Source organism: Pseudomonas sp. NFACC37-1 (assembly GCF_900101575.1).
Classification (GTDB): Bacteria; Pseudomonadota; Gammaproteobacteria; order Pseudomonadales; family Pseudomonadaceae; genus Aquipseudomonas; species Aquipseudomonas fluorescens_AA.
Map to the genome: position 1 here is coordinate 1 of NZ_FMUZ01000028.1, position 80950 is coordinate 80950.

70 protein-coding genes, 2 tRNA genes and 3 pseudogenes are annotated in these 80950 nt (G+C 61.1%); 39 read left to right on the forward strand and 36 right to left on the reverse strand.

What is annotated here, in order from left to right; all coding sequences use genetic code 11:
* From BLP82_RS23015 to vapB, 8 genes are all read right to left on the reverse strand, one after another.
* Nucleotides 1-76 (reverse strand) — tRNA-Thr (locus tag BLP82_RS23015).
* Between the two features lie 75 nt (nucleotides 77-151).
* Nucleotides 152-976, reverse strand: coding sequence for an FkbM family methyltransferase (locus tag BLP82_RS23020; RefSeq protein ID WP_092173340.1), 825 nt, complete (start codon nucleotides 974-976; stop codon nucleotides 152-154).
* A gap of 331 nt (nucleotides 977-1307) precedes the next feature.
* Nucleotides 1308-2540, reverse strand: a complete 1233-nt coding sequence (locus tag BLP82_RS23025; RefSeq protein WP_092173343.1) for a methyltransferase — start codon at nucleotides 2538-2540, stop codon at nucleotides 1308-1310.
* Nucleotides 2521-3210 carry an ABC transporter permease gene (locus tag BLP82_RS23030; protein ID WP_060739629.1) on the reverse strand — a complete coding sequence of 230 codons (690 nt, stop codon included), beginning with the start codon at nucleotides 3208-3210 and terminating at the stop codon, nucleotides 2521-2523. Before BLP82_RS23030 ends, BLP82_RS23025 begins: the two co-directional genes overlap by 20 nt.
* Nucleotides 3207-3902, reverse strand: coding sequence for an ABC transporter permease (locus BLP82_RS23035; protein ID WP_092173347.1), 696 nt, complete (start codon nucleotides 3900-3902; stop codon nucleotides 3207-3209). Before BLP82_RS23035 ends, BLP82_RS23030 begins: the two co-directional genes overlap by 4 nt.
* Before the next feature lie 78 nt (nucleotides 3903-3980).
* Nucleotides 3981-4736, reverse strand: coding sequence for an ABC transporter substrate-binding protein (locus tag BLP82_RS23040; protein WP_060739627.1), 756 nt, complete (start codon nucleotides 4734-4736; stop codon nucleotides 3981-3983).
* Nucleotides 4737-4749: 13 nt separating this feature from the next.
* Nucleotides 4750-5523: an ABC transporter ATP-binding protein gene (locus BLP82_RS23045; RefSeq protein WP_014336086.1), complete on the reverse strand. Its 774-nt coding sequence runs from the start codon at nucleotides 5521-5523 to the stop codon at nucleotides 4750-4752.
* A 285-nt stretch (nucleotides 5524-5808) separates the two neighbouring features.
* Entirely contained in the window at nucleotides 5809-6030 is a 222-nt protein-coding gene (vapB, locus tag BLP82_RS23050; protein ID WP_092173460.1) for a type II toxin-antitoxin system VapB family antitoxin, read from the reverse strand.
* A 174-nt stretch (nucleotides 6031-6204) separates the two neighbouring features.
* On the opposite strand from vapB, the gene BLP82_RS23055 reads away from it, so the two are divergent.
* Nucleotides 6205-6654: a hypothetical protein gene (locus BLP82_RS23055; protein ID WP_092173350.1), complete on the forward strand. Its 450-nt coding sequence runs from the start codon at nucleotides 6205-6207 to the stop codon at nucleotides 6652-6654.
* A gap of 9 nt (nucleotides 6655-6663) precedes the next feature.
* Here the strand turns inward: BLP82_RS23055 and BLP82_RS23060 are convergent, their stop codons facing one another.
* The 9 genes and pseudogenes from BLP82_RS23060 to BLP82_RS23100 all read right to left on the reverse strand — a co-directional run bounded on the left by BLP82_RS23060 (nucleotide 6664) and on the right by BLP82_RS23100 (nucleotide 14938).
* Entirely contained in the window at nucleotides 6664-7110 is a 447-nt protein-coding gene (locus tag BLP82_RS23060) for a hypothetical protein (protein WP_092173353.1), read from the reverse strand.
* Nucleotides 7111-7150: 40 nt separating this feature from the next.
* Complete coding sequence (locus tag BLP82_RS23065) at nucleotides 7151-9385, reverse strand: ATP-binding protein (RefSeq protein WP_092173356.1); 2235 nt, start codon at nucleotides 9383-9385, stop codon at nucleotides 7151-7153.
* Nucleotides 9382-9987, reverse strand: a complete 606-nt coding sequence (locus BLP82_RS23070; protein ID WP_092173359.1) for a biliverdin-producing heme oxygenase — start codon at nucleotides 9985-9987, stop codon at nucleotides 9382-9384. Before BLP82_RS23070 ends, BLP82_RS23065 begins: the two co-directional genes overlap by 4 nt.
* Before the next feature lie 99 nt (nucleotides 9988-10086).
* Nucleotides 10087-10359: pseudogene (locus BLP82_RS23075) on the reverse strand (PDDEXK nuclease domain-containing protein); the annotation flags it as partial.
* 257 nt (nucleotides 10360-10616) lie between these two features.
* Nucleotides 10617-11024 (reverse strand): hypothetical protein, encoded by a 408-nt coding sequence (locus tag BLP82_RS23080; protein WP_092173362.1) that lies wholly within the window; start codon nucleotides 11022-11024, stop codon nucleotides 10617-10619.
* A 177-nt stretch (nucleotides 11025-11201) separates the two neighbouring features.
* A tRNA-Phe gene (locus BLP82_RS23085) sits at nucleotides 11202-11277 on the reverse strand.
* A 102-nt stretch (nucleotides 11278-11379) separates the two neighbouring features.
* Entirely contained in the window at nucleotides 11380-11652 is a 273-nt protein-coding gene (locus BLP82_RS23090) for an oxidative damage protection protein (RefSeq protein ID WP_060739617.1), read from the reverse strand.
* The gene (gene mutY, locus BLP82_RS23095) at nucleotides 11649-12716 is read right to left on the reverse strand and encodes an A/G-specific adenine glycosylase (protein ID WP_072409095.1); all 1068 of its coding nucleotides are present in this window, start codon (nucleotides 12714-12716) and stop codon (nucleotides 11649-11651) included. The genes BLP82_RS23090 and mutY overlap by 4 nt, the downstream gene beginning before the upstream one ends.
* Nucleotides 12713-14938: an AsmA family protein gene (locus BLP82_RS23100; RefSeq protein ID WP_092173365.1), complete on the reverse strand. Its 2226-nt coding sequence runs from the start codon at nucleotides 14936-14938 to the stop codon at nucleotides 12713-12715. Before BLP82_RS23100 ends, mutY begins: the two co-directional genes overlap by 4 nt.
* Nucleotides 14939-15444: 506 nt before the next feature.
* Here BLP82_RS23100 and BLP82_RS23110 point away from each other — a divergent pair.
* The 7 genes from BLP82_RS23110 to BLP82_RS23145 all read left to right on the forward strand — a co-directional run bounded on the left by BLP82_RS23110 (nucleotide 15445) and on the right by BLP82_RS23145 (nucleotide 21306).
* Complete coding sequence (locus tag BLP82_RS23110) at nucleotides 15445-17106, forward strand: OFA family MFS transporter (protein ID WP_060739614.1); 1662 nt, start codon at nucleotides 15445-15447, stop codon at nucleotides 17104-17106.
* A gap of 293 nt (nucleotides 17107-17399) precedes the next feature.
* Entirely contained in the window at nucleotides 17400-17993 is a 594-nt protein-coding gene (gene hisB / locus BLP82_RS23120) for an imidazoleglycerol-phosphate dehydratase HisB (RefSeq protein WP_003186751.1), read from the forward strand.
* A complete protein-coding gene (gene hisH / locus BLP82_RS23125) occupies nucleotides 17993-18631 on the forward strand; it encodes an imidazole glycerol phosphate synthase subunit HisH (protein ID WP_092173371.1) in 639 nt (212 codons plus the stop codon). Before hisB ends, hisH begins: the two co-directional genes overlap by 1 nt.
* Entirely contained in the window at nucleotides 18631-18888 is a 258-nt protein-coding gene (locus BLP82_RS23130) for a DUF2164 domain-containing protein (protein ID WP_038436384.1), read from the forward strand. Before hisH ends, BLP82_RS23130 begins: the two co-directional genes overlap by 1 nt.
* A 90-nt stretch (nucleotides 18889-18978) precedes the next feature.
* A complete protein-coding gene (hisA, locus tag BLP82_RS23135; RefSeq protein ID WP_060739613.1) occupies nucleotides 18979-19716 on the forward strand; it encodes a 1-(5-phosphoribosyl)-5-[(5-phosphoribosylamino)methylideneamino]imidazole-4-carboxamide isomerase in 738 nt (245 codons plus the stop codon).
* Between the two features lie 9 nt (nucleotides 19717-19725).
* Nucleotides 19726-20496 (forward strand): imidazole glycerol phosphate synthase subunit HisF, encoded by a 771-nt coding sequence (hisF, locus tag BLP82_RS23140; RefSeq protein WP_003196830.1) that lies wholly within the window; start codon nucleotides 19726-19728, stop codon nucleotides 20494-20496.
* Between the two features lie 63 nt (nucleotides 20497-20559).
* Nucleotides 20560-21306, forward strand: a complete 747-nt coding sequence (locus BLP82_RS23145; RefSeq protein ID WP_092173374.1) for a substrate-binding periplasmic protein — start codon at nucleotides 20560-20562, stop codon at nucleotides 21304-21306.
* Nucleotides 21307-21364: 58 nt separating this feature from the next.
* Here the strand turns inward: BLP82_RS23145 and BLP82_RS23150 are convergent, their stop codons facing one another.
* The 4 genes from BLP82_RS23150 to gpmI form a co-directional block, all read right to left on the reverse strand.
* Nucleotides 21365-22144, reverse strand: coding sequence for a divergent polysaccharide deacetylase family protein (locus tag BLP82_RS23150; protein ID WP_092173377.1), 780 nt, complete (start codon nucleotides 22142-22144; stop codon nucleotides 21365-21367).
* Between the two features lies 1 nt (nucleotide 22145).
* On the reverse strand, nucleotides 22146-23462 hold the full coding sequence (locus tag BLP82_RS23155) for a S41 family peptidase (protein WP_060739610.1): 1317 nt from the start codon (nucleotides 23460-23462) through the stop codon (nucleotides 22146-22148).
* Nucleotides 23463-23494: 32 nt separating this feature from the next.
* A complete protein-coding gene (locus BLP82_RS23160) occupies nucleotides 23495-24787 on the reverse strand; it encodes a murein hydrolase activator EnvC family protein (RefSeq protein WP_092173380.1) in 1293 nt (430 codons plus the stop codon).
* A gap of 214 nt (nucleotides 24788-25001) precedes the next feature.
* A complete protein-coding gene (gene gpmI, locus BLP82_RS23165) occupies nucleotides 25002-26531 on the reverse strand; it encodes a 2,3-bisphosphoglycerate-independent phosphoglycerate mutase (protein WP_072407455.1) in 1530 nt (509 codons plus the stop codon).
* Nucleotides 26532-26683: 152 nt separating this feature from the next.
* Between gpmI and BLP82_RS23170 the strand changes: the two genes are divergently transcribed.
* The 3 genes from BLP82_RS23170 to secB are packed head-to-tail and all read left to right on the forward strand — an operon-like array spanning nucleotide 26684 to nucleotide 27874.
* Nucleotides 26684-27097, forward strand: a complete 414-nt coding sequence (locus BLP82_RS23170; RefSeq protein ID WP_060739607.1) for a rhodanese-like domain-containing protein — start codon at nucleotides 26684-26686, stop codon at nucleotides 27095-27097.
* Nucleotide 27098: 1 nt separating this feature from the next.
* Nucleotides 27099-27353: a glutaredoxin 3 gene (gene grxC, locus BLP82_RS23175; RefSeq protein WP_092173383.1), complete on the forward strand. Its 255-nt coding sequence runs from the start codon at nucleotides 27099-27101 to the stop codon at nucleotides 27351-27353.
* A 38-nt stretch (nucleotides 27354-27391) separates the two neighbouring features.
* Nucleotides 27392-27874 carry a protein-export chaperone SecB gene (gene secB, locus BLP82_RS23180; protein ID WP_060739605.1) on the forward strand — a complete coding sequence of 161 codons (483 nt, stop codon included), beginning with the start codon at nucleotides 27392-27394 and terminating at the stop codon, nucleotides 27872-27874.
* 131 nt (nucleotides 27875-28005) lie between these two features.
* Here the strand turns inward: secB and trmL are convergent, their stop codons facing one another.
* Nucleotides 28006-28461: a tRNA (uridine(34)/cytosine(34)/5-carboxymethylaminomethyluridine(34)-2'-O)-methyltransferase TrmL gene (trmL, locus tag BLP82_RS23185; protein WP_092173386.1), complete on the reverse strand. Its 456-nt coding sequence runs from the start codon at nucleotides 28459-28461 to the stop codon at nucleotides 28006-28008.
* Here trmL and BLP82_RS23190 point away from each other — a divergent pair.
* Nucleotides 28460-28900, forward strand: a complete 441-nt coding sequence (locus BLP82_RS23190; RefSeq protein ID WP_092173389.1) for a hypothetical protein — start codon at nucleotides 28460-28462, stop codon at nucleotides 28898-28900. The two genes, trmL and BLP82_RS23190, sit on opposite strands and share 2 nt — an antisense overlap.
* 569 nt (nucleotides 28901-29469) lie before the next feature.
* On the opposite strand, the gene ntrC is transcribed toward BLP82_RS23190, so the two are convergent.
* The 6 genes from ntrC to glnA form a co-directional block, all read right to left on the reverse strand.
* Entirely contained in the window at nucleotides 29470-30906 is a 1437-nt protein-coding gene (ntrC, locus tag BLP82_RS23195) for a nitrogen regulation protein NR(I) (RefSeq protein WP_060739603.1), read from the reverse strand.
* Nucleotides 30903-31988, reverse strand: a complete 1086-nt coding sequence (gene glnL, locus BLP82_RS23200; RefSeq protein ID WP_014336111.1) for a nitrogen regulation protein NR(II) — start codon at nucleotides 31986-31988, stop codon at nucleotides 30903-30905. The genes ntrC and glnL overlap by 4 nt, the downstream gene beginning before the upstream one ends.
* A gap of 253 nt (nucleotides 31989-32241) precedes the next feature.
* Nucleotides 32242-32871 (reverse strand): DUF4124 domain-containing protein, encoded by a 630-nt coding sequence (locus tag BLP82_RS23205; protein WP_092173392.1) that lies wholly within the window; start codon nucleotides 32869-32871, stop codon nucleotides 32242-32244.
* Entirely contained in the window at nucleotides 32868-33386 is a 519-nt protein-coding gene (locus BLP82_RS23210; protein WP_092173394.1) for a DUF4124 domain-containing protein, read from the reverse strand. Before BLP82_RS23210 ends, BLP82_RS23205 begins: the two co-directional genes overlap by 4 nt.
* 188 nt (nucleotides 33387-33574) lie before the next feature.
* Nucleotides 33575-34138, reverse strand: coding sequence for a chorismate mutase (locus tag BLP82_RS23215; RefSeq protein WP_092173396.1), 564 nt, complete (start codon nucleotides 34136-34138; stop codon nucleotides 33575-33577).
* A gap of 120 nt (nucleotides 34139-34258) precedes the next feature.
* On the reverse strand, nucleotides 34259-35665 hold the full coding sequence (gene glnA, locus BLP82_RS23220) for a type I glutamate--ammonia ligase (protein ID WP_003196860.1): 1407 nt from the start codon (nucleotides 35663-35665) through the stop codon (nucleotides 34259-34261).
* Between the two features lie 328 nt (nucleotides 35666-35993).
* Here glnA and thiI point away from each other — a divergent pair, with 328 nt between their 5' ends.
* Together thiI and typA are read left to right on the forward strand one after the other, a co-directional pair.
* The gene (thiI, locus tag BLP82_RS23230; RefSeq protein WP_092173398.1) at nucleotides 35994-37448 is read left to right on the forward strand and encodes a tRNA uracil 4-sulfurtransferase ThiI; all 1455 of its coding nucleotides are present in this window, start codon (nucleotides 35994-35996) and stop codon (nucleotides 37446-37448) included.
* A gap of 138 nt (nucleotides 37449-37586) precedes the next feature.
* Nucleotides 37587-39407, forward strand: a complete 1821-nt coding sequence (gene typA / locus BLP82_RS23235; RefSeq protein ID WP_003186725.1) for a translational GTPase TypA — start codon at nucleotides 37587-37589, stop codon at nucleotides 39405-39407.
* A 226-nt stretch (nucleotides 39408-39633) separates the two neighbouring features.
* Here the strand turns inward: typA and BLP82_RS23240 are convergent, their stop codons facing one another.
* The gene (locus BLP82_RS23240; protein ID WP_025211360.1) at nucleotides 39634-40071 is read right to left on the reverse strand and encodes a YkgJ family cysteine cluster protein; all 438 of its coding nucleotides are present in this window, start codon (nucleotides 40069-40071) and stop codon (nucleotides 39634-39636) included.
* Between the two features lie 252 nt (nucleotides 40072-40323).
* Between BLP82_RS23240 and BLP82_RS23245 the strand changes: the two genes are divergently transcribed.
* From BLP82_RS23245 to BLP82_RS23265, 5 genes are all read left to right on the forward strand, one after another.
* The gene (locus BLP82_RS23245; protein WP_092173401.1) at nucleotides 40324-42774 is read left to right on the forward strand and encodes a glycogen/starch/alpha-glucan phosphorylase; all 2451 of its coding nucleotides are present in this window, start codon (nucleotides 40324-40326) and stop codon (nucleotides 42772-42774) included.
* A gap of 292 nt (nucleotides 42775-43066) precedes the next feature.
* Nucleotides 43067-46690 (forward strand): DUF2339 domain-containing protein, encoded by a 3624-nt coding sequence (locus tag BLP82_RS23250; RefSeq protein ID WP_092173404.1) that lies wholly within the window; start codon nucleotides 43067-43069, stop codon nucleotides 46688-46690.
* Nucleotides 46687-48069 carry a DUF3999 domain-containing protein gene (locus BLP82_RS23255; RefSeq protein ID WP_092173407.1) on the forward strand — a complete coding sequence of 461 codons (1383 nt, stop codon included), beginning with the start codon at nucleotides 46687-46689 and terminating at the stop codon, nucleotides 48067-48069. Before BLP82_RS23250 ends, BLP82_RS23255 begins: the two co-directional genes overlap by 4 nt.
* Nucleotides 48070-48304: 235 nt before the next feature.
* Nucleotides 48305-49315: a class 1 fructose-bisphosphatase gene (locus tag BLP82_RS23260; RefSeq protein WP_092173410.1), complete on the forward strand. Its 1011-nt coding sequence runs from the start codon at nucleotides 48305-48307 to the stop codon at nucleotides 49313-49315.
* A gap of 3 nt (nucleotides 49316-49318) precedes the next feature.
* Nucleotides 49319-49915 (forward strand): DUF924 family protein, encoded by a 597-nt coding sequence (locus BLP82_RS23265; protein ID WP_092173413.1) that lies wholly within the window; start codon nucleotides 49319-49321, stop codon nucleotides 49913-49915.
* Nucleotides 49916-49922: 7 nt separating this feature from the next.
* Here BLP82_RS23265 and BLP82_RS23270 read toward each other — a convergent pair whose 3' ends face one another.
* The 4 genes and pseudogenes from BLP82_RS23270 to BLP82_RS32150 form a co-directional block, all read right to left on the reverse strand.
* Nucleotides 49923-50255, reverse strand: coding sequence for a type II toxin-antitoxin system RelE/ParE family toxin (locus BLP82_RS23270; protein ID WP_092173416.1), 333 nt, complete (start codon nucleotides 50253-50255; stop codon nucleotides 49923-49925).
* A complete protein-coding gene (locus tag BLP82_RS23275; protein WP_072459099.1) occupies nucleotides 50252-50524 on the reverse strand; it encodes a type II toxin-antitoxin system Phd/YefM family antitoxin in 273 nt (90 codons plus the stop codon). The genes BLP82_RS23270 and BLP82_RS23275 overlap by 4 nt, the downstream gene beginning before the upstream one ends.
* Before the next feature lie 138 nt (nucleotides 50525-50662).
* Nucleotides 50663-51427 carry a methyl-accepting chemotaxis protein gene (locus tag BLP82_RS32145; RefSeq protein ID WP_371914144.1) on the reverse strand — a complete coding sequence of 255 codons (765 nt, stop codon included), beginning with the start codon at nucleotides 51425-51427 and terminating at the stop codon, nucleotides 50663-50665.
* Nucleotides 51428-51520: 93 nt separating this feature from the next.
* Nucleotides 51521-52555: pseudogene (locus BLP82_RS32150) on the reverse strand (cache domain-containing protein); the annotation flags it as partial.
* Nucleotides 52556-52839: 284 nt separating this feature from the next.
* Between BLP82_RS32150 and BLP82_RS23285 the strand changes: the two are divergent.
* Nucleotides 52840-53094 carry a hypothetical protein gene (locus BLP82_RS23285; RefSeq protein WP_003186715.1) on the forward strand — a complete coding sequence of 85 codons (255 nt, stop codon included), beginning with the start codon at nucleotides 52840-52842 and terminating at the stop codon, nucleotides 53092-53094.
* Nucleotides 53095-53125: 31 nt separating this feature from the next.
* Entirely contained in the window at nucleotides 53126-53695 is a 570-nt protein-coding gene (locus BLP82_RS23290) for a lipocalin family protein (RefSeq protein WP_060739593.1), read from the forward strand.
* Nucleotides 53696-53817: 122 nt separating this feature from the next.
* Here BLP82_RS23290 and BLP82_RS23295 read toward each other — a convergent pair whose 3' ends face one another.
* On the reverse strand, nucleotides 53818-55182 hold the full coding sequence (locus tag BLP82_RS23295) for a formimidoylglutamate deiminase (RefSeq protein ID WP_092173422.1): 1365 nt from the start codon (nucleotides 55180-55182) through the stop codon (nucleotides 53818-53820).
* A gap of 143 nt (nucleotides 55183-55325) precedes the next feature.
* Between BLP82_RS23295 and hutC the strand changes: the two genes are divergently transcribed.
* The 17 genes from hutC to mdoH all read left to right on the forward strand — a co-directional run bounded on the left by hutC (nucleotide 55326) and on the right by mdoH (nucleotide 77225).
* Nucleotides 55326-56036 carry a histidine utilization repressor gene (gene hutC, locus BLP82_RS23300; RefSeq protein ID WP_170842365.1) on the forward strand — a complete coding sequence of 237 codons (711 nt, stop codon included), beginning with the start codon at nucleotides 55326-55328 and terminating at the stop codon, nucleotides 56034-56036.
* Nucleotides 56033-56602: a HutD/Ves family protein gene (locus BLP82_RS23305; RefSeq protein WP_092173425.1), complete on the forward strand. Its 570-nt coding sequence runs from the start codon at nucleotides 56033-56035 to the stop codon at nucleotides 56600-56602. Before hutC ends, BLP82_RS23305 begins: the two co-directional genes overlap by 4 nt.
* A 475-nt stretch (nucleotides 56603-57077) precedes the next feature.
* Entirely contained in the window at nucleotides 57078-58766 is a 1689-nt protein-coding gene (gene hutU / locus BLP82_RS23310; RefSeq protein ID WP_039592729.1) for a urocanate hydratase, read from the forward strand.
* 150 nt (nucleotides 58767-58916) lie between these two features.
* Nucleotides 58917-60383 (forward strand): purine-cytosine permease family protein, encoded by a 1467-nt coding sequence (locus BLP82_RS23315; protein ID WP_092173427.1) that lies wholly within the window; start codon nucleotides 58917-58919, stop codon nucleotides 60381-60383.
* A gap of 70 nt (nucleotides 60384-60453) precedes the next feature.
* Complete coding sequence (locus BLP82_RS23320) at nucleotides 60454-61422, forward strand: ABC transporter substrate-binding protein (RefSeq protein ID WP_014336129.1); 969 nt, start codon at nucleotides 60454-60456, stop codon at nucleotides 61420-61422.
* Between the two features lie 71 nt (nucleotides 61423-61493).
* On the forward strand, nucleotides 61494-62345 hold the full coding sequence (locus BLP82_RS23325; RefSeq protein ID WP_003196893.1) for an ABC transporter permease: 852 nt from the start codon (nucleotides 61494-61496) through the stop codon (nucleotides 62343-62345).
* Nucleotides 62342-63172 carry a quaternary amine ABC transporter ATP-binding protein gene (locus BLP82_RS23330; RefSeq protein WP_072345081.1) on the forward strand — a complete coding sequence of 277 codons (831 nt, stop codon included), beginning with the start codon at nucleotides 62342-62344 and terminating at the stop codon, nucleotides 63170-63172. The genes BLP82_RS23325 and BLP82_RS23330 overlap by 4 nt, the downstream gene beginning before the upstream one ends.
* A 200-nt stretch (nucleotides 63173-63372) precedes the next feature.
* A complete protein-coding gene (hutH, locus tag BLP82_RS23335; RefSeq protein ID WP_092173430.1) occupies nucleotides 63373-64896 on the forward strand; it encodes a histidine ammonia-lyase in 1524 nt (507 codons plus the stop codon).
* Nucleotides 64897-65024: 128 nt separating this feature from the next.
* The gene (gene hutH / locus BLP82_RS23340) at nucleotides 65025-66557 is read left to right on the forward strand and encodes a histidine ammonia-lyase (protein WP_092173433.1); all 1533 of its coding nucleotides are present in this window, start codon (nucleotides 65025-65027) and stop codon (nucleotides 66555-66557) included.
* Nucleotides 66558-66701: 144 nt separating this feature from the next.
* On the forward strand, nucleotides 66702-67904 hold the full coding sequence (gene hutI / locus BLP82_RS23345) for an imidazolonepropionase (RefSeq protein WP_092173436.1): 1203 nt from the start codon (nucleotides 66702-66704) through the stop codon (nucleotides 67902-67904).
* A gap of 11 nt (nucleotides 67905-67915) precedes the next feature.
* Nucleotides 67916-68719, forward strand: coding sequence for an N-formylglutamate deformylase (gene hutG, locus BLP82_RS23350; RefSeq protein ID WP_092173463.1), 804 nt, complete (start codon nucleotides 67916-67918; stop codon nucleotides 68717-68719).
* Nucleotides 68720-69028: 309 nt separating this feature from the next.
* On the forward strand, nucleotides 69029-69976 hold the full coding sequence (locus BLP82_RS23355; protein ID WP_092173439.1) for a choline ABC transporter substrate-binding protein: 948 nt from the start codon (nucleotides 69029-69031) through the stop codon (nucleotides 69974-69976).
* A gap of 167 nt (nucleotides 69977-70143) precedes the next feature.
* Nucleotides 70144-71058: an alpha/beta hydrolase gene (locus tag BLP82_RS23360; RefSeq protein ID WP_092173441.1), complete on the forward strand. Its 915-nt coding sequence runs from the start codon at nucleotides 70144-70146 to the stop codon at nucleotides 71056-71058.
* A gap of 105 nt (nucleotides 71059-71163) precedes the next feature.
* A complete protein-coding gene (gene pip, locus BLP82_RS23365) occupies nucleotides 71164-72135 on the forward strand; it encodes a prolyl aminopeptidase (protein WP_003196909.1) in 972 nt (323 codons plus the stop codon).
* Nucleotides 72132-72569, forward strand: a complete 438-nt coding sequence (gene dtd, locus BLP82_RS23370) for a D-aminoacyl-tRNA deacylase (protein ID WP_092173445.1) — start codon at nucleotides 72132-72134, stop codon at nucleotides 72567-72569. Before pip ends, dtd begins: the two co-directional genes overlap by 4 nt.
* A gap of 320 nt (nucleotides 72570-72889) precedes the next feature.
* The gene (locus BLP82_RS23375; protein ID WP_092173466.1) at nucleotides 72890-74662 is read left to right on the forward strand and encodes a glucan biosynthesis protein G; all 1773 of its coding nucleotides are present in this window, start codon (nucleotides 72890-72892) and stop codon (nucleotides 74660-74662) included.
* Complete coding sequence (gene mdoH, locus BLP82_RS23380; RefSeq protein WP_092173448.1) at nucleotides 74655-77225, forward strand: glucans biosynthesis glucosyltransferase MdoH; 2571 nt, start codon at nucleotides 74655-74657, stop codon at nucleotides 77223-77225. Before BLP82_RS23375 ends, mdoH begins: the two co-directional genes overlap by 8 nt.
* A 91-nt stretch (nucleotides 77226-77316) precedes the next feature.
* Here mdoH and BLP82_RS23385 read toward each other — a convergent pair whose 3' ends face one another.
* The gene (locus BLP82_RS23385) at nucleotides 77317-78243 is read right to left on the reverse strand and encodes a CgnE/CgnB domain-containing protein (RefSeq protein WP_092173452.1); all 927 of its coding nucleotides are present in this window, start codon (nucleotides 78241-78243) and stop codon (nucleotides 77317-77319) included.
* A 431-nt stretch (nucleotides 78244-78674) separates the two neighbouring features.
* On the opposite strand from BLP82_RS23385, the gene BLP82_RS23390 reads away from it, so the two are divergent.
* A complete protein-coding gene (locus BLP82_RS23390) occupies nucleotides 78675-79823 on the forward strand; it encodes a PheS-related mystery ligase SrmL (RefSeq protein ID WP_092173457.1) in 1149 nt (382 codons plus the stop codon).
* Between the two features lie 126 nt (nucleotides 79824-79949).
* Here the strand turns inward: BLP82_RS23390 and BLP82_RS23395 are convergent.
* Nucleotides 79950-80285 (reverse strand): annotated as a pseudogene (locus tag BLP82_RS23395) (DUF6124 family protein).
* Between the last annotated feature and the right edge of the window lie 665 nt (nucleotides 80286-80950).

Sequence of the window (80950 nt, forward strand, 5' to 3'; positions counted from 1 at the left end):
TGGTGCCGGCACCAGGAGTCGAACCCGGGACCTACTGATTACAAGTCAGTTGCTCTACCAACTGAGCTATACCGGCGTGTGGGCGACGATTATAGCGATTGGGTGCGTTCTGTAAACCCCTGAATTCTGACTATTTTTGCGCAGGTCCGGCTTAGGCGCGGTGAAGCAGGTTGCGCAGTTTGTTCAGGGCTCGCCAGGTGCGGCTGTTTTGGATGGCGTGGAGTTGGGCTTCGGCCTGTTCGGCGCGGCGCAGGGCGGCGTTGAGTTGTTGGTCGGTGTCATCGATGGGGTGGCTGAATTTGTGGCCTTTGCAGAGCTGGAAGCCGTCGAGGTTGCACGGTGGGATGTCGAAGGCGGGTTTGAGGGCCAGGTGTTCTTCGGCGAGGTAGTAGGTGTTGATGCCGTCGAACAGGATGGATTGGTAGCCGGCGTTGGTGACCAAGTGTTCCCAGGTCTGGTCGCGGGCCCATGGGGTTTCGATGAGGATGATCCAGGGGCGCCAGCGGCTGAAGTCCATGCCGCGCAGCACGGTTTCTTCGTGGCCTTCGACGTCGATTTTCAGGAAGTGGATGGGGCGGTCCTGGGCGTATTGTTCGCAGATGGAGGCCAGGGTGCGGGATTGGACGGTCTGGTTGCGCACGTCCATGCCAGCGTCGCGATGTTGTTGGGCGACGCTGGCTTCTACCGTGGACAGGCCCGTGTCGGCGATGGTGTAGAAGGTCAGGCTTTCGGCGTTTTCACCGGCCACGCATTGCAGGTTGGTGTCGTGGGGGCGTTGTTGACAGAGGGCGTCGTAGTAGGCCGGCACCGGTTCGATGTTGATGCCACGCCAGCCGCGGTCGTAAAACGCTCGGGTGACTGAATCATCTGTCGGATGGTTGGCGCCGACGTCGACGTAAAAGCCGTTTTCCACCGATTGAAGGGCGCGCCACAGACGTATGTCTTCGAAGTTTTGTGCGTAGGAAATGAACGTCACGGCCAGTCCTTGAGTGTGTCGGCATTGTGTCAATCACGATACGTGGGGCTGTTGTATAGCACGGGCGCGGAGGACGCAATTATTGGCGCGGGGCGGTACTGAATTCGGCGGTTATGTCGTTTTGCTTGGACGCTTATGCACAACGGGCGCGATGAGGCGCAAGGCATCTTGCAATTTTGTGACGGCTTTCGCGTTTCGTCGCAAATGCCTGTTTTCATGGTTTTTTATCCATATGAACAAAAAATGACCAATGTTGATTGGGTCAGGAAATCACGGATTTCTTGGATCCGGGTTTATTTCATCAACAGAGTTATCCACAGGCTGTTTCGCCTCAGTAACGCTCTGCCAGCAACAGCAGATTGCGCGGCGTCAATGGGGTTTCGCAGAAGGTGCCGAGGCGAACGTCGTAGCCTTTTTGCGTGAGGAAAAGCGCCCGGTCCAGCACCAGCCAAAGCTCCAGCGGTCGTCGGAAAAGACCTCGCAACAACTCCAGGTTGCGCACTTCGGCCAAGCGCTGATGGCCTGCTGCTTCCAGGGCGACCCAATCAGGCGTGCCGACTATGGATAAGTCTTTCAGGGCTGCCAGATCGGTGCAGTACTGAGCGAAGGATTTTTCCAGCCATGCGCTGGGCAGTGACGGCGTGGGCAAGTAGTCGTTGCACTCTCTGATTTGCCGTTGCAGCAAGTCGAAGCCCAGGCGCCAGGCCATGGAGTGGTCCCGTTGTCTTCTGACACGTGCGCCAGCGGTGACGGTTTCGGTCAGCGGCAGGCTGAGATCGTCGAGCGACAGCTGTAGGGCGGAGCCCTTTGCGGCGTCGGACAGCGCTTGATAGCGCTCGGTGTTGACGCGGTTGTAACAGCACGGTGCGATAGCCAGTTGTGCACAGCCAGCGGCGCTGGCCAGTTGCATCAAGCGCACATGCAGATCGCCACAGGCGTGCAGGGCTACGGGGGTGTGTTCGGGGTGGAGCGCCTGGGCGGCGTTCGCCGCTAGCACGTCTTGTTGCAGGTGCGTGGCGGGCAGGTGATGGCGCTGGCTCAGTTGTTGGCCGCTGGCGACCAGTGCGGGGTCGTATTCCAGGCAAGTCAGTTGCTGTTCACCGTGCAGCAGACGTCGACCGAGGTGACCTTTGCCGGCACACCAATCGAGCCAGTGGGTCGGTTGGGTGGTGAAGCGCAGTCGGCTGGCGAAGGCTTCGATCTGCTGCCATTTGCGCCCGGGTACGTCGACGTTCAGGCGATGGCTTGGCGCTTCGAGTGTGCTGGCAGGCAATTCTGCGAGAGCGCTCAATGTGCGGGAGATAGCGGCCAATTCCGGGAACGGCGCGGGTGCGTCTTCCATCAACCATGGCTGATGATGATCATTTTCCGCCGCTTCCAGCGAACGCTGGCGTAGCCATCGTGCCAATTCCGGGTGGGACGTTTCCCAAGGCAACTGCAGGTGGGTGAACGGACGTGGTTTCCACAGCGCCTGGTGCGCTGTGAGAAAAACGTCCAGCGCCGTGAAGCGGGCGAGCAATGCCTCGCCCGTCAGCACGCCGCTGTCAGCGCCCTTGGCAGGCATCGACGCGCAACCAGCGCTCCAACTGCTTGAAGCCTTGCACCAACAGGAAGGACATCAGCAGGTAGAACATGCCGGCCGCGAAGAAGATCTCCACCGGCAGGTAGGTCCGGGCAATGATGGTGCGGGCCATGCCGGTGAGTTCCAGCAGGGTCACGGTGCTCGCCAGGGCGCTGGCCTTGAGCATCAGGATCACTTCGTTGCTGTAGGCCGGCAGGCCGATGCGCGCCGCGCGGGGCAGCATGATGTAGAACAATGCCTTGGGCCGTGACATGCCCAGGGCCCGTGCGGCTTCGATCTCGCCCTTTGGGATGGCCTGGATCGCGCCGCGCAGGATCTCGGCGATGTAGGCGGCGGTGTGCAAGGTCATGGTGACCGTGGCGCACCAGAACGGGTCCCGCAGGTACGGCCACAGCGCGCTGCTGCGCACGGCGTCGAACTGCGCCAGGCCGTAGTAGACCAAAAACAGCTGGACCAACAGCGGCGTGCCACGGAAAAAGAAGATGTAGGCGTAGGGCAATGCCCGCACCTGCCACAGGCGCGAAGAGCGGGCGATGCCCAGCGGAATCGCCAGCAGCAGCCCGGCGATCACGGCGATGGCCACCAGCTCCAGGGTCAGTGTCGCGCCCTGGGCCAGCTTCGGCAGCCACTTGATGATGACGTCCCAGTTCATTGGGTGCTCCTGGTAAATCCACGGGCGGCGCGTCGTTCCAGCAGGTGCATGCCGATCATGGCGAGCACCGTCAGCCCCAGGTACATGAACGCTGCGACCATATAGAAGGTGAACGGTTGCTTGGACACGGTCACGCCAATCTGTGCGTGGCGCATGATTTCTTCCAGGCCGATCACCGAGACCAGCGCGGTGTCCTTCATCAGGATCATGAACAGGTTACCCAGGCCCGGCAGGGCGATGCGCCACATCTGCGGCATGATCAGTCGGGTGAAGATCCGCCACTTCGACAGGCCCAGGGCGACGCCGGCCTCACGGTGGCCCTTGGGAATCGCCAGGATCGCGCCGCGAAACACTTCCGTGGCGTAGGCGCCAAAGCACAGGCCCAGGGCAATGACACCGGCGGCGAAGGCGTTGAGGGCAAGGTCAGGCATGCCCAGGTACTCGCCCAGCGCACGCATCAGGTTGACGGTACCGAAGTAGATCAACAGCACCCAGAGCAATTCCGGAATGCCACGAACCAGTGTCGAGTAAGTGCCGCCAAGCCATTGCAATGGCTTGTACGGCGAGGTCTTGGCCAAGGCGCCGAGCAGGCCGAGCACCAGCCCCAGGCACAGGGCCGAGAGTGCCAGTTTGACGGTCATCAGTGCGCCAGCGGCGAGCGCCGGGCCGAATCCGTGGAGATCGATCATCATGGGTGTGTGTTCATATCGCGGCAGGCTTTGCTAAGGGCCGGCGCTGCGGTGTGGCAGCGTCGGCCGGGTACGTCAGCATCAATAGATGTTGAACGGAAAGTACTTGTCGTTGATTTTCTTGTAGGTGCCGTCGGCGACAATTTCCTTGAGGGCGGCGTTCAGTTTGTTGCGCAACTCGTTGTCGCCCTTGCGCACGGCGATGCCGATCTTGTCGCTTTCCACCACCGGGTCGCCCTTGAATTCGTAGGCGCGGCCGGCCTCGGTTTTCAGCCAGTCATAGTTGACGTATTTGTCCGCCAGGATCGCATCGACGCGGCCAGAGGTCAGGTCCAGATAAGCGTTTTCCTGCGTGTCGTAGAGCTTGGTGGTGATGTCGCTACCTAGTTCGTCTTCCAGCCAGGTGCCGGCCAGGGTCGCCCGTTGTGCGCCGATGACCTTGCCTTTGAGCGAGTCCTTATCGGTCTTGAACTCGGCGCTTTTCGGCGCGATGAACTGCAGTTTGTTGGAGTAGTACGGGTCGGTGAAATCCACCGCCTGCTTGCGTTCCTCGGTGATCGACAGCGAGGAAATCAGGAAGTCGAATTTCTTGGCGTTCAGGGCCGGGATGATGCCGTCCCAATCGGAGGTGACGACTTCGCACTCGACTTTCATCTTGGCGCACAGGGCGTCGCCGATGTCTTTATCGAACCCCACGACCTGGCCGCTGGCGTCCTTGTTGTTGAACGGCGGATAGGCCGCTTCGATGCCCATCTTCAGTTTATCGGCCGCCATGGCGTTGGCCGAGAACACCAGGCTGACGGCTGCTGCCAGGAGGAATTTCTTGTAGGTCTGCATCTGTACTGCTCCGTTAGCGGTTGCTGGACATGAATTGTTTGCAGCGCGCCGAAAGCGGGTTCTCGAAGACCTGCTGTGGCGATCCTTGCTCCTCGACCAGGCCTTGATGAAGGAACACGACTTCGCTGGAAACCTGACGGGCGAAGCCCATTTCATGGGTGACCAGCAGCATGGTGCGTCCTTCTTCGGCCAGGGCGCGGATCACACTAAGTACTTCCTGGACCATTTCCGGGTCAAGAGCGGAGGTGGGTTCGTCGAACAGAATCACCTTGGGCTGCATTGCCAGGGTGCGGGCGATGGCGGCGCGTTGCTGCTGGCCGCCCGACAGTTCGGCCGGGTAGGCGTGGCGCTTGTCGGCGATGCCGACCTTGGCCAGCAGCGCTTCGGCCACTTCGACGGCTTCGGCCTTGCTTTGGCCGAGCACCCGGCGCGGGGCTTCGATGATGTTATCGAGCACGCTCATGTGCGGCCAAAGGTTGAAGTTCTGAAACACAAAACCGATCTCGCTACGCAGGCGGTTGATCTGTTTGCCGTCGGCGGCCACCAGTTCACCGTTTTTCGCGGCCTTGAGCTTGAGCTCTTCGCCGGCCACCAGGATCTGGCCCTGGTTGGGATTTTCCAGCAGGTTGATGCAGCGCAGGAACGTGGACTTGCCGGACCCGGAGGATCCGAGGATCGAGATCACATCGCCGTCGCGGGCGGTCAGCGAGACGCCTTTGAGCACCTCCAGCTGTCCGTAGCGTTTGTGCAGGTTGCGGATTTCAAGCGCGGGCGTGGCCTGGGCCATGTGCGGTCCTCATGGTGTGTGCTCCCTTGCTGTTGGCTGCCTTCCTTGGCGAGGCGGCCAAGCTAGCATGCGTCCGAATGACAGCCAACAGCGCTTTGGCTGGTAAACCGGGGATGTGTGACAGGTTGTCGCATCGGCACAGCAGTCTGTCGCGCCATCAACAACCGAACGGCCGTTTGAACCCTGTCTACCGGTGAAAAGCCCGGGGAGTCGCGTGAAAAAAGGCGCGATGGTGCCAGCTTTGGGCGGGGGTTGGAAGGGTTAACCGGATGAGCGTGTGAAGGGCTAGCGCTCCTGATCGGCAGGCTGTTCACGTTCTGTCATAAAATCTGCTGTCACGGAGTCTCCATCGAACCAGCTATCCCACGCTTCGCCGGCTGGTGTGATGACGCGTGTTCTTCCTATGGCAATTACGTCTACACGTTTTACATCGTTTGGCATCGCAACTGCTTTTGGTAGCCGAACGGCCTGGCTGCGATTACTCATGAAAAGGGTGGTTTGTTCCATGGGCAGTCCTCCCGGAAATTTCAGACTGAAGCACGCAGGATATGGGCAATGGGATATAGGTGTTGCGATGAATGGTTTTCTGATTCCGTTCATAGCCAATAGATCTAAACCTTGCCGCGTAATCAAAATCAAAAGAGAACTCATGAGCTGTTTCCAGTACTTGGAGTCCTCGCCATGAAGCATAACCATTACTTTTTGCTGCCCTTCCTTCTGTTCGGCGCGCTGTTGTTCCCCATCATGCTCAACGCCACGAACCTGGCCCCGGTAGACAGTGCCGGCGTGCAGGTCCAGCCACAGCAACAGAACGGCATCACCTATCTGTCCGGCGGTATCGGCGAGGACGAAGCCCGGGCCATCGGGCAGGCCCATGGCTACAACCTGCACATGACGTTCGCGATCGGCCCGGAAAACAAATACGTCCCGGATGTGGACGTGACCGTGCAGAGCGCGTCGGGACAAACATTGTTGACGCTCAGCGATGCGGGGCCGCTGGTTTATGTGCAATTGCCGCCGGGCAAGTACAACGTGGTGGCGACGCGCAACGGGGAGGCGCGACGCGACACTGCTGAGGTAGGCAGCGGGGCCGCGCGCAACCTGGTGTTCCATTGGAACGGTGACGAGTAGCCGAGCGGCTTATTCGCTGGCGGGTGCTTCCATCGACTGGCGATAACGGTCCAATGCTTCGCTGAAATCCTTGATGAACTCCGGTGTGCTGAGCCAGCGCTGGGCGGTCTCGCGGTCCATGTCATCGACCCACATGCGATAGTCCACCAGCATGTCGGCGGCCAGGTTGGTCGCCGCCATGCTTTCGTTTTCAGCGTTTTTCAAGTCGAGCAGGCCTGGGCGTTCGACGATCATCTCGCTCAGGGATGTAAGCAGCGTATCGAGCATTTCACTGCGGCTGACGGCCTCGGCTTCGCGCAGCTTGGCGAACAGTTCCAGCACGTAGACTGGTGGCTGGGCAGTGGCGTGGGCCGGATCGCCATACATTGGGATCGATTTGCGCCCGCTCATGCGGATTTGCTTGGCTTTGTCTTTGGCGCGCTTGGCGCGTTTTTGCTGTTTGTTCAGTGAGGCCATTGGGCTTCGGTTTCCAATTCGTTAGGGGGCGGTGCCCGGCTCAGTCGATTTTCGGCACGGTAAAGCGGAATTCGCTGCCCTGGCCTGGCTGGCTTTCGGCATGCAGTTTACCGCCATGGGCCTGGACAATCCCCTTGGAAATGTACAACCCCAGCCCGGTGCCGTTCGGGTTGCCCTCCTTGGTCGTCCAGTAGCGCTCGAAAACATGAGGCAGCTGATCTGGCGCAATCCCTTCACCGGTGTCGCGGACGCTGAACACGATCTCATTACCGACCGACATCGCACTGATCCCCACGGAGCCCTGCTGCGGTGTGAACTTGATGGCGTTGCCGATCAGGTTGGACAGCACCTGGAACAGCCGCTCGGGATCGGCATTGATCCTCAGGTTCGGTTCGGCATTGAAGGAGATGTCGATGGCCTTGGCAGCGGCCAGCGGAGTCAGTAGTGAGCAGGCGTCTTCGAAGATCTGGCTGACGTCCATCGGCTGGGGATTGATGGTGTAGCGCCCGGCGTCGATGCGCGAGGTATCGAGCAGGTCCTCCAACAGGGCATTCATGCGGCTGGTAGCCTGTTGCATGGTGTCGATGGCTGAGGCGATGCGCTTGGAGCTGTGGGAACCGTCGGAGCTGAAGGCCTTTTGCATCATGCCGCAGAGCATGGAAATGACCGTCATCGGGCTGCGCAGGTCATGAGACACCACGGCCACCAGTTCATCGCGGGCCTGCACGGCCAGGCGCTCCTTGCGCACCTGGCGGGCCAGGTCGTTTTCCAAGGCCGAGCGCCGCAAGTCGTTGGCGGCGAACAGATCGCCATGGCTCCATTTGGTACTGATACCGGCCATTTCGACTTTCCAGATTTCGAAAGACGTCCGGGGTCGCAGGCGCAGACCGGTCTCGCTGTTTTCCAGGTCCAGGGGTTTTTGTGGGTCGCCGCTCCATTGGAGGGTTTGCTTGACCTCGGGGCGGAACCACAGCACGCCGTTTTCCACAGGCTTGGGCAAGTGGATCGCCAGTACGCCGCTCGCCACGTCCTGATAAGCCTGGGCAGGTGCGAAGACGCTGCTCAGGTTGTGGTGAGAGAACACCGGCTTGCCGGTTTCCAGGATCCATTTGTGCAACTCGCGGATCTGCTCCGGTTCCGGACACCGGCCATGACGGTGCAGTTTGTTGTCCTCGAAAATCGCGACGCCACTGGCGCCGGTCAGCTCCATGAGGCGTTGCGGCTCGTGGGACAGGCCATCGAAGACGTTATCGCTGGACTCGGCCATCACCGCGGCGAGGACCTTGAGGTCTTCCAGCTTGGCGTCCCGTTGCCGAGTCAGCTCCAGGGCTTGCATGGCGCTGATCTGCAATGACAGCACCTGGCCGATTGTCTGGCAGGCCATGCGCATTTCATGGGGCACCAGCAGCGGCTGGCGATTGCCGCAACTGATCAGCCCCCACAAGCGTTCGCCTTCCATCAACGAGATGCTCATGGACGACAGCACGCCCATGTTTTTCATGTACTGGCGGTGGATCGGCGAGACGCTGCGCAGTGTGGCAAAACTCAGGTCCAGAGGCGCCTGGGTGTCGGGCCGCAACTCCGGAACCAGCGGCACTGGCGTGTAGTCGGCGTTGGGGATGATCCGCAGCCAGTTGATGCGATACAGCTCGCGAGCCTGTTCGGGAATATCCGACGCCGGGAAAAACAGGCCCTTGTAGAGCTCCATCGACGGTGCGCTGGCCTCGGCAATCACTTGGCCGTGGCCTTCTTCCTCGAAGCGATAGATCAGCACCCGGTCGTAACCGGTCATGGCCTGGATTTCCCGCACGCTGATTTCGTATAGGGCCTGGAGGGTTTTCGCACTTTGCAGGCGTTGCAACATGCGGCCCATGTTCGCCTCGCCGCTGACCCCTTCGGGGCGATAGTCGCTCAGGTGCTGTTCCAATTCGACGATCAGGGCGCCCTGGTGGCGATGCACCAGGGCGTCGAAGCGTTGTTGGTTCACGACAATGGCCACGGGCACGTTGTCGCTTTCCGGGGCGGCGCGACAGGCGATGAGGATCGCCTCGGCCTGTTCCAGCCCCAACAGTGCGTTGAGTGTCTGGCCCAGGAGCCTGTGGGGATCCTGCGCCATCAACTGCAACACGTTGGCGCTGACCTGACGGATCACGAAATCGGGCTCGGACAGCATCAGCAACACGCCATGAGGCTGGATGGTCCCGGGAAAGCGAATCGGTTCGTCTGCGCAATTGGCCAGCAGTTCTTCGAAGGCTTCCTGGTTTTCCGTGTTCATAACAATACCTTTTGGCTGTCCAGCCAGTGCTCAAAATGGGAGAACGTCGCCTTTGCGGCGCGTGTGACTTCGAACACCTGGGCCTCGCCAAGGTTCCTGTCGTCCAGGTATTGGAGGAAATCCTTCCAGCGTCGGCCAGTGAGTTCGCCATACACATTGAGGAAGGCCGCTCCGCTAGCGGCGTCCAGCCCCAGCTTCTCGGCCACCCTGCGCCGCAGGATCTGCCCCCCGAGCGTTGCACCTTCCAGCACATAGGACACGCCGAGTGCGGCGGCACGGGAGTCGATCAGCGGCAACGCCTGGCAGGTGGGCAGCGCGTCGATAGTGGCTGCTTCCAGGCCCAGTGCCGTGAGATCCGCTCGCAGCACCGGAAGTTTGATCCGTAGGGATTGGTCCAGCCCGGTCGGCGTCAATGCAAGTACATGAAGACGTTGTTCCAACGGTTGATAGAAACCGTAGTAGGCCGCCATCAGGCGCCGATACAGATCGAAGTCCAGCTGTTCGGAGAAAAACGGCAGGCGTTTTTCCAAGGCGATATGCAGTTCAGCGGTTTCGGTCCGCAATGCCTGGATCAGAGAAGGGTAGGGTGCGGCCGATGACATGCAGGATAGAGTTCTTTGGCTGGAGCGTTGCTGAAAAAAACGCATAAATCTTACATGGGTTTTTGGGTGTGCAGTCATCGGGTGTCGGCCCTCATTTCCTCAAGTCGCTGAGCCTGCTTGCTGCTCGCCGAGTCGCGCTCGTTCGCGATTCAGCTCATTGCACAGCTCTTCTTCCGAGGGGAGCACCAGCTTGTATTGACTGGCGAACAATTGCTCATTGCCCTGCAATACGGAGTAACGCACCACCGATTCGTCTTTCTGAGCGCACAGAATGATGCCAGCGGTGGGTTTGTCATCGGGGCCGCGCTTGAGGTCGTCGTAGAGGCGCACATACATGTCCATCTGCCCGATGTCCTGATGGCTCAGCTCGCCGAGTTCGTTGATCAAGGGGGCGAGCTGAGGGTCATCTTGGGGCAGCAGTGGCGTCATCGCAGTGTCCAACCATTGAGAGGGGCGGACTGCAAGGATGCATCAAGCGATGTTTCGATGATGCCGGACGGGGCTGATTGCTTGGGAGGAAAAATAGTGGATTGACGCAGGACGGGTATGACGCCGCCCCATGTTGGTTGACCTTGGTTCGTAGGAGCTCTCCCCGCAGGGCGTCATCCATCGTGGCCCCGGCCTGATAGTCACTCCTGGCCTTGCGTCAGCGCCTGGGACGCAGCCACATAATCGGCCTGGAATTGCTTGCTTTCCACCCAGTCCAGCGCGGTCTGCTCATCCACGCCCGTGGTCAGACGGCGGTATTCGATCAATGCGGTAATGATGAAGTCGGTCGCTTCTTCCTCACCTTCCTGTTCCAGCACCAGCGCCAGCAGAGGGTGGGCCAGGAAGGCTTCGCACATCGCCTTCTGGCTGACCTTTTCGGCGGCACTCATGAGTTGGAACAGTTCCGTCAGGTCCACGGTTTCCAGATCGATGCGCTCGTCGTTCGGGTCCAGGAAATCGTTCGGCGCAGCAGTCCGCCGAGTGCGGTTCTGCTTGGCTTTCGCCTTGGCGCGCTGGCTGCGCTTGTGCTGTTTGTTCGCCGATGACATGGTCGGATTCCTGATGGATAAGGCCATCTATCCTACAGCCTCAACGCCGACGCTTCGAATCTCAATCCACGACGAAGAGCGTAGCCCCCGATGAGGCGGAGGATCGATGAGGCGGAGGAAGGAAACCCCGGGCAATAAAAAACCCCGATCAATTGCTTGATCGGGGTTTTCGGTATTTGGTGCCCAGAGACGGAATCGAACCGCCGACACGGGGATTTTCAATCCCCTGCTCTACCGACTGAGCTATCTGGGCAACGGGGCGCATTAAACGGGTTTTTCAGGGGGGCGTCAAGCAAGTTTTCAAAAAATATTTAACTATTACCGTCGCTTACGATCCGCCCCCGCGCCGAGCAGCTTATTCGGATGGCGGTACGTAGCCTTCGGCCTTGGCGTAATCTTCGCCGGAAAAGTACTTGTCCATCTCGCCTTGAAGGTATTTGCGATCTTCGGCGTTCATCATGTTCAGGCGTTTTTCATTGATCAGCAGGGTCTGGTGTTTTTGCCAGTCGGCCCAGGCCTTGGCCGAAACATTGTCGTAGATGTCCTGGCCCTTGGCACCCGGGAACGGCGCACGTTCCAGGCCTTCCAGTTGTTCTTTGTACTTGCGGCACATGATGGTGCGGGTCATTGCAACTCTCCTGCGTTCATTACGGCGGCCGCGCGTTCGAGCAAGGTTTTGACCGGGGCGGCAAGGCCCAGGCGCGGCGGGGTGGCGAGGTTATACCAGAGCCAGTCGGCCTCGGCCACGTGATGGCCGGTTTCCCGGACCCGGACCAGCCAGGGTTCGATCGCCAACTGGAAGTGGCTGAAGGTGTGCACCAGGCCTGGCATTTCGTGTTGGCTGCCCAGTTCCAGCGAGTGTTGCAGGGCCAGGTGTTGCAGGTCGTCGAGGTCGTCGAGTTCCGGCAGGCTCCACAGCCCGCCCCATAGTCCGGTGGAAGGGCGACGGTAAAGCAGGATCGCGCCTTCGTGGTTGGCCAGCATCGGCATCAAGGTGCGCTTTTTGGGCACCTCTTTACGAGGCTTGGGAATCGGGTAGCGGGTTTCCAGGCCCAGCATGTGGGCCTCGCAGCCCTGTTTCAGTGGGCAGAGCAGGCAACTGGGTTTGCTGCGGGTACAGAGTGTCGCGCCCAGGTCCATCATCGCCTGGGTGTAGGCGTTGACCCGGTCTTGCGGCGTGAAGCGCTCGGCGGTGGCCCACAGCTGTTTCGCCACCTTGGGTTCGCCCGGGTAGCCTTCCTGGGCGGTGAAGCGCGCCAGCACCCGCTTGACGTTGCCATCGAGGATCGGCGCTCGCAGGCCCATGCTGATGCTGGCGATGGCGCCGGCGGTGGACAGGCCGATCCCCGGCAACTCGGTGAGTTTTTCCACGTCCCGGGGGAATTCGCCGCCGTACTGCTCGACGACGATTTTCGCGGTTTTCTGCAAGTTGCGCGCACGGGTGTAATAACCCAGCCCGGTCCACAGGTGCAGCACTTCGTCCTCCGGCGCGGCGGCCAGGGCTTGAACGGTGGGCAGCGAGGCCATGAACCGGTCGAAGTAGTTGAGCACGGTACTGACCTGGGTCTGCTGCAACATGATTTCCGAGACCCACACCCGATAGGGAGTGATGTCTTGCTGCCAAGGCAAATCGTGGCGCCCGTGGCGGTCGAACCAGTCCAGTACCGCGGTGGAAAACTGCTCGGCTCTCATCGCTTGAACAGCCCCTTGAGCGCGTCTTTCAGCTCGGGACTGACCTTGTCGCCCAGCTTCTCCTCGATCTTGTCGCCGAGGCGGTCGCCGGCCAGTTTCGCCGCGACCTTGCCCAGCCCGTCGTTGTCCAGGCGGCAGGCCTTCGCCCCCAGCTCCAGTGGACCACGGCAGCGCAACGGCCATTCGATGTCGACGTAGCGCTCGTTGACCTGGCAGGCCGGGTCGGGCATGTCGCTCTTGTCGCCTTCGACAATGACGCCGACGCGGTAATCCATGCCCAGCACCCGCAGGTCGATATCGCCGTTGCCGTTGACGGTCATGCCGGGGATGCGGACTTTCAGGTCCGGGTTGTGGGCAACGCCGTTGTTGAAGGTGAGGTTGCCGTTGAGTTGCTGGAACGGCGTGTCCTTGCCCCGGGGTTCGCCGCTGAGGGACTTGCGATTGAGGGTGGCGATGCCTTTGCACAATTGCTGTTCGAGGTTGGCATTGAGCAGCACACCATCGTTGATGACGAACCCGGCGTTGCCGTTGAGGCTGTCGATCAGGGCCTTCTGGCTATTACCGGTGGCGGTGATCGCACTGTTGACGGTGACCAGGCCTTTGACCGGCGGATTCTTGCCCTGGCTTTCGATGATTTTCTCGGCAGGGACCCGGTTGATACGGGTTTGCAGGCTCAACAGTGGGGTCGGTTGGCGCACATCCAGGGTGCCCTTGGTTTCGAAGTTGCCGCTGTACAGATCGCCCCGCAGGTTCTCCAGGGTCAGCAGGCCGCCCAGGCCGGTGGCCTTGAGCGCGGCGTTCTGGATCGGCAGTTTATCCAGGGTCAGTTGCCCGAAGGTCAGGTCGGCATCGAGGTCCAGCTTGCTCAGGCGTTCCACCGGAAACAGCCGATCATTGCTCCAGGCGCCCTGGGTCGGCGCGCTCGGCAGCGGTGAGTTGCCGACACCGGCCATGGCGCTGGCTTCGGTGTTGCTGACTTCGGCCTCACGGGCCGCCTTGGAGCTGTCGGCTTCGGCGGATTTTGGCGGCAGGTAGCGGTCGACATTGAACGTGTCGGCCTTGAGCTGCACGCGCAGGGCCTGCTTGGCAAAATCTTCCACGGCGATACGACCGCTGAAGGTGCTGTCGTCGAGCTTCAGGTTGATGTCGTTGAGTTCGACGCTGGTGGGCGTGCCGGCAATGCGGCTGGCCAGCTCGACCTTGCTCAGGCTGCCTTCGGCCATGGCCGGAAGTGTCTGGCCGACGCTGTCGACGAATTTAGCCAGATCGAACTGGGCGATCGACACCCCGCCATTCAATTGCGGAGTCTTGTCGAGGTCGTTGACCTTCAGTTCACCCAGGGCACGCAGTTGGTTGAGCGAAAGCTTGATGCCGGTCCATTCGGCGACGTTTGCCGCCTTGTCCAGGAATAGCTGGCCTTGGGCGGCGAAATTCAGGGTCTTGCCCTGCAGAGGGTCGCCCGTGGCTTCGCCGGACAGTTTCAGGTCTTCGAACTTGTAGCGCTGCAGGGCACGCTCGAAGCGCAGCTCACCCGTCACTTCGGTGCGTACGCGTAGGGCCGGCTGGTTGCTGGACAAGAAAGCGGTCAGGGTGACCGGGATGTTGGTGGAGTCGTGGACCGGGCCGGTGCTCAGTTGGATGCTCTCGGCGGTGTACAGCTTGCCGGTCTGCTCGTCGGTGTATTCGACCCGGGCGTTGTTCACGGTCAGGCTGTCGATGTCCAGGCGGGTCGGCTGGGCAGGTTTTTCCGTCGGGGTGTTGGCGGGCGGTGCCGGTTGCTCGGCTGGCGCCGGGGTGTTCGCCGCCGTCGCCGAGGCTGGTGCCTTGCCGATGTCTTCCCAGTTGCCGTGACCATTCTTGTCGCGGTTGAGCCGCAGGTTCAGGCCCTCGACGCGCACATCGCTCATCTGCACTTCCCGGCGCAGCAGCGGGATCACCCGGACCGAAAGGCCGAGCATCTGCAGGTCGGCGAAAGGTTGGGTCGGATTGGCCAGGGTCGCGACGCTGGCATCGTGCAATTCCAGACCCAGCCATGGAAACAGGCTCCAGCCGATATCGCCATTGAGGGTCAGCTCGATGTGGGCCTTGTCGCGGGCTATCTGGCGGATCTCTTCTTTGTAGTCGTTGGGATCGAACAGGTGGGTCAGGGCAAAGCCCAGGGCCACGATGATCAGCAACAGCCCGAGAAGTACCAGACCCAGGATTTTGCCGAACGCTTTCATGGGCGAATCCTTGTAGGTTGAGTTCAAAATTTAGCCGGGAGTATAACGCTGTGGATTAGTGGTGGTGCGTTAGGTGCTCGTTATAAGTCCCGTCCGCAGATCCAGTGTGGGAGCGCGCTTGACCGCCCATGCCTGGCATCGCGAAACGGTTCGAACAGCCAGTCCGGGGCATCCCGGTAGATTTCCCGCAGGTCCTGTTGGCCCTGACAGTTGGCGTCGGTAATGAGCTAGACAACGACGAGCATGAAAATTCCTGAAAAAATAAATCGTTAGCCCCCTACAGAAAGCGAGCGAACGTGCGATAAGACAGATGGCACGAAAAAGGTGATATCACTTTGGTTTTTCTGCCACGAGCAAATGGTAACCTTTGCCCGTTCGTCCGTCCTTCTGCGACTTGATGTCGCACACTATGGAGCTTCACCAGAAAATACAGCCATGCCTGCGTGCAATGAAGGCTGAGGGTGACGCGTGGCTGACGGACCATTCCAATAACTGGGGGATACACAATGAGCACGAGCATCACGGCGGGCGGCGTCGCCGACCAGCCTGCGTTCCTCTCCAAGGAGCGCATCATCGCCAAGCCCGGTTTCAACCGGTGGCTGGTTCCACCGGCCGCACTGGCCATTCACCTGTGCATCGGCATGGCCTATGGCTTTTCGGTGTTCTGGCTGCCACTGTCCAAGGCCTTGGGTGTCACCAAGCCTGTGGCCTGTGCACCGGATATGAGCTTCATCTCGCAAGTCTTTTCGTCCCAATGTGACTGGCCGATCTCGATGCTCGGCTGGATCTACACCCTGTTCTTCATCTTCCTGGGTTGCTCGGCAGCCATCTGGGGTGGCTGGCTGGAACACGCCGGGCCACGCAAGGCCGGCGTTGTATCGGCCTTGTGCTGGTGCGGTGGCCTGCTGATTTCCGCGTTGGGTATCTATACCCATCAGATCTGGCTGATGTGGGTCGGTTCCGGGGTGATCGGTGGTATCGGCCTGGGCCTGGGCTATATCTCCCCGGTGTCGACCCTGATCAAGTGGTTCCCGGACAAGCGCGGCATGGCGACCGGCATGGCGATCATGGGCTTCGGCGGTGGCGCGATGGTCGGTGCTCCACTGGCCGCGGCGCTGATGAACCATTTCGCTTCGCCAACGGGCGTGGGCGTATGGCAGAGCTTCCTGGTCATGGCCGCGATCTACTTCGTGTTCATGATTGGTGGCGCCTTGTCGTACCGCGTACCGCCGACCGGCTGGAAGCCTGAAGGCTGGACCCCGGCGCCGAAGAAAGCCGCGAACGCGATGATCACCCATCGCCATGTCCACGTGAACGTGGCCTGGAAAACCCCGCAATTCCGTCTGGTATGGCTGGTGCTGTGCCTGAACGTATCGGCCGGTATCGGCATCCTGGGCATGGCTTCGCCTCTGTTGCAGGAAGTGTTCGGTGGCAAGTTGCTCGGCAACGACCTGCCGTTCGGCCAGCTGGACGCTACGCAACTGGGCCAGATCGCGGCCATCGCGGCCGGCTTCACCGGTCTGTTGAGCTTGTTCAACATCGGCGGTCGGTTCTTCTGGGCGTCCTTCTCGGATTACCTGGGTCGTAAAAACACCTATTTCGTGTTCTTCGCCCTGGGCTTTGCCCTGTACGCGCTGATCCCGAACCTGGGGCACCTGGGCAGCGTCGCGCTGTTCGTGGCGGCGTTCTGCATCATCCTGTCGATGTACGGCGGCGGTTTCGCCACCGTGCCGGCCTACCTGGCGGACCTGTTCGGTACGCAAATGGTTGGCGCGATCCACGGTCGCCTGCTGACCGCCTGGGCTGCGGCGGGCGTGCTGGGTCCGGTGCTGGTGAACTACCTGCGTGAATATCAATTGAGCATCGGCGTTGAACGCGCCGCGGCCTATGACATCACCTTGTACATCCTCGCCGGCCTGCTGGTGCTGGGCTTCCTCTGCAACCTGATGGTCCGTCCGGTCGCCGACAAGTACTTCATGACCGACGCCGAACTGGCCGCCGAACAGGCGCTGGGGCATGACAAGGGCGCCGACAGCAGCACGTCGCTGGAGTGGAAAGCTGCGCCGGGCACCAAGCCCCTGGCGATCGCCGCCTGGCTGGTGGTGGGCATTCCGTTGGCGTGGGGTGTGTGGGTGACCCTGCAGAAGACGGCGGTGCTGTTCCGCTAAGACCGTTGCCCTGACCAACAGGACAGGGCAACCCTTGTGGGAGCGGGCTTGCTCGCGAAGGCGGTCTGTCAGTTAACGATGATGTTGGCTGATACACCGCTTTCGCGGGCAAGCCCGCTCCCACATTTGTTTTTGGGTGATGGCAAAATTTGCGTCCATGACTTGTATGGACATGTCTATCACCGACAGCCCGGGATTCAGCCCGTCAGTGATGTCACCTCTTGTGTTTCTGTTTGCCGCTCGCGCCCCTATAATGGCTGCCTTTTTCGCCCAATGATTTTGCGGAGCTGGTGATGGCCGAACGTAAGGCGTCTGTCGAGCGCGACACTCTGGAAACCCAGATCAAAGCCTCGATCAACCTGGATGGCACCGGAAAGGCCCGGTTTGATATCGGCGTGCCTTTTCTTGAGCACATGCTGGACCAGATCGCCCGTCACGGGCTGATCGACCTGGACATCGTCAGCAAGGGCGACCTGCATATCGACGACCACCATACGGTGGAAGACGTGGGTATCACCCTGGGCCAGGCCTTTACCAAAGCCATCGGCGACAAGAAGGGCATCCGTCGCTACGGCCATGCCTACGTGCCGCTCGATGAAGCGCTGTCGCGGGTGGTCATCGACTTCTCCGGCCGCCCGGGCCTGCAGATGCACGTGCCGTATACCCGTGCCACCGTCGGCGGCTTCGACGTCGACCTGTTCCAGGAATTCTTCCAGGGCTTCGTCAACCACGCCAACGTGACCCTGCACATCGACAACCTGCGCGGGCACAACACCCACCACCAGATCGAAACCGTGTTCAAGGCTTTCGGCCGCGCGCTGCGCATGGCCGTGGAGCTCGATGACCGCATGGCCGGCCAGATGCCTTCCACCAAGGGCGTCCTGTAATGCAGACGGTCGCGGTTATCGACTACGGCATGGGCAACCTGCACTCGGTGGCCAAGGCCCTCGAGCACGTGGGCGCCGGCAAGGTGCTGATCACCAGCGATGCCGACGTGATTCGCGAAGCCGACCGGGTGGTGTTCCCCGGCGTCGGCGCGATTCGTGATTGCATGGCCGAGATTCGTCGGCTGGGCTTCGACAAGCTGGTGCACGAAGTCAGCCAGGATCGTCCGTTCCTCGGCATCTGCGTGGGCATGCAGGCCTTGCTCGATCGCAGCGAAGAGAACGATGGTGTCGATTGCATCTCGCTGTTCCCGGGCCAGGTGAAGTTCTTTGGCAAGGGCCTGCATGAAGACGGCGAGCACTTGAAGGTCCCGCACATGGGCTGGAACGAAGTGAAGCAGGCGGTGGATCACCCGCTGTGGCACAACATTCCGGACCTGGCGCGCTTCTACTTTGTGCACAGCTACTACATCGCCGCCGGCAATGCGCGGCAGGTGGTGGGCAGCGGTCACTATGGCGTCGATTTCGCCGCGGCCCTGGCCGATGGTTCGCGCTTCGCCGTGCAGTTCCACCCGGAGAAGAGCCATACCCATGGCCTGCAACTGTTGCAGAACTTCGCGGCGTGGGACGGGCGCTGGTAATGGCCCGCAAGAAACCGCCGATCCTCACCCTCACGCCCGAGCAGGAGAGTGAAGCGAACCGCAAGATCCAGCGGTTCATGGAGGAGCGTTTCGAACTGGACCTGGGTTCGTTCGAAGCGGCGGAAATTCTTGACCTGTTTACCCGCGAAATTGCGCCGCACTATTACAACAGGGCGATTTTCGATGTGCAGACGCACCTTAAAGAAAGGTTCGAAAGCATTGAAAGCGACTTGTGGGCTTTAGAAAAAAGCAGCTGAAAGCTTCAAGCCACAAGCTGCAAGAATTGAAACGCGTGCCTGCCTGCAGCTTATAGCTTGCAGCTTGCAGCTCTTTGACGAAGGAAAAGCATGCTCATTATCCCCGCTATCGATCTCAAGGACGGCGCTTGCGTACGTCTGCGTCAGGGCCGCATGGAAGACTCCACGGTGTTTTCCGATGACCCGGTGAGCATGGCCGCCAAGTGGGTGGAGGGCGGCTGCCGTCGCCTGCATCTGGTCGACCTCAATGGCGCCTTCGAAGGGCAGCCGGTCAATGGCGAGGTGGTCACGGCCATTGCCAAGCGCTATCCGAACCTGCCGATCCAGATCGGCGGCGGCATTCGCTCGCTGGAAACCATCGAGCACTACGTCAAGGCTGGCGTGAGCTACGTGATCATCGGCACGAAGGCGGTGAAGGAGCCCGAGTTCGTTGCCGAAGCGTGCCGCGCGTTCCCGGGCAAGGTCATCGTTGGCCTCGACGCCAAGGACGGCTTTGTCGCCACCGACGGCTGGGCTGAAGTCAGCACCGTGCAGGTGATCGACCTGGCCAAGCGTTTCGAAGCCGACGGCGTGTCTGCCATCGTCTACACCGACATCGCCAAAGACGGCATGATGCAGGGCTGCAATGTCCCGTTCACCGCCGCCCTGGCTGCCGCCACCAAGATTCCGGTGATCGCCTCCGGTGGCATCCACAACCTGGGTGACATCAAGGCACTGCTCGACGCCAAGGCGCCGGGCATCATCGGCGCGATCACCGGTCGCGCGATCTACGAAGGCACCCTGGACGTCGCCGAGGCCCAGGCCTTCTGCGATTCCTACAAAGGCTGAGGACTCACCATGGCGCTGGCCAAACGCATCATCCCTTGCCTGGACGTGGATAACGGCCGGGTGGTCAAGGGTGTGAAGTTCGAGAATATCCGTGACGCCGGCGACCCGGTGGAAATCGCCCGTCGCTACGACGAACAGGGTGCGGACGAGATCACCTTCCTCGACATCACGGCCAGCGTCGATGGCCGCGATACCACGCTGCATACCGTCGAGCGCATGGCCAGCCAGGTGTTCATCCCGCTGACCGTGGGCGGTGGCGTGCGCACCGTGCAGGACATCCGCAACCTGCTCAATGCCGGTGCGGACAAAGTGTCGATCAACACCGCGGCAGTGTTCAACCCGGAGTTCGTCGGCGAAGCGGCCCAGCACTTCGGCTCGCAGTGCATCGTCGTGGCTATCGATGCGAAGAAGGTCTCCGGCCCGGGCGAAACCCCGCGTTGGGAAATCTTCACCCACGGCGGTCGCAAGCCCACGGGCCTGGACGCCGTCGAGTGGGCGAAGAAGATGGAAGGCCTGGGCGCCGGTGAAATCCTGCTGACCAGCATGGACCAGGACGGCATGAAAAACGGTTTCGACCTGGGCGTCACCCGCGCCATCAGCGATGCCCTGGGCATTCCGGTGATCGCGTCCGGCGGTGTCGGCAACCTGCAGCACCTGGCCGACGGCATCCTGGAAGGTCATGCCAGTGCGGTGCTGGCGGCGAGCATTTTCCACTTTGGCGAATACACCGTGCCGGAAGCCAAGGCCTATATGGCCCATCGCGGTATCTGCATTCGCTGACCGCTGGACACCATGGCGGGCCCAAGGCACTCTTGGGCACACCATGGATTGCGGTAGCCCGACATGCTCAAACGCCTCGTTCTTGCCTTTGCCGGTGCCACGTTGCTGCTCGCAGGCACTGTCCGCGCCGCTGATACATCGCTGGTGTTGCTGACGGAAAACTTCCCGCCGTACAACATGGCCAAGAATGGCAAGAACTTCGCCCAGGACGAGAACATTCATGGCATCGCCGTGGACATCGTCCGTGAAATATTCAAACGCGCCGATATCTCCTACAGCCTGACGCTACGTTTCCCCTGGGAGCGCATCTACAAACTCGCCCTGGAAAATCCGGGTTACGGTGTGTTTGTCATGGCGCGGTTGCCGGAGCGTGAGAAGCTTTTCAAATGGGTCGGCCCCATCGGTCCGGACGACTGGATCATGCTCGCCAAGGCCGACAGCAAGATCACTCTCGACTCGCTGGAGCAGGCGCGTCAATACAAGATCGGTGCCTACAAGGGCGACGCAATTGCCGAGACATTGGCCAAGCAAGGGCTGAAGCCGATTGTCGTGTTGCGGGACCAGGACAACGCCAGGAAACTGGTCAACGGCCAGATCGACCTGTGGGCCACCGGGGACCCGGCCGGGCGTTACCTGGCGCGCCAGGAAGGGGTGACCGATCTCAAGACCGTGCTGCGTTTCAACAGTGCCGAGTTGTACCTGGCCTTGAACAAGGACGTGCCCGATGACGTGGTCGCCCGGCTTCAGGCGGCCTTGGATGAGCTCCGCAAGGAAGGGGCTGTGGACGTGATCATGGCGCGGTATCTCTGACCGCTGGAACAAACCTGTGGGAGCGAGCTTGCTCGCGATGGTGGCGACGCGGTCGCCGCTACCGATAAACCCCATCCTTCCCATGCCCGGCCATCGCCCGATTGCTGCGCAGGCTGATCATCGACTTGATATCGATCCATTCGATGCCCTGGGCCTTGAGCTTGGGTAGCTCGCGTTCGAGTACCGCCAGGGTCTGCGGATAGGGATGGCCGATCATCACGGCCGAGCCTTGCCGGCGAGCCAGGTCGATAGCGGTTTGCAGCTGCTGGGCGATGGCGGTTTCGGTGCGCTCGTCGTCCAGGAACACATCCCGCGACACACTGGCGAGGCCGATCTTTTGTGCTTCGGCGGCGGCGACGGTCTGGGCGCTGGTGCGGCTGTCGACGAAAAACTTGTGGCGCTGCTGCAAGTTCGCCATCAGCCACGCCATGGCCTCGGACTGGGCGGTCATGCGGCTGCCCATGTGGTTGTTGATCCCGCTGGTGTAGGGCACGGCGGCGAACGCGGCGTCGAGGCGCTTGCCCAGTTCTTCGATGGACAGGTCCGGATGCCAGGCGAACGGCCCGGTGGCCGGGTCCATGGGCATATGCAGCATGACCAGCTTGCCGGCGCGATGGGCTTCGCGGGCGAATTCGGCGGCGTGGGGGGTGTCAGGCATGATCGCGGCGGCGACCGGCCCGGGAAGGGCGAGTACCCGACGGTCCCGGGGCAGGTTTTGCCCCAGGTCGTCGATGATCAGGCTCAGGTACGCCTTGTGCGGCGAAGAGGGCGTGGCGGGCGCCGCGGTAACGGCCCCCGCCAGCAGGCACAGCAGGACGAAGGTGAAACGCAGGCCCATCTCAGCGGCCGGACGTGATGTTCAACCCTTTGAGCAAGCTCAAGGCCTGGGCCAACTGATAGTCGTCATCCTGGGGCATCGGCTTGGCCTTGGCGCCGGAACCGGTCGGTTTGTCGGCGCCGCCGTTGCCATTGCCCAGGTGACCTTGCAGGTCGGCTTCCTTGAAGTACTCGCTGTCCTGCTCGTTGGTGATCTTGGCCTTGCGCACTTCGATGTCCGGGACAATGCCCTGGGCCTGGATGGAACGGCCGTTGGGCGTGAAGTACAGCGCGGTGGTGATCTTCAGGGCGCGGTCGTTGTTCAGGGGCAACACGGTCTGTACCGAACCCTTGCCGAAACTGGTGGTGCCCATGACCACGCCGCGCTTCTGGTCCTGCAGGGCGCCGGCGACGATTTCCGAGGCCGAAGCGCTGCCACCGTTGATCAGCACCACCAATGGCACGGCTTCGCTCAGGTCATTGCCGGTGGCCGAGAAGCGCAACTCGGAATTGGCGATGCGGCCCTTGGTGTAGACGATCAGGCCCTTGGTGATGAAGTGATCCACCACTTCCACGGCTGATTGCAGTACGCCACCGGGGTTGTTGCGCAGGTCCAGGACCAGGCCGTTGAGTTTCTTGCCGTTGTCCTTGCGCATCTTGGCCAGGGCCTTGGCGACTTCTTCGCCGGTCTTGACCTGGAACTGGGTGATGCGGATGTAGCCGTAGCCCGACTCCAGCAACTGGCTCTTCACGCTCTTGACCTGGATGACCGCACGGGTCAGGGTCACGTCGAACGGTGTACCACCGTCGCGTACCAGGGTCAGGGTGATCTTCTGGCCGATCTTGCCGCGCATCTTGTCCACGGCTTCGGTCATGCTCTGGCCGCGCGTTGGCTGGCCGTTGATCTTGACGATGAAGTCACCGGCCTGGATGCCGGCCTTGGAGGCAGGCGTATCGTCGATTGGCGAGACCACCTTGACGAAGCCGTCTTCGCTGCCGACCTCGATGCCCAGGCCGCCAAACTCGCCGCTGGTGCTTTCCTGCAGCTCGGCGAAATCTTCCGGGCCCAGGTATGCCGAGTGCGGGTCAAGGTTGCTGAGCATGCCCTTGATGGCGTTCTCCAGCAGCATCTTGTCATCCACCGGTTCCACGTAGGCGGCCTTGATCCGGTCCATGACCTCGGCAAAGGTGCGCAGTTCGTCCAGCGGCAGCGGCGCCTTGGTGGTTGCGGCCGTGGCGGCGGGGGCCGACGGGGCCGGTTCGGCGGCAAAAGCCAAAGGCGCACCGATCACGAGGGCGATCGTCAGGGCCAGCGAGGTAAGGCGGGACAAATGCAGCATGTCGAACGAACTCCTTAATAGGATGGGCGCGCTTATCCTTGCGCACGACACCATTGGGCCGGGTCACTGGGGCGACCCTGCTGACGAATAGCGAAATACAGTGCTGGCGTGTCCTGCCCGCCACTGTTACCGACCGTGGAGATGGACTCACCGGCCTTGACCACATCGCCCGCCGCCTTGAGCAGCGTCTGGTTGTGGCCGTACAGACTCAAATAACCATTGCCGTGATCGAGGATCACCAGCAGGCCGGCGCCGCGCAACCAGTCGGCGAATACCACGCGCCCACCATGCACGGCATGTACCTGGCTGCCGGCCGAGGCGCTGATCATCACCCCGTCCCACTTGGTGCGGGTGTCGTCGCCGCGGGTTTCACCGAAGCGCGCAAGCAATCGACCATTGACCGGCCATGGAAGTTTGCCTCGGGCTGAAGCAAAAGCGCCGCCAAAGGTTTCGCCGTCGCTGGAAACCAGTGCGCCGGGGCTGGATTTTGCCGGTTTGCGCGGTGCATCGCCGGCGTCTGCGTCGGCCTGGGCTTCACGCAAACGCTTTTTTTCGGCTTCCTGCTGGGCGATCAGCGCTTTCTGGCGCGCTTCTTCCGCCTCTCGGGCCTGGCGGGCCAGGGTTTCTTCGATGGTTTTCAACACATTGGCCAGTTCGGCCTGGTCCTGCTCGCGGGCCTTGAGCTTGCTGTCGCGGGCCTTTACATCGTCATTGAGCTTGGCCAGGGCCACCTGGCGTTCCTTGCGAACCTTTTCGAGTTCTTCGCGCTGGGTGTCGAGGCTGCTTTTCTGCACCAGCAACTGGGCCTGCTGCAGCTCGATGTCTTTTTCGACATTGGCCAGTTGGCGCAAGGTTTCATTGAAGCTCTTGAGTTGTTCCAGGCGGGCCTGGCTCAGGTAATCGTAATAGGTGAGGGTCCGGGCGAATTTCTCGGGGTTCTGCTGGTTGAGTAGCAGCTTGAGGTATTCCTGGCGGCCGTTCTGGTAGGCGGCCCGGGCCTGGATGGCGATCAGCTTTTGCTGTTCAGTGCGCGCGCTCTGGAGTTTTTTTTTCTCTCCATCGAGCCGCTGCAGCTCGGATTCGCTTTTCTTCAGTTCTTTCTGCAGGGCGTCGACCTGCTTTTCCAGCTTGCCCATCTCGGTTTCGGTGCCGCGCAGGTCTTTCTGCACGCTGGATTTCTCTTCCTGCAACTTGCCCAGCAGTTTTTTCAGCTCGGCAATGTCCTGGCGCGTGGCTTCCAACTGCTGTTGGGTTTGCGCGCGCTCGTCGGCAAAGGCCGGTTGGAGCAAGCAGGTCAGAGCGAGGGCTATCAGGACGCGAAGCATAGAGGCGGGCGACACCAGGGAAAGGGACGGCCTAGTATGCCCGCCCCACGCTGCAAAAAAAACGCCCATTTGGGGCTGTGTGATAACTGGCCCGAAAACACTGCCGACCAATGTGGGAGCGGGCTTGCTCGCGAATGGGGGCTGCCAGTCGACATTTATGTGTCTGGTCTACCGCATTCGCGAGCAAGCCCGCTCCCACAAGGGATGTGTTTCGTCAGACCAGGATCGAAGTCCCGGTCATTTCCGCCGGCTTTTCCATGCCCAGCAACATCAGCATGGTTGGCGCCACGTCAGCCAGCACGCCACCCTCACGGACCTTGAAATCCCGCTTGCCGACATAGATGAACGGCACCGGCTCGGTGGTGTGGGCGGTGTGGGCCTGGCCGGTGGATTCGTCGGACATCTGCTCGACGTTGCCGTGGTCGGCCGTGATCAATGCTTCGCCGCCGACCTTTTCCAGGGCTTCGACGATGCGGCCGACGCAGGTGTCCAGGCATTCCACGGCCTTGACCGCCGCCTCGAACACACCGCTGTGGCCGACCATGTCGCCGTTGGCGTAGTTGACCACGATCACGTCGTAACGCTGGTTTTCAATGGCGTCGACAATGCGGTCGGTCACTTCCGGTGCGCTCATCTCCGGTTGCAGGTCGTAGGTGGCGACTTTCGGCGATGGGATCAGGATGCGTTCTTCGCCCGGGAAAGGCTCTTCACGGCCGCCGGAGAAAAAGAACGTCACGTGGGCGTACTTTTCGGTCTCCGCGATGCGCAGTTGGGTCTTGCCGTTTTTCGCCAGGTAGTCCCCCAGCACGTTTTCCAGGCTGCCGGCGGCAAAGGCCGAAGGCGCGGGAATGCTGGCGGCGTATTGGGTCAGCATGACGAAACCGGCCAGCTTTGGCTGACGGGCGCGCTCGAACTCCTTGAAATCGTCTTCGACGAATACGCGGGTCAGTTCGCGGGCGCGGTCGGCACGGAAGTTCATGAACACCACCGCGTCGCCGTCTTCGACTTTCACCGGCTCGCCAATGGTGGTGGCCTTGACGAATTCATCGCTTTCGCCGCGTTCGTAGGCGGCTTGCAGGCCTTCCTGGGCGGTGGCGGCGTTGAATTCGGCGCTGCCGTCGACGATCAGGTTGTAGGCCTGGGCCACGCGATCCCAGCGGTTGTCACGGTCCATGGCGAAGTAGCGGCCGACGAGGCTGGCGATGCGCCCCTTGCCGAGGGCCTGGAACGTTGCGTCCAGCAGCTCGATCGACGACGTGGCGCTTTTCGGCGGGGTGTCGCGGCCATCGAGGAACGCGTGCAGGTAGATCTTCTCGGCGCCGCGCTTGGCAGCCAGCTCGGCCATGGCGATCAGGTGGTCCTGGTGGCTGTGCACGCCACCGTCGGACAGCAGGCCCATGAAGTGCACGGCCTTGCCGGCGGCCACGGCTTTATCCACGGCGGCGCAGATGGTCGGGTTTTCGAAGAACTCGCCGTCGCGGATCGATTTGGTCACGCGGGTGAAGTCCTGGTACACCACGCGGCCTGCGCCGAGGTTCATGTGGCCGACTTCGGAGTTGCCCATCTGCCCGTCCGGCAGGCCGACGTCCATGCCGCTGCCGGAGATCAGGCCGTTGGGCACGGTGGCCCACAGGCGGTCCAGCACAGGCTTGTTGGCCGAATACACGGCGTTGGATTCGTGGCTGTCACTGTGACCGAAGCCGTCGAGAATCATCAGGACCAAAGGTTTAGGCGTGGTAGTCATGGAATCCACTCGTGGCGGGTTAAAAGAAGACGATGGAAAAGGGACGGGCAGTTTAAAGGTAAGTTCCGGCGGCGTCACCGCCGGGCGGGGTTTGGCCGGCCTTGCGTGCTGTGTATACTGGCCGACATTTTAACGCCCTGGAACCTCCTTCGATGGTTGCTCACCTGATTCAATTTGCCACTAACCACTACATTCTCGTCGGTATCTTCGTCGTGCTGCTGGCGCTGCTGGTCGCCCACACGATGCAGGGCGGCGGTCGCAGCCTGAGCACTGGGGAGCTGACCGCACTGGTCAACAAGGATGCCGGCCTGGTGGTGGACATCCGCCCGAGCAAGGATTACGCCGCCGGTCACATTGTCGGGGCGGTGAACATTCCTCAGGACAAACTGATGGCGCGGATCGGCGAGCTGGAAAAACACAAGGCCAAGACACTGATCCTGGTGGACGCCCAAGGCCAGCACGCCGGCACCCACGCCCGCGAGTTGATGAAGTCCGGTTTTACCGCCGCCAAGCTGTCCGGCGGCGTTGCCAGCTGGAAAGCCGACAACCTGCCCCTGGTGAAGTGAAATGTCCCACGTTGTTGTCTATTCCAGCGATTACTGCCCCTATTGCTCCAGAGCCAAGTTCCTGCTCCAGAACAAAGGCGTGGCCTTCGAAGAGATCAAGGTCGACGGCAAGCCGCAACTGCGCGCCGAAATGACCCAGAAGGCCGGGCGTACGTCCGTGCCGCAGATCTGGATCGGCAGCACCCACGTGGGCGGTTGCGATGATCTGTTCGCCCTGGAGCGCGCCGGCAAGCTCGACGCGCTGCTCAAGGCCTGAATTCCCACTAAAGAACCTGAAAGTAAGAAGGATCTGCGATGACTGACCAACAGAACACAGCTGCCAGCGAAGAAGAAGCCGCACCGCAATTCTCCTTGCAGCGCATTTATGTACGTGACCTGTCCTTCGAAGCCCCGAAAAGCCCGGCGATCTTTCGCCAGCAGTGGGAGCCGAGCGTAGGCCTGGACCTGAACACCCGTCAGAAAGCCCTGGAAGATGACTTCCACGAAGTGGTGCTGACCCTGTCGGTCACCGTCAAGAACGGTGACGAAGTGGCGTTCATCGCCGAAGTGCAGCAGGCCGGTATCTTCCTGATCAAGAACCTGGATGCCCCTTCGATGAGCCACACCCTGGGCGCGTTCTGCCCGAACATCCTGTTCCCTTACGCCCGGGAAACTCTGGACAGCCTGGTGACCCGCGGCTCGTTCCCGGCCCTGATGCTGGCACCGGTGAACTTCGATGCCCTGTATGCGCAAGAACTGCAGCGCATGCAGCAAGAAGGCGGCGCGACCGTTCAGTAATCCGGTCTGGCGTTGACGCAAGTCCAATGTGGGAGCGGGCTTGCTCGCGAATAGGGAGTGCCAGTTGACATCGATGTCGCCTGACACACCGCTTTCGCGAGCAAGCCCGCTCCCACATTTGTTATGAGGTGTTATTGAAAGCCGTTCTGCCGCCACGCCTCATAAACCGCCACCGCCACGGTATTGGACAGGTTCAGGCTGCGGCAGCCTTCGCGCATTGGCAGGCGCAGCCGCTGTTCGGCGGGCAGGGCGTCCAGTACGTCGGCCGGCAGGCCACGGCTTTCCGGGCCGAACAGGAATGCATCGCCGGCGACGAAGCTGGCGTCATGGAACGGCCGCGAACCCTTGGTGGTAAAGGCGAACAGGCGCGGATGCCCGAGGCTTTCCAGACAACTGGCGAGGTCGGCGTGACGCTGCAAGGTGGCATACTCGTGGTAGTCAAGGCCGGCGCGGCGCAGGCGCTTGTCGTCCATGTCGAAGCCCAGCGGTTCGATCAAATGCAGGTGGCAGCCGCTGTTGGCGCACAGCCTGATGACGTTGCCGGTATTCGGCGGAATTTCCGGTTGAAAAAGGATGACGTGAAACATGCACGGCTCCGCAGATAAAGATGAGCGGCATTCTACGCCGCAAACCGACCGACGTTCGAAGCTAATGCCTCGGGTGATGGGCTCTTTGGCGATCTTCGGCATGATGGTCGGGCTGATGATCGGGCGCCTGACCACGCCCGAGCCGAGCGCGTTGCAACAGATTGAGGTGACAGATGGAACGCTGGTGGCCTGGTTCAACAATGAACCCAAGCTCCATGGCGAAATTGTCGACGGCTCAGTGGCGCTGCTGTTCCAAGCAGAAGGCCAGCCGCAGAAGGGCCAGCTCAAGCTCAACGGCAAGGACGTGAACTGGCGGGTGCGTTTGAGTGACGAGGGGTTGTTGCTGACGCTGGTGGCGGCGCGTCCATTGCGCGGGGCGTGGACCGGCAGCGAGGTGGATGATCGCTGGCGGCTGGAGGTCCGTCTCCAGGAGCAATAAAAGAGGGAATCCCCGGCCTGCCTGTACCAAGGACCCCAAAACGGGAGGGCTCGCGCTAAGCGCATGGCCCTGGGTGTAAAGAAGGGAAACCTTGACCTGCCTGTATCAAGGCCCCCAAAACAGTGGGCTCGCTGAGCCCGGTATAAAATGGGGATTCCCCGGCCTGCCTGTACCAAGGTCCCCGAAACTGGGTAGTGATCTAGCTATTGCAGGGGGCGTGCCAGTTTTAAATTATTTGTCACAAAAACGCTTTCTGTGACGCAAAAGCCCCGTATTCCGGGGCTTTTGCTTTATACAGGCTGGATTTTCGGGTTGGATCGAGGGGTTCAGGTTCGCCAGATGTGCGCACTTGCGGTTCACGGTGCATTGGCGCGGTGCACATGTACCGGGTTCCGGCCAGGGTGCCCCTATTGCGGTCGACGCAGTTTTATTGTGGGAGCGGGCTTGCTCGCGAAGGCGGCGTGTCAGTTCACATCAAAGTCAACTGATACACCGCCTTTGCGAGCAAGCCCGCTCCCACAGTTACGCGCCAAGACCAAGCCATGTGTTCAGCGAAGAACTAAGGCCTTTCAGCCCTCATCCCCGTCATCATCATCCCCACCATCGACCTTCATCCCCAATTCCTTGATCTTGCGGGTCAAGGTATTGCGGCCCCAGCCCAGCAGGACAGCAGCGTCGCGGCGGCGACCGGCGGTGTGCTTGAGGGCGGTTTCGATCATGATCCGCTCGAAGGCCGGTACCGCGCTGTCCAACAGGCTCGACTGACCGCGGGCCAGGGCCTGGTCGGCCCACTGGCGCAGGGCTTGCTCCCAGTTGGTCACGGGGGCCGAATCCTGGGGCAGGCTCAGCAGTTCCGGCGGCAGGTCGCTGATGTGCACTTCGCGACCCGAAGCCATCACTGTGATCCAGCGGCAGGTGTTCTCCAACTGGCGCACGTTGCCTGGCCACGGCAGGTTCTTGAGGTATTCCTCGGTTTCGCTCTTGAGCAGCTTGGGCTCGACCGCCAGTTCCTGCGCCGCGCGGCTGAGGAAGTGCCGGGCCAGGGTCGGGATGTCTTCGCGACGATCCGCCAGGCGCGGAATATGAATACGGATGACGTTCAGGCGGTGGAACAAGTCCTCACGGAATTTGCCGGCGTGAACCAGGGTTTCCAGGTTCTGGTGGGTCGCGGCGATGATGCGCACGTCCACCTTGACCGGTGTATGGCCGCCGACCCGATAGAACTCGCCATCGGCCAGCACGCGCAGCAAGCGGGTCTGGGTGTCGGCCGGCATGTCGCCGATTTCATCGAGGAACAACGTGCCGCCGTCGGCTTGCTCGAAGCGCCCGCGCCGCAGGTTGGCCGCGCCGGTGAAGGCGCCTTTTTCGTGGCCGAACAGCTCGGACTCCATCAAGTCCTTGGGAATCGCCGCCATGTTCAGCGCGATGAACGGCGACGCCGCCCGTGGGCTGTGGCGGTGCAGGGCGTGGGCCACCAGTTCCTTGCCGGTGCCCGACTCGCCGTTGATCAGCACAGTGATGTTGGAGTGGCTCAAGCGCCCGATGGCGCGAAACACTTCCTGCATCGCCGGCGCTTCGCCGATGATTTCCGGGGTGCGGGCCAGGGCCGGCACCTCTTCCATGCCTTGTTGTTCCTGGGCGTGCTGGTTGGCGCGCTTGACCAGCGATACGGCTTCGTCGACGTCAAATGGCTTGGGCAGGTATTCAAAAGCGCCGCCCTGATAGGACGCCACGGCGCTGTCCAGGTCGGAATGGGCGGTCATGATGATCACCGGCAGCCGCGGATGCTGCTCGCGAATCCGCGCCAACAGGTCCAGGCCGCTGGCCCCGGGCATGCGGATGTCGGAGATGATGACGTCCGGTTGCTGACGCGCCAGGCGACTCATCACCCCGTCGGCGCTGTCGAAGCTCTGGGTGGTCATGCCTTCCTGTTGCAAGGCTTTTTCCAGGACCCAACGGATAGAACGGTCGTCATCGACGATCCACACGGTTTCACTACGGCTCATGTCGATGTGGCTCCTTGTTCCAGTGGCAGGAAGATCGAGAAAGTGGTGTGGCCGGGGTGGCTCTCACATTCGATCAAGCCCTGATGCTGACTGATGATGTTCTGGGTAATGGCCAGGCCCAGCCCGGTACCGTCCGGACGGCCGCTGACCATGGGAAAAAAGATGGTTTCCTGCAGTTCGGCAGGGATGCCCGGACCGTTGTCGATGATTTCGATCTTGGTCACCAGGCGATGGCGCACGTGGCCGATGGTGAACTGGCGCATGGCACGGGTGCGCAGGCTGATGCGACCCAGGCGCAGTTCATTCTGGCTGCTGATGGCCTGCATCGCGTTGCGCACGATGTTCAGTACCGCCTGGATCATCTGCTCGCGGTCGATCAGGACGTCGGGAATGCTCGGGTCATAGTCGCGCACCAAAGTGATGCAACCCTGGCTTTCCGCTTCCACCAGGCTGCTGACGCGCTCCAGCACTTCATGGACGTTGCACATCGCCAGGGACGGCAGTTTGTTCGAGCCGAGCATGCGGTCCACCAGGTTCCGCAGGCGGTCGGCTTCCTCGATGATGACGTTGGTGTAGTCCTTGAGGCTTTCTTCCGGCAGTTCCCGGGCAAGCAACTGTGCCGCGCCACGTATTCCGCCGAGAGGGTTCTTGATCTCGTGGGCCAGGCCGCGTACCAGCATCTTGCTGGTTTCCTGCTTGGATAGCTGGGCCTCTTCCTTGGTGATGCGCAGCAGCCGATCACGGGGATGGACCTCCAGCAGCAACAGGGTCGCGCCGTTGTTCAGGATCGGCGTGACCGCGTAATCCACGGTCAGGGTCTGGCCGGTCAGGGCGGTGAGCATCGCCTCGCGCTTGGTGAACGGGTGCGCCTGCTCCACCGCTTGGCGCAGGGAATTGAGCGCTTCGGTGGATTCGGTGAACAACTCGCTGATGAACTGCCCGTGGCTGCGCTGGCCGCTGACGGCCAGGAGCATCTCCGCCGCCGGGTTCATGTACTCGAGGCGCAGTTCGGCGTCGAGCAGGATGGTCGCGGTGGTGAGGTTGTCGAGCAGCAAGCGGTGTAGTGCGTCGCTAATGGTCATCAGGACCTCTTTTGGAGCGTAGCAACTCGGGAACGGTCCCAAATTGCGCGCGCGATTAATGCGCTGTCACAAGGAAAATGCAAAAACCAAACCAAGGCTCCGAAAAGAAGCGTTTAGAGCCTCAAAAGGGTGTTTTTCGGTCGCTTGCGTGGCGTTCTGCCAGCTTTTACGGGTACTTTCGAACCAAAATGGGTTTTTGGACTGAGTAGCGTGCAAGCTATTGCACCAATATAGTGCGAGAGCCTGGGCGGTGTTAAAAAAACGGCAAGATGCTGCTTTTTTCTTCTTCAGGTTTTTCGGCGAGGGGGCACTCGGGGCGTTGGCCGTAATCGGCGATGGCGCAGGGTCTGATGCGGCGCTTCTGCGCCAGGGACATGCGCTGCATGTGGAAGGGCTGATTGGCGGTGCGTTCGACGATACGGTCCTGCTCGTCGAGGATTTCGACCGCCAGGTGATGGGTGCCTCGATCGATGTCGCTCAAGGCGAATACCGGGCTCGGCCCCGGCGCGCCCGTTGGTTTGCCGTCGAGCAACAGGCGGTAGCGATGGCCTTTTTTCAGGCCCGGTTCGCTGGTGACACTGACGATCAATTCGCCTGCGGTGCTGCGTATCGTCGCGTCCGGCTCGGGAATCAACAGCCTGAGCATTTCGTAATGGAACAACGGTTCGGGCCGGGCTTCGGTCGTGGGCGCCGAGGTTGTACCCGTGGGCGGCGCCGGCATCCGGTTGCCGGGTGGCAGTTGGACTTTCTTTGCGTTGCCGGGGCGCGGCTGATCGGTGAACACCCGATTGCCCTGGGCATCGATGTAGGTGTAGACCTGCGCCACGCCGGGCATCGCCGCCAGTGCCAGTGCCAGGCCCAGCGCGAGCAGCCAGCGGATCATGGCTGGTGCACCCGTTGCACGGTGAAGGTGACGGTTTCGCTTTGCTGCACGAGGTTGTCGCCGTCGATGACTTGAACCGCCAGGCTGTGCTCGCCCCGATCGATGTTCACCAATTGCAGGCGCGGCACGTTGCTCGCTTGGCCGTAGGGCTGGCCGTCCAGCAGCAAACGGAACAGATGCGGGCTGCGCAGGCGCGGTTGAGCGTGTACGCCAACGGTGAAGGTGCCGTTGTTGGCGCGCAGGGCCTCGTCGGTGGGGATGTCGGTCAGTTCCAGGATTTCGTAGGCGTCGCGCGGCTTTTCGCTGTTGGCGGGAGGCGTCGGTGTGCCCGGGCTGGCCGGAGACTGGCGTTCGATGCTGTTGAGCGGCGGCAATTCCACCGTCTGGGCCGGGACGCCTTGGGGCGGCTGGTTGCTGTAGGCGGTATTGCCCTCGGCGTCGATGTACTTGTAGATCTGCGCGGCGGCGGGCAGTGCCAGCAGCGACAACAGGATGATTGAAAAACCGCGCCCCATAAAATCGACCGAAAACTGAAAGTGTTGAGTTGCAGCATAGGTCAGGGAGGGGCATTGGCCCAAGTTGTTGCACGCAACGCCTGTGGGAGCGGGCTTGCTCGCGAAAGCGGTGTGTCAGCCGGCATAAATATTGGCTGACACGCCGTCTTCGCGAGCAAGCCCGCTCCCACAGGGGGAGGGGTGTTGTCTTAGGCTTTTGTGGAGATACACAGCTCTGCGGTTGCTCGGATCAGGGCGAGCCGGTGCACCGGGTGCTGCTTGTCGTGGTGGGTGGCACGGGCCAGCCATTGCGGGCATTGCGGATCGGTGCGGTAGGGGGCGAAGTCGGCCAGTTGTTGCAGCAGGCGCTTTTGCAGGCGGTCGAGCTGCGGGCGGATCTGCCCCACCAGATCCGGGCGCGGGAGGTCCGGGGCCTTGCCGTCCAGGGCCCAGTCGGACAAGTTGATGTACTGCACCATTTTGTTGGCTTCTATCTGGGCGGCAAAAAACGCTTCCACGGTTTCGCTGCTCAGCTTGTAGGCCGGTGCCTGGGCGACGGCGGCGGCAATGACTTCACGCTCGCGCTGTCGGTCCTCTACGGGTTTGCCACTGTCCCATTTACTCAGCGCCACTTGATCGGCGATGGCCAGGCGTTCGCCAATGGCGTTAAGCAACGGGGTCAGGGCTTCTGGGGCGGGAGTCGAGGCGGCTCCGGCGGTGGAGGCCAGCAGCGCGGCAGACAGGGCAAGGCAGAGCTTGAAGCGCAAAGTCATGGGCAGTCTCGTCTTCTAGGGGGAGCGACGGGGCATCATGCACGTAACCGGCGCCCATAAAAAAGGCCTCCCGAAGGAGGCCTTTCTTTATTTCACGCCGTACGTGGCGGCGCTACCGGATCAGCAGCTGTAGTACAGCTCATATTCCAGTGGGTGTACGAAGGTGCGAACCTTGATTTCTTCTTCGCTTTTCAGCGCGATGTAAGCGTCGATGAAGTCATCGCTGAATACGCCGCCTTTGGTCAGGAACGCACGGCCCTTGTCCAGCTCTTCCAGGGCTTCTTTCAGGCTGCCACATACCTGTGGGATTTCCTTGGCCTCTTCAGGCGGCAGGTCATACAGGTTTTTGTCCGCGGCATCGCCAGGGTGGATCTTGTTCTGGATACCGTCCAGACCGGCCATCATCAGTGCAGCGAAGGCCAGGTACGGGTTGGCAGCCGGATCCGGGAAGCGTGCTTCGATACGGCGGGCTTTAGGGCTGTTCACGTAAGGAATACGGATCGAGGCGGAACGGTTGCGAGCCGAGTAGGCCAGCATGACCGGGGCTTCGAAGCCTGGTACCAGACGCTTGTAGGAGTTGGTCGACGGGTTGGTGAAGCCGTTCAGGGCCTTACCGTGCTTGATGATACCGCCGATGAAGTACAGGGCAGTGTCCGACAGACCAGCATAGCCTTCGCCTGCGAAGGTGTTCTTGCCGTCCTTGGAGATCGACATGTGAACGTGCATGCCCGAACCGTTGTCGCCGTACAGGGGCTTCGGCATGAAGGTCGCGGTGCGGCCGTAAGCGTCAGCAACGTTGTGTACGCAGTACTTCAGGGTCTGGACTTCGTCAGCCTTCTTGACCAGCGTGTTGAATTTCACGCCGATTTCGTTCTGGCCGGCAGTCGCCACTTCGTGGTGGTGAACTTCGACGGTCTGGCCCATCTCTTCCAGTGCGTTGCACATGGAGGTACGGATTTCGTGGTCGTGGTCGAACGGTGGAACCGGGAAGTAGCCGCCTTTGATGCCTGGACGGTGGCCTTTGTTGCCGCCTTCCACGTCCTGGTCGGACATCCACGAACCTTGTTCGGAGAAGATCTTGAACATGGAACCGGAGATATCGGACTTGAACTTGACCGAGTCGAAGATGAAGAACTCAGGCTCAGGGCCGAAGAAAGCGGTGTCGCCGATGCCGGTGGACTTCAGGTATTCCTCGGCGCGGTGGGCGATGGCGCGTGGGTCGCGGTCATAGCCTTGCATGGTCGAAGGTTCGATGATGTCGCAGACCAGGATCAGGGTCGGCTCTTCGGTGAACGGGTCCAGGACGGCGGTTTCGTCGTCCGGCATCAGGATCATGTCGGAGGCTTCGATGCCTTTCCAGCCAGAGATGGAGGAGCCGTCGAACATTTTCCCGATTTCAAAGAATTCGTCGTCCAGCGCATCACGGGCCGGCATGGTCACGTGATGTTGAGTACCTTTGGTGTCAGTGAAGCGCAGATCAATCCACTTGACGTCATGATCTTTGATGAGTTGAACCGACTTCGACATATGTCCTCCGGGTGGCTTCGGGCGGGTAGTGGAGTGCCCTTAGATATGGGTGATGCCGGCGCGAATACTCTGCCAAGGCAACCTGCCTCACAAGGGAGCAAATTGCATGCCAGTGCCCCAGCATGGGTTTTTTGCACCAAATCCACGCTTTTAAAGGCGTAAATCAAAGATTGTCAGACAATAACGCACTGCAATGTGGCGCCGTCAATCGATAATGACCTGTTTTGGTGCGCGCAAAACCATCTGCACATTAACTGGTTAAACCTTGAGCAATTTCCGCTATAATCCGCGCCCCCCTTTTTCGGCTGGCCGTTCGCGCGCTGTTTTCATGAAACTAATCGTAAAAGTCTTCCCCGAGATCACCATCAAGAGCCGCCCGGTACGGATGCGTTTCATCCGCCAGTTGGCCAAGAACATCCGTGCCGTGCTCCGAGACCTGGATCCGGCCGTGGTGGTGAATGGCGTGTGGGACAACCTCGAACTGGAAACCCGTGTCAGCGAACCCAAGCTGCTGAAGGAAATGACCGAGCGCCTGAGCTGCATGCCGGGCATCGCGCATTTTTTGCAAGTCGATGAATACCCGCTGGGGGATTTCGACGACATCCTCGCCAAGTGCATGCTTCATTATGGTGATGCACTGGCCGGCAAGATCTTTTCGGTGCGTTGCAAGCGCGCCGGCAAGCACCCGTTCAGTTCGATGGATGTGGAGAAGTTCGTCGGCAGCCAGTTGCGCCGGCAATGTGGCGCGGCCGGTATTTCGTTGAAAGACCCGGAAATCGAAGTGCGCATCGAAATTCGCGACCAGCGGCTGTTCGTGATCCACAGCCAGCACAACAGCATCGGCGGTTATCCGCTGGGTTCGCTGGAGCAGACCCTGGTGCTGATGTCCGGTGGCTTCGACTCCACGGTGGCCGCCTACCAGATCATGCGTCGCGGGTTGATGAGCCATTTCTGCTTCTTCAACCTCGGTGGGCGTGCCCATGAACTGGGCGTGATGGAGGTGGCGCACTTCATCTGGAAGAAGTACGGCAGCTCCCAACGCGTGTTATTTGTGAGTGTGCCGTTCGAGGAAGTCCTGGGCGAGATTCTCGGCAAAGTCGATAACAGTCATATGGGCGTCATTTTGAAGCGTATGATGTTGCGCGCCGCTTCACGAATTGCCGACCGCCTGCAAATCGATGCGCTGGTGACCGGCGAGGCGATCTCCCAGGTGTCGAGCCAGACGTTGCCGAACCTGTCGGTGATCGACTGCGTGACCGAGAAGCTGGTCTTGCGTCCACTGATCGCCAGCCACAAGCAGGACATCATCGACCAGGCCAACGAAATCGGCACCGCCGAGTTTGCCCGGCACATGCCGGAATACTGTGGCGTCATCTCGGTCAATCCGAAGACGGCGGCCAAGCGCGGGCGGGTGGAGCACGAAGAGAAAGAATTCGACATGGCGGTGCTCGAGCGAGCGCTCGAAAACGCCAGGCTGGTGCCGATCGATCGCGTCATCGACGAATTGGGCCAGGACATCAAGATTGAAGAAGTCGGCGAAGCGCTGGCCGGTCAGATCATCATCGACATCCGCCACCCGGATGACGCTGAAGACGACCCGCTGAGTGTCGCCGGCATCGAGGTAAAAACGATGCCGTTCTATGCCGTGAACGCGCGTTTCAAGGAACTGGACCCTACTCGCCAGTACCTGCTGTATTGCGACAAAGGCGTGATGAGTCGCCTGCATGCCCACCATTTGCTCAGTGAGGGGCATGCCAATGTGCGCGTTTATCGACCGAGCTAAGTGCCCGGGGCTGTTTGCCTGTGGCCTGCGTCACCGGCCCCCCGACGCCGCCGACAGGCTGTAACGGCTTTGTCGGACTCAACGTAAATCGCTGCCACGACCTGTCAGCACACCGAATCCTCTGATCGAGATACACAAGTGATCGAAAATCTACGCAACATCGCCATCATTGCTCACGTTGACCATGGTAAGACCACCCTGGTAGACAAACTCTTGCGTCAATCCGGCACCCTGGAGCGCAACGAGCTCAACGACGAGCGCGTGATGGACTCCAACGACCAGGAAAAAGAGCGCGGTATTACCATCCTGGCGAAAAACACCGCCATCAACTGGAACGGCTACCACATCAACATCGTGGACACCCCGGGCCACGCCGACTTCGGTGGTGAAGTAGAGCGCGTGATGTCGATGGTCGACTCCGTGCTGCTGCTGGTTGACGCTCAAGACGGCCCTATGCCGCAAACCCGTTTCGTGACCAAGAAGGCCTTCGAAGCCGGCCTGCGTCCGATCGTGGTCATCAACAAGGTCGACCGTCCAGGCGCGCGTCCGGACTGGGTTCTGGACCAGATCTTCGACCTGTTCGACAACCTGGGTGCCACCGAAGAACAGCTGGACTTCAAAGTCGTCTACGCCTCGGCCCTGAACGGCATTGCCGGTCTGGACCACACCGCCATGGCTGAAGACATGACCCCGCTGTACCAGTCGATCGTCGACGACGTACCGGCGCCGAAAGTCGACCGTGACGGTCCGTTCCAGATGCAGATCTCGGCACTGGACTACAACAGCTTCCTGGGTGTGATCGGCGTTGGTCGTATCGCCCGTGGTCGCATCAAGCCGAACACCCCGGTGGTTGCCATCGACGCCGACGGCAAGAAGCGCAACGGTCGTATCCTCAAGCTGATGGGTCACCACGGCCTGCACCGCATCGACGTTGAAGAAGCAGCGGCCGGCGACATCGTCTGCATCAGCGGCTTCGAGCAACTGTTCATCTCCGACACCCTGTGCGACCCACTGAACGTCGAAGCGATGAAGCCGTTGACCGTCGACGAGCCAACCGTTTCCATGACCTTCCAGGTCAACGACTCGCCATTCTGCGGTAAAGAAGGCAAGTTCGTGACCAGCCGTAACATCAAGGAACGCCTGGACAAAGAGCTGCTCTACAACGTTGCCCTGCGCGTTGAAGAAGGCGACTCGGCCGACAAGTTCAAAGTGTCCGGCCGTGGTGAGCTGCACCTCTCGGTACTGATCGAAACCATGCGTCGCGAAGGCTTCGAAATGGGCGTGGGTCGTCCTGAAGTGATCATCCGCATGGTTGACGGCGTCAAGCACGAACCGTACGAAAACGTGACCATCGACCTGCCGGAAGAATCCCAGGGCGCGATCATGGAGCAAATGGGCCTGCGTAAAGGCGACCTGACCAACATGGTTCCGGATGGCAAGGGCCGTGTGCGCCTTGAGTACAACATCCCGGCCCGTGGCCTGATCGGTTTCCGTAACGAGTTCCTGACCCTGACCTCCGGTGGCGGCATCCTGACCTCGATCTTCGATCGTTACGACGTGATGAAGTCCGGCGACATGTCCGGCCGTCAGAACGGCGTGCTGGTATCGGTTGCGACCGGCAAGGCCCTGACCTACTCGCTGGAAACCCTGCAAGCGCGCGGCAAGCTGTTCGTCGAGCACGGCCAGGATATCTACGAAGGTCAAATCGTCGGTCTGAACAGCCGCGACAACGACCTGGGCGTGAACCCGACCAAAGGCAAGAAGCTCGACAACATGCGTGCTTCGGGCAAGGACGAAACCATCGCCCTGGTTCCGCCGGTCAAGTTCACCCTGGAGCAAGCGCTGGAGTTCGTACAGGAAGACGAACTGTGCGAAGTGACGCCGAAGTCGATTCGCCTGCGTAAGAAAATCCTTGGCGAAAGCGAGCGTACCCGCGCTGCCAAGAAAAGCGGCAACTGAGTTTCGACTTAGTTAGCGGCTGAAAAAAACGCCCCTGATTGTGAGATCAGGGGCGTTTTTTTATGCCTGGGATTTGTGCGGTGCTTGTCAGGGCCCCATCGCGAGCAAGCTCGCTCCACACAGTGGATTTGCAGCGGGTACGGATGTTGTGTCCGACAGGAATCCCCTGTGGGAGCGAGCTTGCTCGCGATGGCGTCGGCTCAGGCACCGCTGAACCCGCAGCCGATCAGAATTTGTCCAGCGTCCGCGGATTGCGCTCGCGCTCCACTTCCTTGGGCTTGTAGGCACAGTACCCCGGCCGTGGCCCAATCCGCGGATGGTTGCGGCAGGTGTCCGGGCGCTTCTCGTAAATGGTGCACAACCGGCTCTTGCGGTCCAGATAAAGGCAATCGTTGTTGCTCATGCGCTGGAGCGTGAAGATTTCCGACTTCTGGTTGTAGCGCTCGACGATCCCTTCCTTTTGCAGGCGCTTGGCAATGTTCTTCGGCGGGTCGCCCAGTTCGAACTCATCGACGATGCCGATGCGGATCAGGTCCTTGATCTTGGCTTCCACTGGCAGTGTGCAGCAGCTCGACACGCAGGAACCGCACATCGGGGCGGAGTACTTGGCCCAGGTATCGAGTCGGTCGATCTCCGCGGCGGCGATCAGGTTGGGCTTCATCATCACGGTTTACCAGCATGCATCAGGGCGCGCGATCATACCGGGACTGGTGAAATTTTGAACGACCATCTGCCGGTTTTTTTTCATTCGGGACAAACCGCTCCCGGACCGGCACGGCCCCTGCATTCATTCGCTTATCCGGCAATTCTCTGACGACGATTCTCCGTCACAGGGAAAAACCACCGAACCAGAGCCTGTGCCGTCTGTCAGACCGACTAGGCTCAGACAATTCCATGCTCGTTCGAGGTCTCATCAATGACTCAAGAACCACTTGTTCGCGAAGCTGAAGTCGCTGCATTTCGCGACGCTGTGTTGACCAAGCTCACTTACGCCGTCGGCAAGGACCCGGATCATGCGTTTGATCACGATTGGTTCGAAGCCATTGCCCTGGCCGCCCGCGACCACATGGTCGAACACTGGATGGACCACACGCGGCAGATCTACCGCAAGGGCCAGAAGCGCGTCTATTACCTCTCCCTGGAATTCCTCATCGGCCGCTTGCTCTACGACAGCCTGAGCAACCTCGGCCTGCTGGACACTGCGCGCGAGGCCCTGACCGAGCTGGGCGTGGACCTGGAGCGCATCCGCCTGCTCGAACCCGATGCGGCGCTGGGCAACGGTGGCCTTGGTCGCTTGGCGGCGTGCTTCATGGAAAGCATGTCCACACTGGGCATCGCCGGCCATGGCTACGGCATTCGTTATGAGCACGGCTTGTTCCGCCAGGCGATCGTCGACGGCTGGCAGCAGGAGCAGACCGAGCATTGGCTGGACTTCGGCAACCCCTGGGAGTTCGAGCGGCCAGAGGTGGTCTACCCGATCGGCTTTGGCGGCAGCGTCGAGACCGTGACCGATGACGCCGGCAAGACCCGACAAGTCTGGTCCCCGGCTGAAACCGTGCGGGCCATCGCCTACGACACGCCGGTGGTGGGTTGGCGCGGTGCCAGCGTCAACACCCTGCGGTTGTGGCGCGCCCGGGCCATGGAAGACCTGCATCTGGAACGCTTCAATGCTGGTGACCACTTGGGCGCGGTGGCGGAAGTGGCCCGGGCCGAAAGTATTTCCCGCGTGCTCTATCCGGCCGACAGCACCGAAGCCGGCCAGGAACTGCGCCTGCGCCAGGAGTATTTCTTTGTCGCCGCTTCGTTGCAGGACTTGCTGCGCCGCCATCGCAACATGCACACCTCGGTGCTGACCCTGGGCGATCACGCTGCGATCCAGCTCAACGACACGCACCCGTCCATCGCCGTGGCCGAGCTGATGCGGCAACTGGTGGATGTCTATGACGTGGCCTGGGATGCGGCCTGGCAGATCACCCAGGACACGCTGTCCTACACCAACCACACACTGCTGCCCGAAGCCCTGGAGACCTGGCCGGTGGGGCTGATGGAGCGCATGTTGCCCCGGCACATGCAGATCATCTACCTGATCAACGCCCAGCACATCGATTCGCTGCGGGCCAAAGGCGTGCACGATTTCGATGTGCTGCGCTCGGTTTCGCTGATCGAAGAGGACAACGGCCGCCGGGTGCGCATGGGTAACCTGGCGTTCCTTGGTTCCCACAGCGTCAACGGCGTATCCGGGTTGCACACCCAACTGATGCGCAGCACGGTGTTCTCCGAGCTGCACAAGCTCTATCCGGATCGGATCAACAACAAGACCAACGGCATCACCTTCCGCCGCTGGTTGTTCCAGGCCAACGCCGAATTGACCTCGATGATGGTCGACGCCCTCGGCCCGAGCGTGCTCGACAACCCCGAGGAGCGCCTGATCGAACTGGAACCGTTTGCCGACAAGCCGGCGTTTCGCAAGCAGTTCGCCGAGCAGCGCCTGCACAGCAAGAAAGCCCTGGCCTACCTGATCCATGAGCGACTGGGCATCGCCGTGAACCCGGCGGCGATGTTCGACGTGCAGGTCAAGCGGATCCACGAATACAAGCGCCAGTTGCTCAACCTGATGCACACCGTGGCGCTGTACCAGGCGATTCGTGCCGAGCCGGAAGTGGATTGGGTGCCGCGGGTGAAGATCTTCGCCGGCAAGGCCGCCGCCAGTTACCACCAGGCCAAGCTGATCATCAAGCTGACCAACGACATCGCCCGAGTGGTGAACAACGACCCGACCGTGCGTGGTTTGCTCAAAGTGGTGTTCCTGCCCAACTACAACGTCAGCCTGGCCGAAAGCATCATCCCGGCGGCGGACCTGTCGGAGCAGATTTCCACGGCCGGCTTCGAGGCGTCGGGCACCAGCAACATGAAGTTCGGCCTCAATGGCGCGCTGACCATCGGTACCATGGACGGCGCCAACGTGGAGATGCATGAGCGCGTCGGTGGCGAGCACATGTTCATTTTCGGCCTGACGGCTGAACAAGTGGAAGCGCGCAAGCAAAACGGTGAGTTCAGCGCTGCGCCGGACATCGCCGCCTCCCATCGCCTGAACGATGTATTGCAGGCGATACGGGGCGGGGTATTCTCGCCGGATGATCCGATGCGCTACGCCGGGCTTGTCGACTCGCTGGTGGACTACGACCGCTTCCTGGTCTGTGCCGACTTCGACTCGTACTGGAACGCCCAGGCCAAGGTCGAAGAGCGTTGGCATGACTCCAAGCAATGGTGGCGTTCGGCGGTGCTCAACACCGCGCGCATGGGCTGGTTCTCTTCGGACCGGACCATCCGTGAATACGCCACCGATATCTGGAAAGCCCTGGAGTAGCATTTGCTGCAAGAAATGTGAGCGAAGCCCAACGGCGGTTGGGCTTCGTCGATATACTAAGCGCCAGTTTCGCCGGGCGGTGTGGCCGGACTCAGCAATTGGCAGCGCCAACATTCCAATGTGGGAGCGAGCTTGCTCGCGATAGCGGTGTATCAGTCAACCTTAAGGTGTCTGTCATGCCGCTATCGCGAGCAAGCCCGCTCCCACAGGGTTTGGGGGGGGGGCACTAGACTGATCCAGGCATCGCATCACCCCGGTCATGCCCGCAACGGGCCGCTTAGGGATATCAACCATGCAATGGATCTTGACGTTGTTGGGCTTGGCACTCGGCTGGGTGGTGGACGAGTCGTTCGCCGATGCGCTGATAGGCGCGTTGGTGGGGCTTGGCATTGCCCAGGCGTTTCGATTGGGGCGCCTGGGTGTCCAGGCGGCCAAGCAACAGATCTTGTTGCAAGAGGCCCAGCAGAGCTTGCTCACGTTGGAGGCCCGCCTGGCGGTACTCGAACGCGGCAAGGTGGCCGAGCCGAGCGATCCGGCCCCCGCGCCCGAGATTGTCGTGCCCCAGGCCGCGAAGCCCGCAACGCGCACCGAACCGGAGCTCGTCTGGGAATTGCCGCCAGACCTCGAACTCGCACCCGCTATGGCCACCCAGGCCAGCCAGCCGTTGCCCGATGACATTTGGAAACCCGCACCAGAGACGTCCAGTCGACGCGCCGAGCGTGATTTTGCCCCTCTGCCCCTGGAACCGGTGATGGCGGAGCCGGCGGCCCCGCGTGGTCCGAATCTGTTCGACCGCGCCATCATCGGCGCGCGCAACTGGCTGTTCGGCGGCAATACGGTGCTACGGGTCGGCGTGGTCTTGTTGTTCCTCGGCCTGGCGTTCCTGCTGCGCTATGCCACCGAAGGCATGGTGGTGCCGATCGAGTTGCGTTACGCCGGCGTCGCGGCCAGTGCGCTGGGCCTGTTGGGCCTGGGCTGGTGGTTGCGCCAGCGCAACAACAGTTATGCGCTGATGCTCCAGGGCACCGGGATCGCCGTGTTGTACCTGACGGTGTTCGCCGCCATGCGCCTGCATCCGTTACTCGATTCCAAGGCGGCCCTGGGCTTGCTGGTGGCGGTGACGGTGTTCTCGGCGATCCTGGCGGTTACCCAGAATGCCCTGGGCCTGGCTGCGGCGGCGGCCCTGGGCGGGTTTGCCGCGCCGATCCTGACCTCCACCGGCAGCGGCAACCACGTCGCGCTGTTCAGCTATTTCATCCTGCTCAATGCCGGCATCCTCGCGATAGCCTGGTTCAAGGCCTGGCGCCTGCTCAACCTGATCGGTTTCGTCGGCACCTTCGGCATCGGTTTTGCCTGGGGCCTGCGTTCCTATACGCCAGAACTGCTCTGGAGCACCGAGCCGTTCCTGATCCTGTTCTTCCTCATCTACCTGGCGATTGGTTTGCTGTTCACCCGCCGCAAGCTGCTGGAAATGAGCGATGCCCCCGAAGACGGCAGCCGCGACGCGTTGTTGCGCTGGTCGGCGCGCAAGGGCGATTACGTGGACGGCAGCATGCTGTTCGCCCCGCCGCTGGTGGGCTTCGGCTTGCAGTTCGCGTTGGTGCAGCACCTGGAGTTTGCCGCCGCCTTCAGCGCCCTGGCCCTGGGCATGATCTACATGGGCCTGGCGCGGCTATTGATGGGCGGCCGCGCCCTGCTGTTGGCGGAAACCTGCCTGGCCCTGGGGGTGATTTTTTCCAGCCTGGCAATCCCGTTGGGGCTCGACGCCCGTTGGAGCGCCGCGGCCTGGGCCGTGGAGGGCGCGGGGATCTTCTGGCTGGGCCTGCGTCAGCAACGACCTTTCGCACGAGCCTTTGCTTTGCTGCTGCAATTGGGTTCGGCGCTGGCCTTCCTCAGCGAATTGCGATCTGGCGAAAGCAGCCTGCTCGACGGCTCACCGTTGGGGGCGCTGATGCTCGGCGGCGCTTTGCTGTTCACGTTCTACCAACTGCGCAAGGCAGCCCCTGAACACACGGCGGCTTGGGAGCGCCAAGGCCTGGCGGTGCTGGCGGTGCTGGGCTTGAGTTTCCTCTATCTGCTGGCACCGTTGTTCTTCTTCACCCACGGCACGGCCATCGCCTGGGCCCTGGCCGGATTGGCGACGCTGTTTGTCGGCCTGCGCCTGCAATCGCGCAGCTTCCTGTTCACCGCGTTCGCGGTGCAATTGCTCGGCGGCGCATTGTTCCTGTTGCGCCTGCAAGGCGCCGAGGGCGATTCGGCGGCGGTGTTCAGCGCGGGCTGGAGCGGTTTGCTCAGTGCTTCTCTGATCGGTCTGGCATTGATCGGCGGCATGTTGCTGGCGGCGCGTGACGAAATGGTGCGCAACGATGTCCGGTTGCTGCGCGGCTTGTCGGTGGTGCTGCTGGCGGGGCTGGTGCTGATCAATCTCGCGGTGCTGTTCGTCCTGCCCTGGCAAACCGCGAGCGGGGTGTGGGCGGCCAGCGGGCTGTTGATCATCTGGCTGAGCCTGTACCTGAAACAGCGCGTGAGCTTTGTCTTCGGTCTGCTGTTGCAACTGCTCGGCGGCGCGTCGTTCCTGATGGCGGGGCCAGCACTGTTGGGGCCGCTCAATGCCGAGGACCTGCGACCCCTGGCCCACAGCGGGTTCTGGACGCCGCTGGTCCTGGGGCTGGCAGCGCTGGTGGGCGCATGGCGCCTGCAACGGGCGCACGCGGCGCAGGAACTGGACGCCTTGAGCTTGCAGCGCCTGTCCGAGCTGTTGCTGATCTGGGGCGCGGGTTGGTGGGCGCTGGCGTGGGTCAGCGAAGTGCTGCGTTTTGCCCCGGCGAACCTGCAAGGCAGCTTGCTGTTGTTGGTCGCGGCCATCAGCGTGGCGGTGTGGAGCCTTTTGTCGCTGCGGTTGAAGTGGCCGGCGCTGGGGCTGCTGTGCACCCTGTTGATCCCGGCGGCGGGCTGCGTATTGGTGGCGACGGGGCACAGCCACTATCACCCGGCCGCGAATTTCGGCTGGCTGGCCTGGTTGGCGGTATTTGCCGTGCATTTCCTCTCGCTCAAGCGCCTGGCGCAGATGCTGCCGGCCCGGGCGCGCAGTACGGCCCACGTACTCGGGTGCTGGTTGCTGATGGCGGTATTGATGCTGGAGTTGCGTTATGGCCTGCTGTTGCTGTCCGAGCAGTACAACGCTTGGCGCTGGCTGGCCTGGGCGATCCTGCCAGGTCTTTATCTGGTGCTGATGGCCACGCCGCGTACCTTGCCATGGCCGGTTTCGGCACAACCACGGGAATATCGTGTCTATGCGGCGGCGCCCATGGCGCTGTTGATGCTCGGTTGGTTCTGGCTGACCAACACCTTCAGTGATGGCAACTCAGAGCCACTGCCTTATGTACCGTTGCTCAACCCCTTGGAGCTGGGCCTGCTGTTCGCCTTGTTCGGTATCTATGTGTGGGCTCGCAACGCCGTGGAGCAATCGACGAACCGTTGGAATCGCATCGGGCACATCGCCCAGTTGATCGCCGGTGTGTCGCTGTTCGCGTTCTTCACCGCCCTGGTGATGCGCACGGCCCACCAGTGGATGGGGGTGCCATACGAGTTGGACGCGCTGCTCGAATCGATGTTCGTGCAGGCCGGGTTGTCCATTGTCTGGACCTTGATCGCCCTGGGCCTGATGATCGGTGGGCATCTGCGTCATCGCCGTGAAGTGTGGCTGATCGGTGCGGCGTTGATCGCCGTGGTCGTGGCCAAGCTGTTCTTTGTCGAATTGAGTAACCGTGGCGGTCTGGCGCGGATCGTGTCGTTCATCGGCGTGGGTGTATTGCTATTGGTGGTGGGCTACTTCGCGCCGCTGCCGCCCAAGCGCCCGGAGACGGTCGCCCAGGATGAGCCGCCTATGCCTGTCAGTGAGGGAGTGTCATCTTGAGTCGCAAGTTGAATCGGATCGGGCTGGGCGTGGTTGGATTGTGGGTGGCGTTGTCAGCTACGGCCCAGGAGCAACCGGCGGATTTCGCCCATCAAGTGCCGTTGGCCCTGAGCGGCGAAGGGCCGTGGTATCGCCTGCCGTTGCCACTGGACGTGCAATTGCAGGCGCGGCAGACCGACCTGAGCGACCTGCGCGTCTTCAACGCCGCCGGCCAGGCCCAGGCCTACGCCTTGGTGCGCGAGTCGGCCCAGAGCCGGGAAAGCCGCACCCTTACCGACGTGAAGTGGTTCCCGCTGTACAACGCCGCTGATGACCACGAGCGCGCGCCCAGCGTACGTGTGCAGTCGAACGCCAATGGCACGCTGGTGGAAGTCCAGCCATCGAGTCGGCTCGAAGCGGGGGAGGAGGAGCTGCGCGGTTGGTTGTTGGATGCCAGCGCGATCAAGGCACCGCTGCAGCAGTTGATCCTCGACTGGACCAGCGAGCGCGACGGCTTCCAGCGGTTCACCATCGAAGCCAGTGACGACTTGCAGCACTGGCAATCCTGGGGTGAAGGCCAGGTGGCGCGCTTGACCTTTGCCGATGAGCGGGTCGAGCAGCATGAAGTGAACCTGCCGGGGCAACCGGCGCGCTATCTGCGGTTGCTGTGGGATTCGCCGTCCTCCGCGCCGGTGCTGACCTCGGCCCAACTGCACAGCGCCAGCCGCGAAAGCCTGCCGTTGCCGCTGGTCTGGTCGCAACCGTTGGCCGGCAGCACGACGAAGGCCGGTGAATACACCTGGCAGTTGCCCATGGGGCTGAACATCGAGCAAGTGCAGGTCGAACTGAGCCAGGCCAACAGCCTGGCGCCGGTGACCCTGGCCGGTCGCCGTGAAAGCAGCCATCCGTGGCAACCACTGGGCAGTGGCTTGCTCTATCGCCTGACCCAGAACGGCCAGGATGTGCTGCAAAACCAATTGCAACTGTCCGGCCAGACCGTGCAGCAGTTGAAACTGACCGTGGACGAACGTGGCGGCGGGCTGGGAACCGAAGCCCCGGCCCTGCGCTTTGCCGTGCGCCCGACCCAGGTGGTGTTCCTGGCGCGGGGCGAAGGGCCTTACCGCCTGGCGCTGGGCAGCGCGACAGTCAAAGCGGCCAACTTGCCATTGAGCACGCTGGTGCCTGATTACAAGCCGTCGCGCCTGGCGACGCTGGGGACGGCGACGGTGAACGGCGCGGCCACGTCGACGCCAACTGCGACCCCTGCAACCGCCACCGCGCCTGCGACGGTCGATACCAACTGGAAGAAAATCGGCTTGTGGGCGGTGTTGCTGCTGAGCGTGCTGTTCCTCGCGGCGATGGCGTTCAGCCTGCTTCGCAAGCCGCCGGTCAAGAGCTGAGGTGTGTTCATCGCGAGCAAGCTCGCTCCCACAATAGACTGCGTTCGTCGAAACAACCCGGTCAACTGTGGGAGCGAGCTTGCTCGCGATGGCGTCCTCTCAATCGACAGAAATATCCAAGCGAGCCGCCACGCCGTGAACTCAATCCTCCATTCCCCGTCTCATAGGAGGAATTAAGTCCCGACTCGCGCTAAACTGCGCTGGTTTTTCCGCCCCCTATTCTTCGGAGCCGTCCATGTCCCGCGTTACCTTGAGTCGCTATTTGATTGAGCAGACCCGTAGCAACAACACCCCTGCCGATCTGCGCTTTCTGATCGAAGTGGTGGCGCGTGCGTGCAAGGAAATCAGCCACGCCGTTTCCAAGGGCGCGTTGGGTGGTGTCCTGGGCAGCATGGGCACCGAAAACGTGCAGGGTGAAGTGCAGAAGAAGCTCGACGTGCTGTCCAACGAAATCCTGCTCGAAGCCAACGAATGGGGCGGTCACCTGGCCGGCATGGCGTCCGAGGAAATGGACAATGCCTACCAGATCCCGGGCAAATACCCCAAGGGTGCCTACCTGCTGGTGTTCGACCCACTGGACGGTTCGTCGAACATCGACATCAACGCGCCGGTGGGCACCATCTTCTCGGTACTGCGCTGCCCGAACGAGTACTTGAGCCAGAATGAAGCCCTGAATGAAAAGGCCTTCCTGCAGCCGGGCACCGAGCAGGTCGCCGCCGGTTATGCCATCTACGGCCCTCAGACCATGCTGGTGCTGACCCTGGGTGACGGCGTCAAGGGCTTCACCCTGGACCGTGAGATGGGCAGTTTCGTACTGACCCACGAAGACATCACCATTCCTGAATCCACCCAGGAATTCGCCATCAACATGTCCAACCAGCGTCACTGGGAAGCCCCGGTGAAACGCTACGTCGAAGAATTGCTGGCAGGCGAAGAAGGCCCGCTGAAGAAGAACTACAACATGCGCTGGGTCGCCGCGATGGTTGCCGACGTGCACCGGATCCTGACCCGTGGCGGCTTGTTCATGTACCCGCGCGACAGCCGCGAGCCGTCCAAGCCGGGCAAGCTGCGCCTGATGTACGAAGCCAACCCGATGTCGTTCCTGGTGGAGCAGGCGGGCGGTGCTTCCACCGACGGTCACCAGCGCATTCTCGATATCAAGCCTGAAGGTCTGCACCAGCGCGTGGCCGTGTTCCTCGGTTCGAAGGAAGAAGTGGCTCGCGCCACGGCTTACCACAAGGAGTAAATCATGGCCGAGCCTTGGCAGCCGTTGCTCGATTGGTGGTTTGGTGCAGCCAAGACACCGGACGAAGTATCGGCTGACAGGGGCAAGCTGTGGTTCGGCAAAGGCCATGATCGCCAGGCGCAAGAGCGCTTCGGCGATCGGGTCGAGCAGGCACTGGCCGGCGGATTGACCGACTGGGCGCAACGCCCGGAAGGTTGGCTGGCCCTGGTGCTGCTGCTCGATCAACTCCCGCGGATGATCTTTCGCGACACCCCCAAGGCTTTTTCCGGCGACCTGCGTGCCCAAGCGTTGGTGGCTCAAGGCCTGGCGGCGGGTTTCGACCGGCAACTCAAACCGATCCAGCGCGTCTTCATCTACCTGGTACTCGAACACTGCGAAAACCTGGCGGTGCAGAACGAAGCCGTGTCGCGGTTTATCGACCTGGTCCGAGAGCAACCGGAGGCGGAACGGGCGGTGTTTGAAGACAACCTGGACTATGCCGAGCGGCACCAGAAGATCATTGCCCGGTTTGGACGGTTCCCCCATCGCAATGCGGTATTGGGGCGCGAGTCCACCGCTGAGGAAATCGAGTTTTTGAACAGGCCTGGGTCGCGATTTTAGCGAAGTTCTAAGAGTCGCTTCGAAGCAAGCGTTTCATTAGCAACGCGGGCAAGCTCTTGCGGCTGTCGGCAATGATGTGGATGTAGACCGTTTGGCCTCGCACTTCATAAATGATCCTATTCATTCCTGAAAGGATCTGTCGATATTGACCGAGATTAAGCCTTTCGATTTCTTCCGGGATCGATCCCGCATAAGGCAGTGTTGCTAGATGGCGGATCGCTGCTTTCAGACTGGCATAGGTGTTTTGCCATGTTTGAGAAGAAAACCGCTCGATTAGATAAACGCGGAGCTCTTTAAGATCTGTTTCGGCCGATTGAAGGATGACAACCTTTAAGCTCATTGAGTGTCAGCCCTGTCCAGCTCAGTGAAGACATCCTCAACATCCCGAAAATTACCTTCTTCAATTTCCCGGTTGCCCATAGCCAACAGCTTCAATAGCGCCATGGTGTCTTCTTGCTCTTCGAAACTTTTTACATCCATGACTACGAGCTTGGCTTCACCGTTTTGGGTGATGATCAAAGGCTCTCTACTCTCAGTGATGGTCTTTACGATTTCAGCGGTGTGGCTTTTCAAATAGCTGATGGGTTTGATTTGGGATGACAGCTTCATGGCGTAAGCCTCGAAAGATTGAATGGACTGAGTTTAGTCTTAATTCAGTCTTGAGTCAGGTAGCGCTGACCAAGTGTCTGTTTTCGTAGGCTGACACACCCCATCGCGAGCTTGCTCGCGATGGGGCCCTTGAAAGCGCTAGATCCGGAAACTACCCACCAACTGCTTCAACCGCGCCGCCTGCTGCTCAAGGTCGGCACAGGCCCGCAAGGTGGCTTGCAGGTTTTCCACGCCTTCCTGATTCAGCGTGTTGATCTCGGTGATGTCGACGTTGATCGACTCCACCACGGCGGTCTGTTCTTCAGTGGCGGTCGCCACGGATTGGTTCATGCCGTCGATTTCACCGATCCGCTGGGTCACGCTGCCCAGTCGCTCGCCGGCCTGGTTGGCGATGCCGACGCTGCTTTCGCTCTGGCGCTGGCTGTCGGTCATGGTCAGCACCGCTTCCTGTGCGCCGACTTGCAGCTCTTCGATCATCTTCTGCACTTGCTGCGCCGAGTCCTGGGTGCGGTGCGCCAGGTTGCGCACTTCATCGGCCACCACCGCGAAGCCGCGCCCGGCTTCACCGGCCCGGGCCGCTTCGATGGCGGCGTTCAGGGCGAGCAGGTTGGTCTGCTGGGAAATGCTGGTGATCACCTCGAGGATCTGGCCAATGTTCACCGTATTACTGTTCAGGGTTTCGATGTTGCCGCACGAATCGCTGATCTTGGCCGACAACTGCTGCATGGCCGCGATGGTTTTATCCACGACTTGCTGGCCGTCTTCGGCCAGGTTGCGGGCCTCGCTGGAATGTTGCGAGGCGAGGGCGGCGTTCTGGGCGATTTCCTGGGCAGCGGCGCCAAGCTGGTTGATGGCAGCGGCCACGCTGCTGGTGCGTGATGCCTGCTGGTCGGAATTGAACATCGACGAGTTGGACGCACTGACCACGCGCAAGGCGACTTCGTTGACCTGGCCGGTGGCCGAGGCCACTTCGCGGATCGAGGTGTGGATGCGTTCGACAAAGCGGTTGAACGACGTGCCCAGTGCGCCGAATTCGTCATGGCCGTGAATGACCAGGCGGCGGGTCAGGTCGCCTTCGCCTTCGGCGATGTCATGCATGGCGCGGCCCATGGTCAGCAGCGGTTGCATCAGCACGCGGATCAACATGCCCAGCAGGGCGATGATGAACACCACCGCGATGACCATGGCGATCAACGCCGACGTACGGAACTCACTGAGCATCGCCAGGGCGGTGTCCTTGTCGAGCACCAGCGCCACGTACCAGTCGGCGCCCGGCACGCCGTTGACGCGGGTGAAGGAGATGAATTGGGTCTGGCCGTCGAGGTCGACTTCCTTTACCCCCGGGCTGATTTGCGGCGCGCCGTTGGGGTAGGCCTCGGCCAGGGTCTTGAGCACGCGCTTGCTGTCGGGGTGGATCAGGATCTTGCCGTCGGCGCTGACGATGAACGCGTGGCCGTGGCCGCCGAAGTTCAGCGAGTTGATGATGGCGCTGACGCTGGACAGGTCGATGTCCGCACCGGCCACGCCGATCATCTGCCCCTGGCGCTGTACCGGCGTGGCGACGGTGATCACCAGTTTGCCCGACGAGGCGGCGATGTACGGTTCGGTGACGATGGTTTGCTGTGCGCTGTTGGCGGCCTTGTACCAGCCCCGGGCGCGCGGGTCGTAGTCGGCGGCGCGATTGCCGGCCGGTACCGAGAACATCACGCCGTCGGTGCCGCCGAAATAGCTGAGCTGAAAGTTGCCGGTGTACGCCGGCAGGCCCACGGCGCGCTTGAGGCTGTCGGCACTGTTGCCGTCCACGGCGATCTGCTGGGCCAGCGACTGCAGCAACTGGATACGGCCGTCGACCCACGTCTGGATGTTACGGCTGGTCAGGTTACCGAGCTCCTGCATGGAGGTCTCGGTGCTGGCGTGCAGGCTCTGGCGTTGACGATAGTCGTTGAACAGGATGAAACAGGCGAATGCGACGGCCACCACGAGGGCGGCAGCCAGCAGGATTTTATGGCTGAATTTCATGTTTCTGGTCATTAAGAACACTACTGCGAAGGGGCGGGTCAGGGAGGGCTGTCAATTTGCCATAGCGCGGGGTTTTGCGCTGTGACTTTTTATCGGCGCAAAAGCCCGGCCCATCAGGCGCCAGGACCTCAGTCCCGACGAAAGGCACGATGGCGTCACAAACCGGGTGATTCATCGATGAAACACCTCTGCACAGCCAATAAATACTGGGGGCGTCAGGGAACCAGATAGGGGTTTTCTCTTCTAAGGATCAGGTTGGCACCCTGCCACCTCCCTTCCGTTCCAGGAGTTACACCATGTCGCTGCGATCTATCGCTCTGCTGTTTATGTGCGTCGTGTTGACCGCATGCAGCAAGGTCAACCAGGAAAACTATTCGAAACTGTCGGCTGGCATGCCCAAGGCCGAAGTCGAAACGTTGCTGGGGAAACCGACCGATTGTTCAGGCGCGCTCGGCATGTCCAGCTGTACCTGGGGCGACCAGAAAAGCTTTATCAGCGTGCAGTACGCCGGTGACAAAGTGTTGATGTTTTCCGGCCAAGGCCTGAAGTAAACCGAGGCCAGAGGCCTGCGGGAGAAAAATAATGATGCGGTTAGTTTTTGTGCTTTTGGCTGGCCTGGTATTGGCCGGCTGCGCCACTTCTGGCGAGGATCCGTTGGCGCCCAAGACGGTCAACAGCGTCAATCTCAAGCGTTACCAAGGGACCTGGTATGAGTTGGCCCGCCTGCCCATGTATTTCCAGCGCAATTGCGCGCAATCGGAAGCTCACTACATCCTCAAGCCAGACGGCAACGTGGGTGTGCTCAATCGCTGCCTGACCTCGGACTGGCAGTGGGAGGAAGCCAGGGGCACGGCCACGCCGCAGGTGCCGGGCAAGACCGACAAGCTCTGGGTCGAGTTCGATAACTGGTTTTCACGGATCGTGCCGGGCGTGGCGAAAGGGCAATATTGGGTGCTGTACGTCAGCGATGACTACAAGACCGCCATCGTCGGCGACCCGAGCCGCCGCTACATGTGGCTGCTGTCCCGCACACCGACCGTCAATAGCGTCGTGCGCGAGGAACTGCTGAGCAAGGCGCGCCAGCAGGGCTATGATACGACACGACTGATCTGGCGCGCGTCGGATCGGCAGATGGCCAAGACTTCGAATTGATCGGCTCCTGAGAACCCATGTGGGAGCGAGCTTGCTCGCGATGACGGACTTCCAGCCAACCTCAGTGTTGAATGTGAAGGCCTCATCGCGAGCAAGCTCGCTCCCACATTTTTTTATCCGCGTCAGTCTAGAAGTTCGCGCAGTACCTGGGTGAACGCCCGGGCACTTTCCTCTTCGCCGGCATGACGCCCATCACGCACAACCCACCGTCCACCGACCATCACATCCCGCACCTGACGATCGCCGCCGGCAAACAACCAGCGATTGAGAATCCCGTCGCCATTGGCCGTGGCCAGGTATGGGTCGTTGCCATCGAGCACCAGCCAGTCGGCGCGCTTGCCGATGTCGAGGGCGCCGATCGGTTGCCCCAGGGCTTGGGCGCCGCCTCCCAATGCTGCGTCGAACAAGGTGCGGCCGACCATCGGCTGATCCGTCCGGTACAAGCGGTTGCGCCGTTGGTCACGCAGGCGCTGGCCATACTCCAGCCAGCGCAATTCTTCGACCACGCTCAAGGACACATGGCTGTCGGAACCGATACCCAGGCGCCCGCCCTGGGCGAGGAAATCCACGGCCGGGAAAATCCCGTCCCCCAGGTTGGCTTCGGTGGTCAGGCACAGGCCGGCAATCGCCCGGCTCTTGGCCATGAGGCTGACTTCCTGGGCGTTGGCGTGGGTGGCATGGACCAGGCACCAGCGCTGGTCGACCTCAGTGTTTTCGTACAGCCATTGCAGCGGGCGGGCGCCGCTCCAGCTCAGGCAGTCATCGACCTCCTTCTGCTGCTCGGCGATGTGGATGTGCACCGGGCAATCACGGTCGCTGGCGGCCAGGACGTCCTGGATCTGCCCCGGTGTCACGGCGCGCAGCGAGTGGAAACACAAGCCCAGGGTCTGGGACGGTTGCCCGGCCAGGACCGGCTGCAAGCGTGACTGAAGCTTCAAGTAGTTTTCGGTGCTGTTGATGAACCGGCGTTGCCCGTCATTGGGCGCCTGGCCGCCAAAGCCGGAATGGCTGTAGAGCACCGGCAGCAGTGTCAGGCCGATGCCGGCGGCGCTGGCGGCGTGGCTGATGCGCAGGGCCAGCTCCGCCGGGTCGGCGTAGGGTGCGCCGTCGGTGTCATGGTGCACGTAATGGAATTCGGCGACCGAGGTGTAGCCGGCCTTGAGCATTTCTATGTACAGCTGGCGGGCGATGATGCCGAGTTGATCCGGGCTGATTTTTCCGACGAGGCGGTACATCAAGTCGCGCCAGGTCCAGAAACTGTCATTGGGATTGCCCGCCACTTCCGCCAGCCCGGCCATCGCCCGTTGAAAGGCATGGGAGTGCAGGTTCGGCATGCCCGGCAACAGCGGACCGCCCAGCCGCTCGGCGCCGTCTGCGTGGGAACCGGCCTGGATATGGGTCAGGACGCCCTTGGCATCGACCTCAAGACGTACATCATGGGCCCATCCACTAGGCAACAGCGCGCGTTCGGCAAAGAAGGCGGACATGGTTCAACCTCATTGTGCGTAATTTGTATATACATATACAGACGTTTGCCTGGCCGGTAAACTCCGGCAAGCTAGCAACCTTATCCGCAGAACAGGGAACCGCCGTGCCGACTCCGCCTGCCAAACCGCCGCTGGCCGCACACATGGGTGACAGTCCGGCGCCCTTGTACGCCCGCGTCAAACAGATGATCACCCAGCAGATCGACAGTGGAAACTGGCCGCCGCATTACCGCGTGCCGTCGGAAAGCGAGCTGGTCAGCCAGTTGGGCTTCAGCCGCATGACCATCAACCGTGCCCTGCGGGAAATGACCGCCGACGGCCTGTTGGTGCGCATGCAGGGGGTCGGCACGTTCGTGGCCGAGCCCAAGAGCCAGTCCGCGTTGTTCGAAGTGCATAACATCGCTGACGAGATCGCCTCCCGTGGTCATCGCCACACCTGCAAGGTCATCACCCTGGAAGAAGAAGCCGCCGGTTCCGAGCGAGCCCTGGCCCTGGACATGCGTGAAGGCCAGAAGGTGTTCCATTCGCTGATCGTGCATTTCGAGAACGACATCCCTGTGCAAATCGAGGACCGTTTCGTCAACGCATTGGTGGCGCCGGACTACCTCAAGCAGGACTTCACCTTGCAGACGCCCTACGCCTATCTGAACCAGGTCGCGCCGCTGACCGAGGGTGAGCATGTGGTCGAGGCGATTCTGGCCGAGCCGAGCGAGTGCAAGCTGCTGCAGATCGAGCGAGGCGAACCCTGCCTGTTGATCCGCCGTCGCACCTGGTCCGGGCGCCAGCCGGTGACCGCCGCGCGCCTGATCCATCCGGGTTCCCGTCACAGTCTGGAAGGGCGCTTTCATAAATGAGCCAGTTGAAGGTTTTACGCGCAGCAGATTACCCACGCATGCCATGGAAAAACGGCGGTGGCAGCACCGAGGAAATCACTCGCGATGCCGGCACTGGCCTGGACGGCTTCGGCTGGCGCCTGTCGATTGCCGATATTGCCGAGTCGGGTGGTTTTTCCACGTTTGCCGGTTACGAGCGGATCATCAGCGTCTTGCAGGGAGACGGTATGACGCTGAACGTCGATGGCCAGGCCACGGGGCCTTTGCACCCGCTGGACCCCTTTGCCTTCAGCGGCGAGAGCCATGTGCATTGCACCTTGCTGGGCGGCCCCATTCGGGATTTCAACCTGATCTATGCACCGCAGCGTTACCGCGCGCGATTGCAGTGGGTGGGCGGGCAGCAGCGCTTCTTCAGCGAAGCGGGGACGTTGCTGGTGTTCAGCGCGGCCCCGGGATTGACCATCAAGATTGGTGAGTCCGCCGTTGGACTGGGCCTCTACGACTGCTTGCAATTGAGCGGTAACACCGGGTTGGTGGATGTCTCCACTCACGGTCAATGCTGCGTGATTGAGCTGACGGCTCACTGAAATCGGCTTCCCTCACTGTGTGGCGCGGGGATTTATCCCCGCTGGGTCGCGGAGCGACCCCCTGCGTTTTTCCTGATGTGCCGAGTTGTCTGGATATAGGGCTGCTGCGCAGCCCAGCGGGGATAAATCCCCTCGCCACAAAAGCTCTTACGCATTGTTTCCTCTTTGCGCACCAATTTGTTACCGAATGCCCCAGCGTGGCGCAATACCCTGCATCTGTGACCCTCCGATTTCCCTCTCGAAAACCCTCTTGAAAAATTTCAGGCCGCTTAGCAGCCCTGAAATCACAAGGCTTTCAGCCAATTCCACAACCGTTTCTGAACACCACCTCCAACAAGTTGGCCGCTTGATTGCATATGCTTGTACATACAAGTAAAGACGTATGCGTATGAGTCACCGATCTTCTACGCAACGTTCGCTAAATCGCTGCCCACTGCCCGGGCTGGTCTGGATTGATCGCTGAGGAGTTTTTGCTGTGACCGACGCTACCCGCAAACCCGAAAAATACCGTGACGTTGAAATCCGTGCCCCTCGCGGTAACACGCTGACCGCCAAGAGCTGGCTGACTGAAGCGCCGCTGCGCATGCTGATGAACAACCTCGACCCGGAAGTGGCCGAGAACCCCAAGGAACTGGTGGTCTACGGTGGCATCGGCCGCGCGGCGCGCAATTGGGAGTGCTACGACAAGATCGTCGAAAGCCTGACCAACCTGAACGACGACGAAACCCTGCTGGTGCAATCCGGCAAGCCGGTGGGCGTGTTCAAGACCCACAGCAACGCCCCTCGCGTCCTGATCGCCAACTCCAACCTGGTGCCGCACTGGGCCAGTTGGGAGCACTTCAACGAACTCGACGCCAAGGGCCTGGCCATGTACGGCCAGATGACCGCCGGCAGCTGGATCTACATCGGCAGCCAGGGCATCGTCCAAGGCACTTATGAAACCTTCGTCGAGGCCGGTCGCCAGCACTACGACTCCAACCTCAAGGGCCGTTGGGTCCTGACCGCCGGTCTGGGTGGCATGGGCGGTGCACAACCTTTGGCCGCGACCCTGGCTGGTGCGTGTTCGCTGAACATCGAGTGCCAGCAGGTCAGTATCGATTTCCGCCTGAAAACCCGCTACGTCGATGAGCAAGCCAAAGACCTCGACGACGCCCTGGCGCGCATCGAGAAATACACTGCCGAAGGCAAGGCGATTTCCATCGCACTGTGTGGGAACGCTGCCGAAATCCTGCCGGAAATGGTCCGTCGTGGTGTGCGCCCGGACATGGTCACCGACCAGACCAGCGCCCACGATCCCCTCAACGGTTACCTGCCGGCCGGTTGGACCTGGGACGAATACCGTGCCCGCGCCAAGACCGAGCCCGCTGCCGTGGTGAAGGCCGCCAAGCAATCGATGGCTGTCCACGTCAAAGCCATGCTGGCCTTCCAGAAAATGGGCGTGCCGACCTTCGACTACGGCAACAACATCCGCCAGATGGCCCAGGAAGAGGGCGTCGAAAATGCCTTCGATTTCCCTGGTTTCGTCCCGGCGTATATCCGTCCGCTGTTCTGCCGTGGCATCGGCCCGTTCCGTTGGGCTGCGCTGTCCGGCGACCCCCAGGACATCTACAAGACCGACGCCAAGGTCAAGGAACTGATCCCCGACGACGCTCACCTGCACAACTGGCTGGACATGGCTCGCGAGCGCATCAGCTTCCAGGGCTTGCCGGCACGTATCTGCTGGGTCGGCCTGGGCCAGCGCGCCAAGTTGGGCCTGGCCTTCAACGAGATGGTACGCAGCGGTGAATTGTCGGCACCGATTGTCATCGGTCGCGACCACCTGGACTCCGGTTCCGTGGCCAGCCCGAACCGTGAAACCGAATCCATGCAGGATGGCTCCGACGCCGTTTCCGACTGGCCGCTGCTCAACGCCTTGCTCAACACCGCCAGCGGCGCGACCTGGGTGTCGTTGCACCACGGTGGCGGCGTCGGCATGGGCTTCTCCCAGCATTCGGGCATGGTGATCGTCTGCGACGGTACCGACGAAGCGGCCGAGCGTATTGCTCGCGTACTGCACAACGACCCGGGCACCGGGGTGATGCGCCATGCCGATGCCGGTTACCAGATCGCCATCGATTGCGCCAAGGAACAGGGGCTGAACTTGCCGATGATCACCGGCAAATAACGCAAAACCCCTGTGGGAGCGGGCTTGCTCGCGAAGACGGTTTTACATCCGACGCATGTGTTGAATGACACACCGCATTCGCGAGCAAGCCCGCTCCCACAGGGGGCTGTTCCACCATAGAGCCCCAAAACAATCCACAGAGGTTGAACCATGGCTGTCACCAGCACACGCGCAAGCAGCAAGCCGTTGATCGAGAAACGTTCGATCGACTACATCCCGGAAGCGGAGAGACACGGTCGGCTGTTGAGCCAGTTCACCCTCTGGATGGGGGCCAACCTGCAAATCACGGCCATTGTCACCGGTGCATTGGCGGTGGTGCTGGGTGGTGATGTGTTCTGGTCGTTGATCGGTTTGCTGATCGGCCAAGTGCTGGGCGGTGGCGTCATGGCCTTGCATGCCGCGCAAGGGCCCAAGCTTGGCCTGCCGCAGATGATCTCCAGCCGGGTGCAGTTCGGTGTGTATGGCGCGGCCATCCCGATCGTGCTGGTGTGCCTGATGTACCTGGGTTTCACGGCAACGGGCACCGTGCTTTCCGGCCAGGCGCTGGGCCAGTTGTTCAGCGTCAGCGACAGTGCCGGTATCCTGATTTTCGCCAGTGTCATCGTGCTGGTCACGGTGCTCGGGTATCGGGTGATTCACTTCATTGGCCGGGTCGCCAGCATCATTGGTGTGATTGCCTTCGTTTACCTGTTCGTTCGCCTGATCAGCCAGACGGACGTTGGCGCACTCCTGCAAATCCGCCATTTCAGCTGGAGCAGTTTCCTGCTGGCGGTGTCGCTCGCGGCCTCCTGGCAGATCGCCTTCGGCCCCTACGTGGCTGACTATTCGCGTTACCTGCCGAGCAAGACGTCCTCGGTAAAAACCTTTTTCGCCGCAGGCGCCGGCTCGGTCATCGGCGCACAGGTGGCGATGATCCTCGGCGTGTTTGCCGCCGCCTCGGCCAACGGGCAGTTCGCCGGTCACGAAGTGGCCTACATCGTGGGCCTGGGCGGTACCGGCGCCACCGCTGCGCTGCTGTACTTCAGCATCGCGTTCGGCAAGGTCACCATATCCACGCTGAACTCCTACGGCAGCTTCATGTGCATTGCCACCATCATCAGCGGTTTCCGTGGCCACCTGAACGTCACGCGCTTGCAGCGTCTGGTCTTCGTGCTGGTCATCGTCGGCGCCGCGACCCTGATCGCGCTACTGGGCCAGCACTCGTTCCTCGGTGCGTTCAAGTCTTTCATCCTGTTCTTGCTGGCGTTCTTTACGCCTTGGAGCGCGATCAACCTGGTGGACTACTACTGCATCACCCGCGAGCGCTATGACGTGCCGGCCTTGGCCGACCCGAACGGCCGCTACGGTCGGTGGAACACCTTGGGTATCAGCGTCTATGTCTTCGGTGTACTGGTTCAATTGCCATTCATCGCCACCAAGTTCTATACCGGTCCGCTGGTGGGAGCCATGGGCGGTGTGGATATCTCCTGGATCATCGGTCTGGTGGTCCCGGCGGCGCTGTATTACGTCCTCGCCAAGAAGTGGCACAGCGCAGTACCCGATCAATTGATCCTGCCGCTCGAGCAGGACGCGGTTGACGCACAACCGAGCAGGGCGGGCCGTATTCAAGCGGTCTGATGGGACGTTGACAGGGCTGGATGCCTCTTGACTGCCGTAAGCCAATCCAACTGATTAGGAGCGTCACATAATGAAGTCGAACAAGACCCTGCTGACCACATTGCTTTCCATGGGCCTGCTGGCCAGTGCCGGCGCCACGCAAGCGGCGGGTTGGTGCGAGTCGGGTAAACCGGTGAAGTTCGCCGGCCTGAACTGGGAAAGCGGCATGCTGCTGACCGACGTCCTGCAAGTGGTGCTGGAAAAAGGCTACGACTGCAAGACCGACAGCCTGCCGGGTAACTCCATCACCATGGAGAACGCCCTGAGCAGCAACGACATCCAGGTGTTCGCCGAAGAGTGGGTCGGCCGCAGCGAGGTATGGAACAAGGCCGAGAAGGCCGGCAAGGTGGTCGGCGTCGGCGCGCCGGTGGTGGGCGCCATCGAAGGCTGGTACGTGCCGCGCTACGTGGTTGAAGGCGACGCCAAGCGCAAGCTCGAAGCCAAAGCCCCGGGGCTGAAGAACATCGCCGACCTGGGCCAGTACGCCGCCGTGTTCAAGGACCCGGAAGAACCGTCCAAGGGCCGCTTCTACAACTGCCCGGCCGGCTGGACCTGCGAGCTGGACAACAGCGAAATGCTGAAAAGCTACGGCTTGGAAAAAACCTACACCAACTTCCGTCCAGGCACCGGCCCGGCGCTGGATGCGGCGGTATTGTCGAGCTACAAGCGTGGCGAGCCGATCCTGTTCTACTACTGGTCGCCAACGCCACTGATGGGCCAGGTGGACCTGGTGAAACTGGAAGAAAAACCGGGCGTGGATAAAAGCGTGAGCATCAAGGTCGGCCTGTCCAAGACCTTCCACGACGAAGCCCCGGAACTGGTGGCGGTGCTGGAGAAGGTCAACCTGCCGATCGATATCCTGAACCAGAACCTCGGGCGCATGGCCAAAGAGCGGATCGAGTCGCCGAAACTGGCGAAGATCTTCCTGAAGGAACATCCTGAAGTCTGGCACGCCTGGGTCAGTGAAGACGCTGCCAAGAAAATCGACGCGGCTCTGTAGGTCGAATCTTTCCCGGCCAACCGTGGGGCTGGCCGGGATGTTCACCGCATCCACTTGATCGAGAGTCTCTTATGTTTCCCGAAAGCTTTACCTTCTCCATCGCCGATTGGGTCAACGGTTGGGTCGACTCCCTGGTGACCAACTATGGCGATGTGTTCCGGCACATCTCCGACACCTTGCTGTGGGCCATCGTCAACCTTGAAGGCCTGCTGCGCATGGCGCCCTGGTGGCTGATGCTGGCCATCGTCGGTGGCATTGCCTGGCACGCCACCCGCAAGGTCGTGGCCACGGCAGTCATCGTTGGCTTGTTGTTCCTGGTGGGTGCGGTAGGCCTGTGGGACAAACTGATGCAGACCCTCGCGCTGATGCTGGTGGCGACGCTGATCTCGGTGTTGATCGGCATTCCCCTGGGCATCCTCTCGGCGCGCAGCAACCGCCTGCGTTCGGTGTTGATGCCGTTGCTGGACATCATGCAGACCATGCCGAGCTTCGTGTACCTGATTCCGGTGTTGATGCTGTTCGGCCTGGGCAAGGTCCCGGCGATTTTCGCCACGGTGATCTATGCCGCGCCGCCGTTGATCCGCCTGACTGACCTGGGCATCCGCCAGGTGGACGGCGAAGTGATGGAAGCCATCAACGCCTTTGGCGCCAACCGCTGGCAACAGCTGTTCGGCGTGCAACTGCCCCTGGCCCTGCCGAGCATCATGGCCGGGATCAACCAGACCACCATGATGGCCCTGTCGATGGTGGTCATCGCCTCGATGATCGGCGCCCGTGGCCTGGGCGAAGACGTGCTGGTGGGCATCCAGACCCTCAACGTCGGGCGCGGCCTGGAAGCGGGGCTGGCCATCGTGATTCTCGCCGTGGTCATCGACCGCATTACCCAGGCCTATGGTCGTCCTCGGCATGAGGTGAGCAAATGAGCAACGCAGCCGTCAGCAAGATCGAAGTCAAGAACGTCTTCAAGATTTTCGGCAATCGCTCCAAGGAAGCCCTGGAACTGATCCGCCAGAACAAGACCAAGGACCAGGTGCTGGCCGAGACCGGCTGCGTGGTCGGGGTCAACGACCTGTCGCTGAGCATCGGCACTGGCGAGATCTTCGTGATCATGGGCCTGTCCGGCTCCGGCAAGTCCACCCTGGTGCGCCACTTCAACCGGCTGATCGACCCCACCAGCGGCGCGATCCTGGTGGACGGCGAAGACATCCTGCAACTGGACATGGATGCCCTGCGCGAATTTCGCCGGCACAAGATCAGTATGGTGTTCCAGAGCTTCGGCCTGCTGCCCCACAAGAGCGTGCTGGACAACGTCGCCTATGGCTTGAAAGTGCGTGGCGAGAGCAAGCAGGTGTGCGCCGAGCGGGCGCTGCACTGGATCAACACCGTGGGCCTGAAAGGCTACGAGAACAAATACCCCCACCAGCTCTCCGGCGGCATGCGCCAGCGCGTCGGCCTGGCCCGGGCCTTGGCGGCGGACACCGACATCATCCTGATGGACGAAGCCTTCAGCGCCCTCGACCCACTGATCCGTGCGGAAATGCAGGACCAGTTGCTGGAGCTGCAAAAGACCCTGCACAAGACCATCGTCTTCATCACCCACGACCTCGACGAGGCCGTGCGCATCGGTAACCGCATCGCGATCCTCAAGGACGGCAAGCTGATCCAGGTCGGCACGCCCCGGGAGATCCTGCATTCGCCGGCGGATGAGTATGTCGATCGGTTTGTGCAGCGGCGAGCGGCGGTGGTGTGAGGCCGGACCCAGTTGTGTAAGGCCAGACGCGGTTGTGGCGAGGGGATTTATCCCCGTTGGGCTGCGAAGCAGTCCCATTACTTTCCATCCAGTTGTGTCAGGCTGATTTCACTGCCTGGTTCGGGGCCGCTTCGCGACCCAACGGGGATAAATCCCCTCGCCACAAATGTTATTGGCAGCTTATGTGTATGAGGCTTTAGATGTCCCAGGCTGAAAAAATCGTAATCACCGGCGCTCCGTTGCGCTGGCAGGACGTCGTCGCCGTCGCCCGCTTCGGTGCCGAGCTCGAGCTGTCGACCCAGACCTGGGCACGGATCGACAATGCCCAGGCCATTGTCCAGCGCATCGTCGAAAGCGGCGAGCGCGCCTACGGCGTCAATACCGGCCTGGGGGCCTTGTGCAATGTCTCGCTCAAGGACGAACAACTCAGCCAACTGTCACGCAACACCCTGCTCAGCCATGCCTGTGGCGTCGGCGCGCCGCTGACTGATGAACAGACCCGGGCGATCCTCTGCGCCGCTATCCTCAACTACAGCCAGGGCAAGTCCGGCATCCATCGCCGGGTGGTCGAGGCGTTGCTGGCACTGCTCAATCGCGGCATCACGCCGCAAGTGCCGTCCCAGGGTTCGGTGGGTTACCTGACCCACATGGCCCACATCGGCATCGCGTTGCTGGGCGTTGGCCAGGTCAGCTATCGCGGACAAATAGTCCCGGCGCAACAGGCCTTGGCCACCGAGGGTTTGCAACCGGTGCAACTGGGGGCCAAGGACGGTTTGTGCCTGGTCAACGGCACCCCGTGCATGACCGGCCTCAGTTGCCTGGCCTTGGCCGATGCGACGCGGCTGGTGCAATGGGCCGATGTGATCGGTGCCATGAGTTTTGAGGCCCAGCGCGGCCAGATTGCCGCGTTCGATGCCGAGATCATCGCCCTCAAGCCGCACCCGGGCATGCAGCAGGTCGGGGTCAACTTGCGGGCGTTGCTGGACGGCAGCGAGGTCATCGCCGCGAGCCTGGGCATTCGCACCCAGGATGCCTTGAGCATCCGCTCGATTCCCCAAGTGCACGGCGCGGCTCGCGATCAGTTGGCCCACGCCCGGCAACAGATCGAAACCGAACTCAACGCAGTCACCGATAACCCGCTGTTGCTGGGTACGCCGGAGAACTTCCGGGTCATGTCCCAGGCCAACCCCCATGGCCAATCGGTGGCCTTGGCGGCGGACTTGCTGGCGATTGCCATGGCCGAAATCGGCTCCATCGCCGAGCGTCGTCTAGACCGCTTGATCAACCCCCACGTCAGCGGCTTGCCAGCCTTCCTGGTGGCCAATCCCGGCGTGAACTCGGGGATGATGATCGTGCAATACGTCGCCGCGTCGCTGTGCGCGGAGAACAAGCAACTGGCGCAACCGGCGGTGCTGGACAATTTCGTCACCTCCGGTTTGCAGGAAGATCACCTGAGCATGGGCACCAACGCCGCCCTGAAGCTGCACCGGGCCCTGGAAAACTGCACGCAGATCCTCGCCATCGAGTACCTGCTGGCAGCCCAGGCTTTTGAGTTTCTCAAGGCCCAGCGTTTCGGCGCCGGCACCGACATCGCCTGGAAACTGCTGCGCGAGCGCGTTCCGGCCTACGACCAGGACCGCTGGCTGGCGCCGGACATCGCCAGTGCCGCCGGGTTGCTCAAGGATCCCTTTGTGCTGCACAACGCTTTACCTGATTTGAATTGATCGAAAAACGCCAGCGTGCCAAGACACCCATTGCCCACAAGGCATCGCCCAAAGCGAAGGTGACGGATAACGGAACATTCCGGAGCGACTGGCGGGTGAAAAAACAAAACTCTCAAAAGGAGCAATACATGACTGCCTTAAACCTGATTCCCGGCCAATTGAGCCTGGCTCAATTGCGTGACATCTATCAGCAACCCGTGACCTTGAGCCTCGACGCCAGCGCGTCGGCGCAGATCGAGGCCAGCGTCGCCTGCGTCGAGCAGATCCTGGCCGAGAACCGCACCGCCTATGGCATCAACACCGGTTTCGGCCTGCTGGCCTCGACTCGCATCGCCAGCGAGGACCTGGAAAACCTGCAGCGTTCCCTGGTGCTGTCCCATGCCGCCGGCGTGGGCGAGCCGATCAGCGATGCGCTGGTGCGGTTGGTCATGGTGCTCAAGGTCAACAGCCTGAGCCGGGGTTTTTCCGGCATCCGTCGGCAGGTGATCGATGCGCTGATTGCACTGGTCAATGCCGAGGTCTACCCGCACATTCCGCTCAAGGGGTCGGTCGGTGCGTCCGGTGACCTGGCGCCGCTGGCCCACATGTCCCTGGTGCTGCTGGGTGAAGGCAAGGCCCGCTACAAGGGCGAATGGCTGTCGGCCGTCGAGGCGCTGAAAGTCGCCGGTCTCGCGCCGCTGACCCTGGCCGCCAAGGAAGGCCTGGCGCTGCTCAACGGCACCCAGGTCTCCACTGCGTTTGCCCTGCGTGGCCTGTTCGAAGGCGAAGACCTGTTTGCCGGTGCCCTGGCCCTGGGCAGCCTGACAGTGGAAGCGGTGCTCGGTTCGCGCTCGCCGTTCGACGCGCGGATCCATGCCGCTCGCGGCCAGAAGGGCCAGATCGATGCCGCCGCTGCTTACCGCGATCTGCTGGGCGAGCGCAGCGAAGTCTCCGACTCGCACCAGAACTGCGACAAGGTCCAGGACCCGTACTCCCTGCGCTGCCAGCCGCAAGTGATGGGCGCCTGCCTGACCCAGTTCCGCCAGGCCGCTGAAGTGCTGGTGATCGAAGCCAACGCCGTGTCGGATAACCCGCTGGTGTTCGCCGCCGAAGGTGACGTGATTTCCGGGGGCAACTTCCACGCCGAACCGGTGGCGATGGCCGCCGACAACATGGCCTTGGCGATTGCCGAAATCGGCTCCCTGAGCGAGCGCCGGATTTCGTTGATGATGGACAAGCACATGTCGCAGTTGCCGCCGTTCCTGGTGGCCAATGGCGGGGTGAACTCCGGCTTCATGATCGCCCAGGTCACCGCGGCGGCCCTGGCCAGTGAAAACAAGGCGCTGTCCCACCCCCATTCGGTGGACAGCCTGCCGACCTCGGCCAACCAGGAAGACCACGTCTCCATGGCCCCGGCCGCCGGCAAGCGCCTGTGGGAAATGGCCGAGAACACCCGTGGGATCCTGGCGGTGGAATGGCTCGCGGCCTGCCAGGGGCTGGACCTGCGCGGCGGTTTGAAGACCTCTGCCAAACTGGAACGGGCCCGTGGTCTGTTGCGTGCAGAAGTGCCGTTTTATGAGAAGGACCGCTTCTTTGCGCCGGACATCAATGCCGCCAGTGAGTTGCTGGCGAGTCGGTGCCTGAACGAATTGGTCACGGCGCAGTTGTTGCCGAGCCTGTAAGGCTGTTCTGATCGTTCGATCGTTCCCACGCTCTGCGTGGGAACGCCTCATGGGACGCTCTGCGTCCCGATCTACGAAGGACGCGGAGCGTCCCGGACTGCATTCCCACGCGGAGCGTGGGAACGATCCTGACGGAGGACATCAATGAAAACCCTCTGGCAAAACTGCCACGCCGCCACCATGGCCCAGGGCGTCTACTCGATCATCGAAGACGCCGCCATCGTCACCCAGGGCGAGCACATTCAATGGATCGGCCCGCTTGCCGAATTGCCGACGGGGGACTACCCGGCGGTCAACGACCTCAAGGGCGCCTGGGTCACGCCGGGGTTGATCGATTGCCACACCCACACGGTATTTGGCGGCAACCGCAGCGGTGAGTTCGAACAGCGCCTGCAAGGTGTCAGCTACGCCGAAATCGCGGCGGCCGGCGGTGGCATCGCCAGTACCGTGCGCGCCACCCGCGCCGCCAGTGAAGACGAACTGTTCGCCAGCGCCGCCAAACGCCTGAAAAGCCTGATGCGCGACGGCGTGACCACGGTGGAAATCAAGTCCGGCTACGGCCTGGACCTGGCCAGCGAACGCAAGATCCTTCGCGTCATTCGCCGTCTTGGCGCCGAGTTACCGGTCAGTGTGCGCAGTACCTGCCTGGCGGCCCACGCCTTGCCACCGGAATACAAAGATCGCGCCGATGACTACATCGAACACATCTGCACCGAGATGCTGCCGGCCCTGGCGGCCGAGGGGCTGGTGGACGCGGTGGATGCCTTTTGTGAATACCTGGCGTTTTCCCCGGCGCAGGTCGAGCGGGTGTTTATCACCGCGCGACAACTGGGGCTGCCAGTGAAGCTGCACGCCGAACAATTGTCGTCTCTGCACGGTTCCAGCCTGGCGGCGCGTTACCAGGCGCTGTCGGCCGATCACCTGGAATTCATGACCGAGGACGACGCCAAGGCCATGGCCGCTTCCGGCACCGTGGCGGTGTTGCTACCGGGGGCGTTTTATTTCCTGCGGGAAACCCAACTGCCGCCCATGGATGCCCTGCGCAAGCACGGGGTGAAAATCGCCGTGGCCAGCGACCTCAACCCCGGCACCTCGCCGGCGCTGTCGCTGCGTTTGATGTTGAACATGGCCTGCACCTGTTTCCGCATGACCCCGGAAGAGGCCCTGGCAGGGGCGACGATTCATGCGGCCCAGGCCTTGGGCATGGCCTCCACCCACGGTTCGCTGGAAGTCGGCAAGGTCGCGGATTTTGTCGCCTGGCACATCGATCGCCCGGCCGACCTGGCGTATTGGCTCGGTGGCGATCTGGAAAAACGCGTCGTGCGTCACGGCGTTGAAATCGATTGAGGAGAATGGTTGTGGAGAAGGTCCTGAATTTCAAGCAAGGGCGCGTGCCGCTGTTGGTCAGCATGCCCCACGCCGGCCTGCGCCTGACCCCGGCGGTGAAGGCCGGGTTGATTCCCGAGGCCCAGAGCCTGACGGACACCGACTGGCACATTCCCAAGCTCTATGAGTTCGCCAATGAGCTGGGCGCCAGCACCTTGGCCGCCGAGTATTCACGGTTCGTCGTCGACCTGAATCGCCCCTCCGATGACAAACCGATGTACGTCGGCGCCACCACCGGTTTGTACCCGGCGACGCTGTTCGATGGCGTGCCGTTGTTTCGCGAAGGGCTGGAACCGTCGGCCGAGGAACGGGCGACGTATCTGCAGCAGGTCTGGATGCCGTACCACCAAGCGCTGCGGCAGGAACTGGCGCGGCTCAAGGCCGAGTTCGGCTACGCCTTGCTGTTCGACGCCCACTCGATCCGCTCGGTGATCCCGCACCTGTTCGACGGCAAGCTGCCGGACTTCAACCTCGGCACTTTCAACGGCGCCAGTTGCGACCCGACCCTGGCCAGCCAGCTCGAAGCCATCTGCGCCCGCCACGACCAGTTCACCCATGTGCTCAACGGACGTTTCAAGGGCGGACACATCACGCGGCACTACGGCAACCCGGCCGAAGACATCCACGCCGTGCAACTGGAACTGTGCCAGAGCACCTACATGGAAGAGTTCGAACCGTTCAACTACCGCGCGGATCTGGCGGCGCCGACCCAGGTGGTGCTCAGGGAGTTGCTGGAAGGTTTCCTGGCGTGGGGACAGCAGGTTTACAAGAAATAAACACCGCGCGGTACTTCTGTGGCGAGGGGATTTATCCCCGCTGGGTCGCGAAGCGGCCCCAAAACGGATGTCTTCCAGCGACCTGATGGGTCGGACTGAGAGCTTTTGGGACTGCTGTGCAGTCCAGCGGGGATAAATCCCCTCGCCACAGGATTGTGTTTGTCCTTGAGCCTCTTACGGGACTGTCGCCACCGTGCAAAACCGAGTCGCCACAGTTCATCTTGACCCCCTCGACGCTGGGTAATGTTCCGGTCACGGTGCGCCAAGACACCGCCCTACAATAATCCGCTGCCGCACGAGACCCTCGCGATGAAAAGACTGTTCAAACGCTGTCTGTCGTTCCTCTGCGGTACCGTTCTACTCAGCACCGGGGCGATGGCTGCAGAGCCTGCGTCCTGCCAGACCGTACGCATGGGTGTGGTCAACTGGACCGATGTGATCGCCACCAGCGGCATGGCCGATGTGCTGCTCACCGGTCTGGGCTACGACAGCAAGCAGACCAGCGCCGTGCAACAGATCATCTTCGCCGGCATCCGCGACAAGCGGCTCGACATCTTCCTGGGGTATTGGAAGCCGGCGATGGACAAGAACATCGCCCCGTTCCTGGCGGCCAACCAGGTGAAGGTACTGGACAAACCAAGCCTGGCCGACGCCCAGGCCACATTGGCCGTACCGGATTACGTGGCGGCGGCGGGGCTCAAGACCTTTGCCGACATCGCCCGGTTCAAGGATCAGCTTGGCGGCAAGATCTACGGCATCGAGCCGGGCAGCGGCGCCAACACCACCATCAAGACCATGATCGAGACCAACCACTTCGGTCTCAAGGACTTCAAGCTGATCGAATCCGGCGAAGCAGGCATGCTGGCGGCGGTGCAGCGGGCGGTGAACCGCAAGGAGTTCGTGGTCTTCGTCGGCTGGACCCCGCACCCGATGAACATCAACATGAACATCACGTACCTGACCGGCAGCGAGGACGTCTACGGCCCGAACGAAGGCGCCGCGACCGTGTCCATCGTGACCGCGCCGGACTACGCCCAGCGTTGCCCGAATGTGAGCCGGCTGTTGGAAAACCTCACCTTCACCGCTGCCCAGGAGAGTCAGTTGATGGTGCCGATCATGGAGCGCAAGACACCCCAGGACGTCGCCCGCCAATGGCTGCGCGAGCATCCTGAGGATCTTCAGCGCTGGCTGGCCGGCGTGACCAGCTTCGACGGCAAGGACGGTGTGGCGGCGGTGCAGGCCAGTCTCAACAAGTGATGGTGATCTAATTGTGGCGAGGGGATTTATCCCCGTTGGGTCGCGAAGCGGCCCCAAAATGATTGCACTCGGATTTTGGGACTGCTGCGCAGTCCAACGGGGATAAATCCCCTCGCCACAAGTTCAGCGCCTTATCCCAAGATATTTACTGGATTGGCATCTCCCTCATGGCTCCTTATCCACTCTCTCCGGCAATGTCAGCCTTCATCGACAAAACCCAGAGCTTCACCAGCCCGGACGATAGCCTCGCTGGTTCGCGCCAGGCCTACAGCCAGATGTGCCGGGCGTTCACTCCGCCCTGCCCGCCGACGCTGGCCATCGAGGATTTCGAACTGGCCGGCGTGGCGGTGCGGGCCTATTACCCTCAACGTGCGGCACCGCTCGCCGGCTGGCCATGCGTGCTTTACCTGCACGGTGGCGGTTGGGTCGTGGGGGACCTGGATTCCCATGACTTCATCTGCATGGAACTGGCCGCTGAGTTGGGCGCGCTGGTGGTGGCAGTGGATTACCGGTTGGCCCCGGAGCATCCGTTTCCGGCCGGTTTCGAAGATTGCCTCGCGGTGTGGCGTCACTTGGCGGACGTTCCGTTTGCCATCGACCCCCGTCGCCGGCTGGTGGTCGGTGACAGCGCCGGCGGCAATCTCGCCGCCGCGTTATGCCTGGCCTTGCGCGATGCCGGGCAACCGTTGCCCCGGGCCCAGGTCCTGATTTATCCGGCGCTCGGTGGCCCCGCGGATCTGCCGTCGCGTCACGAGTGCTTCGATGCCCCGCTCCTGAGCCGCCGCGATCTGGAGCGCTATGAGGCGCTGTACCTGGGTGGCGCTCGTCCCTCGCCTTATGCCATGCCGTTACTCGCCGACAACCTGGACGGCTTGCCGCCAGCGCTGGTTGTCGTCGCGCAATGGGATCCACTGCGCGACGACGGCGCCCTTTATCGCGAGCGGCTGAACGCCGCAGGGGGAGACGCCGTGCTGTATGTCGGCAATGGGCTGGTCCACGGTTGCCTGCGTGGCCGGGGCCAGGTGCCGGAGGTCGATCGGATGTATCGGGCGCTGCTGGCGTACCTGGCTGACAAGCTTTGACTGCGCAGGGGACATGCTCATTAAGGTCATTCGGGTTTATGATGCCGGACGGCAGACTAAATAGAAGTCCCTACAGGGATGACTCGACCCCTTACGGAGCGCGCAATGCAGACTTTGTACCCGCAGATCAAACCCCATGCCCGGCACGATCTGGCTGTCGATGACACCCACACGCTCTATGTCGATGAAAGCGGTTCCCCAGAAGGCCTGCCAGTGGTGTTCATTCACGGCGGCCCGGGTGCCGGCTGCGATGCGCAGAGCCGTCGCTACTTCGATCCGAACCTGTACCGCATCGTCACCTTCGACCAGCGCGGTTGCGGTCGGTCCACCCCCCACGCCAGCCTGGAAAACAACACCACCTGGGATCTGGTCGAAGACCTGGAGCGTATCCGCAAGCATTTGGGTATCGAGAAATGGGTGCTGTTCGGCGGTTCCTGGGGCTCGACCCTGGCCCTGGCGTACGCCCAGACCCATCCGGAGCGGGTGCATGGCCTGATCTTGCGTGGGATCTTTCTCTGCCGTCCGCAGGAAATCGAGTGGTTCTATCAGGCTGGCGCCAGTCGCCTGTTTCCCGACTACTGGCAGGACTACATCGCACCGATCCCGTTGGACGAGCGCGACGACCTGCTCAGCGCTTTCCACAAACGCCTGACCGGTAACGACCAGATCGCCCAGATGCACGCGGCCAAGGCCTGGTCCACCTGGGAAGGTCGTACCGCCACCCTGCGTCCGAACCCGCTGGTGGTCGATCGCTTCTCCGAGCCGCAGCGGGCGCTGTCGATCGCCCGGATCGAATGCCACTACTTCACCAACAACGCTTTCCTCGAGCCCAACCAGTTGATTCGCGACATGGGCAAGATCGCCCATTTGCCAGGCGTCATCGTGCACGGCCGCTACGACGTCATCTGCCCATTGGACAATGCCTGGGAACTGCATCAGAACTGGCCCAACAGCGAACTGCAGGTGATCCGCGACGCCGGCCACGCCGCCTCGGAGCCGGGGATTACCGACGCGTTGGTACGCGCCGCCGCGCAAATGGCCCGGCGCCTGCTCGACCTGCCGCCCGAAGAAGCATGAAGGGGCTGTTGCAACGGGTGCGCGGCGCCCGGGTCGAGGTAGCGGGCGAGATCGTCGGGGCTGTGGACCAGGGCTTGCTGGTGCTGGTGGCCGTCGAGCCCGGGGATACCCGGGCCAGCGCCGACAAACTCTTGCACAAGCTGCTTAACTATCGAGTGTTCAGTGATACCGAGGGCAAGATGAACCTGTCCTTGGCGGATGTCGGTGGCGGATTGCTGCTGGTGTCGCAGTTCACCTTGGCGGCGGACACCAAAAGCGGTCTGCGTCCGAGTTTTTCCACGGCTGCGCCTCCGGCCCTGGGCGAAGAATTGTTCAACTATTTGCTGAGTCAGGCGAAACAGATGCATGGCACTGTGGCATCAGGTAGATTCGGCGCCGACATGCAGGTTCATCTGGTCAATGATGGCCCGGTAACCTTCCTGTTACAGTCCTGAAAGCGTTTGAAACATCTTTTCGGTTCTGTTTCGAGGTAAAACGGTAAGTTTTCTCGATAAATACTTTGCTACCCCTGATGCGTTGTCACGCGGGCTACTAGATAATCGCGCGCTACGGGGGATCAGCGTTCGCTGGTCCATTTGACTTAGGTAGAGAGTTGTCCTGGACCGTTTGGGGAATCATTTTGCCCCGTCGGAGTCGGAACAATGCTCGCCAACTTGGCAAGAGTGGTCCGCAGGAGCGGTTTTTCAGCACCGTTACCGTGCAGATACTTTATCTGGCCGTTGGTTTTTTGATCAGTTTTCGGCGAGGGTTGCTCGTGATTGTTAGTCCCTGTAATGCACCAAAAATGACTGCCAAACGGTTGAGAAGCGCCCTGGTAACGGGCTCGGCCCTGTTGTGCCTGTTCGGCGCGGGCCAACTGTGGGCATTCAGCCTGGATGATGTATCGGCGAAGGCACAAGAATTGGCCGGGCAGAAGTTCGAAGCCCCGCGCAGCAATTTGCCGAACGAATTCCGTGAAATGAAATTCGCCGATTATCAGAAAATTCGTTTCCGCACCGAAAAAGCAGAATGGGCCGACCAGAAGACCCCGTTCCGGCTGTCCTTCTATCACCAGGGCATGCATTTCGACACGCCGGTGAAGATCAACGAAATCACCGCGACCACCGTCGACGAGATCAAGTACGACCCGACACGTTTCGATTTCGGCGACGTGAAGTTCGATCCCAAGGCCACCGAACAGCTGGGCTACGCCGGTTTCCGCGTGTTGTACCCGATCAACAAGGCCGACAAGCAAGACGAAATCATGACCATGCTGGGGGCGAGTTATTTCCGCGTCATCGGCAAGGGCCAGGTCTACGGCTTGTCCGCTCGTGGCATGGCCATCGACACCGCGCTGCCATCCGGTGAGGAGTTCCCGCGCTTTCGCGAGTTCTGGATCCAGCGTCCGAAACCGACCGACAAGCACCTGGTGATCTTCGCCCTGCTGGATTCGCCGCGGGCCACTGGCGCCTATCGCCTGACCGTGCGTCCGGGCACCGATACCGTTGTCGACGTGAAATCACGGGTGTTCCTGCGTGATCGTGTCAACAAGCTGGGCATCGCCCCGTTGACCAGCATGTTCCTGTTCGGCGCCAACCAGCCGTCCAAAGTGCTGAACTACCGTCGTGAACTCCACGATTCCAGCGGCCTGTCCATCCATGCCGGCAACGGCGAGTGGATCTGGCGTCCGCTGAACAACCCGAAACACCTGGCCGTGAGCAACTTCTCGGTAGAAAACCCGCGTGGTTTCGGCCTGCTGCAACGTGGTCGTGACTTCAGCCACTACGAAGACCTGGATGACCGTTACGAAAAACGTCCAAGCGCCTGGATCGAACCGAAAGGCGATTGGGGCAAAGGGACTGTCGATCTGGTGGAAATCCCGACCGCCGATGAAACCAACGACAACATCGTTGCGTTCTGGAGCCCGGAAAAACTGCCTGAGCCAGGCCAGCCACTGGACTTCGCCTACCGTCTGCACTGGACCCTCGACGAAGCCAACCTGCACTCGCCAGACAGCGCCTGGGTCAAACAGACCCTGCGTTCGACCGGTGACGTGAAGCAGTCCAACCTGATCCGTCAACCGGACGGCAGCGTGGCCTACCTGGTGGATTTCGAAGGGCCGTCCCTGCAAGCGCTGCCTGAAGAGGCCGAGGTGCGTAGCCAGGTGAGCGTTGGCGACAACGCCGAGATCGTCGAGAACAGCGTGCGCTACAACCCTGAAACCAAGGGCTGGCGCCTGACGCTGCGCATGAAGATCAAGGACCCGAGCAAAGCGACCGAGATGCGTGCCGCATTGGTCCGGCCGCTTGTTCCTGTCGAGCTGCCAGCCACCGCGCATTCCGTGACCACGCTGGCCAAGGCCGACAAGGTCGCCAAGCAGCAGAGCGAAAAAGAGCAAGCCAACGAGCAGGCCGGCGAGCAGAAAGAGGCCAAGGCCGTCAAGTCGTCCACCGCCGCCGCCGAGCCGACCCCAACCCCACAGGAACCGGAACAGACTGAACAAGTCCTGACCGAGACCTGGAGCTACCAGTTGCCTGCCGATGAGTAATACGTCCGTACAACCAGAATCTCTCAGTGAGTATCTGGCCCATTTGCCGATGACCGACGAGCAGCGCGCCGAGCTGGCGGGCTGTACGTCATTCAGCGAATTGCACAAGCGCCTGGCTTCTTCGACATTCGACGCACCCAACGAGGCAGCGCAAGCCTCGGTGGGCCGTCGCCTGACGCTGAGCACTGCCGAGGAACTCGAGGACGCCGAAATGCTGGCCCTCGATGCCAACGGCCGGGTGTGCTTGAAGGCGACGCCGCCGATTCGCCGGACCAAGGTCGTGCCGGAACCGTGGCGCACCAATATCCTGGTGCGCGGTTGGCGGCGCCTGACCGGGCGTACCAACCCGCCGAAGCCGCCCAAGGATGAGCGCGTGCTGCCTCATGCTCGCTGGCGTACCGTGGGTTCGATCCGCCGCTACATCCTGCTGATCCTGATGCTCGGCCAGACCATCGTGGCCGGTTGGTACATGAAAGGTATCATGCCGTACCAGGGCTGGTCGCTGGTGGATCTGGACGAAGTCTTGCACCAACCGCTGCTGCAGACGGCCACGCAAGTGCTGCCATATGCGTTGCAGACCAGCATCCTGATTCTGTTCGGGATCCTGTTCTGCTGGGTGTCGGCGGGTTTCTGGACGGCACTGATGGGCTTTCTCGAATTGCTCACCGGCCATGACAAATACCGCATCTCCGGCGCCAGCGCCGGCAACGAGCCCATTCCCAAGGACGCCCGCACTGCGCTGGTGATGCCGATCTGCAACGAAGACGTGCCGCGGGTGTTCGCCGGTTTGCGCGCGACCTTCGAGTCGGTGGCCGCCACCGGCGACCTGGATCGCTTCGACTTCTTCGTGCTCAGCGACAGTAACGAAACCGATATCTGCGTGGCCGAACAACAGGCCTGGCTGGATGTCTGCCGTGAAACCGGGGGCTTCGGCAAGATCTTCTACCGCCGTCGTCGCCGTCGTGTGAAACGCAAGAGCGGCAACCTCGACGACTTCTGCCGTCGTTGGGGCAGCGACTACAAGTACATGGTCGTGCTCGACGCAGACTCGGTGATGAGCGGCGAATGCCTGACCAGCCTGGTGCGGCTGATGGAAGCCACGCCGGACGCGGGCATCATCCAGACCGCGCCGCGGGCCTCGGGCATGGACACGCTGTATGCGCGCATGCAGCAGTTCGCCACCCGGGTGTATGGTCCGTTGTTCACTGCCGGTCTGCACTTCTGGCAGTTGGGCGAATCCCATTATTGGGGTCACAACGCGATCATCCGCATGAAACCGTTCATCGATCACTGCGCCTTGGCGCCGTTGCCGGGTAAAGGCGCGTTCTCGGGCGCGATCCTGTCCCACGACTTCGTCGAAGCCGCGCTGATGCGTCGGGCCGGTTGGGGCGTGTGGATTGCCTATGACCTGCCGGGCAGCTACGAAGAGCTGCCACCGAACCTGCTGGACGAACTCAAGCGTGACCGTCGCTGGTGCCACGGCAACCTGATGAACTTCCGGCTGTTCCTGGTCAAGGGCATGCACCCGGTGCACCGTGCGGTGTTCCTGACCGGCGTGATGTCCTACCTGTCGGCGCCGCTGTGGTTCTTCTTCCTGGTGCTGTCCACCGCGCTGCTGGCGGTGAACACATTGATGGAGCCACAGTACTTCCTCGAGCCACGCCAGCTTTATCCGTTGTGGCCGCAGTGGCATCCGGAGAAGGCCATCGCCCTGTTCTCGACGACCATCGTGCTGCTGTTCCTGCCCAAGCTCTTGAGCATCGTGCTGATATGGGCGAAAGGGGCGAAGGCGTTCGGTGGCAAGTTCAAGGTGACGATGTCGATGCTGCTGGAGATGCTGTTCTCCATGCTGCTGGCACCGGTGCGGATGATCTTTCACACCCGCTTCGTGCTCGCCGCTTTCCTGGGCTGGGCCGCGACCTGGAATTCGCCCAAGCGTGACGATGACTCCACGCCATGGAGCGAAGCGGTCAAGCGCCACGGCCCGCAGACTTTGCTGGGCTTCTTCTGGGCCTTGCTGGTGATCTGGCTGAACCCGAGCTTCCTCTGGTGGCTGGTGCCGATCGTGGGTTCGCTGATGCTGTCGATTCCGGTGTCGGTGATCTCCAGCCGCGTGGGCCTGGGCTTGAAGTCCCGTGATGAAAGCCTGTTCCTGATTCCTGAGGAATACGCACCGCCGCAGGAACTGCTGTCGACGGACCAGTACACCCATGAGAACCGTTGGCATGCACTGAACGACGGCTTCATCCGGGCGGTGGTCGATCCACAACAGAACGCCTTGGCGTATGCGCTGGCGACCTCCCGTCACGGCAAGGCCGAGCCGATCGAATGGCTGCGGGTCGAACGCGTTCGTCACGCCCTGAAGGTCGGCCCTGCCGGTCTCAGCAATGCCGAGCGACTGGCCCTGCTGAGCGACCCGGTGGCCTTGTCTCGCCTGCACGAGCAGGTCTGGAGCGAGGCGCATCCCGAGTGGTTGGCGGCATGGCGAGAGTCGGTCAAGGCCGACCCTCATGCACCGCTGCTACCGCTACAGCCGGTGAGCGTGCAGCCTCAAGTGGCCTGATACGCAAAAAGCCCCGCTTCTGAAAGGAAGCGGGGCTTTTTGTTGGCCTAAGGATTTGTACGTGGGACTTCCGGATTTCGAGTGACTAGCGTTATTGAACAACTGGAGTGACATTGACGTCTGGACTGAGGAAGTCAATGTGAAAGCCGCTGGAACCATCCCCGATAGCCAAGTGGACACCGTTGATGCCCTCATTCATTTGAGAGTTCACCTTGTAATCTATGCAGGTTGCTATTTCTTCGTTGACGCCGATGGCGAATTCGGTGAGTTCGAGTCCTCGAGCCCCGGCAGCTAATTTCAATGTTTCGATATGCTCCTCGTTGTCGGCTTGTAAAGACGTGACCTTGTTTTCCACGACTGTCAGAAATCCTCCCGCCTTGGCTAGCGAGTCTGATAACAGCGCAAGCCTGGCTCGAATGTTCTTGGGTAATTGCGGGTTGGCTTTTCTTAATACCGTTAAGATTCCAGAAATCTTAAGTTTTCCGTTCAAACAGAACGGGCAGCGTTCATGAGTATTCATGTGGGCATAGTGCACTTCGAAAAATTCGGCTGCTGAGTGTATGAAGTTCTCTGAAATGTCCTCCTCTATCAAAGCGTAGGGCTCAGCTTGGCGGTTGAGTGTGACCTTTCCGAAAGTGTCTTCGCCTGATAGGAGAAATGAGTCATAGGAGTTAAGCATGTTTAAAAAGAAACGCTGTCTTTCTAACGCTCTTCTGAAATCGCTGTTAAGCAGTAAGTGCAAACCGTAGTTCGCGCTACTGAAAGACGGATCGAAGACCTGTGCTGCGCAGAAAACGCTCTTCTTGACTGGGGTGGCCTTGGCAATCTCCAACGTGAGCTTGGCCGCGTTGTCGCTGAACGAGAAAATTATACTATTTCGAGGAAGAGTACTGAGCTCGTGAATGTGCGCAGTGTTTAATCCTTGATTACTGCATTCATCAAGGAATTCCTGTGAGTCTGCAATGACCCAGAATTCTTCCTCTCCAAAAAGTGTGTGGATATTGGTCATGGATGACATGGATTGCTCCTGGGTAGGCGGACGGCATCTACAATGCCGTCCGCTGGTTAGCGGAAGTCAGTCCTCCGTGTAGGCCCAAGCCAATGGAGCCCATCCAAAGTTTTCAGGGCCAGAGGTCATGCGACTCAGTTTTTCTGATGTATCTATTTGCTGTTCCATGTTTACCCTCCTTTTTATTGGGAATCCCTTTGTCGAGCAAGGGAGGTTGTATTAATCCAAGTATTTCTAATGTTTGGAATGGTTTTTTTTGAGTTTTTTAGAATGAATTGTGCTGTTTTTTGTTTGTTGGCTGCGAAGAGGTTATTTGTGTGGGAAGTGTCTGTAGCAGTTTTCTGAAATTTAAGTAAATGACCCGCTGGCGTTGTTTGGGTGGTCTAGTGTTGATAGGTTTTATTGCTGTTCGTTTGATGTTTTAAACTAAGGGGTGGGAAATGGCAGGTACAAAAAAATATTTGTCTGATGCAGCTCTCCAGCAGGCGCTGTCCGTAATAGACCTGACGGAAACACATACACCCGTCCACGCGGTTCGGCTGATGGTCGATGAGATTGTCGAGGGATTGATTCGTAACGGCTGGCCTCGGGCACGTATTCAGACTGGCCCGCGTATCGTGTCTGCCGAAGAAAACTATGGGCTACTAGGCTACGACCCGGCAGAGATCACCTTGGGCAGTGAACACACGCGCTGGGTGAGCGAACATTCACTATTGCGCACGCAAACCACCAGCCAGATTCCCGCCGCCCTTCAACTGGCTGCTCAAGAGCGCAAGACGGGGGAAATGATTCTGCTCGCCGCTCCGGGTATCACATTTCGCCGGGACAGTCGGGATAGGTGGCATTGCGCCGAGCCGCATCAAATGGATGTTTGGGTTCTGGGCGATCCAGAACTTTCGGATCGTGAGCATCTGTTGCGTCTGGTCGGCGATATTCTCGGCGCTGCGGTACCCGATAAGCCTTGGGTCTACAGCGACAGCCCGCATCACTACACCGAGGGTGGAATCGAAGTGAATGTATTGAACGACGGCGCCAATGTTGAAGTACTCGAATGTGGCCTCATCGCTACTTCGCTACTAAGGCGATTAAAAATTGATCCTCGGAGCCATGGTGGACTAGCGTTGGGAATGGGCCTGGATCGGTTGACGATGCTACGCAAGGGCATTCCAGATATCCGTTTGTTGCGAGACTCTAACGAACGAGTGCAGGCTCAAATGCAAGATCTGCGGCCATGGAGCGCCGTTTCGCGCTTGCCTTCGATTTCTCGAGATATTTCGGTGGCGGTGGCTCCTGGATTGAGCGAGGAGGTGCTGACTGAGAGGATGCTGCAGGCGGCCGGGGACTGTTCTGGCTGGATCGAGGAAATGCAGATCAAAGGACGTTGGGTTTCGTCTGAATTGCCACCTCAAGCTATTGAGCGACTCGGCCTTCTGGCCGATCAGGAGAATGTTCTACTGCGCGTCGTACTGCGTGATTGTTCTCGATCAATAACGACTGCGGAGGCCAATGCTTTGTATGAAAGGATTCAGTCGGCGTTGCACGAAGGCGCTCCGGGGGCAGGATACCGAATGGACTTGACAGTACGTTGATGCATTCGCCAATCGTGCTGGTTCCGTCTCTCAGGTAAATCAAAATAGCCCCGCTTCTGAACGAATGCGGGGCTATTTGTTGGGTGAGTTTTTTATCTGTGGTTCTAAGTTTTGTGGCGATGTTGGTCAGTGCTGCGGGTTGACGTTATCCAACAGTCGATTTGCCAGCAAGCCACTCAGTTCGATCAGTTGCAGGATGCCAAGGGCAACATGGCGTCGTGAGCCTTTCAGGTCGAACGCAAGGTCGCTGACCATGGCATCGGCTGAGGCTTTCGCTGAGGTTGGCCAGCAGGCTTTCGGTGTCGATGCCGTCGACGATGGTGAAGAGCTGGCCTGACGACGGTTTATTCTCGGATTTGGTCTGTTTGGGGTTCAGGTAGTAATCGAGCGCGCGGTCGGTGGCTCCTGGAGTTTTTTGGGGTCGGTTTCGGATTCTGGTGGGTTGGGTGTGGCCTTGAACATGCTTGACGCTCCTTGATTGATGGAGCCGCCAGACATCGCTGCTAAACGAAAAGGGTGGCGGCAGTACGCGGGTTAGCAGACCAGGAATCAAGGAACCCGGCGCACCGAAGTGCCCCACGCACAGCCGCCATAAAGCGGACCTGCGTGCCTTGATATTGTGCCGAGCTGCTAAACCCGATCGCTGAACTGACAGCGACCTGCAAACGTTAGAGCCCAGGGCCAAGGCGCACAAGCCGGCGGATTCTGGCGTAGTTGTAGGCAATGGCGCAAGGCTTCGTAGCCTTGGGATGACGGATTGTGGGAGTGGGGATTTTTGTGTGTATATCCGTTATTTGGGTAACGGCTGCTTAGGGTTCCGCCCTTACGGCGGGTCACTTTTGAGAAGCGCAAAAGTAACCAAAACGCTTTATGCCCCACCACTCGGCACCTCGCCTAGGCTCGGTGTGCCCGAACGCAGGCATTGCTCCGTGGGCCCGCCGCGAAGGGCCATCCATGGCCCAGCGCGGCTATCCCGGCATCCATGCCGGGATGCCCACTCCACAATGCCTGCGTTCGGCCAGCGTGGTTAACGGGGCGCCGAGATCAACGTCCGACGCGAGGCGGCCTTATAGCCGACCTGGTTCTTGATGGGGATCGCGTTTCCCCTGTGGGAGCGGGCTTGCTCG

Bases quoted from the DNA above. Each gene is read 5' to 3' on its own strand.
- BLP82_RS23150 (WP_092173377.1), bottom strand. From the start codon at position 22,144: ATGGGCCTGCGTTTCACCTTCGTCCTGCTGTGCCTGCTGGCGGGGGCC.
- BLP82_RS23040 (WP_060739627.1), bottom strand. From the start codon at position 4,736: ATGCAGACCTACAAGAAATTCCTCCTGGCAGCAGCCGTCAGCCTGGTG.
- BLP82_RS23210 (WP_092173394.1), bottom strand. From the start codon at position 33,386: ATGGGGCGCGGTTTTTCAATCATCCTGTTGTCGCTGCTGGCACTGCCC.
- hutI (WP_092173436.1), top strand. From the start codon at position 66,702: ATGAAAACCCTCTGGCAAAACTGCCACGCCGCCACCATGGCCCAGGGC.
- hutH (WP_092173430.1), top strand. From the start codon at position 63,373: ATGTCCCAGGCTGAAAAAATCGTAATCACCGGCGCTCCGTTGCGCTGG.
- BLP82_RS23295 (WP_092173422.1), bottom strand. From the start codon at position 55,182: ATGTCCGCCTTCTTTGCCGAACGCGCGCTGTTGCCTAGTGGATGGGCC.
- hutC (WP_170842365.1), top strand. From the start codon at position 55,326: ATGGGTGACAGTCCGGCGCCCTTGTACGCCCGCGTCAAACAGATGATC.
- hutH (WP_092173433.1), top strand. From the start codon at position 65,025: ATGACTGCCTTAAACCTGATTCCCGGCCAATTGAGCCTGGCTCAATTG.
- glnL (WP_014336111.1), bottom strand. From the start codon at position 31,988: ATGACCATTAGCGACGCACTACACCGCTTGCTGCTCGACAACCTCACC.
- hisF (WP_003196830.1), top strand. From the start codon at position 19,726: ATGGCGCTGGCCAAACGCATCATCCCTTGCCTGGACGTGGATAACGGC.
- hisB (WP_003186751.1), top strand. From the start codon at position 17,400: ATGGCCGAACGTAAGGCGTCTGTCGAGCGCGACACTCTGGAAACCCAG.
- BLP82_RS23390 (WP_092173457.1), top strand. From the start codon at position 78,675: ATGGCAGGTACAAAAAAATATTTGTCTGATGCAGCTCTCCAGCAGGCG.
- BLP82_RS23290 (WP_060739593.1), top strand. From the start codon at position 53,126: ATGATGCGGTTAGTTTTTGTGCTTTTGGCTGGCCTGGTATTGGCCGGC.
- pip (WP_003196909.1), top strand. From the start codon at position 71,164: ATGCAGACTTTGTACCCGCAGATCAAACCCCATGCCCGGCACGATCTG.
- ntrC (WP_060739603.1), bottom strand. From the start codon at position 30,906: ATGAGCCGTAGTGAAACCGTGTGGATCGTCGATGACGACCGTTCTATC.
- BLP82_RS23110 (WP_060739614.1), top strand. From the start codon at position 15,445: ATGAGCACGAGCATCACGGCGGGCGGCGTCGCCGACCAGCCTGCGTTC.
- BLP82_RS23320 (WP_014336129.1), top strand. From the start codon at position 60,454: ATGAAGTCGAACAAGACCCTGCTGACCACATTGCTTTCCATGGGCCTG.
- vapB (WP_092173460.1), bottom strand. From the start codon at position 6,030: ATGGAACAAACCACCCTTTTCATGAGTAATCGCAGCCAGGCCGTTCGG.
- BLP82_RS23090 (WP_060739617.1), bottom strand. From the start codon at position 11,652: ATGACCCGCACCATCATGTGCCGCAAGTACAAAGAACAACTGGAAGGC.
- BLP82_RS23245 (WP_092173401.1), top strand. From the start codon at position 40,324: ATGACTCAAGAACCACTTGTTCGCGAAGCTGAAGTCGCTGCATTTCGC.
- BLP82_RS23265 (WP_092173413.1), top strand. From the start codon at position 49,319: ATGGCCGAGCCTTGGCAGCCGTTGCTCGATTGGTGGTTTGGTGCAGCC.
- BLP82_RS23060 (WP_092173353.1), bottom strand. From the start codon at position 7,110: ATGGCCTCACTGAACAAACAGCAAAAACGCGCCAAGCGCGCCAAAGAC.
- BLP82_RS23170 (WP_060739607.1), top strand. From the start codon at position 26,684: ATGGTTGCTCACCTGATTCAATTTGCCACTAACCACTACATTCTCGTC.
- mutY (WP_072409095.1), bottom strand. From the start codon at position 12,716: ATGAGAGCCGAGCAGTTTTCCACCGCGGTACTGGACTGGTTCGACCGC.
- secB (WP_060739605.1), top strand. From the start codon at position 27,392: ATGACTGACCAACAGAACACAGCTGCCAGCGAAGAAGAAGCCGCACCG.
- mdoH (WP_092173448.1), top strand. From the start codon at position 74,655: ATGAGTAATACGTCCGTACAACCAGAATCTCTCAGTGAGTATCTGGCC.
- BLP82_RS23385 (WP_092173452.1), bottom strand. From the start codon at position 78,243: ATGTCATCCATGACCAATATCCACACACTTTTTGGAGAGGAAGAATTC.
- BLP82_RS23355 (WP_092173439.1), top strand. From the start codon at position 69,029: ATGAAAAGACTGTTCAAACGCTGTCTGTCGTTCCTCTGCGGTACCGTT.
- BLP82_RS23215 (WP_092173396.1), bottom strand. From the start codon at position 34,138: ATGACTTTGCGCTTCAAGCTCTGCCTTGCCCTGTCTGCCGCGCTGCTG.
- BLP82_RS23305 (WP_092173425.1), top strand. From the start codon at position 56,033: ATGAGCCAGTTGAAGGTTTTACGCGCAGCAGATTACCCACGCATGCCA.
- BLP82_RS23045 (WP_014336086.1), bottom strand. From the start codon at position 5,523: ATGGCCCAGGCCACGCCCGCGCTTGAAATCCGCAACCTGCACAAACGC.
- BLP82_RS23270 (WP_092173416.1), bottom strand. From the start codon at position 50,255: ATGAGCTTAAAGGTTGTCATCCTTCAATCGGCCGAAACAGATCTTAAA.
- BLP82_RS23240 (WP_025211360.1), bottom strand. From the start codon at position 40,071: ATGATGAAGCCCAACCTGATCGCCGCCGCGGAGATCGACCGACTCGAT.
- trmL (WP_092173386.1), bottom strand. From the start codon at position 28,461: ATGTTTCACGTCATCCTTTTTCAACCGGAAATTCCGCCGAATACCGGC.
- hisA (WP_060739613.1), top strand. From the start codon at position 18,979: ATGCTCATTATCCCCGCTATCGATCTCAAGGACGGCGCTTGCGTACGT.
- glnA (WP_003196860.1), bottom strand. From the start codon at position 35,665: ATGTCGAAGTCGGTTCAACTCATCAAAGATCATGACGTCAAGTGGATT.
- BLP82_RS23160 (WP_092173380.1), bottom strand. From the start codon at position 24,787: ATGCTTCGCGTCCTGATAGCCCTCGCTCTGACCTGCTTGCTCCAACCG.
- BLP82_RS23030 (WP_060739629.1), bottom strand. From the start codon at position 3,210: ATGAACTGGGACGTCATCATCAAGTGGCTGCCGAAGCTGGCCCAGGGC.
- BLP82_RS32145 (WP_371914144.1), bottom strand. From the start codon at position 51,427: ATGTTCAATTCCGACCAGCAGGCATCACGCACCAGCAGCGTGGCCGCT.
- BLP82_RS23065 (WP_092173356.1), bottom strand. From the start codon at position 9,385: ATGAACACGGAAAACCAGGAAGCCTTCGAAGAACTGCTGGCCAATTGC.
- BLP82_RS23260 (WP_092173410.1), top strand. From the start codon at position 48,305: ATGTCCCGCGTTACCTTGAGTCGCTATTTGATTGAGCAGACCCGTAGC.
- BLP82_RS23130 (WP_038436384.1), top strand. From the start codon at position 18,631: ATGGCCCGCAAGAAACCGCCGATCCTCACCCTCACGCCCGAGCAGGAG.
- gpmI (WP_072407455.1), bottom strand. From the start codon at position 26,531: ATGACTACCACGCCTAAACCTTTGGTCCTGATGATTCTCGACGGCTTC.
- BLP82_RS23100 (WP_092173365.1), bottom strand. From the start codon at position 14,938: ATGAAAGCGTTCGGCAAAATCCTGGGTCTGGTACTTCTCGGGCTGTTG.
- BLP82_RS23250 (WP_092173404.1), top strand. From the start codon at position 43,067: ATGCAATGGATCTTGACGTTGTTGGGCTTGGCACTCGGCTGGGTGGTG.
- grxC (WP_092173383.1), top strand. From the start codon at position 27,099: ATGTCCCACGTTGTTGTCTATTCCAGCGATTACTGCCCCTATTGCTCC.
- BLP82_RS23205 (WP_092173392.1), bottom strand. From the start codon at position 32,871: ATGATCCGCTGGCTGCTCGCGCTGGGCCTGGCACTGGCACTGGCGGCG.
- dtd (WP_092173445.1), top strand. From the start codon at position 72,132: ATGAAGGGGCTGTTGCAACGGGTGCGCGGCGCCCGGGTCGAGGTAGCG.
- BLP82_RS23025 (WP_092173343.1), bottom strand. From the start codon at position 2,540: ATGCCTGCCAAGGGCGCTGACAGCGGCGTGCTGACGGGCGAGGCATTG.
- BLP82_RS23275 (WP_072459099.1), bottom strand. From the start codon at position 50,524: ATGAAGCTGTCATCCCAAATCAAACCCATCAGCTATTTGAAAAGCCAC.
- BLP82_RS23325 (WP_003196893.1), top strand. From the start codon at position 61,494: ATGTTTCCCGAAAGCTTTACCTTCTCCATCGCCGATTGGGTCAACGGT.
- BLP82_RS23360 (WP_092173441.1), top strand. From the start codon at position 70,144: ATGGCTCCTTATCCACTCTCTCCGGCAATGTCAGCCTTCATCGACAAA.
- BLP82_RS23080 (WP_092173362.1), bottom strand. From the start codon at position 11,024: ATGTCATCGGCGAACAAACAGCACAAGCGCAGCCAGCGCGCCAAGGCG.
- BLP82_RS23330 (WP_072345081.1), top strand. From the start codon at position 62,342: ATGAGCAACGCAGCCGTCAGCAAGATCGAAGTCAAGAACGTCTTCAAG.
- BLP82_RS23155 (WP_060739610.1), bottom strand. From the start codon at position 23,462: ATGCTGCATTTGTCCCGCCTTACCTCGCTGGCCCTGACGATCGCCCTC.
- BLP82_RS23070 (WP_092173359.1), bottom strand. From the start codon at position 9,987: ATGTCATCGGCCGCACCCTACCCTTCTCTGATCCAGGCATTGCGGACC.
- thiI (WP_092173398.1), top strand. From the start codon at position 35,994: ATGAAACTAATCGTAAAAGTCTTCCCCGAGATCACCATCAAGAGCCGC.
- hisH (WP_092173371.1), top strand. From the start codon at position 17,993: ATGCAGACGGTCGCGGTTATCGACTACGGCATGGGCAACCTGCACTCG.
- BLP82_RS23145 (WP_092173374.1), top strand. From the start codon at position 20,560: ATGCTCAAACGCCTCGTTCTTGCCTTTGCCGGTGCCACGTTGCTGCTC.
- BLP82_RS23055 (WP_092173350.1), top strand. From the start codon at position 6,205: ATGAAGCATAACCATTACTTTTTGCTGCCCTTCCTTCTGTTCGGCGCG.
- BLP82_RS23285 (WP_003186715.1), top strand. From the start codon at position 52,840: ATGTCGCTGCGATCTATCGCTCTGCTGTTTATGTGCGTCGTGTTGACC.
- BLP82_RS23190 (WP_092173389.1), top strand. From the start codon at position 28,460: ATGCACGGCTCCGCAGATAAAGATGAGCGGCATTCTACGCCGCAAACC.
- BLP82_RS23315 (WP_092173427.1), top strand. From the start codon at position 58,917: ATGGCTGTCACCAGCACACGCGCAAGCAGCAAGCCGTTGATCGAGAAA.
- BLP82_RS23035 (WP_092173347.1), bottom strand. From the start codon at position 3,902: ATGATGATCGATCTCCACGGATTCGGCCCGGCGCTCGCCGCTGGCGCA.